At 41.6% G+C, this 94,909-nt stretch carries 78 protein-coding genes, 2 tRNA genes and 2 pseudogenes; 40 read left to right on the forward strand and 42 right to left on the reverse strand.

Going from position 1 to position 94,909, the window contains the following annotated elements:
• Positions 1 to 138: 138 nt before the first annotated feature.
• Positions 139 to 1,459: pseudogene (locus tag QT327_RS19555) on the forward strand (ammonium transporter).
• Positions 1,460 to 1,614: 155 nt separating this feature from the next.
• Positions 1,615 to 3,525 carry an amidophosphoribosyltransferase gene (locus QT327_RS19560; RefSeq protein ID WP_149105303.1) on the forward strand — a complete coding sequence of 637 codons (1,911 nt, stop codon included), beginning with the start codon at positions 1,615 to 1,617 and terminating at the stop codon, positions 3,523 to 3,525.
• Between the two features lie 235 nt (positions 3,526 to 3,760).
• On the opposite strand, the gene QT327_RS19565 is transcribed toward QT327_RS19560, so the two are convergent.
• Complete coding sequence (locus QT327_RS19565) at positions 3,761 to 4,390, reverse strand: LysE family translocator (protein ID WP_013665492.1); 630 nt, start codon at positions 4,388 to 4,390, stop codon at positions 3,761 to 3,763.
• Positions 4,391 to 4,587: 197 nt separating this feature from the next.
• Here QT327_RS19565 and QT327_RS19570 point away from each other — a divergent pair, with 197 nt between their 5' ends.
• Positions 4,588 to 5,037 carry a deoxycytidylate deaminase gene (locus tag QT327_RS19570; protein WP_013665493.1) on the forward strand — a complete coding sequence of 150 codons (450 nt, stop codon included), beginning with the start codon at positions 4,588 to 4,590 and terminating at the stop codon, positions 5,035 to 5,037.
• On the opposite strand, the gene QT327_RS19575 is transcribed toward QT327_RS19570, so the two are convergent.
• Positions 5,034 to 5,708 (reverse strand): class I SAM-dependent methyltransferase, encoded by a 675-nt coding sequence (locus QT327_RS19575; protein WP_149105304.1) that lies wholly within the window; start codon positions 5,706 to 5,708, stop codon positions 5,034 to 5,036. The two genes, QT327_RS19570 and QT327_RS19575, sit on opposite strands and share 4 nt — an antisense overlap.
• Before the next feature lie 307 nt (positions 5,709 to 6,015).
• Here QT327_RS19575 and QT327_RS19580 point away from each other — a divergent pair, with 307 nt between their 5' ends.
• From QT327_RS19580 to QT327_RS19600, 5 genes and pseudogenes are all read left to right on the forward strand, one after another.
• Entirely contained in the window at positions 6,016 to 7,854 is a 1,839-nt protein-coding gene (locus QT327_RS19580) for a UbiD family decarboxylase (protein WP_149105305.1), read from the forward strand.
• A 108-nt stretch (positions 7,855 to 7,962) separates the two neighbouring features.
• A complete protein-coding gene (locus tag QT327_RS19585; RefSeq protein WP_013665496.1) occupies positions 7,963 to 8,325 on the forward strand; it encodes a DUF6686 family protein in 363 nt (120 codons plus the stop codon).
• A 218-nt stretch (positions 8,326 to 8,543) separates the two neighbouring features.
• Positions 8,544 to 9,071: a ferritin gene (locus tag QT327_RS19590; RefSeq protein WP_013665497.1), complete on the forward strand. Its 528-nt coding sequence runs from the start codon at positions 8,544 to 8,546 to the stop codon at positions 9,069 to 9,071.
• 369 nt (positions 9,072 to 9,440) lie between these two features.
• Entirely contained in the window at positions 9,441 to 12,143 is a 2,703-nt protein-coding gene (locus tag QT327_RS19595; protein WP_168204541.1) for a TonB-dependent receptor, read from the forward strand.
• A 196-nt stretch (positions 12,144 to 12,339) separates the two neighbouring features.
• Positions 12,340 to 14,630 (forward strand): annotated as a pseudogene (locus QT327_RS19600) (GH92 family glycosyl hydrolase).
• 84 nt (positions 14,631 to 14,714) lie between these two features.
• Here the strand turns inward: QT327_RS19600 and QT327_RS19605 are convergent.
• The 9 genes from QT327_RS19605 to pyrR all read right to left on the reverse strand — a co-directional run bounded on the left by QT327_RS19605 (position 14,715) and on the right by pyrR (position 25,818).
• The gene (locus QT327_RS19605; RefSeq protein ID WP_149105308.1) at positions 14,715 to 16,019 is read right to left on the reverse strand and encodes a bifunctional folylpolyglutamate synthase/dihydrofolate synthase; all 1,305 of its coding nucleotides are present in this window, start codon (positions 16,017 to 16,019) and stop codon (positions 14,715 to 14,717) included.
• An 18-nt stretch (positions 16,020 to 16,037) separates the two neighbouring features.
• The gene (locus QT327_RS19610) at positions 16,038 to 16,856 is read right to left on the reverse strand and encodes an energy transducer TonB (RefSeq protein WP_013665501.1); all 819 of its coding nucleotides are present in this window, start codon (positions 16,854 to 16,856) and stop codon (positions 16,038 to 16,040) included.
• Between the two features lie 23 nt (positions 16,857 to 16,879).
• A complete protein-coding gene (locus QT327_RS19615) occupies positions 16,880 to 17,290 on the reverse strand; it encodes an ExbD/TolR family protein (RefSeq protein ID WP_013665502.1) in 411 nt (136 codons plus the stop codon).
• Positions 17,291 to 17,380: 90 nt separating this feature from the next.
• Positions 17,381 to 18,082, reverse strand: coding sequence for a MotA/TolQ/ExbB proton channel family protein (locus QT327_RS19620; protein ID WP_013665503.1), 702 nt, complete (start codon positions 18,080 to 18,082; stop codon positions 17,381 to 17,383).
• 80 nt (positions 18,083 to 18,162) lie between these two features.
• Complete coding sequence (locus QT327_RS19625; RefSeq protein ID WP_130856380.1) at positions 18,163 to 19,200, reverse strand: HU domain-containing protein; 1,038 nt, start codon at positions 19,198 to 19,200, stop codon at positions 18,163 to 18,165.
• Positions 19,201 to 19,242: 42 nt separating this feature from the next.
• On the reverse strand, positions 19,243 to 20,961 hold the full coding sequence (locus QT327_RS19630; RefSeq protein ID WP_289553797.1) for a TonB-dependent receptor: 1,719 nt from the start codon (positions 20,959 to 20,961) through the stop codon (positions 19,243 to 19,245).
• Positions 20,962 to 21,015: 54 nt separating this feature from the next.
• On the reverse strand, positions 21,016 to 24,162 hold the full coding sequence (locus tag QT327_RS19635) for a tetratricopeptide repeat protein (protein ID WP_149105310.1): 3,147 nt from the start codon (positions 24,160 to 24,162) through the stop codon (positions 21,016 to 21,018).
• Positions 24,163 to 24,306: 144 nt separating this feature from the next.
• Positions 24,307 to 25,245 (reverse strand): aspartate carbamoyltransferase catalytic subunit, encoded by a 939-nt coding sequence (locus QT327_RS19640; RefSeq protein ID WP_013665507.1) that lies wholly within the window; start codon positions 25,243 to 25,245, stop codon positions 24,307 to 24,309.
• Positions 25,246 to 25,266: 21 nt separating this feature from the next.
• Positions 25,267 to 25,818: a bifunctional pyr operon transcriptional regulator/uracil phosphoribosyltransferase PyrR gene (gene pyrR / locus QT327_RS19645; protein WP_130856383.1), complete on the reverse strand. Its 552-nt coding sequence runs from the start codon at positions 25,816 to 25,818 to the stop codon at positions 25,267 to 25,269.
• A gap of 287 nt (positions 25,819 to 26,105) precedes the next feature.
• Between pyrR and QT327_RS19650 the strand changes: the two genes are divergently transcribed.
• Positions 26,106 to 26,267, forward strand: coding sequence for a lmo0937 family membrane protein (locus QT327_RS19650; RefSeq protein ID WP_130856384.1), 162 nt, complete (start codon positions 26,106 to 26,108; stop codon positions 26,265 to 26,267).
• Positions 26,268 to 26,277: 10 nt separating this feature from the next.
• On the opposite strand, the gene QT327_RS19655 is transcribed toward QT327_RS19650, so the two are convergent.
• The 5 genes from QT327_RS19655 to QT327_RS19675 form a co-directional block, all read right to left on the reverse strand.
• A complete protein-coding gene (locus QT327_RS19655; RefSeq protein ID WP_013665509.1) occupies positions 26,278 to 26,697 on the reverse strand; it encodes a DUF983 domain-containing protein in 420 nt (139 codons plus the stop codon).
• Positions 26,698 to 26,990: 293 nt separating this feature from the next.
• A complete protein-coding gene (gene ypfJ / locus QT327_RS19660; protein WP_013665510.1) occupies positions 26,991 to 27,836 on the reverse strand; it encodes a KPN_02809 family neutral zinc metallopeptidase in 846 nt (281 codons plus the stop codon).
• Between the two features lie 89 nt (positions 27,837 to 27,925).
• Positions 27,926 to 28,252 carry a DUF3276 family protein gene (locus QT327_RS19665; protein WP_013665511.1) on the reverse strand — a complete coding sequence of 109 codons (327 nt, stop codon included), beginning with the start codon at positions 28,250 to 28,252 and terminating at the stop codon, positions 27,926 to 27,928.
• Positions 28,253 to 28,462: 210 nt separating this feature from the next.
• Positions 28,463 to 28,678 (reverse strand): hypothetical protein, encoded by a 216-nt coding sequence (locus QT327_RS19670; protein WP_013665512.1) that lies wholly within the window; start codon positions 28,676 to 28,678, stop codon positions 28,463 to 28,465.
• 321 nt (positions 28,679 to 28,999) lie between these two features.
• Positions 29,000 to 31,273: an aconitate hydratase gene (locus QT327_RS19675; protein WP_013665513.1), complete on the reverse strand. Its 2,274-nt coding sequence runs from the start codon at positions 31,271 to 31,273 to the stop codon at positions 29,000 to 29,002.
• A 424-nt stretch (positions 31,274 to 31,697) separates the two neighbouring features.
• Here QT327_RS19675 and QT327_RS19680 point away from each other — a divergent pair, with 424 nt between their 5' ends.
• The 5 genes from QT327_RS19680 to QT327_RS19700 all read left to right on the forward strand — a co-directional run bounded on the left by QT327_RS19680 (position 31,698) and on the right by QT327_RS19700 (position 37,264).
• Positions 31,698 to 32,651 (forward strand): acetyl-CoA carboxylase carboxyltransferase subunit alpha, encoded by a 954-nt coding sequence (locus QT327_RS19680; RefSeq protein WP_013665514.1) that lies wholly within the window; start codon positions 31,698 to 31,700, stop codon positions 32,649 to 32,651.
• Positions 32,652 to 33,329: 678 nt separating this feature from the next.
• Positions 33,330 to 34,880: a glutamine-hydrolyzing GMP synthase gene (gene guaA, locus QT327_RS19685; RefSeq protein ID WP_149105311.1), complete on the forward strand. Its 1,551-nt coding sequence runs from the start codon at positions 33,330 to 33,332 to the stop codon at positions 34,878 to 34,880.
• Entirely contained in the window at positions 34,837 to 36,084 is a 1,248-nt protein-coding gene (locus QT327_RS19690; protein WP_013665517.1) for an ABC transporter substrate-binding protein, read from the forward strand. Before guaA ends, QT327_RS19690 begins: the two co-directional genes overlap by 44 nt.
• A 128-nt stretch (positions 36,085 to 36,212) precedes the next feature.
• Positions 36,213 to 36,533 carry a hypothetical protein gene (locus QT327_RS19695; RefSeq protein WP_289553798.1) on the forward strand — a complete coding sequence of 107 codons (321 nt, stop codon included), beginning with the start codon at positions 36,213 to 36,215 and terminating at the stop codon, positions 36,531 to 36,533.
• A gap of 134 nt (positions 36,534 to 36,667) precedes the next feature.
• A complete protein-coding gene (locus tag QT327_RS19700) occupies positions 36,668 to 37,264 on the forward strand; it encodes an RsmB/NOP family class I SAM-dependent RNA methyltransferase (protein WP_289553799.1) in 597 nt (198 codons plus the stop codon).
• Between the two features lie 4 nt (positions 37,265 to 37,268).
• Here the strand turns inward: QT327_RS19700 and QT327_RS19705 are convergent, their stop codons facing one another.
• The 4 genes from QT327_RS19705 to QT327_RS19720 all read right to left on the reverse strand — a co-directional run bounded on the left by QT327_RS19705 (position 37,269) and on the right by QT327_RS19720 (position 43,465).
• Complete coding sequence (locus QT327_RS19705; protein ID WP_130856388.1) at positions 37,269 to 38,522, reverse strand: cation:proton antiporter; 1,254 nt, start codon at positions 38,520 to 38,522, stop codon at positions 37,269 to 37,271.
• 268 nt (positions 38,523 to 38,790) lie between these two features.
• Complete coding sequence (locus tag QT327_RS19710) at positions 38,791 to 39,357, reverse strand: MarC family protein (protein WP_130856389.1); 567 nt, start codon at positions 39,355 to 39,357, stop codon at positions 38,791 to 38,793.
• A 208-nt stretch (positions 39,358 to 39,565) separates the two neighbouring features.
• Complete coding sequence (locus QT327_RS19715) at positions 39,566 to 41,047, reverse strand: amino acid permease (protein WP_013665521.1); 1,482 nt, start codon at positions 41,045 to 41,047, stop codon at positions 39,566 to 39,568.
• Positions 41,048 to 41,248: 201 nt separating this feature from the next.
• The gene (locus QT327_RS19720) at positions 41,249 to 43,465 is read right to left on the reverse strand and encodes a sodium-translocating pyrophosphatase (protein ID WP_149105312.1); all 2,217 of its coding nucleotides are present in this window, start codon (positions 43,463 to 43,465) and stop codon (positions 41,249 to 41,251) included.
• Between the two features lie 286 nt (positions 43,466 to 43,751).
• On the opposite strand from QT327_RS19720, the gene QT327_RS19725 reads away from it, so the two are divergent.
• The 3 genes from QT327_RS19725 to QT327_RS19735 are packed head-to-tail and all read left to right on the forward strand — an operon-like array spanning position 43,752 to position 46,585.
• On the forward strand, positions 43,752 to 45,137 hold the full coding sequence (locus QT327_RS19725) for an APC family permease (protein ID WP_198140335.1): 1,386 nt from the start codon (positions 43,752 to 43,754) through the stop codon (positions 45,135 to 45,137).
• Positions 45,138 to 45,143: 6 nt separating this feature from the next.
• Positions 45,144 to 46,061, forward strand: a complete 918-nt coding sequence (locus QT327_RS19730) for a ComEA family DNA-binding protein (protein WP_130856391.1) — start codon at positions 45,144 to 45,146, stop codon at positions 46,059 to 46,061.
• A complete protein-coding gene (locus tag QT327_RS19735) occupies positions 46,058 to 46,585 on the forward strand; it encodes an adenine phosphoribosyltransferase (RefSeq protein WP_013665526.1) in 528 nt (175 codons plus the stop codon). The genes QT327_RS19730 and QT327_RS19735 overlap by 4 nt, the downstream gene beginning before the upstream one ends.
• A 276-nt stretch (positions 46,586 to 46,861) precedes the next feature.
• On the opposite strand, the gene QT327_RS19740 is transcribed toward QT327_RS19735, so the two are convergent.
• Positions 46,862 to 47,773 carry a DUF6263 family protein gene (locus tag QT327_RS19740; RefSeq protein WP_130856392.1) on the reverse strand — a complete coding sequence of 304 codons (912 nt, stop codon included), beginning with the start codon at positions 47,771 to 47,773 and terminating at the stop codon, positions 46,862 to 46,864.
• A gap of 289 nt (positions 47,774 to 48,062) precedes the next feature.
• Here QT327_RS19740 and QT327_RS19745 point away from each other — a divergent pair, with 289 nt between their 5' ends.
• The 4 genes from QT327_RS19745 (at position 48,063) to QT327_RS19760 (ending at position 53,157) form a co-directional block, all read left to right on the forward strand.
• Positions 48,063 to 49,235 (forward strand): acyl-CoA dehydrogenase, encoded by a 1,173-nt coding sequence (locus QT327_RS19745; RefSeq protein ID WP_289553801.1) that lies wholly within the window; start codon positions 48,063 to 48,065, stop codon positions 49,233 to 49,235.
• 162 nt (positions 49,236 to 49,397) lie between these two features.
• On the forward strand, positions 49,398 to 50,912 hold the full coding sequence (locus QT327_RS19750) for a malate:quinone oxidoreductase (RefSeq protein ID WP_149105313.1): 1,515 nt from the start codon (positions 49,398 to 49,400) through the stop codon (positions 50,910 to 50,912).
• A gap of 348 nt (positions 50,913 to 51,260) precedes the next feature.
• Positions 51,261 to 52,442, forward strand: coding sequence for an ROK family protein (locus QT327_RS19755; RefSeq protein ID WP_130856395.1), 1,182 nt, complete (start codon positions 51,261 to 51,263; stop codon positions 52,440 to 52,442).
• 322 nt (positions 52,443 to 52,764) lie between these two features.
• A complete protein-coding gene (locus tag QT327_RS19760; protein WP_289553802.1) occupies positions 52,765 to 53,157 on the forward strand; it encodes a hypothetical protein in 393 nt (130 codons plus the stop codon).
• A gap of 266 nt (positions 53,158 to 53,423) precedes the next feature.
• Here QT327_RS19760 and QT327_RS19765 read toward each other — a convergent pair.
• A tRNA-Ala gene (locus QT327_RS19765) sits at positions 53,424 to 53,497 on the reverse strand.
• 147 nt (positions 53,498 to 53,644) lie between these two features.
• Here QT327_RS19765 and QT327_RS19770 point away from each other — a divergent pair.
• Positions 53,645 to 54,121 (forward strand): hypothetical protein, encoded by a 477-nt coding sequence (locus QT327_RS19770; protein ID WP_130856396.1) that lies wholly within the window; start codon positions 53,645 to 53,647, stop codon positions 54,119 to 54,121.
• Here the strand turns inward: QT327_RS19770 and QT327_RS19775 are convergent, their stop codons facing one another.
• Positions 54,122 to 54,331 carry a hypothetical protein gene (locus QT327_RS19775; RefSeq protein WP_013665533.1) on the reverse strand — a complete coding sequence of 70 codons (210 nt, stop codon included), beginning with the start codon at positions 54,329 to 54,331 and terminating at the stop codon, positions 54,122 to 54,124.
• Positions 54,332 to 54,524: 193 nt separating this feature from the next.
• Between QT327_RS19775 and QT327_RS19780 the strand changes: the two genes are divergently transcribed.
• The 4 genes from QT327_RS19780 to QT327_RS19795 are packed head-to-tail and all read left to right on the forward strand — an operon-like array spanning position 54,525 to position 57,313.
• On the forward strand, positions 54,525 to 55,133 hold the full coding sequence (locus tag QT327_RS19780; protein WP_289553803.1) for a sensor histidine kinase: 609 nt from the start codon (positions 54,525 to 54,527) through the stop codon (positions 55,131 to 55,133).
• Positions 55,121 to 55,897, forward strand: a complete 777-nt coding sequence (locus QT327_RS19785) for a sensor histidine kinase (protein ID WP_289553804.1) — start codon at positions 55,121 to 55,123, stop codon at positions 55,895 to 55,897. The genes QT327_RS19780 and QT327_RS19785 overlap by 13 nt, the downstream gene beginning before the upstream one ends.
• Entirely contained in the window at positions 55,894 to 56,277 is a 384-nt protein-coding gene (locus tag QT327_RS19790; protein ID WP_013665535.1) for a response regulator, read from the forward strand. Before QT327_RS19785 ends, QT327_RS19790 begins: the two co-directional genes overlap by 4 nt.
• Positions 56,270 to 57,313 carry an adenylate/guanylate cyclase domain-containing protein gene (locus tag QT327_RS19795; RefSeq protein WP_130856398.1) on the forward strand — a complete coding sequence of 348 codons (1,044 nt, stop codon included), beginning with the start codon at positions 56,270 to 56,272 and terminating at the stop codon, positions 57,311 to 57,313. The genes QT327_RS19790 and QT327_RS19795 overlap by 8 nt, the downstream gene beginning before the upstream one ends.
• Positions 57,314 to 57,320: 7 nt before the next feature.
• Here the strand turns inward: QT327_RS19795 and QT327_RS19800 are convergent, their stop codons facing one another.
• Both QT327_RS19800 and QT327_RS19805 read right to left on the reverse strand, forming a co-directional pair.
• Positions 57,321 to 58,190, reverse strand: coding sequence for a YitT family protein (locus tag QT327_RS19800; protein ID WP_013665537.1), 870 nt, complete (start codon positions 58,188 to 58,190; stop codon positions 57,321 to 57,323).
• 4 nt (positions 58,191 to 58,194) lie between these two features.
• The gene (locus tag QT327_RS19805) at positions 58,195 to 58,776 is read right to left on the reverse strand and encodes an HD domain-containing protein (RefSeq protein WP_130856399.1); all 582 of its coding nucleotides are present in this window, start codon (positions 58,774 to 58,776) and stop codon (positions 58,195 to 58,197) included.
• 421 nt (positions 58,777 to 59,197) lie between these two features.
• Here QT327_RS19805 and QT327_RS19810 point away from each other — a divergent pair, with 421 nt between their 5' ends.
• The 7 genes from QT327_RS19810 to QT327_RS19840 all read left to right on the forward strand — a co-directional run bounded on the left by QT327_RS19810 (position 59,198) and on the right by QT327_RS19840 (position 68,240).
• Positions 59,198 to 59,845 (forward strand): DUF6266 family protein, encoded by a 648-nt coding sequence (locus QT327_RS19810; protein ID WP_013665539.1) that lies wholly within the window; start codon positions 59,198 to 59,200, stop codon positions 59,843 to 59,845.
• Between the two features lie 72 nt (positions 59,846 to 59,917).
• Positions 59,918 to 60,529: a DUF6266 family protein gene (locus QT327_RS19815; protein WP_130856400.1), complete on the forward strand. Its 612-nt coding sequence runs from the start codon at positions 59,918 to 59,920 to the stop codon at positions 60,527 to 60,529.
• 74 nt (positions 60,530 to 60,603) lie between these two features.
• Entirely contained in the window at positions 60,604 to 61,206 is a 603-nt protein-coding gene (locus tag QT327_RS19820; RefSeq protein ID WP_130856401.1) for an RNA polymerase sigma factor, read from the forward strand.
• Positions 61,207 to 61,361: 155 nt separating this feature from the next.
• Positions 61,362 to 62,420, forward strand: a complete 1,059-nt coding sequence (locus QT327_RS19825; RefSeq protein WP_130856402.1) for a FecR family protein — start codon at positions 61,362 to 61,364, stop codon at positions 62,418 to 62,420.
• Between the two features lie 90 nt (positions 62,421 to 62,510).
• A complete protein-coding gene (locus tag QT327_RS19830) occupies positions 62,511 to 65,645 on the forward strand; it encodes a SusC/RagA family TonB-linked outer membrane protein (RefSeq protein ID WP_130856403.1) in 3,135 nt (1,044 codons plus the stop codon).
• A gap of 33 nt (positions 65,646 to 65,678) precedes the next feature.
• Positions 65,679 to 67,154: a RagB/SusD family nutrient uptake outer membrane protein gene (locus QT327_RS19835; protein WP_289553807.1), complete on the forward strand. Its 1,476-nt coding sequence runs from the start codon at positions 65,679 to 65,681 to the stop codon at positions 67,152 to 67,154.
• Positions 67,155 to 67,193: 39 nt separating this feature from the next.
• Complete coding sequence (locus tag QT327_RS19840; RefSeq protein ID WP_289553808.1) at positions 67,194 to 68,240, forward strand: DUF6528 family protein; 1,047 nt, start codon at positions 67,194 to 67,196, stop codon at positions 68,238 to 68,240.
• A gap of 114 nt (positions 68,241 to 68,354) precedes the next feature.
• On the opposite strand, the gene QT327_RS19845 is transcribed toward QT327_RS19840, so the two are convergent.
• Positions 68,355 to 68,428: transfer RNA gene (locus tag QT327_RS19845), tRNA-Ile, on the reverse strand.
• Between the two features lie 63 nt (positions 68,429 to 68,491).
• Between QT327_RS19845 and QT327_RS19850 the strand changes: the two genes are divergently transcribed.
• Positions 68,492 to 69,124, forward strand: coding sequence for an HAD family hydrolase (locus tag QT327_RS19850; RefSeq protein ID WP_013665549.1), 633 nt, complete (start codon positions 68,492 to 68,494; stop codon positions 69,122 to 69,124).
• 23 nt (positions 69,125 to 69,147) lie between these two features.
• Here QT327_RS19850 and QT327_RS19855 read toward each other — a convergent pair whose 3' ends face one another.
• Positions 69,148 to 70,353, reverse strand: coding sequence for a proline dehydrogenase family protein (locus QT327_RS19855; RefSeq protein WP_130856406.1), 1,206 nt, complete (start codon positions 70,351 to 70,353; stop codon positions 69,148 to 69,150).
• A gap of 91 nt (positions 70,354 to 70,444) precedes the next feature.
• On the opposite strand from QT327_RS19855, the gene QT327_RS19860 reads away from it, so the two are divergent.
• From QT327_RS19860 to QT327_RS19870, 3 genes are all read left to right on the forward strand, one after another.
• Positions 70,445 to 70,651, forward strand: a complete 207-nt coding sequence (locus QT327_RS19860) for an RNA-binding S4 domain-containing protein (RefSeq protein ID WP_013665551.1) — start codon at positions 70,445 to 70,447, stop codon at positions 70,649 to 70,651.
• Between the two features lie 65 nt (positions 70,652 to 70,716).
• Positions 70,717 to 71,784: a 3-dehydroquinate synthase gene (gene aroB, locus QT327_RS19865; RefSeq protein WP_149105317.1), complete on the forward strand. Its 1,068-nt coding sequence runs from the start codon at positions 70,717 to 70,719 to the stop codon at positions 71,782 to 71,784.
• A 163-nt stretch (positions 71,785 to 71,947) separates the two neighbouring features.
• Positions 71,948 to 72,706 carry a ThuA domain-containing protein gene (locus tag QT327_RS19870; protein WP_149105318.1) on the forward strand — a complete coding sequence of 253 codons (759 nt, stop codon included), beginning with the start codon at positions 71,948 to 71,950 and terminating at the stop codon, positions 72,704 to 72,706.
• Between the two features lie 122 nt (positions 72,707 to 72,828).
• On the opposite strand, the gene ilvA is transcribed toward QT327_RS19870, so the two are convergent.
• From ilvA to atpD, 15 genes are all read right to left on the reverse strand, one after another.
• Complete coding sequence (gene ilvA / locus QT327_RS19875; RefSeq protein WP_289553810.1) at positions 72,829 to 74,067, reverse strand: threonine ammonia-lyase IlvA; 1,239 nt, start codon at positions 74,065 to 74,067, stop codon at positions 72,829 to 72,831.
• Positions 74,068 to 74,142: 75 nt separating this feature from the next.
• Positions 74,143 to 75,204: a 3-isopropylmalate dehydrogenase gene (gene leuB, locus QT327_RS19880; RefSeq protein ID WP_130856409.1), complete on the reverse strand. Its 1,062-nt coding sequence runs from the start codon at positions 75,202 to 75,204 to the stop codon at positions 74,143 to 74,145.
• Positions 75,205 to 75,409: 205 nt separating this feature from the next.
• Positions 75,410 to 76,924, reverse strand: a complete 1,515-nt coding sequence (locus QT327_RS19885) for a hydroxymethylglutaryl-CoA lyase-like TIM-barrel protein (protein WP_130856410.1) — start codon at positions 76,922 to 76,924, stop codon at positions 75,410 to 75,412.
• Between the two features lie 154 nt (positions 76,925 to 77,078).
• The gene (leuD, locus tag QT327_RS19890) at positions 77,079 to 77,675 is read right to left on the reverse strand and encodes a 3-isopropylmalate dehydratase small subunit (RefSeq protein WP_013665557.1); all 597 of its coding nucleotides are present in this window, start codon (positions 77,673 to 77,675) and stop codon (positions 77,079 to 77,081) included.
• A 5-nt stretch (positions 77,676 to 77,680) separates the two neighbouring features.
• Positions 77,681 to 79,075 (reverse strand): 3-isopropylmalate dehydratase large subunit, encoded by a 1,395-nt coding sequence (gene leuC / locus QT327_RS19895; protein ID WP_130856411.1) that lies wholly within the window; start codon positions 79,073 to 79,075, stop codon positions 77,681 to 77,683.
• 105 nt (positions 79,076 to 79,180) lie between these two features.
• The gene (locus QT327_RS19900) at positions 79,181 to 80,692 is read right to left on the reverse strand and encodes a 2-isopropylmalate synthase (RefSeq protein ID WP_013665559.1); all 1,512 of its coding nucleotides are present in this window, start codon (positions 80,690 to 80,692) and stop codon (positions 79,181 to 79,183) included.
• Positions 80,693 to 80,767: 75 nt separating this feature from the next.
• On the reverse strand, positions 80,768 to 82,231 hold the full coding sequence (locus QT327_RS19905; RefSeq protein WP_149105320.1) for an ATP-binding cassette domain-containing protein: 1,464 nt from the start codon (positions 82,229 to 82,231) through the stop codon (positions 80,768 to 80,770).
• Positions 82,232 to 82,404: 173 nt separating this feature from the next.
• Entirely contained in the window at positions 82,405 to 83,886 is a 1,482-nt protein-coding gene (gene ilvC / locus QT327_RS19910; protein ID WP_289553811.1) for a ketol-acid reductoisomerase, read from the reverse strand.
• Positions 83,887 to 83,940: 54 nt separating this feature from the next.
• Positions 83,941 to 84,432: a DinB family protein gene (locus tag QT327_RS19915; protein WP_149105322.1), complete on the reverse strand. Its 492-nt coding sequence runs from the start codon at positions 84,430 to 84,432 to the stop codon at positions 83,941 to 83,943.
• Positions 84,433 to 84,434: 2 nt separating this feature from the next.
• Positions 84,435 to 85,025, reverse strand: a complete 591-nt coding sequence (ilvN, locus tag QT327_RS19920) for an acetolactate synthase small subunit (protein ID WP_013665563.1) — start codon at positions 85,023 to 85,025, stop codon at positions 84,435 to 84,437.
• A gap of 37 nt (positions 85,026 to 85,062) precedes the next feature.
• Positions 85,063 to 85,428: a four helix bundle protein gene (locus QT327_RS19925; RefSeq protein WP_149105323.1), complete on the reverse strand. Its 366-nt coding sequence runs from the start codon at positions 85,426 to 85,428 to the stop codon at positions 85,063 to 85,065.
• Between the two features lie 66 nt (positions 85,429 to 85,494).
• Positions 85,495 to 87,246: a biosynthetic-type acetolactate synthase large subunit gene (ilvB, locus tag QT327_RS19930; protein WP_130856416.1), complete on the reverse strand. Its 1,752-nt coding sequence runs from the start codon at positions 87,244 to 87,246 to the stop codon at positions 85,495 to 85,497.
• A 96-nt stretch (positions 87,247 to 87,342) separates the two neighbouring features.
• The gene (ilvD, locus tag QT327_RS19935) at positions 87,343 to 89,037 is read right to left on the reverse strand and encodes a dihydroxy-acid dehydratase (RefSeq protein WP_013665566.1); all 1,695 of its coding nucleotides are present in this window, start codon (positions 89,035 to 89,037) and stop codon (positions 87,343 to 87,345) included.
• 392 nt (positions 89,038 to 89,429) lie between these two features.
• On the reverse strand, positions 89,430 to 89,684 hold the full coding sequence (atpC, locus tag QT327_RS19940; RefSeq protein ID WP_041387300.1) for an ATP synthase F1 subunit epsilon: 255 nt from the start codon (positions 89,682 to 89,684) through the stop codon (positions 89,430 to 89,432).
• A 53-nt stretch (positions 89,685 to 89,737) separates the two neighbouring features.
• The gene (gene atpD / locus QT327_RS19945) at positions 89,738 to 91,243 is read right to left on the reverse strand and encodes a F0F1 ATP synthase subunit beta (protein ID WP_013665568.1); all 1,506 of its coding nucleotides are present in this window, start codon (positions 91,241 to 91,243) and stop codon (positions 89,738 to 89,740) included.
• A gap of 381 nt (positions 91,244 to 91,624) precedes the next feature.
• Here atpD and QT327_RS19950 point away from each other — a divergent pair, with 381 nt between their 5' ends.
• From QT327_RS19950 to QT327_RS19960, 3 genes are read left to right on the forward strand one after another with little or no spacing between them, the layout of a single operon-like run.
• Positions 91,625 to 92,545, forward strand: coding sequence for an SDR family oxidoreductase (locus QT327_RS19950; RefSeq protein ID WP_149105324.1), 921 nt, complete (start codon positions 91,625 to 91,627; stop codon positions 92,543 to 92,545).
• Between the two features lie 46 nt (positions 92,546 to 92,591).
• Positions 92,592 to 93,587, forward strand: a complete 996-nt coding sequence (locus QT327_RS19955; RefSeq protein ID WP_289553812.1) for a hypothetical protein — start codon at positions 92,592 to 92,594, stop codon at positions 93,585 to 93,587.
• 11 nt (positions 93,588 to 93,598) lie between these two features.
• On the forward strand, positions 93,599 to 94,786 hold the full coding sequence (locus tag QT327_RS19960; protein WP_289553813.1) for a hypothetical protein: 1,188 nt from the start codon (positions 93,599 to 93,601) through the stop codon (positions 94,784 to 94,786).
• The last annotated feature ends 123 nt before the right edge of the window (positions 94,787 to 94,909 follow it).

Below are 94,909 nucleotides of genomic sequence, written 5' to 3' on the forward strand. Positions count from 1 at the left end.
ATATTTTTATGTTACGTTTTTCTTTTTATTTTGTGTTATTTCTAATTTATTTTGATTTTTTGTATTAAAAAAATACAAATAAGTGTTTTGTTTTTGAAATATTGTATATATTTGGCCCAACTTATGTTAAAATATAATATGAATTCGAAAAAATCAACTGTTCCTTTTATTTTTCTTTTGCTTGTAGTGCTGTTAGCGCTAATTTTTCCATCAGTTCCTCTATCTGGGGGTGGAGCTACTGCGGAATACGATGGTGCAGATGTGGCTTGGATGCTAACGTCTACCGCTTTAGTATTGATCATGACTCCGGGATTGGCCTTTTTTTATGGGGGGATGGTGAAGAAAAAGAATGTAATTTCGACCATGCTGCAAAGTTTTATCTGTATGTGCATCGTGGCCGTTATTTGGGTCGTATTCGGTTTTAGTCTGGTATTTGGCGAATCATGGCACGGAATTGTCGGAAATCCCTGCACCTTTTTTATGTTTAAGGGCGTGTTGGACGGGCCAAATTGGGTGGGAGCTCCTACGATTCCATTGGCCGTCTTTGCTATGTATCAATTAAAATTCGCAATCATCACACCTGCGCTTATAACAGGAGCTTTCGCTGAACGTATTCGGTTTACTTCCTATATTTTATTTGTTTGTTTATTTTTCGTCTTTATATATGCTCCTTTAGCCCATGCCACCTGGCATCCCGAAGGTCTGCTGGCAAGCATGGGGGTGTTAGACTTTGCAGGAGGGACGGTGGTGCATATGTCGGCCGGTGTAACTGCGTTCATGTCTGCCATCTTCTTGAAGAGGGGGAATAGCAATGGACATGATCCCGCCCGTGTTACTTATGTTTTAATTGGTATGGGGCTATTATGGTTCGGATGGTTTGGTTTTAATGCAGGTTCTGCTTTTGGAGCAAATCACTTGGCCGCATCAGCCCTGGCCACAACCACTACAGCATCGGCTGCTGCGGCACTGGCTTGGATCTTTTTTGACGCGGCACGGGGGAAGAAGCCTTCCGCTTTGGGCGTTTCAATCGGCGTAGTAGTCGGTTTGGTTGCCATTACCCCAGCGGCGGGCTTTGTTACGGTTCCGCATTCGTTGATTATAGGGGTTGTGACGGCAATTATATGTAATTTACTGGTTGAATGGCGTACTACACGTTCGAATGTGGATGATACGTTGGATGTTTTTCCAAGTCATGGTGTTGGCGGAATGGTTGGTATGTTGCTAACAGGCGTTTTTTGCTTCAAAGCACGTTAACCCAATAGTGGCCACCGATGGGTTGTTTTTTGGCGAAACCTCCTTGTTTTGGGCGCAACTTATAGGATTGATAGGGTCTGTAGCCTATACATTTATTGTAGCATTTGTTTTATTGCGTGTGACAAACGCGATCAGCAAGTTACGTGTTTCTCCTGAAGAGGAGGAAATGGGATTAGATATTAGTCAACATGGTGAGAAACTCTAATTAACCAAACCAATATCTTCAGACAGCAGTGTTTGAATCAGTGAGCCTCTTGATGGGAGAGGCTCCAATTTTTTTACATAGGGGTGTTTATTTTTAGGTCGCTTTCTTTTTGCAAAGTTGTTTAAATATGTAATTTTGCATGCTCAATTCCAACTATGAGTGACTCAATCAAACACGAGTGCGGCATCGCATTAATCCGCTTGCTAAAGCCTCTTTCTTATTATCAGGAGAAGTACGGTACCTCTCTGTACGGCATCAACAAACTTTATTTATTAATGGAGAAGCAACATAACCGAGGCCAGGATGGAGCCGGTATTGCCACCATTAAGTTTGATATTAAGCCGGGTAATCGGTATATCAGCCGATATAGAGCAATGGGACCAAGTGCTGTTTCGGAAATTTTTGAATATGTTCAACGGAAGTTTGCGGCTATTCAACAAGCTGAACCCGAACTCTTTCAAGATTCCCATTGGTTAAAGGAGAACATGAGTTTTGTTGGCGAAGTCCTACTGGGACACTTGCGTTATGGAACCCATGGCAAAAATAGCATTGAAAATTGCCACCCCTTTTTGCGACAAAACAATTGGATGAGTCGTAATTTAGTAATAGCCGGTAATTTCAATATGACTAATGTCGATGAATTATTGGAACAATTGTTTGAATTGGGGCAACATCCAAAAGAACAGGCTGATACTGTGACGGTTTTGGAGAAGATAGGCCATTTTTTGGATACCGAGAACCAAGAGCTTTTTGATAAATTTAAAAAAGAAGGATATTCCAATGTTGAAATAAGTGCGCTTATTGCAAAAAATCTTGACGTCGCCAATATTCTTCGTCGTTCTGCAAAAACATGGGACGGTGGCTACACCATTAGTGGTATTTTCGGCCATGGAGATGCTTTCGTTATGCGCGATCCGGCAGGGATTAGACCGGCGTACTACTATTATGATGATGAAATAGCGGTGGTTACATCAGAACGCCCGGCTATTCAGACCGCTTTCAATATCAAATTTGAAAATATTCGCGAGATTAAACCGGGGCATGCGCTTATTATCAAAAAAGATGGAACAATTACCGAAGAAATGTTTCGGGAACCGGAAGAACAAAAGTCCTGTTCTTTTGAGCGTATCTATTTTTCACGGGGTAGCGATGCCGAGATTTACCAGGAAAGGAAACAGTTGGGAAGGTTGTTATGCCCCAGTATCTTAGAAGCGATCAATCACGATATAAAAAATACCGTTTTTTCCTTTATTCCAAATACTGCTGAAGTAGCTTTTTATGGTGTGACGGATGGAATTAACGAGTATGTTCGTAAATTACAGAAAGATACCTTATTAAAACGGACTGATAAGATATCGGACACCGAGTTGGAGGATATGCTTAATATATCGCCTCGTTTTGAGAAACTGAGCATTAAAGATGCGAAGTTACGAACTTTTATTACGCAGGATGCGGATAGGCAAGATATGGTGGCTCACGTATACGATACAACCTACGGTGTGGTGAAGAGCGGTGAGGATACCATTGTGGCCATTGATGATTCCATCGTACGTGGCACGACCTTAAAACAAAGTATCTTGAAAATTTTGGATCGCTTAAATCCGGTGAAGATTATCATTGTTTCATCTGCTCCGCAAATACGCTATCCTGATTGTTATGGTATTGATATGTCTAGAATGGGTGAATTTGTTGCTTTTGAGGCTGCCATTTCACTATTGCGAAAAAATGGCATGAATTACATCATTGATGACGTATATCAAAAATGTGTGGAATCATTGGATATGGATAAAACATTGGTGCCAAATCATGTCAAAGCTATTTATGAACCATTCACATATGAGGAAATATCAGCTGAGATTGCGCGTATCGTGACTCCGATTGATATCAAAGCAAAGGTAGAAGTGATTTACCAAAAGTTGGAAGATTTACATATCGCTTGTCCGAAGAATAAAGGCGACTGGTACTTTTCAGGGGATTACCCGACGCCTGGTGGGAACAAAGTAGTCAACCGCGCTTTTATGAATTGGGTGGAAGGTAAAAACGTACGTGCCTACTACTCGGCTTAGTACAGTTAAAAGCTAAATAGCAAAAGATGGAAAACAGGTCGGGTTTATCTCAGCCTGTTTTTTTAATAAAAAGTTTTCTTGAGCATATGAATGTATGCTACCCGGATTTTTAGAATAAACGAATAGCTAATCCGTTGCTTATGGGCAGTCGACGAAAATGGTACCGTTAAAATAGGGGAGGTAAAAACCTTCCATACAGCTTCCCTACTAACTAAACTAACTACTTCCTTATTCCTTAGATAATCGTATGCGTAAACACCAACTCATACATCAATCGCAAAGCAAAAACGATAATGAGCGCACCGGCGAACTTATTGATTTTATTCAATGTGCATTCTTCGATTTTATGACTTAGCTTGTCGGCATAAAAAGCTTTCAACGAATCAATGCCTAACTGAGTGAAAAGTACACAAGCAAAAAAAGGTACGATTCGCTTTAAATCAAAGGTATTACTGATAGAAACAACGCCACTTGTCACACTAATCCAATAAAGTAGCAGTGTTGGGTTGAAAATACACATGGCTAACCCCTTAATAAAGTACCCACTATGCTCCTTTTTAGATAGACACTTCGTGCGTTTGATGGTGACTTTTTTGCGAATATAATGAATGCCTACACCTAGTAATACAAAGCTGCCAATAATGCCAAGAGGTAAAAGAATCTCTTTTTCACGAGCAATGTAAGAAGATCCATATAGGGCAAGTGCTACATACATGACATCGGCTACGAATACGCCAAATGCAAAAGAAAGACCACCATAGAAGCCTTTTTCTATACTTGTTTTCAGTAATGCGAAGAAAGCCGGGCCGGTCAGAAAAGATAAAATAATTCCTAAACCAACACCGGAAATGATTATTTCAATCATATTTTCATTACTTGGTTGAGCTGCAAGTATAAGAAAAAAATATTAAATGGAAGTTTCTGTTGAAAAAAGTCACAGGAATTTTGGGCTTTAATTCTATTTTTGTAACACTGTTAAGTAAAGTTATTTACGCTTGAGGCCCCTATTTTTTTATCATTAAGTGGCTCTGTAACAGTTTTGCAATGTAACAATCAGAAGAGATGACAAAACCTAGTTTTGATGAAATATTTATGAATTTGGCACTCGAGCTTGCCGAACGCTCTCATTGTGTAAAGGCGCATGTAGGGGCAGTATTGGCAAAGGATACCAGAATTATATCGATCGGATATAACGGACCTCCGTCCGGGACGCATAACTGCGATCAAGAGTGGCCATTGGAAGGGTGTGCTCGCGATTCCAAAGGAAGTTGTTCATTGGCTTTACATGCCGAGGAAAATGCCATTTTATATGCGGTAAAAAATGGAGCAGGTTTACAAGGTGCAACCTTGTATACTACGTTATCACCTTGTTTACCCTGCGCTCGGTTAATTTACTCAGCAGGTATCGTCAAAGTGCTGTATAAATACTCTTATGCTGAATACAAAGGCTTAACATCGGATGAGGGTGTCGACTTTCTGAATAGATTTGGAGTAAATGCGGTTAAATTTTAGCTCTTCCTGCCAATCATGACTACAAAGTTGTGGTATCTGTAAATACAATCCACTTCATTAAAGCCGATCCGTTGCAACTCGTTTAATTGCCAGGATAAGGGAGCAAGCTTATCCAAAGCAGTCCGTTTAAACGCATTTTGTATGGCTTCTTGATTCAGCCCTGATTCAATAACCGAACGACGCCATTGATCTTGGTAAAAATTGTCGATCGCCGGTGTACGACCTTTTACTTGGTCGGCATTAATAAACAAGCCGTCTGGCTTCAAAGCTTTAAAGATCCGTTGGTAAAGAATGGATTTTTCCTGATCCGTTAAATGGTGGATTGAGAGCGAAGAAATAATGATATCATATTTTCCGGGAAGAGAACGTTCCCTGTAATCCATCTCCAGGTAAGAAAAGTGACTTAAACCGGTAAACCGTCTCTTCGCAACAGCAAGCATCTCAGGCGATATGTCGAGCAGCGTATACTTTAGCTTTGGATTAACTTGATAGACAAAGTAAGAAAATAAGCCGGTTCCCGCTCCGATATCCAACAGATTTTCTGCATGGTAATGGTTCTGTATCAGTGGAAGACTGATATGATAGAAGTCCTGAAAGCAGGGGATTAATTGTTCGCGCTCTTGGTCATATTTTTCTGATATCTCACCAAAGCGCCTTCGTATTTCATCCATAGAAATGCCTTAGATATAACGTGAAGCCTTTTATAGTACCCTTAAAAGTACGACGAAAGCAAATGACGACCTAAGAACGAAGATAACAAATATTCAAATTCGTAAAAAGGCAAAGCAGTAACAATTGCTATGCATTAATGTGAATTTTGGCCAAACTGCGAAGGCCTCTATCTCTTTATACGGGCGTAGATGTTTCGCTGGCCTCGGTTATTCGCTCCGAAGCTATTACTGTGGCTTAAGATAAGGACTAAATATTTGTGAAAAAAGGGCTTTTTGTCTATTTTGGCGCCAAGAGAAATGAAATTACATGGGATATAAAAGCTTAGCCGAATGTGTAAGAGATTTGGAACAAAATGGACACCTAGTGCGGATTAAAGAGGAGGTGGATCCCTATTTGGAAATGGCTGCGATTCATTTGCGCGTATATGAGCATCGTGGCCCAGCTCTTCTGTTTGAGCGAGTAAAAGGGAGCAAATTTCCTGCGGTGTCTAACCTGTTTGGTACGCTCGAGCGGTCGCGCTTCATGTTTAGGGATACCCTTCATAAAATGAAATTGATGGTCGATCTTAAAATGGATCCCATGCGAGCGCTTAAAAACCCGTTAAAATATGCCGGCATTTCTTTAAATGCATTGTCGGCTCTACCCATGAAAGTTGGTAAGAATAGTCCGATAAACTATGGAAAGACGACGATCAGTGCATTACCGCAGGTTGTTAATTGGCCAATGGACGGGGGGGCTTTTGTTACCATGCCGCAGGTTTATACGGAAGATGTGACAAAGCCTGGGATTATGCAGGCCAATTTAGGCATGTACCGTATCCAACTTGGTGGAAATGATTATATAAAAGACAAGGAAGTAGGGCTTCATTACCAACTCCATAGGGGAATAGGTGTGCATCAGACAAAGGCCAACGAACTTGGAAAACCACTCAAGGTGAGCATCTTTGTTGGAGGGCCCCCTGCTCACCCTTTGGCGGCCGTAATGCCTTTACCGGAAGGGCTTTCAGAAATGATTTTTGCGGGTGCACTTGGTAACAGAAGGTTTCGCTATTTTTACGATAGTGAAGGATTTTGTATTTCCGCCGATGCCGATTTTGTTATCACAGGAACAGTGTATCCCAATGAAAATAAACCCGAAGGGCCTTTTGGTGATCATATTGGCTATTATAGCTTAGTACACCCGTTCCCACTGATGCATGTACATAACGTGTATTACCGCAAGCATGCTATTTGGTCTTTCACGGTAGTCGGTAGACCTCCACAAGAGGACACAAGCTTTGGCGAATTGATTCATGAAATTAGCGGCCCGGCTATTCCTAAGGAAATCAATGGTCTGCATGCTGTTCATGCCGTGGATGCGGCTGGCGTACACCCGCTGCTTTTTGCCATTGGTTCGGAACGATATACGCCTTATCTTAAAATCGATAGACCGCAGGAGATATTAACCATAGCCAATCAAGTATTGGGAAAAAATCAGTTAAGTTTAGCTAAATACTTGTTTATAGCGGCGAAAGAGGATAATCCTTCATTGAATATACATGATATTCCGGCTTTTCTTATGCATGTACTGTCACGAATGGATTTTGCAAGAGATCTTCACTTTCATACACGGACAACGATAGATACCCTCGATTATAGCGGCGAAGGACTTAATTCGGGATCAAAGGTAGTCTTTGCCGCTGCGGGGAATGTAAAGAGGATCTTGTGGCCGGAAATGCCTGCCGGCCTAGATTTTCCCAGGAACTTTGCACAAAAAAAAATAGTAGTCCCCGGTGTACTGGCTGTTCAGGCAGCTCCTTTCACTGCTTATCCGCAAGCGAAAGACGAACTGGAAGTGTTTGCAAAAGAGCTCACATCCATGGATTTAAGCGGCATTGCTTTAATTGTGCTTTGCGATGATCTGCAATTTACGGCTGAAAATATCAATAATTTCGTTTGGGTGTGCTTTACACGAAGCAATCCTTCGCATGATATTTATGGCGTCAATAGCTTTGTCGAGTATAAGCATTGGGGATGTAAGGGGCCACTGATTATTGACGCGCGTAACAAACCTCACCATGCACCACCTCTGGAAAAGGTGCCCGAAATCGAAAAACGGGTTGATCAATTAGCTAGTCGGGGAGGGTCTCTGTTCGGAATTATTTAGAAACGCTTCTCAATCAGCAAGAAATAGTGAAAAATAATATTCATTAATTTGGACTGATTATACATAATCGCTATATTCGCATTGGTAAAATTAAAATGTTTGCAGAATATGCTTTGTGGTCTTGCAAGTTTAGAGGAGATTTTTAGAACAGAACATGGCGCTGTATTACAATGCAGCAATAAAAACTGCTACTGGTTGGAATTTGCAGGTGATTGTACGCCTTTTAAAGTGGCCGATTTTATAAGTTTTAGAAAACAAGTGGATACCATAGCTGTCGATGAATTGTTATGTGCGCCTACTTCAAGCTCTGATTTAACCATTTTGATGCCTTTTAGATCTCAACGTTGCTTTGTGTTGAATGTGACTGAAGTAGTGAGATTAAAAGAACTGATGCAAGGGGCTAAATTTATGATGGAATTACCTGGTGTCATTAAGGACTGTCTGAAAGTATCTTCCCTGCAAAGTTATTAGTTATCAAGGTCTAGCGGTCGTAACCCCCTCATCCATTGAGCGCTTTATTGCATTCCCTCGTCTAGGAGACGAGGCCGTCTTTGAATGTGTTAATGCGGTTTAGTAATTTAGACTGAATACGTATTGATTTTATTTTAAGCAACTTAAGTCTCGTTTCTGTTATCTTTGTATAAAGATTAACGGCATTTTATCGCCGCTAAGTATTAACGATTTTGAATATGAAAGATCTATTGAGATTAAAAACTTCATTAAATGAAGAAATAGAAAGAATATTAAATGAGCAGGTTAAAGTGGAAGCGCATTCCTCTGCTATTTATTTAGCTATGTCGTCTTGGTGTGATGATCAAGGCTTCGATTTCAGCGCGGGTTATTTTGCCAAACAGGCTGATGAAGAGCGCCACCATATGCTGAAACTGTTTAATTATATTAACGATCGTGGAGGAAAGGCCATTTCGCCGGAAATTGTTAACGTACCAAAGGATTTCGAATCTTTCAGAAGTGTTTTTGAATTGGCGTTGGAACAAGAAATGCATGTGACCGCTCAATTTAACAACATCGCTGAAAAATGCTTTAAAGTGAAAGATTTTGTTACCTTTCAGTTTATTCAATGGTTCTTGGCGGAACAAATTGAAGAAGAATATGTAGCAAGAAGAATTTTAGAAATGTTTGATGTTATTGGAGAAGAGGGAACCGGCCGTTGGGAAATCGACAAACATATACCAAAAGTAAGTTATAACGCGGAGTAAGCGCTGTTAATAATTTTTTAAAAGGAAAGCTTTAGTGATAAACTAGGGCTTTCCTTTTTTTATTGAATCATAAATACCATAATATAAATTACAGAGCTGATCGCTTTAAATATCCATCTTTAAATTTTATGACTAAGCAACAACTCTGTAAATTTTTTGACGGCTTATGTGCTAACGTGCGTCAGCTGGATCGGTATCATCGCCGATCAGACAGGCCCCAACCTATGGATAAAAAAAATATTTGCAGATGAAATAAGCATTAATTCAACTATATTAGAGTGTTTATAAGATTTAAAGTTATTTCTCGTTACTAATAAAGCATCGGTAGGATTAAAATATTATATGCACAGGGCATTGGTTTGCATAATTGTGATTTTTTCTTTTGTTACAATTGCAAAGGGACAGATACAGACAAGAGAAGTGCGCGGTGTAGTGCAAGATTCTACCGGCAGGCCGCTTGTGGGTGTGACTGTTCGGCTCTACGCAAAAAGTGATACAATGATGGCCAGCACAAACGAGCATGGACGTTTCATTTTTAACAAGGTAGCGGCCAGTGATTTTAAACTAACCTTTAGCCTGATTGGCTTTCAATTATTCGAAAGGCATTATACTTCCAATGTATTACTGCCCATAACGGAGCTTGTAACCGTTAATTTGAAGGAGCAACCACATGAACTGCAGGAAATAGCCGTATATGGCGTTATTCCGGTTGTGATCAAGCAAGACACAATTCAATATAACGCAAAGGCTTATTCCGTTCGTAAGAACGCTCTATTAGAGGAAATGATCAAGCAGATGCCGGGTTTACAGGTAGACAGAAATGGGAATATTGACGCGCAGGGGCAGCGCGTTACCAGAGTGAAGGTAAATGGAAAGGATTTTTTTGATGGTGATGTGTTGACCGCGACACGCAACCTACCGGCGGAGATCGTAGAAAATGTGCAGATCATAGATGACTATGGCGATCAGGCTAACATAACCGGCATCAAAAATACAGAACCGGAAAAAGTGTTGAATGTCACCATTAAAGAAGATAAAAATTTTGGAACTTTCGGTCAGGTTACCGCCGGAGGCGGTGTGGATGCGAATGACAAGGCGCATAGCAGATATATCGGTAGTTTCTCGGCTAATAAGTTTAAAGGGAATAAGCAAGTATCTATTTTAGGATCCACTAATAATACGAATACCAGCTTATTTAGCTTTGGCGATATCAGTGGAGCCGGTAGCCGTGATGGCACTGATTTAAGTAGCATGATTGACGGAGGGGATGGTATCAATAGTGCAAGCTCCATAGGCATGAACTATCGGGACGAAGTGGCAAAAGGGGTATCTGTCTATGGGGGCTATACATTTACGAAGCGTAGAAATCAAACAATCGGAACAACTCGATTAACCAGTATTTATGAAAATCGGCAGATTAATTCCCTCGATGAAGTAAAATCACTTTCAGATAATATCAAGCATAAGCTTACATGGACAGTGGAAGCGAATATTGATACGGCAAATTACTTGAAAATCACGCCTACGGCCTCCTATATTACAAATGATTTATTAAGTGAGAGCCACAGCGCAATAACGGATAAAAGAGTGTTCACAGACAGGCTTTATAAAACTTCGGGCACGTATAGTGATCCGAACTTTGATATCGATTTATTTTATAATCATCGTTTTCCGACAAGAGGTAGAAACCTAAGTGTAATCGCGAAGTTTGAGTATTATAAGCGTACCAGGAGCGATGTGGCAAATGATTTTTCAACGAGTATTGATTCAGGTTATAATAATCCTCAGGTCGGATATCAGCAGTTTTTACAGCGAGTAGGCAACTTCAGCTATAATAGAAGTATGTTACTGGGCATGTCTTATATGGAGCCGGTAACCAAACGAAGTTATTTGGAGTTGAATTATCAATATGAATCTAACTCCATTGCAAATGCTAGAAATACCTTCGATATAGATTCTGTTACTGCTCGGGAGTCGTTGGTAGATTCTTTAAGTATTGATTACGATTACCTCTTCCAGACGCATCAATTCGGTATTAATTACCAGGGCAGTCTTGATCGACTGAAGTATACCGTTGGCTTTGCCTTGCAACCCACGAAGTTGGATGGGAAAACGCCTTCTAGAGACGTGGTAACGCATATAAATAATTTGAACTTTGTTCCCAGTGCCCGCTTGCAATATGCAATTAATAAGACCAGCAACCTCTCGTTAAATTATCGAGGGCAAAACAACCAGCCTGCATTTACACAAATTCAACCCATTAGGGATGTATCAAATCCACAGTATATTGTAGTTGGAAATGCTAATTTGAAACCGGAGTTTATGAATATGGTGAGTGTTCAGTACAGAAGCTTCAACATACAAAATGGGAGTTCGCTTTTTACCAATTTCTCCTTTACGCATATACAGGATAAGGTAGTGACAAATCGGATAAGTACACCTAATAGCACCATACAGGAAACAGCGTTTTTAAATGCAAATGGCTATTATGACTTAAGAGGCTTTTATCATTATAGTGCGCCGCTGGCAGGAAAGGTGCTGACGCTCAATTTGAATGGTTCAATGGATTACACCAATAATCTAACTTATATCAATAATGTGAGAAATGTTGGCCGAAACATGATATTTTCCCAAAATTTGCAGGTCAACTTTCAAATTGAAGATTTGTTGGAGGCTGATTTACGGAGCAGTTATACGATAAATAAGATAAGGTATAATATTCCATCTTTTATGGACGCGGGCGCTAATACATTTAGTCTTGGTTTTGGTGGGAAAGGCTATCTTCCTAAAAAATGGATTATCAGTGCCGATTTTTCGCAAAATTTTAACTCCGGGTATAGTAGTTCGATTAGCGCAAACCCAACGTTGCTCAATGTCTACATAGAGAAGTCTTTTCTACAAAATGATATGCTGGCGATCCGCTTACAGGGTTTTGACCTGTTTAATAAAAATACAGGTGTTAGGAGAGAAATTTTAGGTAATAGTATTATGGATATGCAAAATAATCGACTCGCACGGTACTTTTTAGTTTCGCTCAATATTCGCTTGCAGAAGTTTCCATCCGAAATTTAATAGCGAATGCTAAACGTTGTTTGACGTTAAGAATGCTTCGTCAGCCATCTGTTCCGGAAAGAGCTTGCGACTTCTAAGCAATTTATAGCTTTAACGTTTTAGCAATATTGAAAATTTTCTATATATTAGCTCCGTGAGCTTATTTTTCACTAACCAAAGTCAGCACTATATTGAATCAAGCAAAAACTAAAATCTAATGAAACGCATTATCCTTTTATTTTCTATGTACTTTGTTACTTCCACGCTTTGTGGGCAGGAAGTGAAAACTGTGTCGAATCCTGTCGATTATGTAAGTACGCTTGTGGGTACCCTGTCAAAACACAGCCTATCAACCGGCAATACTTATCCGGCGATAGCTCGCCCTTGGGGTATGAATTTTTGGTCGCCGCAAACCGGAAAAATGGGCGACGGTTGGATGTATACATACGATGCTGATAAAATCAGGGGATTCAACAAACCCACCAACCATCACCTTGGATGAATGATTATGGCCAGTTTGCGATTATGCCGGTTACCGGGGCAGCCCGTTTTAAAGAAGATGACCGTGCCAGCTGGTTTTCTCATAAAGCAGAAGTCGCAACCCCATACTACTATAGTGTTTATTTAGCTGATCATGATGTAACAACAGAGATCGTTCCGACGGAGAGAGCAGCGCGGTTTAGAATGAGCTTTCCGAAAACAGACAGTGCTTATGTCGTAATTGACGCTTTTGATAAAGGATCTTATATCAAAGTGATTCCGAATGAGAACAAAATTATTGGTTATTCTACTAAGAATAGTGGAGGAGTACCGGAAAATTTCAAGAATTATTTTGTGATGGAATTTGATCGGGACTTCGACGGTGTTGCTGTTTTTAACGGAGAAACACTTCGAAGTGGAATTTTAGAGTCTACCGGAGAACATGTTGGAGCGCTGATACACTTCAAAACTAGCAAAGCAGGTGAGCAGATCAACATCAAAGTCGCTTCCTCTTTTATAAGTCATGAGCAAGCGACATTAAATTTAAAGGAGATTGGGAATAAGAGTTTTGAAACCTTGAAACAGGAGGGTAAGGATGTTTGGAATGAGGCTTTAAGTAGGGTAGAAGTAGGAGGGGGCAGTATTGACCAGGTGCGTACTTTTTATTCAAATTTATATCGTACACTTTTATTCCCACGCATGTTTTTTGAATATGATGCGAATGGAACGGTAGTGCATTATAGCCCTTATAATGGGAAAGTACTTCCGGGGTATATGTTCACAGACACAGGCTTTTGGGATACGTTTCGGTGTCTATTCCCATTCCTGAATCTCGTGTACCCCGAAATGAATACCAAAATGCAAGAAGGCTTGGTAAACGCGTATAAAGAAAGTGGGTGGCTTCCTGAATGGGCAAGTCCCGGCTTAAGAAATGTCATGGTCGGTAATAATTCAGCGTCTGTAGTGGCTGATGCTTATATTAAAGGTCTACGCGGCTACGATATTGAAACCTTATATGAAGCTTTGCTGCATGGGGCCAATCATGCCGGTCCGCTAACTGCGGTAGGTCGTGCAGGAGCTGATTTTTACAATAAACTGGGCTACGTGCCTTATGATGTAAACATCAATGAAAATGCAGCTCGGACTTTGGAATATGCCTATGATGATTTTGCCATATATCAGCTTGCTAAGAAATTGAATAAACCAAAAAAGGAAATCGAACTGTATAAAAAAAGAAGTTTAAATTATAAGAAGTTATTCGATCCTGAAACGGGTTTAATGCGGGGTAAAAATCAAGATGGAAATTTCCAAAAACCTTTTAATCCTTTCAAGTGGGGAGACGCTTTTACCGAAGGGAATAGTTGGCACTACACCTGGTCCGTATTTCATGATATACAAGGACTGATCGATTTAATGGGGGGTAAAGAAGCATTTGCTAATAAACTGGATTCCGTATTTACGTTGCCGCCTATTTACGATGATAGTTATTACGGGCAGGTAATTCATGAAATTCGAGAAATGCAGATTGCAAATATGGGTCAATATGCTCATGGGAATCAGCCAATTCAACACATGATTTATTTATACAACTATGCGAACGAGCCATGGAAAACACAGTATTGGGTTCGCGAAACCATGAATAGAATGTACTTGCCTACCCCTGATGGGTATTGCGGTGATGAAGATAATGGGCAGACCTCGGCTTGGTATGTGTTTTCAGCATTGGGCTTTTATCCGGTGGCGCCTGCAACCGACCAGTATGTTATCGGTGCGCCTTTATTTAAGCATGCTAAGATTAAATTGCCCACAGGGAAAGAGATTAGCTTGGATGCTCCTAATAATAGTTTAGATAACAGGTTTATTGATAAGCTTTTACTTAATGGCAAAGCCTATACTAAAAATTTCTTTTCGCATGAAGAACTGGTAAAAGGAGCAACCATTCAGTTTGAGATGGGCAGTCAACCGAACAAGACACGTGGTGTCGGAAACGAGGACGTGCCTTATTCGCTTTCGAGAGAAGGAAAATAATTTAGAGATAAAGAGGTGTCAAAAAAGTGTTATTCGAACGTAGCACTTTTTTGACGCCATCTTATATTATTACCCTAACAAATTTCATTGAAAGAGTGGCAAGGCTTCTGCCACCACAAAGGTGCTTCCCCCGATAAAAATCAGATCTTCTTTTGACGCGATTTGTCCGGCAGTTTCTACAGCATGCTGTACACTATCATAGGCCTCCCCAACTAATCCATAATTAGCGGCTTGTGACTGCAAATCTATTGCCGGAAGAGCCCGTTGGAAAGCGGGGCTACAAAAGTAGAAATTGGCTTCCTTAGGAAGCAAGGTTAGCATGTGCTCAAGGTCCTTATCGCGCATTACTCCAATAACCATATGAAGTTTTTCAAAGGGTGTACGGGTAATATTTTTGATTACTTCTTTCCAGCCGTCCTCATTGTGTCCCGTATCGCATATCGTTAAGGGTTGTGCCGACAACCTCTGCCAGCGGCCCATCAAACCGGTAAGTTTTTGAACCCCTTCTAAACCATCGACTAGTTCGTTTTCGGAAACGGTGAAACCAATTTCCTTCAATATACGGATCGTGCTAAGAACACCAGGCAGATTTTTCTGTTGATAGCTTCCTTTTAAATCCAAACACAGCTCCAAGGTCTCAAACGGCTTTTCTTTTTCAGGTATTGCTTTTAGATATTGGAACTCGGTGTCCACTGCGATTTCATCTATTTTCCATTCATCACTGGCGAAGAAAATGGGTGCCACCAACTCTTGTGCTCGATTGATAAAAACGTGTTCTATAGCTTGTTGCCGCTCGCTGATAACAATGGGCGTATGACTTTTTATGATGCCGGCTTTTTCATAGGCAATTTCCGCTAGGCTATTCCCTAACATGTTCATATGATCATAACCGATGTTGGTAATCAAAGTAACGATCGGGCTGATGATGTTTGTGGAATCTAACCGACCACCTAGGCCGGTTTCAATAACCGCAATATCAACATGCATATCAGCAAAATAACGAAAAGCCATGGCGACGGTAACCTCAAAAAAAGAAGGCTGTATCGTTTCGATCAACGATTGATTGTTTTTGACAAAATCGATTACGTAGGCCTGCGGTATCAATACCCCGTTAATTTTTATTCGCTCTCTGAAATCCAAAAGATGAGGAGAGGTATATAAACCGGTTCTATATCCAGCTGTTTGTAAAACCGCTGCCAGCATATGTGAGCTGCTCCCTTTGCCATTAGTGCCTGCTATATGTACAGCTTTGAATGCTTTTTCCGGGTTTTCCAAGGCGGCACAAAGTGCGCGAATATTTGTTAGATCTTTCTTGAAAGCAGAAGAGCCGTCCCGTGTAAACATCGGAAGACGGCCGTATAGATAATCAATTACCTCAATATAGTTCATGATATGGAAAACGAGTGCTTACTTTACTTTAAAGTTGAACACTACAATACCCGATTGAAATTCAGGTCCTCCGTCGGTTGCATTTAACCGTGCATTTCTGACCGCCGCCTCACATTTTTCCCAAAGTGAAGCGTCTGACAAGGTGGTGCCCTTAGCACCTGCTCTCGCACGGGTTACCACACCATTCCGATCTACTGTGATTTCTACCGCAATCCGACCGGAAAGCTGACCTTTATCTTCTATTTGCGGCCTTACTGCAAAAGATCTGTTGGGTAAGCCTACAAGGCCATTACCCGAGCCACCCTCACCGTAATTAGTGGCCATATTATTCCCTTGCAAACTACCTTGATTCCCAGGGGTCGATCCCGTACCATCGCCAACACCCACTCCTTTGTTCTTCTTGCCGGTATAAAGGGCGTTGGGGTTAACGGTCGGTTTGCTTTCCTTCTTCTCCGGTGTAATGGTAGGTGTAGTAGATGTCGGTTTTGCTTTCTCTTTAGTCACCACGGCGGGGGCATCCTCTACGTCTTGTGTAACCACTGTTTTATCATTGGTTTCTTGCGAGGCTACCGGTGTAGGTTCTTCATTTGGTACAACTTTATCAGGTCGTGTTTGATTAGCGTTGGGATCCATTGAAGGCTCATCCAAGCTCATATAATCATCGCCCATTCCCTCGTCGACGGTACCATAGTTCACAATTAACCCGCCGGTTCCAAACTCAACAGCTGGTTGGCTCAGCATCCAAAAAAAACTTAACAGCAGGAACGCAGCAAATACGCCTGCCGATATTGCGAAAGCTTTGGGGTAATTGTTGTCTTGTTTATGCTGATGATTCATCGCACACTCTCCGATTTAAATGCCTAACTCTTCTCTTTTGGTTCGGTGGCCAAAACAAGCTTTATTTTTAACTTATTGGCAATGTCCATCACCTGAATCACATCTTCAATTGCTACTGTTCTATCAACATATAAAAGCACGGTCAATTCCTGCCCTTCCTGTACATAACTTTGTAGGGTGGGCATCAATTGATCGAGCAATACTTGCTTTTTTTCTACAAAGTACTGCAAATCTTTATTAATTGACAAGCTTATGGTTCGTTTAGCTACCGACTGCTCTCCCGACTGTGACCTGGGCAACAAGAGTTTCACTACTTGAGGGTTGGCAACTGCCGAGGCCAATAAAAAGAATAGTAGCAAAAAGAACATGATATCGTTTAAGGCCGATGTGTGGACCTCTGCAGCTGGTCTATGGTGTCTTTTTCTTAAATTCATTGGAAATACATTTTTGAATTAATGGCCCTGAACATTACCGGTGCCCGAAAGTTTCAAATCTCAGTCGAAGAAGTAATGCCAAAAACCAATTTAGCTGCCTGGTTCGTCCAATAGATCGATAAACTCAATGGCATCTGTTTCCATGCGAAGAATTAAACGGTCAACCATCATATTCAATATATGATACCCTACATAGGCAATAATACCGATAATGAGTCCGGATGCAGAAGTAATCATTTTTGTATATAAACCTCCGGATACGGTGCCGATTTCAATTACTCCTTTTATGGAGACCTCATGGAAAATTGTAATCACCCCAATGATTGTACCAACAAAACCTAGCATTGGCGCAATACCTGCAATGATACCTAATATATTAATATTTTTCTCAAGTTTTGATACTTCCAGTTTACCGACGTTCTCAATCGCTCCTTCAATATCTTTAATGGGTCTACCGATACGGGTAAGCCCTTTTTGAAGCATGGCCCCTAAAGGTCCGTTACTATTCCTGCAAAGCGCCAATGCGGCCTCCAAACGGCCCGACATGATGTTCTGCTTGACCTGAATCATAAGATTCGAATCATAACGGGAAGCTTTTTTTATGGTCAAGTACCTTTCTATAAAAATTACCAAACCCAAGAAAGCGAGAATGGCGATAGGAATCATCACCCATCCTCCTTTAATAAGCAGGTCTAACAAACTTAAATCTTCAATCGGTGCAGTAGAAGGGCCCGGTGCGGTAAGCATCGAGTCCAATGTAGCGGGTGTGTCTGTAACTTGTAATAAAAACATGTTTTATAAATAATAATTTTGTTTTACACTGTTTGTTTAATATCGGTACCAAGATAAAATTTATTCCCGGCATTTATACACTAGGGATATATATATGCTTCTTTCGTTATCTCGTTCCTAACTTTTTCCAATTGCTCCTTTGCAGCCTCTTTAGTTGGATAGGACCCATAACATATCTTTTTTCTATTATTGGGCATATTGCTTTCCAGGACAAATGCATTAATACCGATCGTTCTAAAATATTTTGCTTGTTCAATCGCTAATTTCATGGTTTTAAACGAGCCGATTACAATTGAAAACGGTTTTTCTTTTGATGCCTTTCGTACAAGCGGCTCTTTTTCCTCTTTAGATACACGCTGATTCAGCGAATCGGCTAAAGAGTCGGCCGGAAGGCCGGTTGTCGTTGTATCTGGTAGGTTAGTGGATGTGTCCTTTGCTGTGTTTGCTGAGCCATTCGTTGTATCTTTCAAGGCAACGTTAATTTCGTTTTGATGCGGCGGAATACCGGGCTCCTGACGCTTCCAGAATAAAAATGCAGCTAGCCCGATAGCGATAATGCCGGTTACTACCCAAAGCCAAACATTATTATTCGTTTCCCTTTGGTTCGCTACGGTCTCATAGCTAATTTCAGGCTGTTCCGGCTCAGTAGGAATCGCAGGTTCTTGTAGTATCGTATCGGGCTGTTCCTGTACAGCCGGTAATTCTTCCGGTAAAGACTCTTCTTTATAATCATCCACCGGCTGTAAGCCCCAAAACGATTGAAGTTCTTTTGAAACCAACGTATACGTTCCATCCATTTGCTTTAGATAACCTATTGGCTCTAACTTCGCTTCACCCTGTTCGTCAATATCAGTCAGCAAACGATTTACTGTTTTATCGACAACGTCAATTGCTTCCTCATTGGATAAGTGCATGGATTTAGCAACATAGTCAACTAGGTAATTATCGGTCGTTGCGTGAGGAATGAGCGAATAGCTGCTTGTAGGAGGCAAAAACTTTTCTAATTGCTCATCGTATCGAGCTGCAATGCGCGCTTTGGTAAAAACACCAATACCCGGTACCCCGACTTGTGGATGTATAAGTAAGAGTTGATGCAAGTATTGGCCTAAATTAAACATTCCTTCTTTCGTTTGAGTCGGCAAATTTAGAAAGCTTAACAATTAAAACGAAACGTTTACACCGCCTATTATATTAAAGCCTAAGCGTGGGTAGTATAAGAAGCGTTCATAACCTTTGTTTAGTAAATTATTTCCCCTGACGTATACGCCAATCTGCTTTGTAGCGCGGTATTCCAATCCGGCACTAATATCAACAAACGATGGCATGGATACAGTAACAGGTGCATTTGGATCTGTACCGCTTACACCGGCATATTGTTGATAACTTTTAGCTTTCATCGCATCGTTGAAGAAAAGCTCGCCATCTATGTATACCTTTTTGCTGATATTGATCCGAGTATTAGCAGCGAGGCGCAATTTTGGAATATACCAAGCTTCAGCTTCATTTTCCAAATCATACTCGTTAAACAATAAATTACCGCCTAAGCTGACCGCTTCAGATACGCGGACGTTAATATCTCCTTCTAAACCAAAGACTTTATTCTTTTCTCCACGATCGTATATGATATCATATCTTGAAGGTGAATTAGGCTGAATAGCGTAAAAAGGCAGGTCGCTGATTTGTTTGTAAAAGACGCCAACTTTATAACCAAAGGTAGCGCCGGCATTGCCTTTTAATCCTCCAAAAACGTGCAGTTTTTCCAACATATTACGTACAACTAGGCTATTGCTTGTTGTGTCCAGGAAAGGGCTTTCCGTAAGAAAAGGGTTTTCATTAGCTAATGACCGGAATGAGGTTTTAACCACATCTCCCTTCACACCGGCATATATGCTCGCATATTCTGGCACTAAGGCGAAATCAAAGTCGACAGTTGGGAAAATATTGTTTCTATTCTCTTCCCCGCCAAATTCGCTTACTAAAGTAGCTCCCAAGGTCAATTTATAATTCTTTCCCTGAAAACGGATATAGGGATTCAAACGGGCGATATGATTTCCTAAGCTTAAGTCATTACTCTTGAGACTGGTAAAATCTCCCGAAACATTCGCCCCCACATTAAAAGCGTTAACTTTTTTGTTGATGTTGGCACTGAGGGCAAAGGAATTTTCTTTCGTTGAGAAAGCATTGCCGAACAGGTATCCATCTACTTTAAGCGAATAGCTTAACAACTCTTCGTTATCCTCATAATTACTGTTCAATTCTCCTTTAAGGTAAAGGTCGTTATAATGCTGCTTCGTAGGGTCGGTGTTTAATTCCGGCTGAAGGGGAACAAAACCATAATATCGCGTTGCATAACGATTAAAGCCGATTTCTCCATTCAACGTTATTCTGTCTAAGATACTTCTTCCGAATAACCCGATTTTTTGCTCGCTAAAATTCTGCCCCTCGTAATCCGATCCTTTTTGACTGAGGTGTTTTGCAAAACCGCCTACTTGAAGTGCTTGATCTTCACCGTTACTAATGTAGACCTCCCCTAAGAGGGTGTTAAAGTTTCCGGCCCCTATTTTCGCGTAGTTATTGGTTAATATATCTGGTCGCATCGCAGGCAATTGTTGTATTTCTAAGCGATGTGTTCCCGTATTGATATCTAGTTTTCTGTCGAAAACAGAATAGTTAAGTTTAGACAGGTATTTACGATTATTCGTGAGGTCGGGACTTTGTCTGATTTTTACCGCATCAGCCAAAATAGGTTTGTAGTCCCGAACAACTTCAATTTCCCCTAAATTTCCTTTGGCTTCCTCTTGCGGTACTTGCTCTTCTTCTTGCGCAAACGTAACGAAGGAACAAAAACCTAAGCCGATTAGTAATGTATATTTTAACATTGAAGAATTCAATATCATGGTATTTCGTTATTTAGATAGTATGAATGAACTTATTTATAAAGCTTGTTTCTCAACCGCGGATGAATCTAAAGTAGTACTGTCAGTTTCCGTACTGTCTACCGCAGTAGAATCGCTTTCTGTTTTTACACTATCTGTTATTTTCTTAGTATCTATTTTTTTTCCGGTTAATTTTTCTAAACGTTCTTTTGCTGTAGGAATGATATCATCTTTACCTTCGTAATTCTCGATAATACTCTGTAATGTACTTTTCGCCTGGAATTCATCTTTTAGTTTTGTATAGCAGTCGGCTAATAAAATAAAGCTTTTCGCAACCCAGTAGTCATAAGACGGCATATTCTTAATTAAATCGAAAGCGGTTTCCTGAGCGGCTTTATATTCGCCAGCTTCATATTGTAACTTACCGATATTGTATTTTGCTTCTGCACCGACAATCGTTTGGCTGTTGGCTACCGCCTGATTTAATTCCTTTCGGGCAGTGCTTAAGTCGCCTTTTAACATATGCGCTTTTGCAGCATAAAGATCTGCTTTTGCCTTATCCTCAACAGAAGACTTTTCATATTCCTTCACATATCGCGCATACATAAGCGTATTGTCAAAGTCATGAATATTGAAATAGGCTACCATCAGGTTATTGATGGCAAAGTTATAGTGCGATTTATACTCAGCAGTAAGCTCTAATTTTTTCAGTGGTGCAATCGCCTCGTTATATTTCTTTTGATCAAGGTATAAATTGGACACACTCAATAAGGTTCGTTCTGTGTAGGCACTTGTCCAATCGTTCAAAATAATGTTAAAGTCATGCAGAGCTTCTTGCGGATGCCCGGTTTTGTACAAACTTTCCGCGCGGATGAAACGTGCAAATTTTTCCTGTATCGGTTTCGGAAATTTATCGAAATAGGCATTCACTGCTTCAATAGCTGCTTGATAATCACCTCTGGAGAAGTAATTGTTTGCTACTTGAAAAGTAATATTGTCTTGTTCAGCCGTCGACAAATCACCAATGGCCGTTGTGCCGGCATAATCCAAGAATCCTTGCGCATCCCCTTTATCAATATAGATATTCTGTATCGACTTTAACGCCTGTTTTGCTTCTTCTGTTGTTGGATATTGTTCAACTACTCGTTGAAAGGTTCTGACCGCAGCGTCGTTGTTGTCGCTATTGTACTGAACCAAACCAATGGTGACAAGTGCTCTCGGCACGTAGCTACTGCGTGGATATTTCTCAATCATATCCTGTAAACCTTGAATCGCTATTTCATTTTCTCCCTTAAGGAAAAAAGTATAGGGTATCTCAAAGTTTGCGTCGTCTGCATAGTTGGAATTGGGATATCGCGCCAATAAATCCGTCATAATACTGATCTTGCCATCGGCGTCGCCCTGTAGGCCCCTGATAATACCACTCTGAAACAAAGCATAATCCTGTGTTTTAGCTTTTGTACTCATGAGCTTATTGTACTGCTCCATCGCATTACCATAATCCTTCAACATAAAATATGAATCGCCTAAACGCGCAATGGCATCATTTCTTGTATTCAGCTCAATGGGCTCTCCACTATTTAGAAATTTAGCAAAATAGTTGGCAGAAGTACGATAATTATCGTTACGGAAGGCCGCATAAGCAAGTGCATAATTGGCGTAATTATAAACGTCTGTGTTTTTTGCTGCCGGATACTGCAGAAACTTGCTGAAATTTGTTGTGGCTTCACCGTATTTTCTGACTTCGTACATCGCTTCCGCTTTCCAATAGGTTGCTAAAGCTAGGAGTTCCGGATCGTATGGGTTCTGTTCAGAACGCATAAAGATCGAAATGGCATTTTCAAAAGCCCGCTCATTGTAATATTCCAAACCGCGGAAGTAAGTCACTTTTTGATAAGCGGCATTTGCCTCTTTGGTCCTTTTCGGAATGGATTCCAGGATATCCACTGCCGATCGATAATTCTTTGTACTCAATAAAACCTCTGCCAGCAACGTTTTCGCCTCGTCGAGGTTTTTAGAACGTGGGTAGGTTTTCAAGTACTCTTGGGTGGCGTCTAAGGCTACTTGGTGAAATTCCAGCTCATAAGACAACTTAGCGTAATTCAGCAGTCCCTGCTCTTTCATGGAAGGATCAAAATCAAGTTTCGATGCTCTGAAAAAAGCATTACGAGCACTCTCTTTGTTGCCTAATTTTAAAAAGGAATCCCCTAAAATGATCATTCCGCTTTGGAAATAAGCGTCCGGTTCCGTTAACTTTTCCAGTTCTTTAATAGCTTTCTCATAATTGCCATTCTTGTAGGCAATATATCCTATCTGATAATCATCTTGATTATTTTGGGTCTTCCCTTGATCTTGGGCTTGAAATTTGTCATAGTATTCTTTCGCCTTGGCTAAGTCGTTCTTGGCAAAGTAGGTGGCACCTACGATACGGAAGATCTCTGTTTCGTTCTCTTGTTTAGTTCTTTCTAAAATGGGCAGTATATAAGAAAGAACATCATCATAACGTTTGTCGAGGAAGTAGAGCGCCGCGATGTAGTATGGATAGCTGTTCTCGTATGCTTTTGATCCCTTTAAACGCTCAAATTCTTTTAATGCGATTTTATATTCCGCATCCAGGTAGGACAGATAAGCATAATAGTAGATGGAAGCCTCTTGATATTGGCCTCTTTCTTCCTTTAGGCGCTCAAATAAGGGTTTTGCTGCTTTATAATCTTCTGTCATAAAGAGCGAATAACCCAATTTGAAGCGATATTCGGTGTTTTCGGAACCGCTTAGATTTCCACCGTCTAATTTCTTGAACCATTCAATCGCTTTCGGATAATTCTTTTTTGCAAAATAGGATCGTCCTACCTGAAAGTAGGCCGCTTTCGTATTGGCACTTGTTGGATGATCTTTTATGAATTTTAGAAATAGGCCTTCGGCATCGTGATTGCCTAATTCAAGCGCACAAACCGCTTGATAAAAACGTGCATTTTCTTTCAGTAATGAAATTTGGTCACTTTCATCTTGTTGTATAGTCGTATTGGTACGAATGGTTTCAACTTTACCAAGCTGGTTATAAGCCGAAGCATATTTTCCCCTTTCGTACAGCTCCATACCTGTTTTATAAGCTTGGTTAAGAGATTGCCAAGCACTTTGTTGGGCGAGGGCACTGCTGGCGAAAAGACTAAGTGCTAGACTAATACGAGTGAATTTATTAAACATGTTGTTCAAATTCTTTTTATGCTAAATTAATGGGATGTTATGAAGTTTTGTACACTATTACTTAACAAATGTTAATAACCTCTTACTATAACGGCAATAATTGTGAAATAATGTGTACGATAAATATTTTTGATTGATGCTTCCTTAAACACGTTTTCCGGCAAGGAGGTACAATACAGCCATTCTCACTGCTACGCCATTTTGAACCTGATCCAGAATAATCGAATGTTGGCTGTCGGCCACATCACTTGTAATTTCTACACCACGATTAATCGGTCCGGGGTGCATGATGGTTATCTTTTTATCTAAGGATTCAAGTATCGTTTTATTCAAACCATACAGCATCGAATATTCTCTTAAAGAGGGGAAATAATTGATATCCTGACGCTCCAGCTGAATTCGTAACATATTGGCTACGTCGCACCAGTGAAGCGCCTTGAGCAGGTCATGCTCCACTTTAACGCCCAGCGAAGTAATATATTTAGGAATAAGCGTTGTAGGACCGCATACCAGTACTTCGGCCCCGAGCTTTTGTAAGCATAAAATATTGGAAAGGGCGACCCTTGAATGTAAGATATCGCCAATAATGGCTACTTTTTTTCCGGCAACATCGCCATATTGCTCTCTTATAGAAAACGCATCGAGCAAGGCTTGTGTTGGATGCTCGTGTGCTCCATCTCCTGCATTTATAATTTGGGCATCGACATGTTTACTTAAAAAAACGCCTGCACCGGGATAAGGGTGTCGCATAACAATCATATCTACCTTCATTGCCAAGATGTTATTTACCGTGTCAATGAGTGTTTCGCCTTTGCTGACTGAAGAAGAAGAAGCCGCAAAGTTGATGACATCTGCCGACAGACGTTTTTCGGCGAGCTCAAAGGACAGTCTGGTGCGTGTCGAGTTCTCAAAAAAGACATTGGCAATTGTAATATCACGTAATGAAGGTACCTTTTTGATTGGGCGGTTGATGACATCCTTAAAAGTGGCTGCTGTGTCCAATATCAGGTGGATATCTTCTGCGGACAAGTCTTTTATGCCTAATAAGTGTTTGGTGCTTAGCTGTTGTGCTGTTTCTGCCATTGTATATGCAATCAAAAATTTCTAATTGTTTTCTTCTGTTAGAAGGATGATTTGGTCTTGCGTGTCCGTTTCGTGCCAGTTAACAATGACCCGTTGCGAATTAATGGAATCCACTTGAATGCCAATATAGTCTGGCTGAATGGGCAGATGTCTTGAAAATCTGCGATCAACAAGTACCAGTAATTCCACCTTTTCAGGGCGGCCAAAAGCTTGTATGGCATCTAACGAAGATCGGATCGTCCGGCCTGTCCACAGTACATCGTCGATCAGGATGACTTTTTTGTTCTCGATCACAAAATTTATGTTTGTACTGTTAGGAACTAGCGGACCGTTTTCTTTGCGACGAAAATCATCCCGATAGAAAGTAATATCAAGCTCACCGAATAAAATGGAGTCGATCTGTAATATTCTTTGTAGTTCTTCCCGTATCCGTTTTGCCAAGTAAATGCCCCTCGGTTGGATACCGATGATCACTGAATTCTTGAAGTCATGATGATTTTCAATTAACTGTTGGCAAAGACGTTGAATGGTGATTTGAAACTTTAGACCACTTAATAATATAGATTGTTGCATTAGAAATCTGTTTGGTTGAGCGTATAAAACCTTGTTTTTTTCTTTTTCCCTGCTAATCCTCGTAATTGCCTCAAGCTAATGGAATTATTCTATTTTATTTGCAAAAATAGATAAAATTGGTCTCATATGCAATGACCGAAAGGCTGTTCGTCATTCAATGAACATAAAAACATAGTTGACGGTAAGGGAGAAATGAATGTGGATATGCGAATTGATTTATTGTGATGACCGATGCCGGAAAACAAAAGATATACTTAAATGGTTGTTCTTGTATTAGACAGGATATTATGAGAGCGTTATTTTATATTATTGCTATTATATTGTTGATTGGGTGGGCTTTGGGTACTTTTGTATATGCCGTGGGAAACTTGATTTACATACTATTGGTGCTTGCCATTGTCGCGCTTGTTTTAGGCTTGGCACGCAGGAATATTCGAAAAAGCCAATAGGTGCTGTTTTTTATGCGGGTGTCTGATCGTTTTTATTTCCTGATAAATCCGGTCTATATTTGAGCGTCGGATCTAACCAATACATTTGTATAATGCGCGAGTATCGATAGTTGAGAGGAGCCAAAAGCAAAATTCCCGGAATGATTATGCCAACATATAGCCAGGGATTGTCGGATCCGCCGGATAAAACGAACGTCGCTATTCCAAGCGTTACTATTTCTGCTACATTAAATACGTAGGTAACGTACATGGCTGTATAAAAGTAGCCTGGGTTGCGTTCAAAAGTTAAACCACAATGGCCGCATTCTTCATACATGGTATTGGAGAAAAAGCTCTTGAACATATTGCCCTGTCTACAACGTGGACATTTTCCTTTCAACATGGCAGGAAAGGCGGGAATAAACTTGCTTGAACGGCTATCTTGAGTCATGTAAATTGAACAATTTGATTTGCTGAATGTGTGATTTTAAATCGTAATTATCACCCTGACTGGTCGAGGCTATTCTCAAATGCGAGAAATATCCATGCGATCCTCCCGCAAACTTAGACAAATTTATTTTTATATGCATGAAAACGGTACGTATACAGGATAAATTTGCTTCTTACCTTCGCTGAGCTTGGTTCTCGTTGGCCACTAGTCTTTATAGAAGAAATAGATAGAATCAAAGTCCGACTTTAGTCTTAACCCCTTTTAAAAAAATGACATTTAGGGCGCGGGAAGCTCTACCGATCGTTATTAAAAGTATCTCCCTGGTTAACATCCCCTGTTTGATAACCTTTTTTAAACCAGTAAACTCTTTGCGCTGATGTCCCGTGTGTAAAAGCGTCGGGAACAATCTGACCCTGAGCCTGCATTTGAAGCTTATCATCTCCTATTGCATTGGCCGCTTGTAAGCCAGCCTCAATGTCACCTTCCTCGAGTAGCTGTTCTAACTTATTGGCATGATGTGCCCATACACCGGCTAAAAAATCCGCTTGTAGTTCTAGCTTAACGGATAATTTATTATACTCCTTCTCACTTAAACGGGTACGCATTTGTTGCACCTTATTCATTGTGCCATTCAAATGCTGTATATGATGGCCAACTTCATGGGCAATAACGTAGGCCATTGCAAATTCTCCCGGAGCACCGAACCGGTTTTTTAGTTCATCGTTGAAACTTAGGTCAATAAAGAGTTTTTGATCGGCAGGGCAGTAGAAAGGTCCCATAGCGGTCATGCCTGCGCCGCATTCAGTAGCAGTTTGGTCGCGGAACACGACTAAAGTAGGCGTTTGATAGGCAGCGCCTTCTTGCTCAAAAAGATGACTCCAGACATCTTCAGTGCTAGCTAAAACCGTCCTGACAAAGGATGTTAACTCTTTTTCTTCTTCACTGATTTCTACGGGTTGTTCCTGTTGCGGCGCAGCAGTTTGTAACTGTTGCAACACCTGTCCGGGATCACCTCCTAAAAAACTGACGATTAGCGCAATGACTATCGCCCCGATTCCGCCACCAACTGCTAAACCTCTTCCGGACATACCTCTTCGATCTTCGAAGTTGTCACTTTCTCTTCTGCCTTTCCAGCGCATAAATATATAAGATTAATGGTTATGTTGGTAAACAAAAAAAGCCTCAAATGGTTGAGGCTCTTAATTGATTTCAGTCAATTAAGCAGTCTTTAGAACGAAAAATCGTCATCCTTTTTAGCGTCAGCTGTTATGCCATTTTCACTGAACTCATAACGTTTTTCAACTACTTCTTGATGGGCCTTAATATAGTCAACAGTTTCATTAAGTCCTTCGGCAAACTTTTCAAAGTCTTCTTTGTACAAGAAAATCTTATGTTTTACAAACACGCCGTCTTCCAGTCTTTTTTTACTTTCTGTAATGGTTACATAGTAATCATTCGATCTCGTGGCCTTCACGTCAAAAAAATAGGTGCGCTTTCCTGCTCTAACCTTTTTTGAAAAAACTTCTTCCCGTTCTTTGTTGTCAAAATCTCCCATTGTCAAATCTTTAAGTTTAAGTTCTCCGATTCGGTATAAATATAAATCAATATTTTCTAATAATGCAAATAGATTTTAACAATGGCTGAAAAAACTAGTTTATTAAAAGCTTCTTTTTTGAAAAAAAACGACCTGACAGCTCATTCTCGCTTTTTTTTCTCTTTTTTGGGGTCTAATAAAAAAATGAAAAAATATTATGCGTTTAAACGACTATTTATCCAATAAATAGTCAAAGCGATCGCCAAAGTCCTCATCATTTCGATGACTTTTAATCATGTCATCATCTAAATCTACACGGTAATTTCTAAATGGTATTTCCGCACCTAGACTTTTCAATAAAGTATAAAGCGAGTTTAGGTCAAATTCAGATCGCTGTAAACGTATCAAATATTGATTGTCAGTGATTTCAATTTTGAAGCTTTCCATGGTCGTAAACGTGTTTTTACCAAAGTTTGGAATCACGTATGAGCTGTGGATTAATTTTATGTGAAATTTTAGTTAAAAGACGAGTCGTTAAGGAGGGAGCATGGGGAAGTGGTTGAGACGTTAAGTTGTTGAGTAGGGAAATGGTTGAGTAGGAAAGTAGTTAATTGGCCTATGAGCCAATTATTTGTAAGTGTTTGCTTTTTTCGGTACTCGTGAGCTTCCTACGGTCGGTCACCACTGAAAGCTGACAGCTGATATCCGAAAGCTAATCGCTTATAGCAAAAAAATAAAGGTGCTCCCCAAAGAGCACCTTTATTTTTTTTAAGCCTGTTGAGCTTGATTCTTGCGAATAATATTCAAAGCACCACCGGCTTTGAACCACTCTATTTGCTGTGCATTGTACGTGTGATTCACCTGAATGCGATCTTCACTTCCGTCTGTATGATGCAATACAACAGTTAATTGTTTATCAGGAGTAAAATCAGTTAGACCGATAATATCAATCGTATCGTCCTCCTTGATTAAATCATAATCAGCAGGATTGTTGAAGGTTAATGCCAACATGCCCTGCTTTTTAAGATTTGTCTCATGAATACGGGCGAAGGATTTGACCAATATCACACGAACACCGAGATGACGAGGTTCCATGGCCGCGTGTTCTCTGGAAGAGCCTTCTCCATAGTTTTCGTCTCCTACAACGATTGTGTTTATTCCAGCCGCTTTGTATGCACGTTGTGTCGCAGGAACTGGACCATATGACCCTGTTAACTGATTTTTAACATTATCAGCGGAGTCATTGAAATAGTTGATAGCTCCTATCAACATATTATTTGAAATATTGTCTAAGTGCCCACGGTATTTTAACCATGGTCCTGCCATTGAAATATGGTCCGTCGTACATTTACCTTTTGCTTTGATAAGCAGCTTTAAGCCGGTAAGGTCTGTACCTTCCCATGCTTTAAATGGTTCAAGCAGTTGTAAGCGATCCGATGTTGGACTTACGATTACCTGAACCTGGCTACCATCCTCGGCAGGGGCTTGATACCCGGCATCTTCAACAGCAAAACCTTTAACCGGTAGCTCAAGGCCTTGTGGCTCGTCCAATTTAACTTGCTCACCTTTTTCGTTTGTCAGTGTGTCCGTTAAAGGATTGAACAATAGCGATCCTGATATGGCCAAAGCCGTCACAATTTCAGGAGAAGCTACAAAGGAATGTGTATTCGGATTCCCATCGGCACGTTTCGCAAAGTTACGGTTGAAAGAAGTGATAATCGAATTCCTTTCCTTCTTTTCAGCACCATGGCGAGCCCATTGACCAATACAAGGTCCGCAAGCGTTGGCTAAAACAACACCGCCAATTTTATCGAAAGTTTCTAAGAAACCATCACGCTCAACGGTATAGCGAACTTGTTCCGAGCCTGGCGTAACCGTGTATTCTGATTTAGCAACTAAATTCTTCTCTACTGCTTGTTGTGCCAATGAAGCTGCGCGGCTGATGTCTTCGTAAGATGAGTTTGTACAAGAACCGATTAAGCCTACTTCCAATTTTTCGGGCCAACCGTTTTCTTTAACAGCAGTTGCAAATTTTGAAATAGGCCAAGCCAAATCAGGCGTGAAAGGACCGTTGATATGAGGCTCCAATTCGGAAAGGTTAATTTCAATTACCTGATCGAAATATTGTTCGGGATTTGCATACACCTCAGCGTCACCTGTAAGGTGTTCTTTAATGCCATTTGCTAAATCAGCTATATCGGCACGATCGGTACCACGTAAATAGGCCTCCGATTTTTCGTCATAACCGAAAATCGAGGTTGTAGCACCAATTTCTGCACCCATATTACAAATAGTGCCTTTACCCGTTGCCGATAAAGAACGCGCACCCTCTCCGAAATACTCCACAATGGCACCGGTTCCACCTTTTACAGTTAAAATGCCTGCAACTTTTAATATAACGTCTTTTGCTGCTGTCCAGCCACTTAATTTGCCGGTTAATTTTACACCGATCAGTTTAGGGAATTTTAGCTCCCAAGGGAGCCCGGCCATTACATCGCAAGCATCAGCACCGCCGACGCCAATAGCAATCATACCTAAACCGCCCGCATTTGGTGTGTGCGAATCTGTTCCGATCATCATACCACCGGGAAACGCATAATTTTCTAATACGACCTGGTGAATGATACCTGCTCCCGGTTTCCAAAATCCGATACCATATTTATTTGACACCGAGGCTAAGAAATCATAAACCTCTTTGTTTTGATCGGTTGCTACTGCCAAATCAGTTTCTGCACCAACTTTGGCCTGGATTAAGTGATCACAATGTACAGTCGAAGGAACGGCTACTTGTGGCCGGCCAGCCTGCATAAATTGAAGTAAGGCCATCTGTGCCGTTGCATCCTGCATTGCTACACGATCCGGGGCAAAATCTACATAAGATTTTCCACGGCCATAAGCCTCATTTGCTTCACCATCCCAAAGATGGGCATATAAAATTTTCTCAGTTAAAGTAAGAGGTTTACCGACAACTTTGCGGGCTGCTGCTATACGGCTCTCGTAGCGTCCGTAAACCGCTTTGATCATTTCAATGTCAAATGCCATTTTATAAATGTTTTATTTGGATTTTACAATGCTTTAGGGGCTGTTGTGGAGCAACAAACCCAGCTAAATTGCTTTGCTGCACTCATTATCAGCTATTAAAGCGAGGCGAATTTACAAAAAAAAGAGATGAAATGTATATCTTTAGGACTTAAGGCCTTATTTGGAAATGTTCTAAACAGTATGGGTTTTAAGTTCTAAGTAATACGTTATACGCATCAGTTTGTGCTGGAGATACTCACATCCGCGCCTCACAACTAAAATTGCATTCCGAGATAGGCTTCGACTTAGCTGAACTAAGTTGAAGCCGACTGCTGACCGCCTAATACCTAAAACCTAACAGCTAACACCTATTACCGCCCTACATTGAAAGAATTTTTAGGCTAATAAAAAAATATCCGTACCTTAGCAACCCCAAATTTTCTTTATGGAAACAACATTTGATTTTGAAAAGCCGATTGCTGATTTATTAATGCAAATTGAGAAGGTGAACCAAGTGGCTGAGAAGACAAAGGTGGATATGTCTGCCACGATCACCGAACTGCAAGGGAAATTAGAGGAAACCCGCAAGGAAATCTATAGCAATCTGAACGGCTGGCAAAAAGTGCAAATGGCACGTCATGCAGATCGACCGCAAACGCTTGATTATATTCAGATGATCTGTGAAGATTTTGTAGAATTACATGGTGACCGCAATGTGCGTGACGATAAGGCCATCGTTGGCGGCTTAGCGAAACTGGGCGGTCATTCCGTAATGATTATTGGTCATCAGAAAGGGAAAAACACCAAAGAACGTCAATTCCGTAACTTCGGTATGGCTAACCCGGAAGGATATCGGAAAGCTTTAAGGTTAATGCGCATGGCTGAAAAGTTTGGAAAACCAGTTATTACATTCGTTGATACCATGGGCGCCTATCCGGGTATTGAGGCCGAAGAGCGTGGGCAGGCTGAAGCGATTGCCAGAAACCTACTGGAAATGTCGGTTTTAAAGGTCCCTGTTATCTGTATTATTATAGGTGAAGGTGCTTCCGGTGGAGCGATCGGTATCGGTATAGGAGATAAAGTATATATGTTAGAGCACTCCTGGTATTCGGTTATATCGCCCGAGTCCTGCTCCTCCATATTGTGGCGAAGCTGGGATTATAAAGAAAAAGCTGCGGAGTGCTTAAAACTCACTGCGGAGAATATGTACAGCAATGGTCTTATTGACGGTATATTGCCTGAACCCTTAGGCGGTGCTCATCAAGACCCTGAGCAAATGGCAAACACAATAAAAGAACAGCTTATAAAAGATATCGTCGAACTAAATGATAGACAGATTGATACACTTGTGAATGACCGTATCGAGAAATTCTGTTCGATGGGAGTAGTCGTAGAGTAATTTTGCCTTTTTACCAGCTAAACAACAGCCAGAGATTACCTTCGGTGAGCTTCCCGTTGGTCGGTTTCGCTTTAAAAGGAACATTTTTTTAATGAACTTTTCTTGATAAAAGTTGAACAAACCGAAGAGTGGAACAATGAGCTCATGAACTCATCTGAAAACAAGCACGAGTGAATAAATCAAGGTAGTGTAGGCTACTTTGCAACTGATTGCAAAGCATCACTAGCGCGTATTGGAGCCGTTTCACTTCCTCAATCCGCTTAGATAGTGCAATATGAGCAGAAACTACACATGTTTTGCTGCTCGTTGCATCAGTATCCTCCAAGGCCGTTTTTCCCGTGCGCAAGGCTTATTAGGGCTAAAGAAATAATACGTCCGGTTAAAAGCATCAACTGTTGGTTTCTGAAGATGTCGCCTAGGAAATTTGCGGTTTGCACGTTGATGCACTACCGTTGTAGCAAAGGTCCAAGCGACGAGTTTTTGCGTCACTTTTTGCGGAAACCACGAAGTAGCATGAGTACCTTTTAAAACAAACAATAACGAATAAAAGTGACTAAAAAAAACGTTCTTATAATATATACACCTTCATCCAAAGGTTAAAGGCGAATTCCTTAAGACTACAGCAAGCTTTTTGTTTTTTTGCCATAAAAAAGTAAACAAAATACCTAACTTTGGCCCATGCAAGAAAAAATTATTATTCTTGACTTTGGTTCGCAGTACACACAGTTGATCGCTCGCCGGGTCAGAGAGCTAAATGTATATTGTGAAATACATCCTTTCAACCATCTTCCAACATTTGACGAGTATGTAAAAGGTGTAATTTTGTCGGGCAGTCCTTCATCTGTTCGTCAGGATGATGCTCCACAAATCAACTTTAATCAATTTCACGGAAAAATTCCGCTATTAGGCGTTTGCTATGGAGCCCAGTATATAGCACAACATTCGGGGGGCGAAGTAACGCCTTCTGAAATCAGAGAATATGGGCGTGCAAACTTACTGTTCGTTAATCAAGAAAGTGCCCTGCTTAAAGGTATTCCTTTAGATTCTCAGGTATGGATGTCACACGGTGATACCATTAAATATGTGCCGGAGGGTTTCGAGATTATCGCGAGTACGGATAAAGTGCAGGTAGCGGCGTATCATGTTAAGGATTCTAATACCTATGGTATTCAATTCCATCCCGAAGTGACCCATAGTTTGGACGGGAAAAAGTTGTTGGAGAATTTCGTGCTGAATATCTGTGGCTGCAGCCAGGACTGGACGCCGGATACTTTTATTGAAACAACAATTGCAGAGCTAAAAGATAAACTTCAAAATGACCATGTAATTTTAGCACTATCGGGAGGGGTAGACTCTTCCGTGGCAGCCGTGCTTTTACACCAGGCAATTGGAAAGAACCTGCACTGCATTTTTGTCGATAATGGTTTGCTTCGTAAAGACGAATTCGAACAAGTGCTCGATTCGTATAAACACATGGGATTAAACATCAAAGGTATCGATGCAAAAGCACTTTTCTATGATAAGTTGAAAGGGGTAACCGATCCCGAGAGAAAGCGAAAGATCATTGGCGGTGCCTTTATTGACGTGTTCGACAGTGCAGCGCACGAAGTGCAGCAAGAGCTGCCGGAAGGCGTGGAAGTGAAGTGGTTGGGGCAGGGAACTATTTATCCGGACGTCATTGAATCGGTATCCGTTAAAGGTCCTTCCGCCACCATTAAATCGCATCATAACGTAGGAGGCCTTCCCGATTTTATGAAACTGAAAGTGGTGGAGCCTTTAAATACCCTATTTAAGGATGAAGTGCGAAGGGTAGGAGCTGCCTTGGGAATCGATCCACTTATTTTAGGCCGCCATCCTTTTCCGGGACCTGGATTGGGCATACGAATCCTGGGCGAAATTACCGCCGAAAAAGTTAATATCTTACAGCAAGCCGATGCCATTTATATCAGAAACTTACGCGAGTCGGGCTGGTATAATAAAGTTTGGCAGGCTGGTGCTATCTTTTTGCCCGTGCAATCGGTAGGAGTAATGGGGGATGAGCGTACATATGAATACGTTATTGCGCTCAGAGCCGTTGGATCTTTGGATGGGATGACAGCAGACTGGATTCACCTTCCTTATGATCTTTTAGCAAAAATATCAAACGAAATTATTAATCACGTAAAAGGGATAAACCGAGTTGTTTATGATATTAGTTCAAAACCACCGGCTACCATTGAGTGGGAGTAAAATACTGGTTTTTGCACTGCTTTTGAGTGTGCTGGGAGCTTGTTCGCCTAAGGTCCTGAGACCGGGAGGCCGTAAGGAGACAAAAGAACCCACTAAGGAAACGCCGGACAAGAAAGTTAAAGATCGGGAGAAAGAGGCTGTGGAGAAGCGTGCACATTTCAATAATATTGCACTGTTACTACCTTTCCAGTTGGACAAAGTGATCGATTCTGTACCGAATAAACGGGATGTGGAGCGGTCTAGCTTAGCCTTGGATTTTTACCAGGGTTTCAAGTTAGGCTTGGATAACCTTACGTCAAGCGGCGATAATTTTAAACTTGATGTGTTGGACACGCGTGATAATGTTGCTGAGGTCAGAAAAATAGCGGTAGGGAAAAGCATAACAGAGGCCGCATTAGTTGTAGGCCCGGTCTTTCCAACTGAAATCAACGCTTTCAGTGATGTGGCGAATCTTAGCGGTAAATTGCAGATTTCACCCTTGGCGGCTCGTAGCCCCTCCCAATATCAGACAAACAAATTGGTAACGGTAACGCCTCCGATTGACATGCATGCGCAGACCTTGGCAAATTATATTGCCTCGGAATATGAAATCGGAGATCACGTAGTAATATTAAACAATATTGATGAGGATAGTGAAAAGCTCCTCGTTCCTCTTCGTGCAGCACTGGATAAAAAAGAGGTGAAATACAGCGAACTCAACGAATTAAGCGAGATAGAGGCTAGTTTAAATACCGTTGGGAAAAATATAGTTATAAATGCTTCGACTAACCAATTTTTTATTGCTCAGCTGTTGGCAAGTTTAAATAAGTTGAAAACGGAGAGTGCTTATGACATTTCACTTATCGGTCATCCCAACTGGAGTAAGCTGGATTTAAATCCGGAATATTTATCGGCACTTCGTACCTGTATAAGCTCTTCCTATTTTATTGATGAAAAAAAACCGGAAGTACAGCAGTTTAGAAAAGACTATTTTTCGCTCTTTAAAGTGATTCCTTCAGAATTTGCCTTTAAGGGATACGATACCGGCGTATTCTTCGGCCGCTTATTAGCTAAATATCCAACGGATTATGCCGAGAAGCTTGTCAAAGAGAAACATATGGGGGCCTCCATTGGCTTTGAATTCGTACATGATCCAGCGTTAGGTTACATCAATACCAGTGTACGTTTATTGCGCTTTAATGGCCAATTTTATAGACCCTTTTAGGAAAAATTAATGAATGAAAAACGTCTTTCACAGCAACTAAGAAGCTTTGAACGTCTTTTAGATACCTATGTAAAGGGTAAGGAGCCACTTTCCAGGTTTCTTACCCTTTTTTTAAGGAAAACCGACAAATGGGATCGAATGATAGGCGTACGCTATCTCGATGGAGCTATAATTATTTTCGGTTAGGTGAGGGGCTACCGGCTTTGCCGGTATTGGAACGTCTAACTATTGCCGAATACCTGTGCTGCACGGAAAGCGATGTCGTGGCTCTGTTAGATCCTGCTTTGAGTCATACAATAACAGAGACGATTGATGGAAAATTACTTCTATTAGCCAATCGTTTTTCTTTTGATGTTCATGAGGTTTTTCCTTTGATAGCGCACGTCTCAGCAGATTTGGATACCGGTCTTTTCCTAAAGAGTCTGTTTCGACAGCCCAAGCTTTTTTAAGGCTTCGTCCGGGAGCTGAAAGCATTGTCTTAAAGTGCTTAGAACGTAACCAAATCAATTATGAGCGAATCGGGCGGTCGTGCCTTGCGCTGGAAAATGGGACGAAGCTTGATCAGTATGAAGAACTTCGTGGGATGTATGAGGTGCAAGATCGATCGTCGCAGCAAACCGGCGACTATTTTGAGGCGAAAGCGGGTGAAAAATGGTGGGATGCATGTGCCGCTTCGGGAGGAAAATCGCTCTTGTTAATGCAAACTTACCCAGGGGTCAATTTATTAGTGAGCGATGTTCGATCCAGCATATTGAGAAATTTGGATGAACGTTTTGAGAAAGCAGCCATTAAGGATTATCGGAGAAAAATTATTGATCTTACCAAAGATCCGTCCATTATTCTTGGGAACGATACTTTCGATGGTATTATACTGGATGCGCCGTGCTCAGGGTCGGGAACTTGGGGTAGGACCCCGGAAATGATGCAACAGTTTAGCGAGGGGAAGTTGCGTTATTTTGTTGATTTGCAGCGGCGTATTTTGCAAAATGTTATACGACATTTGAAAGTGAATAAGCCCTTAATCTATATTACTTGTTCTGTATATGGAGCGGAAAATGAAGAACAAGTCGCTTTTGCAGAAAAATTAGGTTTGCGCCTTGAGCGGGCGACGCTCTTAAAAGGGTATGAAAACCGGGCGGATACCATGTTCGTTGCCCGGCTCATTAAAAATCCGTTGTAACTTACTAAACGTCTTCGGTTGCAATTTGCCGGGCCTTATTGGTTAGCTTACCAATTGTTAAACCCTGTACAAGGATGGAGAAAAGAACAACATAGTAAGTAATCGAAAGCAATAAATCTTTATTCAAATGGCTATCTATAGAGAGTGCCAACGCTACGGATACACCACCTCTTAGACCTCCCCACACAAGAATGGTAATCGTTGCCCTATTAAATTTAGTCTTCATCGGAATGATATTAACCGGCAGCCATATCGAAACAAAGCGAGCTAGCAAAACCATTGCGATGCTTATTATACCGATCAACCAATAGTCACCAATATTCGTTATAAGAATGAGTTCAAAGCCAATAATCAAGAATAATATGGCATTCATGATTTCATCGATTAATTCCCAGAACTTATCTAAATAATCTTTAGACACTTCGCTTAGCGCAAAGCTACGTCCGTAGTTTCCAACCACTAACCCGGAAGCTACCATAGCTAAGGGGCCGGACATATGTATCGCACTTGCCACCAGGTGGCCACCCATTACCACCGCAAGGGTAATCAGAACTTCCACTTTATAATTGTCGATTTTTCCTATTGTTTTAGAGGCGATATAACCTAGTAGTAATCCCAGTGCTACACCGCCAAGCGCTTCTTTCGCGAGCAACCAGGAGATGCTACCGAACGATAAATCTACATCTTCACCTTGCGCAAGCTGTAACATAATAATGAAAACTACAACAGCAATCCCATCATTGAAGAGGGATTCACCGGCAACTTTTGTCTCCAATGATTTGGGAACACCTGCTTGTTTTAAAATACCTAAAACGGCTATTGGATCAGTTGGTGAGATCAGTGCGCCAAAGAGTAAACATTGAATGAGCGGTATTCCCATGTGTAACCATTGCAAGATGTAAAATAGCATAAAGCCGACGGCAAAAGTAGAGATGATAACACTTACAGTAGAAAAGACCATTACCGGCGCCTTTTGCTCTTTCAAGTCACTTAACCGGATATGGATTGCCCCGGCAAATAATAAAAAATTTAACATCGCTCCCATGAGCACTTCTGTAAAATCAACGGAGGAGATAAAGGTGGAGAATTCCTGAAAGGTATGAGGGAAAATCTTGTCGGTCAGAATAAGACCCAATGATACCAAAAGGGCAATCACCATAACGCCAATAGTAGAAGGCAGTTTTAAAAACCGTTCGTTTATATAAGAGAAAACGGCTGAAAGGACGATAAGTACAGAGAATGAGTAGTATAATTCCATATAAAATTCGGTTTTCCCGTAAAATACGAATTTTTCCCCTGCTTAGCAAGTTGAAGTAGCTAGTAGTGAGTAGGGAATAGTTAGTAGTGAGCTAGTAGGGAGTAGGGGATAGTTAATAGTGAGGGTCGTGGCAGTCGGTTTGTAATAGTGGCAGTAGCAGTAACACTGGCGAAAGCCGATAGCCGAGCGCTGAAAACAAGTTGTAGAATCGCTACGGAGGCAGGCTTTTGACTTTTGACTTTTGACTTTTGGCTTTTTACTTTTGAATTTACAATCCTGTATTGCTTCTGAAAAGTTTGATAGCAATAGCCAGCAGGATTACTCCGAAAGCTTTTCTTAACACAGCTAATCCCGTACGCCCCAAAAGCTTTTCCAAGCGATATGTGTTTTTTAATACAATATAAATGATAGCTATGTTAATCAGTATGCCGACAATGATATTCTGTGTGGCGTATTCTGATTTAAGAGAGAGAATGGTGGTCATGGTTCCGGCTCCGGCGATCAGCGGGAAGGCTAAAGGCACGATGGAAGCCGTTTCAAAGCTGTCATCCTTAAAGAAAGTCATCCCTAAAACCATTTCCATAGCAATAAAGAAAATAACCAATGAGCCGGCAATTGCAAAAGAAGCAACATCAATTCCGATAAGCTTCAGCATACTTTCACCTATGAAGAGAAAAGCGATCATGAGTATCATGGCCACAATGCTTGCTTTTCCTGATTCAATTTTTCCTGCTTTTTGACGGAGATCAATAATAATCGGAATGGATCCTAATATATCGATGATCGCAAAAAGGATCATCGTAACAGACGCAATTTCCTTAATGTTGAAAAACATGTTTTTGGTTTTATAAATCAAACTTATATAAAACTTGGTTTATATCCAATGGCTATATTTTCCTGCCGTAATTGAATCGAATATTTAGCTGACCGGATTGTTAGAGAACGTTTAAGTTGCCCATTTGATGTACGGCGACGCAACACAAAAGCAGGCGTTGGCTATTTACGGTTTCCTTATTCACAATAAAGGGCCGGCGCCCTTTTATTTATGGAGTGTTATCACGTTCAGCTGCCAGTCGTGCAAGGCTATGTGATTTACTATAACCGAAATAGATGATAATACCCAACGCCATCCAGATCGCTAAACGCTCCCAGCTTTCTATGGGAAGGCCAGCCATCATCGTAACACAAATAATAATACCCAAGATTGGAATGAGGGGTACAAGCGGCGTTTTAAAAGGCCGATCTAACTGCGGGTCTTTTTTTCTAAGTATAATTACACCAATGCAGACAAGCGTGAAAGCAAATAATGTCCCTATACTTACCATATGGCCTAAATCAGAAACAGGTACAAAACCGGCAAAAATACTGACGAAGACCATGAAAAGTAAATTAGATTTCCATGGTGTTTGGTTTTTAGAGAGATCAGAGAAGAACTTTGGCAATAAACCGTCTTTACTCATGCTATAAAATACGCGGCTCTGTCCCAGTAACATCACCAGAATAACGGAAGTATAGCCGGCCAGAATCGCTATCATTAACGCTAAATTCAAAAATGTATAACCGGTTTTAGCAAACGCTGTAGCTACAGGTTTTGCATCACCTTCAAAGGCGGTATAATGTTCCAATCCTGTCATCACATAAGAAAATGCCACATATAATAGTGTACAGACAAGTAATGAACCGATAATACCGATAGGCATTCCTTTTTGAGGATTTTTAGCTTCTTGTGCCGCAGTACTGACGGCATCGAATCCAATAAATGCGAAGAATACAACACCTGCACCTCTTAGCACACCGCTAATGCCAAAATGCCCAAAGTCGGGGCTACTAAAAAAGTCGAAGAAACCTATTTTGCCGGCTTTTAAAGCTTCCTCTCCGGCATTTGCAGGGATAAAAGGACTGTGGTTTGCCGGGTTGATAAACTTCCAGCCTAAGGCGATAAATATTAATACAACCGCTATTTTCACGATCACAAGAAGGTTGTTCACAAAAGAAGATTCCTGTGTTCCTCGCATCAATAAGAGCGATAAAAGACATACGATGACGATAGCCGGGATATTGATCATACCACCTTCCCACGGGCCATGTAAGAGAGAAGCAGGCAAGTGGATGCCGATTTCGGCTAAAAATTGAGAAAAATATTGCGACCAGCTTACCGATACGGTTGCTGCGGCCAAGGCATATTCCAGGACAAGGTCCCAACCGATAATCCAGGCAATAAACTCACCCATGGTGGCATAAGAATAGGTATAAGCGCTCCCGGCAACCGGGATCATAGATGCAAATTCAGCATAACATAAACCGGCAAAGCCGCACCCGATAGCTGCAATGATAAACGAAAGTATAACAGCCGGTCCGGCATTATCCGCAGCAGCAATGCCCGTCAGTGAAAAAAGTCCCGCACCGATGATAGCGCCAACTCCTAAAGCTACTAGATGATAACTTGATAAGGTTCGTTTTAAGGTGCCTTCTCCACTTTCTTGTGCTTCCTTAATCAGTGAGGGGATCGATTTTTTATAAAACATAAATGTGGTTTTTACTTTGTGGTTGTGTGAATTGTATTTATTGTTAAAATATGGTGTGATTTTGCTAAAATAATGTAATGTTTGGGTGATTTGATGTCTTTTTTACTTAAAATCATTATCTTTTATTAAAAGAAAGTCAAACCTACAACTTTTATTTGAGAAACAAAGAAGGCGCTAAGTTATTTTAGCGCCTTCGAAGGGTTATAGGTCGTATTTTTGTGTATTTGTTACATTCTGTCGGCTGGTTGCCGTCTGAAAGGCTTCTGTTTTTGGCTTTGCTTGTTTACTGCTAATCGTATGTTTGTTAACATTGATATGAGGAGCGATGATAAGTGACACAATTGACATCAATTTAATTAAAATATTCATTGACGGACCGGAAGTGTCTTTGAAAGGATCTCCCACTGTATCGCCCGTAACAGATGCTTTATGAGGTTCTGATTTTTTATAATAAATTTCGCCGTTAATATGAGCGCCTTTTTCGAAAGACTTTTTGGCATTGTCCCAGGCGCCACCTGCATTGGACTGAAACATTCCCATGAGGACACCTGAAACCGTGACGCCCGCTAACAAGCCTCCCAATACTTCCGGACCAAAACTGAAACCAACTACAATCGGCACAATAAGAGCAATGGCGCCGGGTAACATCATTTCCCGGATCGAGGCTTTGGTCGAAATTTCAACGCATCGGTTATACTCGGGTTTGGCCTTATATTCCATGATTCCAGGTATTTCCCTAAATTGCCTCCTAACCTCTTGTACCATATCCATGGCGGCCCTACCTACGGCTGAAATACATAAAGCGGAAAAGATAAAAGGAATCATACCGCCAACAAATAAGCCGGCAAGCACATCGGCTTTGTAAATATCTATCTGATCGATGCCGGCAATTCCAACGAAAGCTGCAAATAAAGCTAAAGAGGTTAGGGCGGCAGAGGCAATGGCGAAACCTTTACCGGTTGCTGCGGTGGTATTTCCGACGGCATCCAGGTTATCGGTCCTGCCGCGCACCTCCTCTGGGAGCTGGCTCATCTCAGCAATCCCCCCTGCATTGTCGGCGATGGGTCCGAAGGCATCGATAGCTAGTTGCATGGCTGTGGTCGCCATCATGCCCGCCGCTGCTATTGCAACCCCGTATAAGCCGGCAAAATGGTAAGATCCGTAAATACCTGAGGCTAAGACAAGAATAGGAAGAACAGTAGATTCCATCCCTACTGCTAAACCTGCAATAATATTGGTTGCATGACCGGTCGATGATTGTTGAACAATAGATCTTACCGGCCTTTTAGACATGGCTGTATAATATTCAGTGATAATACTCATGAGTGCCCCTACAATCAAACCAACAACGATGGCTAAATAAGTGTCGGTTTTGGTGAATTCAAATCCCCGGATAACCATTGTGTCCGGTAATAACCAGTTTACCGCGAAAAAAGATGCGATCGCTGTCAATACAATGGAGCTCCAGTTGCCCACATTTAGTGCCTTTTGTACATTTCCGTTTTCGTTGGAGATCTTTACCAAAGATGCACCGACGATAGAAAATAATAGGCCTAGGCCCGCAATGAGCATGGGTAGCAGAATTGGTGCAATGCCGCCGAAATTATCGTCGGAGACAATTTCTCTTCCTAAGACCATCGTAGCAAGGATGGTAGCCACATAAGAACCAAATAAGTCGGCTCCCATGCCCGCCACATCGCCCACATTATCGCCTACATTATCGGCAATGGTTGCAGGGTTCCTTACGTCATCTTCCGGAATGCCCGCTTCTACTTTTCCGACAAGGTCTGCGCCCACATCAGCAGCTTTGGTATAGATGCCGCCTCCAACACGTGCAAATAGCGCAATGGATTCGGCCCCTAGAGAAAATCCTGCCAATACTTCCAATGCTCTCTCCATCTCTAGCCCATTGATGTCGCCATTTGTATTGATAACGTAAATGGTATAAAAGACAATAAATAGAGAACCAAGACCTAAGACGGCTAAACCGGCTACGCCGAGTCCCATAACCGTACCACCGGTAAAAGACACTTTCAAGGCTTTCGCCAAACTCGTGCGAGCCGCCTGGGTAGTCCGTACATTGGCTTTCGTTGCAATATTCATCCCGATGTAGCCGGCAAAGGCCGACGTAACCGCTCCAATCACAAATGAGACTGCGATAACCCAACTGGAATACGGACTTAAGGTGCCCGACCACGCTAATAATATACCTGCAATAACGACAAAATAAGACAATATCTTCCATTCGGCCTTTAAAAATGCCATGGCACCATTCGCAATATGACCAGCTAATTCCTGCATGGTTGAATCACCTGCATCCTGCCTGCTGACCCATCTTGATTTGCCGATCATGACCAAAATTCCTATAAGCCCTAACATCGGTATGATGTAAATTAAATTACTGTGTAGAAAATCCATAATTTCAATTGAGTTTATAATGTATCTAAAGGTTTTATCTAAATGGCTCCGTTACCCAACGTAAGGTAAAATAATTCGCTGAAACCGAGATGTAAATAATATTGACACAGATGGCAATCATTATTTACTCGAGCTCTCAGCAGCAAATACAAATAAAATAATTCGCTGAAAATAAACAGGGTTATCGAGATAATCAAATTTATTTTTTAAAAATCACAAAATATTTTTCTACATTCGTTTTGAATAACCCGAAGCCACGATGAATCAAGCACAATCCGAAAATCATATGAAAAAAGAGTTAGGCCTATTAGATGCGACCATGTTGGTGGTTGGATCCATGATAGGCTCAGGCATATTTATTGTTAGCGCCGATATTGTACGTCAGGTTGGAAGTGCCGGATGGTTGATTATTATATGGCTGCTTACCGGTGCCATTACGCTTACGGCAGCCTTAAGCTATGGTGAACTTTCTGCCATGTTCCCCAAGGCCGGAGGACAATATGTTTATCTTCGGGAGGCCTATAATCGACTGATTGCTTTTCTGTACGGTTGGGCTTTGTTTGCCGTTGTTCAAACAGGGACTATTGCAGCGGTTGGTGTTGCGTTCGCTAAATTTACGGCTTACCTTTTTCCGGCAGTAAGTGATGAGCACATCTTATATCAGTATAATATATTTCAGTTAAATGCGGCCCAAATCACAGCAATTGCCGTGATTGTCTTGCTCACATGGCTTAATACAAGAGGCGTAAAAAATGGTAAGATTTTGCAAACAGTGCTTACCATCGTTAAGATACTCTCTTTAGGGGGATTGACTATCCTGGGATTGATAACTGCTTTTAAATCGGAAATATGGAATTTGAACTGGACAGATGCCTGGACGCCTAAAACATGGGATTTCAGTGGCGAGATGTTTGTCAATATCAGCGGAGCCGCACTTTTTGCAGCAATTGTATCAGCGATGGTGGGTTCTTTGTTTTCCAGTGATGCCTGGAACAATGTGACATTCATAGCAGGGGAAATAAGAAACCCTGAACGCAATATAGGGTTAAGCCTTTTTTTAGGCACATTGATCGTGACAGTTATTTATGTGTCTACCAATGTCATGTATTTAGCTACGGTTTCTTTACAGGATATCGCTTTTGCACCGGCTGATCGCGTCGCTGTTGTGGCTTCTCATGCCATTTTCGGCAATGTCGGTACCGTCGTAATCGCTGTTATGATTATGATTTCGACTTTTGGCTGCGACAACGGACTCATATTATCCGGAGCACGCGTTTACTATACCATGGCAAATGATGGTGTTTTTTTTAAACAAGCAGGAAAGCTGAACAGGTTCGAAGTACCTGGCTGGGGGCTATGGGCTCAATGCGTTTGGGCTTCGGCACTCTGCTTGACAGGTAAGTATGGCGACTTATTGAACTATGTGATTTTTGTCGTATTGATCTTCTATGCGTTAACGATCATCGGCGTATTTATTCTTCGTAAGAAACGACCTGATATACCCCGGACCTATAAAGCCTTTGGGTATCCGGTGCTTCCTGCTATTTACGTCATAGCTGCGTTCTCAATTTGTATCGGACTGCTAATTTACCAGCCTACCTTTACTTGGCCGGGACTGATTATTGTATTGATGGGCATTCCTGTATATTATTTAATTGGGAATAAAAACTAATCAAAAATGTTGAGAAGACTGCAAAGGCATTTTGGCTTTCACAGAAGAGAGTTGAACGGCATTTCCGGTTTACTTTTTTTAATCGTGGTTATATGGCTGATTCCGCTTCTGTACAGTATGTTTTATGAACCGGATAGTCCCCGTATCGAAGTCTTGGAAGCGGATTGGAAGGATGTGGAGATTGACCGCTCCGAAGAGCTTGGCGCACAAGCATCAAAGCAAGAGGCCGTCGCACATTATTTCAAATTCGATCCGAATGATCTACCAATAATCAAGTGGCAACAGCTGGGACTTAAAGAACGCCAAATTAAGAATATTAAGAATTTTGAGGCGAAGGGAGGCCGTTTTAGGAAAAAAGATGACCTACTTAAAATATATACAATTTCACAGGATGATTATAAACGTCTCGAACCCTATATAACTATCAAAAGCGTAGAGACAGCAACGCGATCTCAAAGTGATTTCCCTATTCGTCATCCTATAGAAAAAATACCTACATCCGGCAAGGCGCAGATCGTGCTTTCCGTATTGGATTTAAACAAGATAGACAGCCTTTCCTTGCTTCCCTTGCCTGGAATTGGACCGGTGTTCGCCTCGCGCATCATTCGTTACCGCGATTTATTAGGCGGTTTCTATTCAGTTTCGCAACTTCGGGAGGTATATGGAATGGATACGATAAGATACCAACAAATTGAACCCTATTTAAAAGTTGATAGTACCGATGTAAAACGCATCGCGATTAACAGCATAAGTCTTGACGAGTTACGGAAGCATCCTTATATCAAAGCGAAGTATGCACGGCTGATCGTCGCTTATAGAAATCAACACGGTAACTATAAAAACTTGGAAGATTTATCACGAATTCCTGTATTCGATGGGAAATATTTGCGTAAAATTGCACCCTATATAATATTTGATCAATGATTGACAATCTGCTGAAAGCTACTATTCGAGATATTGTAGATTTTCCCAAGCCCGGTATCGTATTCAAAGATATTACCCCAATACTAAAAAATGCCCATCTGTGTAATCTCGTGATTGAGGAGTTTGCAACACGCTTAAAAGAGGTACACTTCGATGTAGTCGCCGGCATTGAAAGTAGGGGCTTTTTGTTCGGTTTGATGTTGGCAAATCATCTAGGAATACCGTTCGTTCCGATAAGGAAGGAGGGGAAATTACCTGCTCAAACAACCAAGCAATCCTACGATCTGGAATACGGTTCAGCTACTATAGAGATGCATACCGATGCTTTTGAACCAGGCGCTCGCGTTTTGATTCATGACGATTTGCTGGCAACCGGGGGAACGGTAGTCGCTGCTAGTAAGCTGATTCAGCAACTTGGTGGAATAATAGCAGGATATAGTTTTGTAATAAGTTTAGATTTTTTAAACGGGAGACAACGTCTCTTGCCCTATAGCAATCAGCTTATCTCCCTTGTTAGTTATTAATTATTAGTTGAGTTGTTGAATAGTGAAGTCGTTGAATAGTAGTTACAGCTCGCTACTTAAAGACTTCCAAACTTATCTACTAGCAGCTTTCGAAGTTGGCTTTCGGCTTTCGGAAATCAGTTTTCGGTCGCACCGGCCCTTCCCACTATCACATCGGCTAACCGACCGTAGGAAGCTCATGAGTGCCGAAAAAGCAAACACTTACGAATAATTAACTACTTTCCTACTCAACTATTTCCCTATTTAACGACTTCCAAACTTAACTACTCAGCAACCCTACAACGCTTTTCCCGTTAATGTAATTTTAGAGGTAATCTTCATAGGAATCTTCATCCCCTGTGCGGAGATGTCACCACTGATTTGCTGATTTATTGTGCTCGAGTTGATAAGACCAGTGGAGCTGTCCACTTGAACCTTGCCATCCTGAGTCCCTGTAAGGTTGATTTGCATATTGCCCAAAGGGCTTTCAGAGTTGAGAGGGCTTAATTTAATCGTTGAATGTACCGAAATATCAGCTTGTTTTCCATTGATGGCGGTTAAGGTGTATTGGTTTTGCAGGTCCATCTCCATCATACCGGCCATTGGCATTTTGAAGTCTTTCTGCCAGCTTTCATTGGGTTGAATTTCTTTGTTTGGGTAGATATTTAATGAGACATTCATCATGTTCATGAAAGCCGAATCACTAAATTGCTGTTTCAACAACTGTTGCGTGCTTGCTTCTCCACCGATGGAATTCAAAACATCCTGCATGCCTTCGACTTTCGTCACTTCCCCTTCGGGACTTAAATACATAAAAAAGCTTTTGCCAACCATTTTTCCAACTGCTTTTAGCGGGCTTTCCGGATTGTCTGTACGCTTTGAGTCGAAATGAAAATTTCCTTGAGGTGTTTCCATGTTGATTGCCATCGTTTGATAAGTGCTCTTGATTTTCATACCCTGAGTATTGCTCTCAACCACTTCATAGATATAATCTACCTGCGTTTGTTGCTTGATGTCCATCTGATTTCCCATCACTTCCTGATTGACGAGTTGGTCAATGCTGGTGCTAAAAAGATAAGAAGCACCTTTTTTTAGGTTCATCTTTAATAGCACGGATTGTTTGCCTTGTTCTTCTGCCGTTTTATTATGGGCTTTTACAATGGTTAAGGCAGATAATAAGAGTAAGAATATGGAAATTTTCTTTATCATTTTGATTGCATTAAATGTGTTTAACGAATATAAGACACGTGTTTAGAAAGAATGTTACGAAAATCTCTCCTAAACGCTGATCAATTGTTAAGAGTGGATAGTAAAGTATTGCTGCACTACTAACCCTTACGTATCACACAAAACTTATAACTTACAACTTAATACGATTCTAAACGAATAGGCTTTGATTTTATACCAAATACTGTTTTGTTATTTTTAAATATTGATTTTATATTCTTTTTAAGATATAATTTGGTTATTATTGTATATTACCATATTATAAATTATTATGCTTGAAAATAGAGAAACATCTTATTTCTCGTCGGACCATCAATCCATGATTCGGGAAATGGTACGTGACTTTGCACAAAAAAATATTCTTCCACATGTTATGGAATGGGACGAAGAGCAGATTTTTCCTCGCGAATTGTTTGGTCAAATGGGGGCTTTGGGACTAATGGGGGTATTGGTGCCTGAGCATTACGGCGGGGCTGGACTCGGTTATCACGAATATGTTGATGTAATAGTCGAAATTGCGCGTGTGTGTGGAGGGATCGGCCTTTCCCTGGCAGCGCATAATTCACTCTGCACCGGACACCTGCTTACTTTTGGAAATGAAGAGCAAAAGGCCCGCTGGTTGCCGAAGCTAGCTTCGGGGGAATGGATCGGTGCTTGGGGGCTCACTGAGGCGAATACAGGGTCTGATGCATTAAATATGCTTACAACTGCTGTTTTAGAGGGCGACCATTATATTATCAATGGAACCAAAAATTGGATTACCCACGGAAAGAGCGGGGATATTGCGGTGGTGATGGCCCGTACGGGTAATAAAGGTGAGTCAGGTGGAATTTCTGCGTTCATGATCGAAAAGGGTACACCTGGCTTTACGCATGGAAAAAAAGAAAATAAGTTGGGGATGCGTGCATCCGAAACAACTGAACTTATTTTAGACAATGTTCGTGTACCAAAAAGCAATTTATTGGGCGTGGAGGGAGAAGGGTTTAAGCAAGCGATGAAGGTATTGGATGGCGGACGAATATCAATAGCGGCTCTAGCCTTGGGAATTGCCAAAGGGGCACTGGATGCAGCTATCACATATAGTCAGCAACGCCATCAATTCGGACAGCCAATAGCAAATTTCCAAGCGATATCGTTCAAAATAGCGGATATGGCTACTGAAGTAGAAGCGGCTGAACTCTTAATACAAAGAGCTGCAGAATGGAAGAACAAGGGAATCCCTGTAACGAAAGCTTCCGCTATGGCTAAATATTATGCCTCTGAAGTGGCTGTGAAGGTTGCTACAGAAGCCGTTCAGATTTTTGGTGGATATGGATACACCAAGGATTTTCCAGTGGAAAAGTTTTACCGGGACGCGAAACTTTGTACGATAGGAGAAGGTACTTCCGAAATACAAAAAATGGTCATTTCCAGAGAAGTGCTCCGAGCTGGAAAAAGCGATTAAAAATCATGATTGCTGTATTGGATAAAAAAATGGCGGTAACGAATAATTGCAAAACCATGACGGAAGTCACTTTGTATTATATATGTAAATAATTCTGTTCTTTTGTTATTTTTTTAAGAAAATGTAATCGGATGGTGTTATTTTTGCAAACCATAGATTGAAATGACTAAAAGTAACAAAAACACCATTCAAGAAAAGGATGCTGTATTGATAGGTGCGGGAATCATGAGCGCTACCTTGGGCATCATGTTAAACCAGATTCAGCCAGAAGCTAGTATAGAGGTTTTTGAACGTTTAGACGAAGTAGCAGCGGAAAGTTCAGATGCATGGAACAATGCAGGGACCGGACACTCTGCCCTGTGTGAATTAAACTATACGCCACAATTACCGGACGGTTCCGTCGAAATTAAAAAAGCCATTAATATTGCAGAACAATTTGAAGTCTCAAAAGAATTTTGGGCGCAATTGATAAGCAAGGGAGTTCTGAAGAATCCGGCTCAATTTATAAGAAGTGTGCCTCATATGAGTTTTGTTTGGGGAGATGCTAATGTCTCTTACCTTCGAAAGAGATATGAGACAATGAAGGATCATCATCTTTTTAGAGGAATGGAATATTCCGAGGATCAGCTTACCATCAAGGAATGGATTCCTTTGATTATGGAAGGTAGAAGCCCTGATCAACCGGTTGCAGCTACAAAAATGGATATTGGTACGGATGTCAATTTCGGAGCACTTACTCGTTGTCTATTTGAATATTTAAAGAAGCAGCCTAATTTTAAACTTCGTTTAGCTCATGAGGTGCGCGATTTAGAGCGTTTATCGGATGGTAGGTGGAAGATTGAAGTGAGGAATAGCACAACCAAGCGTAAACGCACGGTTATTGCAAAGTTTGTATTTATCGGTGCTGGTGGAGGTGCTTTGCCTTTACTCGAGAAATCAGATATTAAAGAAGGGAAAGGCTTCGGTGGCTTCCCGGTAAGCGGTCAATGGCTTCGATGCACCAACCCGGACGTCATCGCTCAACATGAAGCGAAAGTTTATGGAAAGGCAGCGGTTGGATCTCCACCGATGTCTGTTCCGCATCTTGATACACGTATCATCGATGGTAAGAAGGCCTTACTTTTCGGTCCTTACGCTGGCTTTTCCACAAAGTTCCTTAAAAATGGATCATGGTTGGATTTACCGGCTTCCATCAAGATTAATAATATTAGACCGATGTTGGCGGCAGGACTGGATAACCTGAAGCTGACTAAATATTTAATAGATCAGGTTAGACAATCACCGGACGATAGAATAGAGGCGCTGCGGGAATACGTGCCGACGGCTCGTAAAGAAGATTGGGAATTAGAAATAGCCGGACAGCGTGTACAGGTTATTAAAAAAGATCCGGTGCACGGCGGCGTGCTCGAATTCGGTACCGAGGTGGTAAGCAGTGCAGACGGTTCTATTTCTGCTCTACTTGGTGCTTCTCCCGGTGCATCAACTTCAGTTTCTATTATGATCAAACTGTTGCAAAAATGCTTCCCCGAACAAGTCAAAACCTGGGAACATAAATTTAAAGAGATGATCCCATCTTACGGTAAATCGCTAGCTACTGATGCAAAATTGGCCGGTGAAACCCGGAGGAGAAGCAGTGAAATATTAGAGCTACAACAGCTAGTCGAAGAAAATATTTAGTATTATTTAATAAAAAGAAACGGGCCGAAAGATCTTTCGGCCCGTTTCTTTTTTATATTTGATTGTCCGTTAATGAACAATTAATGTTCATTAACGGACAACGTCTAAATGAAATAGTTGTTTGAGAGGGAGTAAGGTCGATTTCTGAATTTGGCAACGCTATTGCTGCATGGAGGATGATAAATGAACTGCTTGGCTGCCGCTCAAAAGGATATGGGTAAATAAGCGCAGTCGGCACAGGTAAGCAAACTTCATTACCTTTTAAAGACGGATTATTCGAATGAAAATCAATATTAGGACAATACGTGATTATTGTTTAATTTTAGATAATTATTAATACTAACCGGTTTGACAGCAAAAATACTAAAACAACAACACCTTAGAAAAGCTATTCTAAGGCAACTATATTATAATGGTGCCTTATCGCTGGCCGATTTATGTACGATGACATCTAAAAGTTTACCCGTTGTGTCATCGTCTGTATTAGCACTATTGGAAGAAAGATATATTGTTGAGTATGGATTAGCTCCTTCAACAGGAGGAAGGCGCCCAATTACCTATCTTTTGAACCGGGAAAAAAACAGCTTTATTTTAGCAGTAGCTGTTGATCAGCTTGAAACACGGATCTGTATATTTAATCTCGGAAATGAGCTTGTTCAACCCATAAAATCCTTTCGCTTAGAAATTTCGCAGAATCCGATCGCAATTGATAATCTTGTTGCCTGTATCAAGCAAGTTCTTACGGAAAGCAAGCTGCCGGCCGATCAGATTTTAGGTGTAGGAATTGCCATGCCCGGTGTATACAATATGAAGGAGGGGATTAATCATACGTTTTTCCCCGATCATCAGCATTTGCCAAAACATTTAAGCAGAAAGCTGGGACTCCCTGTTTATGTTGACAATGATTCACGTGCTATTGCGATGGCTGAATTAAACTTTGGCACGGCTAAAGGTTATAAAGATGTAATGGTAGTCAACATCGGCTGGGGTATCGGATTGGGCATGATTGTAGATGGCGCGCTTTTTAGTGGGCATAACGGTTACGCCGGGGAGTTTAGCCATATCCCTTTGGCAAATAGTAATAACCTATGTTCCTGCGGCAAACGCGGATGTTTGGAAGTGGATGCCTCCCTGTTGGTTTTAGTTGAAAAAGCGAAGAGAGAGATGATGATAGGCGCAAAGTCTAAATTGGAACAACTTTTTCAGGACGATCATAATCTTTCCGGCGAACATTTATTGAATGCAGCGAGATCGGGTGATCCCTTGGCGGTTTCTCTACTTGCTGAGGGCGGCTTTATGATTGGCAAAGGTCTGGCAACACTGATTCATATCATGAATCCGGAACGAATTGTGTTAAGTGGACGAGGGGCAGCGGCCGGTAAGATATGGTTGGCTCCGATTCATCAAGCAATTAACGAGTTCTGCATTCCCAGGTTATCGGAACAAACCACCATTGCCGTGTCTGACTTGTCTAAAGAAGTGCAGCTGCTGGGAGCAGCAGCCCTAGTTGTTGAGCAATGTGACTTTTAATACCAAAGCATATTCTCTTTCAAACCTATTTCAAAGTCAACTAAATCAGCTGAGATTCAGGGATTCGCATTTAATATTTTAAACTCGAAACCGACCAAATGACGAAGGTAATCGCCGCACTGGCCGAACTGAATCTGCGCATGTGAAAATCTGTGTATCTTTGGCAAGAAATTTGCTACAACAGGACAAAATACATCTGGTGGATGTAAAAAATTAGTTTAAAAACAAAATTATTTATTATGAGAAATCGATTTTTATCTTTATTAACTGTTTTTTATTTGTATTCTTAGCACAGGAATCCAAAGCGCAATACCGCAATGCCTTGGGTTTAGGTATTGATTTAGGGGATGGACGTACTTTGGTTGGACCGCAATTAAAGCATTTTTTTAACTCAAAAGATGCTGCTAATGTGCAAGTTTTATTTGCCGATAACCATGTGTTGCTTGGAGCGGATTATTCGTATAACCAAGCGATTAGCGGAGCGAGAGGGCTTAACTGGTATATCGGTGTAGGTCCGCAACTAAGCTTTATTGACCGTGGACCTTTTGGCAATAAAACGTATTTTGCAATCCGTCCAGCTTTAGGTTTGGAATATAAAGTGCCTTCCGCGCCTTTAGCTTTCCATTTTGATTGGAAACCTTGGTGGACCCTAACGGACGAGTCGGATTTTGAACCTTCCCGTTTCAGTATTGGGTTTAAGTATACTTTTAACTAAGCGAAAGAGAACATACTATAAAAAGTCCCCGTCATTTCCGGCGGGGATTTTTTTATAGTATTGCTAAAATTCATTGGCGTGAAATGATGTTTTAACCAAATTGCTTCACCTTGTTCATATGGCGTGCTTTAGCCTTCCAATGTGTTTACTGAAACACTGATATCTTAGAACAATATACTAGGGAAGATTATTGAGACAATGGCCGATAAGTGAAAAAGCGGATCAAAAGAGCATAAAAAATCCCGCCGGTTGCGGGATCATTTTAGTGGAGATTACCGGAGTCGAACCGGTGACCTCTTGCATGCCATGCAAGCGCTCTAGCCAGCTGAGCTAAACCCCCAAAAGAATTTGTGTCGGCAAAGATAGTAATTCACTTTATAACTGCAAATTATTTGTAAAACAAGAGAAAGTCTTCCCTCATGGTTTTTGTACATTGAAACAATTCAAAAATCCTGCTGTTACGTTATAAATCAAAACTTGTATCTTAATGAAAGCAATTACAATAACTGGCTTTTCAGTAATACTCTCTTTCTTTTTATTCGCAGCTTGCAATAACAATAAAACAACAGATCAGACTAATGAAACCGACGCTGCCGACATTGATAAATCAACCACCTCAGTGGCACCACTTGAGGACAATAGAGATTCCATTAATCTACAACTGATTAATGGGGAGGCGGCCCAAGAAGCCAAGATGGAAAAGGGAAAACATGTGGTATTTTCATTTAATGTAAAAACCCTTGGAAAGTTATCCGCTTCTGTTAAACCCAGCGAACCCAATGGAAATGTTCGTATTGCTCAGATCTTTCTTCCCAATAATGTAGCAGACGGGCCTTTTGGCCCAACCATGGAGTATAACATAAAAGAACCCGGAGTCTACCGTATCGTTGTTAGCGAAAATCAAATGGCAGGTGAACCCTATAATGGTCCTTTTACTTTTTTATTGAAAATAACGCCACGATAACTAATGCCGGTGTTGCGTCATATTGGTTAACTTTTCGACAATTGGTGTATTGTTACCCGATATGTCATATCGGCCGTCATTATAATCGATACGAGCAACCTCATTCTTTAGGTTGTCAAAGACAATGAACGATTGTTTGTCATAAGTGGTGGAATAGCCCGTCCATTCATGGTCTATTTCATGGGCCCATTTTGCAAATCTTTCTAACATAACAGTAATTTGATCAATAATTTTTACGTTTCGCCCCCTTTCACTATCTACTATTGTCTAAAACAAGAAGTAGCGCAAAAAGTTTAGCCTTCCATCGAATTGTTGTTGTAGGTGCAGGTGATTTTATCTATGTTTGAGCAAAAAGTTATAGTTTTTTTAATAGCTACTTATTGGCAAGCTAAACCTTTGTTTTATGACACTAGAGCCCATATTTGCACTTCTCCTGATTAGTTTCCTTAAAAAGAAGGTCAACTATCAAAAGGTAGATTACGATTTGGCTAAATATCTTCAGTTTGGCTTTTATGTGAGTATCGCATTGATCATCCTTGACGTTGTTTCAAGCACTTATTTGGTTACCTTGCTTGTACAGGTCTTCCTATTTGCTCTATTGTACCTTGTTTACCGGAGACAGGAATTACAGGCGGGAAGGCACATGATTTTTTCGATATTGCCTTATGCTATCCTTTCATTTATCAGCTCTTTTGTCCAGGAGTTTTTTCCATCATTTTACAAAAAAACGGATGATTTTTTCGAGAGTGCCGTGTTGTTTGGCGTTCTTTGGTACGGAGGCATGTGGCTCGTGAACAGAAATCAACGGAAAGCTTTAGAGAGGGAACGAGCTAGACGCGAAGCGGAAGAGGCGCAACATCGGATTATGGCGCAGCTGAAAGTCGATTTAGAACACGAAGTAGCACAACGCACGGCCGAGCTGGTTAAACAAAAAGAAGAGTTGCAAGTGACGCTCGACGAATTAAGAAATACCCAAGCCCAACTTATTCAATCGGAAAAATGGCCTCTCTAGGAGAGCTCACGGCCGGTATTGCCCATGAGATACAGAATCCCCTGAATTTTGTGAACAATTTTTCGGAAGTGAGTATCGAGCTATTGGACGAATTGAAAGGAGGGCCTCTGAAGGCACTGGAAGGAGCTCGACAAGAGGAGGCAGAAGAAATTATAGCAGACCTAACGCAGAACTTAGACAAGATTAATTTTCATGGTAAAAGGGCTGACGGTATCGTCAAAAGTATGCTCCAACATTCTCGTAGCAGCAGTGGAAAAAAAGAAATGACCGATATTAATGCACTAGCGGATGAATATGTTAGATTGAGTTATCACGGCTTGAGAGCCAAGGATAAATCGTTCAATGCCACTATCGATACCCAATTTGACACCGCCTTGCCTTCCATTGAAGTGGTACCGCAGGATCTCGGCCGTGTGCTGCTTAATCTTTTCAATAATGCTTTTTATTCTGTCAACGAGAAGAGAAAACACATAGGTGGGAGTTTTATGCCAAGAGTAACCGTTATTACCGAACATATAGTTGATGATGCTCAAGAAGCATCGATTAAGATTACGGTGGCCGATAATGGCCTAGGCATACCAAGTGCCGTCTTAGAAAAAATATATCAGCCCTTCTTCACGACCAAGCCAACTGGTCAAGGCACCGGTTTGGGATTATCTATGAGCTATGATATTATTACAAAAATGCACGGAGGAGAGTTAAAAGTGGAAACAATAGAAGGAGAATACGCAAAATTTATTATTATCATACCCGACAAGCAATGAAAGTATTAGTTGTTGACGACGAGATCGATATACAGCCCTTATTCCGACAGCGATTTCGTAAGGAAATCAAAACGGGATCCATCATTTTTGAGTTCGCATTGTCTGGAGAAGAAGCTGTTCAGTATCTTCTTCACGATGGTTCCGAAGTTGTTCTTATCCTGTCCGACGTCAATATGCCAGGTATGAGTGGGTTGGACTTGTTATCGCATATCAGGCAGAAACACGGAGGGACACCACCTTTTGTGATGATGATTACGGCCTATGGAGACGAAGAAAACTATCGGCAATCGATGCAATTAGGTGCTGATGACTTTTTGACGAAACCACTTGATTTTAACTTGTTAAGGGAAAAATTAAAAAATTTAGAAGAGCATGGCTAAGATATTAGTTGTAGACGACGAGGCAGATCTCGAACTTTTGATCAGGCAAAAATTTAGAAAGAAAATCCGAGAGCAAATCTATTCATTTGTTTTTGCCAAGGATGGCTTGGAGGCGCTCCAATTGTTAAAAGAAGAAGAAGATATTGATATTATTTTGAGTGATATCAATATGCCTGGTATGGATGGATTGACCTTGCTTACTAAACTCCCGGAGGCCAATCCCGTAATCAAAGCCGTGATGGTTTCGGCCTATGGAGATATGGAAAATATCCGTACGGCAATGAATCGAGGTGCGTTTGATTTTGTCTGCAAACCGGTGAATTTTGATGATCTGGATGTAACAATAGAAAAAACACTGGGACATGTGGAACAGATCAAAAGCACATTAAAGGCCATTAAAGAGAATAATATCCTAAAGATGTATGTGGATGAGAATGTGCTCAATTTTATGACGCATCAGGAATTTGAAAAAAGCTTATTGATCAATGAGACCATTGAGGCAACAGTTGTGTTTATTGATATTTGTGGTTTTACGGCCATTACGGAAACTGTCGCCGCTGATGATGTCGTAAAACTGATTAACGACCTGTTCGATGTAATCGTGAAAGAAATTATCAGTTACAATGGACACATCGATAAATTTATGGGCGATGCGGTGATGGCTGTCTTTAAAGGGGAGTATCACTTGGACCGGGCAATTGATGCGGCGCTGGCAACGAAAGAAAAGATTGCAGCTATTGAGGCGATTCGATCCGGCGATCACACCTTTAAGCCCGACGTCTCTATAGGCATCAATACCGGCGAGGTAATTTCCGGTAATATTGGATCAGCTTCACTGAAACGCTTAGATTATACCGTTATAGGTGATGCCGTTAACTTAGCCCAACGCTTACAGTCCATAGCCAAAGCCGGTCAAATCGTTGTTGCTGAACATGTTTATGAACAGGCCAAGCAATCGTTCGGCTTTTCATCGCTTGGAACCGTAAACTTGAAAAACAAAGCGAATCCTGTCAATATTTATGAAGTGACTGCATAGTAAGGGATTAATGTTCCCTTGCTCTTCTCTTCAATATACCGCCCGCTGCTTCCTTAATGGTATTCGTATATACGAAGGCTTGCGGATCAACTTGATGTACCATATTCTTGAGCCTTCGTACTTCAAATCGAGTTACCACCGTAAAAACAATATCAACGGGGTGGCTCACATCAAAACTTTCTTTTAAGAAGCCGCGCTCACCTTTATAGACCGTAATGCCTTTTCCCATGTCTTTTACTAACCTTTCCTTAATCAGTTCGCTATGGGCTGATATAATATTAACCGCTGTATATTCTTCGAGCCCTTCAATTACGAAAGTAATAGCCCTTGATGCGGTATAATAAGTCAGAATGGAATAGAGTGCAGTCGGAAGTCCCAAATGAACCGCTGCAATCAAGAAAATAATAATGTTGATACCTAAAATAATCTCACTGATGGTAAAGCTGCTCCGTTTAAGGGTATAAAGGGCGAGCACCTCAATACCGTCCAAAGCGCAACCGCCTCGCATGGATAAACCGACGCCAATTCCCATAAAAACACCTCCAAAAATAGAAACCAGTAGTTTATCGGATGTGATAATCGGGTAAGGAACATATAGCAAACATATACCTAACAATATAACGCAGGCCAATGTTTTTAAAGCGAATTTCTTGCTTACCTGGAAGGCGCCCATTATAATGAGGGGTAGGTTGGCGAGTACGATGACATAAGCGATGTTAACATGGTAGATTTCGTGTATTAATAAAGATATTCCGGTGATACCACCATCAAAAAACTGATTAGGGACCAAAAAACCTTTTAAGGCAAAACCACAGAATAAAATACCCGTAACTACATAAATAATGTCACGGGCGATCGCCGTCGATTTTGAGTTCATATTGCTAAGATTCCGAATTTGTCTTTAATTTGGTTAAATTTTCTTCTTTTAATTTATTACGTAATGCTTTTGCGGTATTGCTAAAATATCGATGATTTGAGAGAAACTCCAATTGTAGCTGCATATACTCCTGATGAGAAGATACGGTGCCAAGCGCTAACATTTCACGATAGAGTTTTTCGCTTATCTCAAAAAAATCTGCTCGCCCCAAATAATCTAAATCTGCATCGCAGATAATTTCTTCCAGGTGATTTTTTGGTTGCTGTGGCACTTTCGTCGCCATGATTAAGTCGCTAATTTGGCTGATATCCTGCTCGCTATAGGAATAATGAGGGAGATACCTGCGCGCCATATGGCATGAGTGTAGTTCGTGATTTTTAGTAGATATTAAGAAACCCGTATCATGAAAAAGTGCCGCAGTCGATAACAGCTGTAATTCATTCTCGGTAATATGTTCCTGTGAGCCGATTTCTTTTACGGCATGCATAACATCTTGCGTATGGTCCACATTGTGATAGCTAAAAGAGGCAGTAAGCTCGTGCCTTAACTTATCTAAAATGAATGTAGTAACCCGTTCAAGTTGCATTTCTATTGTTATAGAAGGCTAAGATATTAAAATTTCTTAAATGGTGAGGAAATGCTCGTAAGATCGTGAAGCTCCTAGTTAGCGCCGGATTTGCTTTTTAAAGAGCTGATTGGGCTTGAAATGAGTGGCAGAAAGCTTCTTGCTATCCTATTAAAAAAACATAACAAAAAAGGAATAAAAAATTATAAAGACAATAGTTAAATATCCAATTTCATAGTTTTTTAATAGTTTTGTTATCGTAAAATGATCGTAAAATATACGATGAATTTACGATAACGAAACGATAACTTTACGATAAATCTGCACTTTTTATATATTTCTTTTTCTATTCAAACTTATTTTTTTCTACTTTTATTGTAAACGATAGGTATAAGTCCTATCAACAGAGAGAAAAGCGTTATTTAGCATTTAAATCTAAATTATGGGAACTTACAACAAAGGCATAAATGGACCTTTTAGTGGTAAAACAGGTAGCATTATTGGCAGTCGTTGGCGAGGTGTAAATTATATTAAAGGCTTTTCGCGGACTTACAAGAATAAAGGTAAACCAAGTGAAGAGCAAGTTTTGCATTATAAAAAATTCAAATTACTAAATGAGTTTTTTATTCCTATAAAAAAAGTGGTGGAGGTGGGTTTCGGAAATTACTTACGCAAAGCTACTGCGCGTAATATTGCTTTTCAGCAGAATTTTGATCATGCTTTTTCACTTGACGAAAATAACGAGCCGCATTTAAACTATAGTTTGATTCAATTCAGCAAGGGAACTTTATTTACCGCGGGGGCTGAAAAATTGGAGATAGTGAAGCCTGGGCAGATAAAAGTAACCTGGAATCCGAAAACCTATGGATTGGGTGGTTCCTTAGATGATCAGGTTCATATTTTATGTTATACAGCGAGTAGTGACCTATTTGATTCACCAGACACCACGCCTTTGCGCTATCAAGCGGAAGCTACGGTTAGATACGAGGCATTAGAAGGCGAGTGTATTCATGTATGGTTATTTCTTAGCGATAGCCAAAAAAAACGAGTATCTCCTACCAAATATCTTTCTATAACCAACAACCAATAACCAACAACCAACAACCAATAACTAATAACCAACAACCAATAACCAACAACCAATAACCAATAATATTAGCTTATGGAATTTTTCTTTGATGCAAATATACCGAAAAAGGAAAAAGAACCTTATGGAAAGCTTGCCAGCCAACAGCGCATGAGATTGGCAATGGCCTTTTTGAACCCTTTACGGCCTGTTATCAACGAGGGTTGGAGCCAATATGGCAATGGTAAAAAGAGTAAAGCCTTTGGGCAAGCATTAAAAAAAGTAATACAGGAGGCGGTTGCAGGCACCTATCCTGATCAAATGATTGTTCCTGAAAGGGTAATGATCAGCATGGGAGCTTTACCCCCGCCTGCCATAGCCGATGTGGTGCGATCGCCCGGTATATTGGAAGTCTTTTTTACGAACGAACCACATCCAATGGCAAGAGATAGCGATGAACTGGTATTAATTGTAATCAGTCCCGAGCTCGGCATAGGCGCCAAGAGTGATCAGGTTTGGTATCGTAAAGACGGACGTATCGAAGTAGAACTTCCACCACAATTTGAAGAAGGCTCTTTTCATGCTTATACCTACTGTCATAACCGAAAAAAAACCAGCTATTCAAAAAGTTATTATTTAGGTTATTTTGAGGCGCTTCTTGATCAAAAGAGGGGCGACGGAAATATTCATGCTCAGATAAAACATTAAGATTTATTCATGATTTATTAATAAAGGGACTTTAGTTTTGATGATTGGAAATATTCTGTTGGTAATTCAACGCTATGACGACCTCCTTTTCAACTGTGCTTGCCGAGAAAAAGCTTATAGATCAAATGAAAGCCGGTGATCCGGTAGCTTTCGGAAAAATTTATGATCATTACAGCCAGGCGATTTATGGTAAATTGCTGAAATTTGTGAAGATCAGTGCTGTTGCCGATGAAATGCTTCAGGACGTCTTCTTAAAAGTTTGGGAAAATCGCCATACATTGGATTCAAATTATTCGCTTAAGCCTTGGTTGTATAGGGTTACTGAAAACGAAATTTATAAGTTCTATCGAAAGGTGGCATTGGATGTCAAACTACAAACGCATATTCTACAGACCTTTGATGAACTTTACACCCATACTGAAGAGGACTATTACCTCAAAGAAAGCCGCAAACTATTACAGGATGCAATGACCGATATGCCACCACGTTGTCGCGAGGTTTTTGAGTTATGCCGTTTGCAAGGAAAAAGCTATGAAGAAGCGGCATTACAATTAGATATATCGATATCAACCGTTAGCAATCATCTTGTTCGCGCAACCGCTATCGTTCGAAAAACCCTATTTCAGTCCACCGACATGGCAATGATCGTTGTAACCGCCTATATGGTTTATCGCTAGGTGATAAATTTAAGAAGCTTCATCCCTAACTTTTTCCTCCATGAAAAATCGAAATAAGACGATTGCATTTCGTTAAATCAGGAAAAAATAAAAAAAATCAAAAGTGATTAGTGTGTTTTTCCTGCTCGCGCATATTGGTAATAAAAGAGCAAAAAGTGGATAAACAGCGACGCCCTATTACCTCCTTACTTAAAAAGTATATTGAAAATGCATGTACGCCGGAGGAACTACATGCTCTCTTCGCGTACTTTGGCACCGCTGACGAAGGAGAATTACGTTTACAGATCCGGGAATTGATCGATCAGGAGGATGTGACTATGAAGAGAGAGCAAGACCACCTTCAAACGATCAAATACCGATTGATGGAACAGATTACCGCGAAAACACCTAAAAACAGAAGTTACTATTCTTTCCGTTACATAAAGTATGCTGCTGCTATATTTCTGTTCGCACTTATAGCAAGAGCGCTGGTTGGACACTTTTCAAAAGCCCCTGAAAAAAAGGAAACGTTGTTAACCGAAAATAAGCACCGGTCAAAGATTTTTCAACAACAGAATTTTTCAAAGGATGTGCGTGAGCTTAGACTCGTGGACGGATCGAAAGTAACGCTATACCCGCAAAGCGTTTTTCTGTATAACGAAGATTTTGGCAAAGACAATCGGAACATTGAGCTGGTGAAGGGGCATGCCCGCTTTGAGGTGGAGCCAAACCCAGGAATTCCGTTTATTGTGAAAAGTAAAAGTTTAATCACGAAGGTGCTGGGGACCGTATTTGATGTTAACCTAGCGCGCAAAAACGCTGCTGATGTTAAACTTCTCAAAGGTAAGGTAGTCGTTTATAGTGGCAAAGATTTCAAGAAAGAGACGTATTTAATACCTGGGAAAAAACTCAGTTTAAACTTGGAAACAGGTTTAGTGGAGGTTACTGCAATTAAACGGACACAATCACTTAAGAAAATACCATCTTTAAAAACCGAAGAATCGGCTGTTTCTCTTTCATTTCGAAATACCTCGATTTCAGAAACATTCAGAACCTTAGAAAAATACTATAAGGTATCAATTGATTATAAGGATCGGGATGTCAAGAATCTGTATTTTACCGGTAACCTCGACGAAGATATGCCACTGTTAACTACACTTTCTATTATCTGTAATATGAATAATCTATTATTTGATCAACGTGGGGATACTATCCTGATTCATAGAAAACAATAAATAATCAAAATATAAACAGCGATGAACTGCAAAAATTGCGGTATGGCTTCTTATTGTGTAAAAAATTAAAATAAGATAAACAGACAATTTATGAAGAAACAAACTTTTGAGTGTTGCTTTTGGCTACTGTTGCTGCTCGTGTTGGCAAAACCGGGATTTGCGCAGCAACAAGCAAGTATTAAAGGGGTAGTTGTTGATACTGCCGGTAGACAGTTGGAAGGGGTAACGGTAACTGTTCAATTGAGGGAAAATCAGCCTGTAAAAACCACAATTACAGACAAACAGGGGCTATTTCAAGTTAACGGCTTACAAAATAGTGCTACCTATAGACTTAATTTTCGGCTGGTGGGGTATAGGCCATATAGCGAAGAGGTGCTTACCAATCAGGGGTCTATCAGCTCCATATATATCAAATTAAAGCCTCAGGAGACCATGTTGGATGAAGTGGTGCTAATTGGGTATGGTACAAGCAAGAGAAAGGACCTTACCGGTTCGGTAAGTACCATCTCAACGGAAAAGTTAGCAGATTTACCTGCAACCAGAATTGATCAGATGTTGCAGGGGCGCGCAGCAGGCGTATATATTAAATCAACAAACGGCGCCCCAGGAAGTCCTACCACCATCCGTGTCAGAGGCTCCAGATCCATAAGTGCGACCAACGAACCCATTTATGTCATTGATGGTATTGTTGATCCAAGTGGAACAAACCTGAACTCAATTAACCCCGCCGATATCGAAAGCATTGATATCCTTAAAGATGCTTCTACAACAGCTATTTACGGCTCCCGAGCCGCCAATGGGGTAGTGCTGGTTACGACTAAAAAAGGGAAGGTGGGTAGAAATGATTTTCGTTTTTCTACGAATCAGGGGGTATCGCAACTAGCAAAGCGGCCGGAAATGATGAATGCGAGAGAGTTTGCTGAGTTTATAAACGAAGCCCGTATATTCGGGAAGCAGCCGGCGCTATATCCGAATGTAGATTCAGTCATCAATATAGTCGGCGAAGAAGGTACAAATTGGATAGATGCGGTAACTCGTGACGCTCCGTTTTCAAGTTATGACTTATCAGCGTCGGGAGGAGCAGGAGGGGATCATGGTTATACTTATTATTTGTCCGGTAATGTATTAAACCAGCAGGGTATTATTGAGAATACCGATTTTAAGCGTTATCAGGGGCGTCTTAACTTTACGAAGAACCTCTCGTCCAAGGTTAATCTTGGCGTTAATCTTAATATCAGCCGCGAAAACAAGAAGCTTAGTAGCATGAATTTAGGATCGAATACGGGCTGGTCATCCTCTTATGTTTTTTTAGCACCTACTATACCTATCTATAAAGCGGACGGAAGCTATGAGACATTCAATCCTATCTGGTATACAGGAGGACATATTGATAATCCGGTAGCGATTGTGAATAAGATCACCAATAAGCAGCTCGCTAACAACGTTATTGGAAACTTTTACCTTCAGTACGAACCGATTCCGGGGTTAAAGCTAAGGTCTTCCTTGGGTATCAATTTTATCAATCAGCGTGCGGATTACTACAGTCCTTCGGATATGCCAAGCAAGATTTATAACAAGGTTATGTACGGCTCGGCCTCTTCTGATATCTACAATACCAGTAGCTTAATTAATGAAAACACAGCGAATTATACGAAAAGCTTCGGAGAGCATCACTTCGATTTTCTTCTTGGAACGAGCTACCAGACCAGGGATATCGACCGCTTATATGCTTCGGGTTCGCGACTTACGAATGATATTACGCAATACAATAACCTAGGGATTACAGAACAGGAGAATCGGGGCATCGCTTCCAACCTGGATGAAAATACGATTGCCTCTTTCTTGGGACGCATTAATTACGATTACAAAAATCGTTACTATTTTACCTTTACAGGTCGTAGAGACGGCGCCTCCAATTTTGCCGCAGGAAAGAAGTGGGGCTTTTTCCCATCAGGTGCTGTCAAATGGAGAATCTCTAATGAATCCTTCTTTGAGCATGCTAAGATCCGTAGCGCGATATCCGATCTTTCCCTCCGGGTCAGCTACGGTTTATCGGGAAATCAGGGTATTGCCAACTACCAGTCTTTGGCTTCATTATCGGCAAACAGTAATGCGTATATTTTCGGAGGTACGCAGGCGTTGGGTTATACGCAGGGAAACATTGGCAATGACGGGTTGACATGGGAGACCACCTCTCAATTGGACGCTGGACTTGATGTTGAATTCCTTAATGGAAGAGCGAGCTTTACGGCCGACTATTATCGGATGGTGAGCAAAGATTTGTTACTGACCGTTCAGATTCCATCACAAACCGGGTACGGATCACGTATTGTTAATCTCGGAAAATCATTAAATGAGGGTTTTGATTTTTCACTAAGTGGCGATGTGATCCGAAATCGTAATTTCACATGGAACGCACTCATCAACCTCTCAACAAACCGACAGGAAGTAACCGATATCGGTCCGCTCAGCAGAGTTTCTTTAGATGCCGGCATCGGTTACGGCGTACTTACGAGTTATTTAGAAAAAGGTGTACCCATCGGTGCTAATTATGGTGTTGAATATGCAGGAACCTGGAAAAGTCAGGAAGAAATAGATGCCGAATTGAGCAAGCCTGCCGGCGAGAGAACCCTGGTCTCAACGGCCAATCTTTATAGACCTGGAGGACCACGATATGTTGATTACAACCAGGATGGGGCACTAAACGCGATGGACTACCATTACCTTGCGCCGGCAAATCCTAAATTGTTTGGTGGATTTGGAAGTACATTTACTTACAAACGGGCTATGCTTGATTTCTTTTTTCAGTTTAGTCAAGGCCATAAAATGTTCAATGCCATGGAATTTTTCGCAGGGATGGGTTCTTCTTTAACGAACCAGTACAAGTATATGGTTGACCGTTGGTCGCCAAATAATCCAACTTCGGATATTCCGGCAGTGGAATCACGTGATAACATACCGGGCGACCGATTATTGCATGATGCTTCTATCCTTCGGCTTAAATCAGCTCAGCTCAGTTATAACCTAAAGGGTTTGTTGTTGAAACGGCTTGTTAAAGATATGAAGGTGTTTGTCAGTGGCACGAACCTGTTTCTGCTGACAAAGTATAATGGATTTGATCCCGAAGTAAATAGTGGCGGTAGTAGTTCAACAATCATTGCTACTGACAATGGGAACTATCCGAATAGTAGAACAATAACCCTCGGACTAAATATGACCTTTTAATCCAAATTGACAATGAAAACAAGAATAATAACAATGAAAATATATCTGTTTATGTTCCTGCTAACTGGGAGCATGCTGATTGGAGGATGCGAAAAAGCCTTGGACGAAGATGCGAAGACCTTCATTGCTCCGGATAAGTTTTTTACCAACGGCGAGCAATGTACACAAGCCGTCAACGGCGTCTATGGATCTTTAAACACGATTTATGGATCGCCGGAATTTTGGCGGATTGTAGATCTGGGTACCGATCTTTCTTATACGGAAGATGCAAACAATCTCGTCCCGCATGAATATACCTTCACTTCCGGAAATACAGGTACCGGTGGCGTTTGGAGCGCAGCCTATACGGCTATTAAGAACGCAAATATGGTAGTCAACCGCGTATCACAAGCTCCTATTGACGAACAATTAAAAGGACGGCTTGTTGGGGAAGCAAAATTTCTACGGGCCCTTTATTACTTCATACTATCTAATTTTTGGGGAGATGTTCCGCTATGGACGGACGAGCTGAATGTAGATGCGGTAAGTCAGCTTGCACGAACACCACTAGTTGAAGTTCGAGCTCAGATTATAAAAGACTTGAGCGAGGCTGCTGAGACACTTCCATTAAGTTATGGCACGAGTGATGTAGGTAGGGCAACTAAAGGAGCGGCCTTGACCCTTTTGGCTAAAGTATATCTTTATAACAAAGAGTGGACAAATGCGCAGCAAACCGCACTACAGGTTGTTCAAAGCGGCCAATATTCGCTGTTGCCAAATTATGCCGATGTTTTTGATGTGCATAATCGTTTTAAAAACAATGCGGAGTCCATTTTCGAAGTTCAATTTCTTCGTGATGCTGCCACTGCCACCAATATCAAAACACACCAGCAGGTATCCTATTATATGCCTGCGAGAGATCCGGGCAAAAGCACGTATGCAGGTGTAGACTTCGGGAACTATATTATCGATGGATGGAGCGTCTGCAGGCCAACGCTTAAATTAGCGAAGATGTTCGAACCGAACGATCAACGTAAGGATGTTGTGCTCGGCTATGGTTATAATGGGCAGACCTTTACCAAATGGCCGAGACCGGACCACCCCTGGTTCGGGCCTAAATTTTGGGATCTGGATGCCAATGCGCAAGCAAGTGGTAAGAACCTTTATATATTACGTTACGTAGATGTCTTATTGATTCTGGCAGAGGCTTATAATGAAGATGGAAATATAGCAGAAAGTACAAAATGGCTCAATGAAGTAAGGAAACGCGCTAAATTGAATGAGCTCGCAAACCCGTCACAGGAAAACCTACGTGAGGAGATCATGAAAGAACGTGCCATTGAATTTGCCGGTGAATTTCAACGAAGATGGGATTTAGTTAGATGGAATAAGCTGGTGGAGGCCGTTAAATCGGTTGCTGACGACAATCCGATCGGAGCGGCAAATATCAAACCGTTTCATAACTATTATCCGATTTCTGCGGAGGAGATTATAAAAAATCCAAATCTAACGCAAAATCCGGGTTACTAGGTTTTAACGATGAATAAGTTTATTAATCTACATAATTCAATGAAAAGATTATTTATTTTTTGCATGGTTTTTATTTTTGCCTGCTGCAAAGAAGATAAACAAGCTTTTTTACAGAAAAGCACCACCATGTCAGCTCAAGCTAAAGGAGTGACGGAAACGGTTACTGACGACTGGATATGGGCCGGTAATCAGGCTACTAATAAAATTGAAATCTATGATCCGGGGGTCGAAGACTGGAATAGCTCCACTGCGCTGAAATGGTCGTGGAAACCGGAGGCAGCTAAAGGCTATTCTCAATATGCGCTAGACAATTGGGGGCTGCCGACAGATTTCAAAGTCCGCACTGTTAACGTATGGGGAGGAAACCATTTAGTTGCTTCCTGTTCAAATGGTTTAGTTACGATTGCTTCTTATCCTGGGGGGATAAAGAAATGGGCTTATAATCTCGGATTTAATCCGCATGGTGTAGAATTGTTACCAAATGGAAACATCGCCGTTGCTGCTACAGATAAAGATTCGGTATTGCTTTTCGCCTCTTCAGTTGGAACGGACAATTTAGCCCATGCAGCCATTCGGCTTAATAAAGCGCATGCCGTCTTATATGATTCCGTGGAAAATATCCTATGGGCAACGGGGAATGACTTTGTAATGGCCCTGCAAGTTGGTGGAACGGATGCCGCTCCTACCTTGACGGAAATCCCTGAAAGACGGGGGCGTTTGAACACAACCAGCAGTGCTAATCCCTATGGACATGATCTATCCCGAGACCTAAATGATCCTAATATATTATGGGTGAGCACCAATGGGGGCGTTTATCGCTTTGATAAAACAACAAAAGCGTTTACGGACGCTCCTAATCTGCTTAACAAGACTTTTGTGAAAGGCATCAGCCGACAGCAGTCCGGTCTATTTGTACTTACACGTCCAGATTCGGAGAAGACAACTGAACTACCCGATCCTGTTACCAGTCCAACCTGGTGTACACGCTATGTGGATATTTATTCCAGCGATGGCTACTTTCAATATTATCGGACAAAGAACGGTGCAAAGTTTTACAAGGCGAAAATTTTTCGTACGCCCTATTGAAAAGGAACGTAAAGAATCACCGGAAAATAAAAAAGGTGTTTATCAGGATCAAATGAATAGTCTATCTCAGATGGATATAAGCAACAAACCCCTCGTAAAGAGGGGTTTGTTTTGTGCTCCCACCTGGGCTCGAACCAGGGACCAAAAGATTATGAGTCTTCTACTCTAACCAACTGAGCTATAGGAGCGGCAACCATTGCTGATTTGCGAGTGCAATTTTACATATTTGTAGGCACATTTTAAAATTAATTATGCAAAATATTGAAAATATTATCTTCGATTACGGCAATGTAATCTTCATGATCGACTTCGCTAAGGCGCATAAAGCCTTTACTGATTTGGGCGTCAAGGGAGTAGAAAAGGTGTTTGCGCATACCGAACAAAATGCTTTATTTGATGATTTTGATATGGGAAGAGTTTCTGCCGCGCAATTTAGAGATGGGATACGTGAAGTTACGGGAAAAGCTGACTTAACAGACCAACAAATTGATAATGCATGGAACTCCTTGTTAATCGGTGTACCTAAAGGCAGACACGAATTATTATGGCAACTAAAAGATCGATACAACACCTTTTTACTTAGTAATAACAATGAAATCCACTATCAATCCATTATGGAGTACCTGAAAAAAGAACATGCCTTGGAAGATAATAGCAGCTTTTTTATCAAAGATTATTACTCTCATTTATTAGGCATGAGAAAGCCAAATTCGAATATTTTTGAATTTGTTTTGCAGACACACCAGCTCGAGCCGGAAAAGACATTATTTATTGATGATAGCCCCCAGCATCTTGTTACAGCCAAAAAGCTGGGAATACAGACGGAATTATTGACCGCTCCTGATACCTTAGAACTCTTGGTTCAACGGCGAAAGCTTCTTTGAAAAATAGCCGATGGTCTCATCGGCTATTTTTTTCTGCGATTTTTTTCTTTTATGATAAGGCTCAGTTCTCGGCCTGTTTGTCCGGCAACAGAGGTATTCTCTTGCGCTCTTCTAAAGAGGTAGGGCATTACCGCTTTTACCGGCCCGTAAGGCATATACTTTGCCACATTGTATCCGGCAGCGGATAAATTAAAGCTAAGATTGTCACTCATGCCCAATAATTGGGCAAAATAGACTCGGCGATCACCTCTCGCTATTCCTCTTTTATCTAATTCCGTTGCTAGGAGGTAACTGCTGGCCTCGTTATGCGTGCCAGCCATAAAACCTATTCGATCAAGGTTGTCCAAACAAAAATGGATAGCCTCATTATAATCACGATCAGCGGCTTCTTTATTTGGTTGTATGGGGGATGGATAGCCCCTTTCTTCAGCTCGCTTTCGTTCAATTTCCATATAGGCGCCACGCACTAACTTAGCCCCAACATAAAAATTATCAGTTTGAGCTAAGTAGACATCTGCCTTTAAAGCAGCCAAAATATCGTGGCGGTAAAGCTGATAGGTGTTGTATACGATTGCTTTTTCCGTATTGTATTTTCGCATCATGTCTCTAGCCAAGTCATCAATGGTATCCTGTATCCATGAATGTTCGGCATCGACTAACACGGCAACGCCTGCTTGATGTGCAAATGCACATATTTTTTCCACCCGGTTTTTTACACGTGCAAATTCAGCCGCTTCTGTTTCCGTCAATGGTTCGCCTGCATTTACCTTCGCCAGCAAATCAAAGCGGCCCAGGCCCGTTACTTTAAAAACGGAAAACGGAATGTTTGTATCCTTTTTGGCGCGCTCGATCGTGCGAATGGTCTCAGCCAACACGTGATCAAAAGCTTGTTCACTTTCTTCACCCTCTACCGAATAGTCGAGGATGGTTCCAACGTGTTGAGAAGCCAATTGTTGAATGGTTTTTTCGCAGCCTTCAATTGTTTCTCCGCCACAGAAATGTTCAAATATCGTTTTCTTGATGAGACTTGTAATAGGTAGGCCGATATTAAGCGCAAAGTTCGTTACCGGAGGACCTACTTTAGTCAAAAAATTACTGGAAATAATTTTAAACAGCCAATAAGCTCTGTTTAATTCGGCATTGCTTTTACTGCGAAAAGCGATTTCAGTGTTGTCGAAAGTAAGATCACTCGCGGCAACAGATTGTGGTTCTTTTGATGGCGAAATCATGGAGCAAACTTAGAGAAAAAATCGATGGCTTAATAGCAGAAAATGTTATTTTCGTTTGCTTTCATCTAAGAATTTTATGTAGGTTTGGTTTATGATAAATTTTACGCTTGATAGTGAATATATCCATCTTATTCAATTGCTAAAGGCTGTCAATGTAGTGGAGAACGGTGGAGAAGCACAAGCTGTTGTAAGTGAGGGGCTCGTGAGCTGTAATGGCGTCACGGAGTTCAGGAAGCGCTATAAAGTTAGAAAGGGTGATGTCATTGAGTTTTTACAATATAAAATAGTGGTTGACTAGTTATCTGCCGTCAGAAATCGGATATCGGCTGATTTCTGAGAGCTGAAAGCTGAGAGCTAATAAGCATGATCAAAGAAATAAAAAGTAATACTTATTCCGTATATTTTGAGAGACAGTTCAACGCTTTGCGCGAATTTTTAAATAAAAACACTTATTCCAAAATTTTTATCTTAACCGATCGTAATACCAGCGAGCACTGCTTGCCCGTGTTTACATCATCGATGCCGGAATTAACGGCATACGATTTAATAGAAATTGATCCTGGAGAAGAGAATAAAAATATTGATTTCTGTATCGGTATCTGGAAAATGCTCTTGGATTTTGGTGCTGACAGAAAGAGCTTACTCATTAATCTGGGGGGAGGGGTTATAACGGATATCGGTGGTTTCGCTGCGTCGACCTTTAAACGAGGAATTGATTTTATTCAAATACCTACAACCTTATTATCGCAAGTCGATGCCTCGGTAGGGGGGAAGACCGGAATTGATATGGATGGGGTAAAAAATATTATCGGCACGTTCACACAGCCAAAAGCGGTACTTATTAATAGCGACTTCTTAGCTACTTTAGACGAACGGCAAATGGTTTCTGGCTTTGCTGAAATGATAAAACATGGGTTGATCTATGACCAGGGTTATTTTGGAGAGTTACAAAGAGTTGATTTAAAAGAATTGAATGAGGATTATATTTACCGTTCGGTTGTCATAAAAAATGATGTTGTTACAAAGGATCCAACGGAAAAAGGACTTCGAAAGATTTTAAATTTTGGGCATACAATTGGACATGCGGTTGAAAGTTATTCTTTAGCAAACGACTCTTTTCCTTTGCTTCATGGGGAAGCAATTGCAGTAGGCATGATCTGTGAAGCTTATTTGTCTCATCGTCATAACGGGTTGTCTCTGGAATCGTTGAACGAGATCCGAGGCTATATCATGCATCTGTTCCCAAGCTATTCATTTGGCGAAGCAATATATGAGTTTTTATATACTTATATGCTGAATGATAAAAAGAACACCGGTGATAAAATTGGTTTTGCGCTTCTAAATAAAATAGGAAGTTGCGATTTTGACCTATATATTCAAAAAGAACAAATTTTTGAAAGCTTGGATTATTATCGTTCATTATTGAATTAAAAAGTCAAAACCCCGAAGGGCTCATTGATACCTTAAGAAACAAACAAGATATCAATAATTAAAAAGTCAAAAGCTTGGCTCCCGAGAGGACTCGTGAGACCCCTCGGGATGCTCTGTCTTCAAGGGATGTTTTTATTAACTGATTAATAACTTTATAAAACTTATGAAACTAAAACGTTATGCATCTATCTTCGCCCTCATTTGGGTTGCGGGTATTTGCTTTTCCTTTTGTAAATCGGAAAAGAATATCGACCATTCGCAAGTGAAACCGCTGGTACTCGTGTTTTCAAAAACCGCGGGATTTAGGCATGACTCCATTGAAAAGGGGGCGAAAACCATCGAAGAACTTGGCGAAGAGAATGGCTTTGCTACAGAACATACAGAAGATGCTTCCGTTTTTACAGAAGATAATTTGAAAAAATATAAGGCAATTGTTTTTTTAAGTACAACAGGCGATATCTTAAATGATGCACAACAAACGGCATTTGAGCATTATATACAGCAAGGTGGAGGATTTGTGGGGGTCCATGCAGCAGCCGATACCGAGTATGATTGGCCGTGGTATAATAAATTGGTGGGAGCATGGTTTCTGAGTCACCCGAAGCAACAGGACGCAATCCTATTGGTGTTGGATAAAAATCATCCAGCTACTGAACATTTAGCAGATACTTGGCGCAGATGGGATGAATGGTACAATTATAAAGATATAAATCCGGATACAAAAGTATTAATGAAACTGGATGAAACCAGCTATGAAGGTGGTAAAAATGGAGATAATCATCCTATTGCCTGGTATCATAACTATGATGGTGGAAGAGCTTTCTATACAGGCTTGGGACACACGAAAGAAAGTTATGATGAGGTGGATTTTCGGAAACATCTCTTGGGCGGCATTGTTTATGCAATGGGTATTAGTAAGTAGTTGAGTAGGGAAATCGTTGAGTGGGGAAATCGTTGAGTAGTTGAGTAGGGAAATAGTTAAGTAATTAAATAGTCGTTAAACTACTCAACCACTTAACTACTCAACTATTCTACAACTCAACCTTATATCAAATACTCAAACAAAGTCTGGTCGGTATTAACTTCTTTGAAATCAAAACGATGTTGACGCATGCGGCTCAACAAAGCATCATAATCTTCTGCTTTATGAAGTTCGATACCTACAAGTGCAGGTCCTCTTTCGCGCTCTGTTTTCTTGATGAATTCAAAACGGGTGATGTCATCATGAGGTCCCAATACTTCGTTTACAAACAGCTTCAATGCACCGGGACGTTGCGGAAAACGAACGATGAAGTAATGTTTGAGGCCTTCGTATAAAAGGGATAACTCTTTTATTTCTGCCATCCGATCGATATCATTGTTGCCTCCGCTAATGATACAGACCACTGTTTTGCCTTTTATATCTTCTTTACAGAAATCCAAAGCTGCTACTGAAAGCGCTCCTGCAGGCTCTACAACAATGGCGTCTTCATTGTAAAGTTTCAAAATGTTCGTACATACTTTTCCTTCTGGAACCAATATTACTTTTTCTAGGATCTCCTTACAGAGCGGAAATGTCAACTCACCAATCCGTTTAACAGCAGCGCCATCTACAAAGCGATTGATTTCACTGAGTGTTACGGGTTGCTCCGCTTTTAATGCTTCCGTCATGGAAGGGGCACCGGCTGGCTCCACACCTAAGATTTTGATGGCAGGATTTTCACTTTTTAAATAATTTCCAACTCCCGCGGCAAGGCCTCCTCCTCCAATCGGTATAACTACAATATCGATATCAGGCTGATCTTCCAAAATTTCGACCCCCACGGTGCCTTGTCCTTCGATAACGCGATAGTCATCGAACGGAGGAATAAAGGTCATGTTATTGGCGGCAGTGTAGGCGAGGGCCTCTTTTAAACAATCGTCAAACGTATCACCTACGAGCACAATTTCGATCTGTCCATTCCCAAACATGGTCGTTTGCGTTACCTTCTGTTTTGGAGTGATTTCCGGCATAAAAACCACCCCTTTCACGCTTAACTTATTACAAGAGTAGGCAAAGCCCTGCGCATGGTTACCCGCACTGGCGCATACGACGCCCCGTTTAAGTTGGTCATCACTTAGCGAACTTACCATATTATAAGCCCCGCGAAGTTTATAGGATCTTACCAGTTGTAAATCCTCCCGTTTTAAATAAACGTGACAAGCATATTTTTCCGAAAGCCTGGGGTGGTATACCAGCGGGGTGCGATTTATTACGCCGCTTAAACGGGTGGTTGCCGTTTTATAGTTTAATGTTAAATCCATTTCATCGGTATTACTAAAAAAGATACCAGAGCAGTCAAAATAATGACAAATCTGGTATCTTTTTGAGGCAAGCGCTTAAATATTCGCTGCCAACCAGTCGCCAACTTCACTGGTTTTATAAGCTTTATTATTCTTTCCTGCCAAGTCTTCTGTTACAATCCCCTCGGCTAGCGATTTATTGACTACTGCTCGAATGGCTGCTGCTTCTTCTTTTAAATTAAAGGCGTCTTCGAACATCATGGCAGCTGATAATACAGTAGCAAGTGGATTAGCAATATCTTTTCCTGCAGCTTGCGGGTAAGAACCATGAATCGGTTCAAAAAGGGAGGTATGAATACCGATAGACGAAGAAGGCATTAAGCCCATAGATCCCGAGATAACGGAAGCTTCATCCGTTAAAATATCGCCAAATAAATTCTCTGTTATAATGACATCATACGAACTGGGCCATTGTACGAGGCGCATGGCAACGGCGTCAACGAATTCATAACTTACTTCTACTTCCGGAAAGTCCTTTTCCATATCCTGTACCGTTTCTCTCCATAAGCGAGAGCTTTCCAATACGTTGGCTTTATCTACACAGCATAGTTTTTTTCTCCTGCCCATCGCCATTTCGAAGCCCAACTTGGCAAGACGTTGAATTTCTTCACGAGTATAAGTACAGGTGTCAAACGCAGTATCGCCATTATCTTTGCGTCCTCTTTCACCAAAGTAAATACCGCCGGTCAATTCGCGTAAAATCACTAAATCAGTACCCTCAATGCGCTCTCTCTTTAACGGAGAATTATCGATTAAGGAAGGAAAGGTAAACGTAGGGCGAACATTAGCAAATAGGCCTAGTTTTTTGCGCATTTTAAGCAAGCCTTGTTCGGGACGTACCGTAGCTTTTGGATCATTGTCAAAGCGGGGGTGGCCAATCGCACCGAATAACACCGCATCCGCTGCCATACAAACCGCATGGGTTTCATCCGGGTAAGGTTCGCCGACCGCATCAATTGCCGCAGCACCTGTTAAGGCTGCTGTCCAGTTGATTTGGTGACTAAATTTCTTTGCTACTGCATTGACTACTTTTACGGCCTGGTCGATAACTTCCGGGCCAATTCCATCTCCTGCTAGAAGAGCGATATTTAAGTTCATAGTGTTAATTAAAAAGTAAAAATTCAAAAGTAAAAATTAAAAACCCTGAAGGGCTCATTGATGCTTTAAGAAACAAACAAGATATCAATAATTAAAGAACCTGCCTCCCGTAGGGATGGTCAAAACTCCGATGGCTCTTGTCTTACTACTTATCTGCCTGCCGTCAGGCAGGTGTCTTATGTCTTGATACTTATATCTAAGCACACTAAATAATATTCAACATTTTTTGTGTCGCCTTAATGGCGCAGACGGTTTGATCCGAGTCGAGACCTCGAGTTACAAAGGTTCGACTGCCGGTTTCCCAAGTGATAATGGTCTCACATAGCGCATCTGAGCTACTGCCTGGTGCGATACGAACGGTATAGTCTACTAGCTTTGGTAAACGCAGGTTTTTTTTTGCGTATACTTTAGCCAAGGCCTTCATAAATGCGTCGAATTGTCCATCACCCTGCGCATGCTCTTCCATTGTTTTACCATCAATGCAGACAGCGATAGTAGCCGATGGACGTAATCCTTTTGCATGCGTCAAAACATATGATTCCACCTTCACTTTTTCTTCATATAGATTGCTGTCTAGTACATCCGAAATAATATAGGGTAAATCTTCTTTAGTGACGGTTTCTTTTCTATCACCTAACTCAATAACTCGTTGGGTGACTTTTTTCAGGTCTTCCTGATTAAGCTTTAATCCGAGTTCTTGCAAGTTTTTTTCGATGTTAGCTTTACCGGAAGTTTTGCCGAGCGCATATTTGCGTTTTCTGCCAAAACGTTCGGGCAGTAGGTCGTTAAAATAAAGATTATTTTTATTATCACCATCGGCGTGGATACCTGCGGTCTGCGTAAATACGTTTTCGCCGACGATTGGCTTATTTGCAGGAATCCTGATGCCTGAAAAGGTTTCAACTAGTTTGCTGACTTTATAAATCGCAGATTCTTTAACGGAAACCGTTACATCCGGAAGAAAATCGTTCATTACTGCTACGACACTGGCCATAGGTGCATTACCGGCTCTTTCACCCATGCCATTTACTGTTAAGTGTAAGCCATTCACCCCCGCTTTCACTGCTTCCAGTACATTGGCCGTCCCTAAGTCGTAATCATTATGCGCATGGAAGTCGATATGTTGGTCCGGATATTTATGCCGCAGCTCTGCGATATACTGAAAGGTCTCACTCGGTGTCAATACGCCAAGCGTGTCAGGCAATAGTATCCTTTTTATAGGCTGTTTGGAGAGAAAATTTAAATATTGATATACATATTCAGGTGAATTTTTCATCCCATTGCTCCAGTCCTCCAAGTACACATTGGTGTCAATGCCCTTTTTACTTGCTAATGCGATAATATCAGCGATTTCGGCAAAATGTTGTTCAGGTGTCTTTTTGAGCTGATGAGTGAGATGGTTTAAAGACCCTTTGGTAAGTAAGTTTTGCACCTTTGCACCTGCCTTCAACATCCAATCAATAGAAATACCATTGTCTACAAAAGTCAATATTTCAATAGCTTGGAGATATCCGTTTTCCTTAGCCCAACTAGTTATTGTTTTTACCGCTTCGAACTCTCCTTCAGAAACACGCGCCGATGCAATTTCAACTCGGTCTACCAGCAATTCTTCCAATAATAATTGTGTAATTGTTAATTTCTCTGAAATAGAAAAAGACACACCTGAGGTTTGTTCACCATCACGCAAAGTGGTGTCCATTATTTCTATTTTTCTTTTCATTCGTAAGGTAAGTAAAAATTAAAAATTAAAAAGCCTGCAATTCAGTCGCACGAACCCAGCTCACAACCAATATCGTTAAGTTGTTAAATACTTAAGTAGTGGTGTCAAATGAGCCTGCTCACAACTCACAACGGGCAACTCACAACTGATCCCTCTAAAAAGGCAGTGTCGAAGCAAAGTCCTGAATCTCTCCTTTTATATTCTGGAGGTAATCAATATCATCAAAACCATTTGATAAGTTGTCCTTTTTATAGGGACTAATATCAAATTTCTCCTTTTCGCCAGTTGGCAAAAGGGTAATGGTTTGTTCCGGAAGATTCACTTCCAATTCAGTTTTCGGATCGGCAAAAACAGCACTGAAGATCTTTTCTAGAAATTCAGGACTTACCTGTACGGGTAGCACGCCGATGTTAAGACAGTTGTTCTTGAAGATATCCGCAAAGAAGCTAGATACCACACAGCGGAAACCATAGTCGTAAACAGCCCAGGCAGCATGTTCGCGCGAAGAACCGGAACCAAAGTTTTTTCCGCCCACCAAAATCTTACCACCGTAAATAGGATTGTTTAAAACGAAATCACTTTTGGGAGTATTATCCGAATTATATCGCCAATCACGAAATAAATTGTCGCCAAAGCCTTCTCGCTTAGTTGCTTTAAGAAAACGTGCAGGAATAATTTGATCGGTATCCACATTCTCGATAGGAAGTGGAACCGCTGTACTTGTCAATATATTAAATTTATCGTAAGCCATAGAGATTAAATTAAAGTTCTTGGATCGGTAACAACACCGGTAACAGCAGCAGCTGCTGCTACAAGCGGACTTGCGAGCATGGTACGTGCACCCGGACCTTGGCGCCCTTCAAAGTTTCTATTCGAAGTACTTACCGCATATTTACCGGCCGGCACCTTGTCATCATTCATTGCTAAACACGCCGAACAGCCAGGTTGGCGCAACGTGAATCCAGCTTCTGTCAGGATATCCAATAGTCCTTCTTTTTTAATCTGTTCTTCCACGATATGCGAACCAGGCACAAGCCATACGGTAACATCCTCTGCCTTTTTCTTTCCTTTAACTAAAGAGGTAAAAGCCCTGAAATCTTCGATACGTCCATTTGTACAACTACCGACGAAAACATAATCTACTTTTTTACCAATCATGGATTCTCCTTCATGGAAGCCCATATAACCTAAGGACTTTTCATAAGTGGCCACACCGCCCTCTACTTCAGACGCATCCGGAATATGATTGGAAATACCGATTCCCATACCGGGGTTTGTTCCATACGTGATCATCGGTTCGATGCTGCCGCCGTCGAAGGTAAACTCTTTATCGAATACCGCATCACTGTCTGTTTTCAAGGTTTTCCAATAGGCCATGGCCTTATCCCATGCTTCACCTTTTGGCGTAAACTCCCGATCTTTAATGTAAGTGAACGTAGTTTCATCCGGGGCAATCATGCCGCCTCTTGCGCCCATTTCAATACTTAAATTACATACGGTCATACGGCCTTCCATGCTCATCTTTTCGAAAACTTCACCCGCATATTCAACGAAATACCCGGTAGCACCCGAGGTAGTTAATTTGGATATGATAAATAAGGCAACATCTTTAGGCGTAACACCTTTACTAAGAGAACCCGTTACGTTAATGCGCATCTTTTTAGGTTTCGGTTGCATGATACACTGTGAGGCCAATACCATTTCTACTTCTGAGGTACCGATGCCGAATGCAATGGCTCCGAAGGCCCCGTGTGTAGACGTATGCGAATCACCACATACAATGGTCGCACCAGGTTGTGTAATTCCGTTTTCCGGTCCGATCACATGTACAATACCATTTTTTTGGTGGCCAAGCCCCCAGTGTCTAATACCGTAAGCATTGGCATTTTCTTCCAATGCCTTTAACTGATTGGCTGAAAGCGGATCAGCCACAGGAAGGTGTTGGTTAATAGTTGGCGTGTTATGGTCGGCGGTAGCAAATGTACGCTCCGGATATAATACGCTAATACCACGGGTTTTAAGCCCTAAGAAGGCCACCGGACTGGTAACCTCATGGATTAAATGACGGTCGATAAATAACACGTCAGGACCGCCCTCAATCTTTCGTACTACATGCGAGTCCCACACTTTATCAAATAACGTCTTGCTCATTTTTATTTAGTTAGATTTTAATTTTTCTTGCTATTTAGTACTGCTCAGTTTATCGCTTTCTCGTCTCTGTTTCGTCTCACTCCGATGATAATGGAAAAAGCTAATTTACACAAACTTATTTAATGCATCCAGATAAGCATTAGCCGATGCTCTTACGATATCGGTACTGAATCCATATCCCATATAGGATTGATTATCATGGATAACACGCATATCTACTTTACTTACATCGTCACTTCCTCCATGAATAGAGTGTATATTAAATTCCTTGATTTCATTATGGCTTCCAATAATGCTTTCGATGGCTTTAATGGTAGCACTCACCGGGCCGTTACCAGATGCCGTTGCTTCCCGTTCGGTACCTTTATAGTTCAGTTTAATGATCGCTTGCGGATCGCTTTGATCACCGGTTATAACTTGCAGAGAACTGATAGTAACGCCGTTTTTAAAATTGGTTTCTGCCTCATCACCCATTAAGCGCAACAAATCATCATCCTTAATCTCCTTCTTTTCGTCGGCAAGTGCGAGAAAACGCTGATAGGTCTGATCCAAATCGATGCGATCAATAGTATACCCGAGGCGTTCTAAATGGTGTTTAAGTGCATGTCGTCCGCTACGAGCAGTAAGGATAATCTCTGACTGATCTATACCAACATCCTCCGGATTGATAATTTCGTAATTTTCGCGGTGCTTAAGTACTCCGTCTTGGTGAATGCCGGAGCTGTGTGCAAAGGCGTTACGTCCTACAATAGCTTTGTTAGCTTGCACAGGCATACGCATCATGCGGCTTACCATCGTGCTAAGCGGATATAATTGTTTGGTGTTAATGTTGGTCTGGAACCCGAGTGTTTGATAGTGTGTTTTGAGTGCCATGACCACTTCCTCTAAAGAGGTGTTACCTGCACGCTCACCGATGCCGTTTATTGTGCATTCGACTTGCCGAGCACCATTTTGAATTCCCGAAAGACTATTAGCGGTAGCAAGGCCCAAGTCGTTATGACAATGGACGGAGATAATCGCCTGATCGATATTCTTAACATTTTCTTTTAGGAAACGAATTTTAGCACCGTATTGCTCAGGTAAGCAATAGCCGTTGGTATCAGGAATATTGACAACCGTTGCACCCGCGGCGATCACTGCCTCGATCATTTGAGCTAAATATACATTGTCCGCTCTTCCGGCGTCTTCCGCATAAAACTCAACATCTTCTACAAATTGTTTAGCATATTTCACCGCTTCCGCAGCACGCTCAAGAATCGCTTCACGGGTACTGTTGAATTTATATTTAATATGCATGTCAGATGACCCGATACCGGTGTGGATACGGGGCCGTTTCGCATATTTTAAAGCCTCTGCTGCGCAATCAATATCGCCTTTATTTGCGCGGGTTAAAGCGCAGATGATCGGTTCGCGTACAACCTTTGATAATTCAACTACACTTTGGAAATCACCCGGACTGGAAATCGGAAAACCTGCTTCAATAATATCCACTCCCAAAGCCTGAAGTGCTTCACCGATAATGATTTTTTCGGGCGTGGTCAATTGTGAACCAGGGACTTGTTCTCCGTCACGAAGCGTGGTGTCGAATATGTATAAGTGATTAGGATTATGTAACATACTGGGTCTTTTTTATTTCTACTATATATTTAGGATAGCTGTATATGGTTGACAATAACGGTCTGTTCCATCTTTCTAAGCATATGCGGCTATCTTTTGTATTGTTTTTATTTCACCTTTCTCTAGCACAATTTTGTTTTCCAGACAGCTCGGTAGTTGTGTCTCGTAATGACCAACGTAAATCAATGTTTTTCCAAAGCTACAAAGTTCGTCCACAACTGCATTGAAATGTTCGGTCTGCGCGTAATCCAGGCCTTGGCAGGGCTCATCTAATATCAATAGCGACGGATTTTTGATGACGGTTCTAGCCAATAAAACAAGTCGCTGTTTACCTAAAGGCAAGGTTGTTAACAGGCGGTCCTTACAGGTTGTTAACTCAAAGAAGTCTAATAGCTGGGTAACCCGCTGTTGTTGTTCATAGTTTAGCTGTCGAAATAAACCAATACTATCGTACAGGCCGGAGGCGATCGCTTGCCACACTTTCGCAGTTTTATCAAAGTACCAATGTAATTCAGGCGAAACAATACCTAAGTGAGCTTTAATATCCCAAATACTTTCTCCACTTCCTCGCTTGTTGCCAAAAAGATGGATCTCATTTGCATACGCTTGTGGATGATCGCCATTTATAAGACTGAGCAAGGTCGATTTACCTGAGCCGTTATGCCCTTGCAGAAGCCACTTTTCGCCTTTACGTACTGTCCAACTGATATTCTTTAATACTTCTTTTTCGCCATATCGAACATGGATGTTTTCCATATGGACGAAAATATCGGCCGATTCCCTCGGCTCTTCTTGAAGGAAATGCGGTAAAGGCTTTTGTTCGCGAGCCACATCTTTGGATAAATTTTGAATAGAAGATAGGTGTTTTAACTTTCCATTTTCAATTTCCGCAAATCGGTTGATGCAGTTTGGTATGTTTTCATCGTTTGTGATAAGAATCAACTGTACACCTGCTTCAGCCAACTCTTCCAAAAAGTGATTTAGCTTTTTGCGCGACGCTTTATCTAATCCGGTATACGGTTCATCAATAATTAACAGTTGCGGTTTAAGCCAGAGTGCTTTTATCAATTGTAATTTTTTATGCTCTCCACTGGACAGTTCGATGAGCTGCGTATTTTTGAAATCGATAAAATCGAAAAGATCTAAGTATTTCTCAACTTCTTCAAACGCTAGGCTTTCCTCTTTGGCATAATGCATTAATTCAGCATATACCGTCAAGGTATCATTGCGTTGTTGTTTATTATAACGCTGCTGATAATAGAAATTGCGATCGCCTTCCAGGTTGGTAAACTGATACCAGTTAGATACATACAGTACTCGGGCGGGAAGGGCGGAAGATTTATTGAAAAAGAATTGCATATCGCCACTTGTTTTTTCAAGTCCAGCGAGCGCTTTTCCCAATGAACTTTTTCCCGAACCACTTTTTCCACCAATAAGCCAATGCTCTCCCTGGAGGATTTGCCAATTGAGCTGATCCAATATAACATCATGTGCATATTGAAGACTTAAATGGGTAATATGGACGAAGGGATTAATCATAGCCGAATGGGCTGGAATGCCTTTTTAATATGGTGTCGTTGTTTTAATACAAACTTATACAAATTGTTTTTTTATACTATCAAGCCTTTTTTGCAAAAAGTGCCAACCAGGCCTGTTTATGTACATTAGAAATTGTCCGGGCCGGTTAACTCCAAAACCGGCCCGGATGTTTTTTACACTGTTTTAATAGCCTTCATGGCAGTCATTGCTTTCCGTAATACTGCACCTACTTTTTCTACCGGATGGTTGCGGATAGCCTCATTAACAGCAATTAGTTCTTGGTTATCAACCGCTCCATCTTTGCCATCATTATAGTTTTTGCCGATGATGTCTGTATCAACGGTTTTCATAAAATCAGCTAACAATGGTTTACAAGCATGATCAAATAAATAACAACCATATTCAGCAGTATCGGAAATGACGCGGTTCATTTCGAATAGCTTTTTGCGGGCAATGGTATTGGCAATAAGCGGTGTTTCATGCAATGATTCGTAATAAGCAGATTCCGGTTTAATACCCGCTTCCACCATGGTTTCGAACGCTAATTCAACGCCTGCTCTAATATAAGAAACCATAAATACGGCATGGTCAAAACACTCTTGTTCTCCAATTTTTACATCCCCTGCAGGCGTCTTTTCGAAGGCTGTTTCACCTGTAGCGGCGCGCCAAGCCAATAAGTTTTTGTCGCCGTTCGCCCAGTCTTCCATCATGGTGCGGCTGAATTCACCACTCATGATATCATCTTGGTGTTTTTGAAACAATGGACGCATAATGGTCTTAAGTTCTTCAGAAACCTCAAATGCTTTGATTTTAGCTACGTTGCTTAACCTATCCATCATAGCCGTGATACCACCCTGTTTTAATGCTTCTGTGATTACTTCGACGCCGTACTGCACTAGTTTTGAGGCGTAACCGGGTTCAATCCCTTTTTCCACCATCTTGTCGAACGATAAGATCGAACCGGTTTGTAAAAGCCCGCATAAGATGGTCTGCTCACCCATCAAATCTGATTTAACTTCCGCTACGAATGACGAACGCAACACGCCGGCTTTATGACCACCGGTACCTACACAGTACGCTTTAGCTTCAGCTAAGCCCTTACCTTGAGGATCGTTCTCCGGATGTACGGCAATGAGCGTAGGCACACCAAAACCACGTAAGTACTCAGCTCTAACTTCTGAGCCTGGACATTTCGGAGCGACCATTATTACCGTAATATCTTTGCGGATTTGCTTTCCTTCTTCAACAATATTGAAACCGTGTGAATAGGATAGGGTAGCACCTTCCTTCATTAAAGGCATAATAGCATCAATAACGGAAGAGTGTTGTTTATCGGGCGTTAAGTTACTGACGAGATCAGCTGTAGGGATAAGTTCCTCATAAGTACCCACCGTAAAGTTGTTATCGGTTGCATTTTTCCATGAATCTCTCTTTTGTTCGATTGCTTCCTTACGAAGCGCATATGAAACATCAAGTCCACTATCTCTTAAATTAAGCCCTTGATTTAGGCCTTGAGCACCGCAGCCCACAATAACGATTTTTTTACCTTTTAATGCGCTCACGCCATCCGTAAATTCACGGATGTCCATAAATTCGGCAACGCCTAATTGGTTCAATTTTTCTCTGAGTGGTAGGGTGTTAAAATAATTTGCCATTGTTTTATCTAATGTTTGACGATTACTGTTTTGATTTTATAACGTTTTTAGCTGTTAGGCATTAGCCGATAGCTTTTGTTTTTCTCCTATTATCGCTCTTTTTATAGCTGTAGCAAAGCCTAGATGTAATGCATCATGGTTTTGAAAGTAATTGATCGCGTCTTCTATACCTTTTAGTTCGAGACCGAAATGTAGTTTAGTGGGATTAAAATTATGGAAAACGCTTGCTTCTAAATCCCCCAGCAACTCATCGATAAGTGTGTAAGCCTGTTCCTTCAAGTAGTCAATTTCATCCTGATCAATAAATTTTTCAGGTTTTGAACCTTTTTGATACTTAAGCATATACTGTTCATCTAGCTTTATGGGCAAGCCGGATAGTGTATAGCAAAGTTTTTGCTGACTCACTACAATGTGCCCGAAGTTCCAAGCAATATTGTTATTAAATCCCGAAGGGATGGTATTAAGTTCTCCGATGGTCATATTGTCCATCAACTCAATAAAATTCCTTCTTACCTGGAGGGCTATGTCGATACTGCTTATTGCCATAACTACATCGTAAAGACTTTATCCTGCTTATCAAGGTATTCGTTCTCAACAATTTCTTCTGCTGGTTCTGCCAGTTCAAATTGCTTTAATTTCTTGTGGAATCCTTCGCTATCTTTAATGATGGCAATGCGCGCGCTCCGAACAAATTCAATTAAATTGTATTCGGCTAAGGCTTCGGTTAACTTATCGATTTCCTCGCGATGTCCCGCAGTTTCAAATACGGTGTAGTCGTTTCGGATCACTACAGCATGTGCACCATATTCACGTAATAAGCGTTCAATAGGCGCTTTTTCAGTTACCACACTGGTGGGAACCTTATATAAGGCCTGCTCTTGCCATATGACCTCGTCATTGGTATTATAATAGGCTTTGAGCACTTCAACCTGTTTTTCAATTTGTCTACATAATTTTCGCACTACTTCCTCCGATTCGGTGATTACTATCGTAAAGCGATGGATGCCATGTACTTCTGAAGGTGAAGTGTTTAAGCTCTCAATGTTTATTTTACGACGAGAAAATATGATAGCAATTCTGCTGATCATACCAATGCTATTCTCTGTGTAAACCGTGATGGTATATTCTTGTTTTTCCATTTTTTTAATTCAAAAGGTAAAATTCAAAAGTTAAAAACTATGCAGCTTTGTTTTTTAAGATAATGGTTGCAAGGATCTTTGCTATCTCTTCAACTTCCAACATCAACGAATCTGCTTTATTTTTATCTATGTTTAATGTTTCTCTAATTAGTTTGAGCCAATAGATTGTTTCATTGGCTGACTTTAATGCGATAATGTGAAACTTTAAAAAGTCGTTTTTCGATGAGCCCGATTTACCCTCGGCTATGTTAGCTCCGACTGATGTAGCACTACGAACCAACTGGTCAAAGATTGAAGAAAAAGTCCTGTCAAAATTTGTGTCTTTTACAAACAAAATAATCTGTTTCGAAAAGAGAAATGTCCTTTCCTTTATATCATATATTTTGTTGACTCCAAAAGACATTTTTTCACTTTTACCACCCCCTAAGGGGACCTTTTTATTTTTGAATTTTTACTTTTTATTTTTGACTTACTTCAACCTTATTTCACTTACACTACTTCCTTGCGGTACCATAGGGAATACGTTATTCTCTTTCCCTACCATTACTTCCAATAGATAAGAGCCGTCATGGTTCAACATTTCTTGTAATGCCTCCCTTAAGTTAGCTCGTTGATCTATGCGTTTTCCGGGAATGTAATATCCTTTAGCCACTGCTACGTAATCGGGGCTTGTTATGTTTACAAATGAATAACGTTTGTCATGGAACAACTGCTGCCATTGGCGAACCATACCCAGGAACTGGTTATTCAGAATCAAAATTTTAACCTTCGCGCCAAATTGCATAATCGTGCCTAATTCTTGAATAGTCATCTGAATACCGCCGTCACCGATGATTGCTACCACATTGCGCTCGGGAGCTCCATACCAAGCACCTATAGCTGCGGGCAGTCCAAATCCCATTGTGCCTAAACCTCCGGAAGTAACATTGCTTTTCGACTGTTTAAAACGGGCATAACGGCAAGCCACCATTTGATGCTGACCCACGTCGGTTACGATAACCGCATCATCATTGGCTAATTCATTGAGCACATTGATTACTTCTCCCATCGTCATTTCACCTTCACCCGGATTCAATTCAGCATGAATGACCTCTTTTACTTCTTCCTGCTCAAGCTCACGGAATTTCTGTACCCATTCACTGTGCTGGTTGGCTTGAACTAATGCTGTAAGTAAAGGCAAGGTCTCTTTACAATCGCCCCAAACGGGTACCGTTGTTTTGACATTTTTGTCTATTTCCGCCGGATCGATATCCAGATGAATCACTTTAGCTTGTTTCGCATATTTATCAAGTCGCCCCGTAACCCGGTCGTCAAAACGCATACCGATGGCTATGAGGACATCACATTCGTTTGTTAAGACATTGGGTGCGTAATTGCCGTGCATACCCAACATACCGACATTTAAGGGGTGATCAGTTGGCAGTGCGCTCAGTCCCATAATTGTCCATGCAGCAGGAATGCCTGTTTTTTCGATAAACGCCTTAAATTCATTTTCGGCTTTCCCTAAAATGACGCCTTGACCAAAAAGCACAAAAGGCTTTTTTGCTTGATTAATCAGCTCTGCGGCCGCTGCAATATATTCTTTTCGAACGATTGGAGCCGGGCGATAGCTTCTTATATGGTTGCAAGAGGTATAGCCTTCATAGTCGAACAATTGCAGTTGTGCGTTCTTTGTTATATCAATTAATACAGGGCCTGGCCGGCCTGTTCTTGCTATATAAAACGCCTTTGCTAAAGCCGCTGGAATTTCGCACGCATCCGTTACTTGGTAATTCCATTTTGTAACGGGTGTTGTAATATTAATAACATCGGTTTCCTGAAAAGCATCGGTGCCCAAAAGATGTGCAAATACTTGACCTGTAACACATACAATAGGGTTGCTATCAATCATGGCATCCGCCAGGCCGGTAACTAGGTTTGTTGCGCCCGGACCACTGGTAGCAAAGACAACACCGGTTTTTCCCGAAGTACGGGCATAGCCTTGCGCCGCATGTATACCACCTTGTTCATGGCGCACCAATATATGTTTCAATCGGTCATTATAGTCATACAATGCGTCATAAATAGGCATAATCGCACCCCCTGGGTAACCGAATATGGTGTCCACTCCTTCAGCAATAAATGCCTCCAATACGGCTTGAGAGCCTGAAATTTTTGTTGTTTTTGCCTTTTCCTCCTGTGCTTGCTGAGGCGTGTCTTTTGTTATTTCGAGCGTATTCATGTCCTTTTTGTTGTTTGTTACTCGTTATTAGTTATTAGTCATCAGCTTTCAGTCATCGGTTGTCAGCCGTCTATATACGTGTGCAGACTTCCCGATTTATTCATCGGTAACACAACCTTCTGCCGCACTTGAAACGGTTCTTGCATATTTATATAAAACCCCTTTGCTTACTTTTAAGCTAGGTTGTTTCCAATTTCGTCTTCTTTCCGCTATAATCTCATCGGCTACCTTTAGGGTGATGGTATTATTGACGGCATCGATTTCAATGATGTCATTATCTTCCACCAATCCGATCAGTCCGCCATCATAGGCTTCAGGTGTAATATGACCAACTACGAAACCATGCGTACCACCGCTAAAACGACCGTCGGTAATCAAGGCAACGCTTTTCCCTAAACCGGCACCAATGATGGCAGAGGTAGGCTTTAACATTTCAGGCATTCCGGGAGCTCCTTTAGGGCCTTCATTTTTGATAACCACTACATCGCCTGCTTTTACGGTACCATTGGCCAAACCGGCTATTAGATTTTTTTCACCGTCAAACACTCTTGCCGGTCCTTCAAAGCGCTCACCCTCTTTGCCGGAGATTTTGGCTACACTTCCCTTTTCTGCCAAGTTGCCATACAAAATCTGTAAATGGCCGGTAGGTTTGATCGGATTATCGATAGTTTGTACAATCGCCTGTTCCTTTAAATTGATCGGTTCCACATTTTCCAGGTTTTCAGCTAAGGTTTTACCGGTAACCGTTAAGCAGTCGCCATGGAGCAGGCCTTCGTTTAAAAGGTATTTCATAACAGCCGGGATACCGCCATGTTGATGAAGATCTTGCATAAGATATTTGCCGCTTGGTTTAAAATCTGCCAATACCGGTGTTGTATCGCTCATGCGTTGAAAATCATCTTGTGTAATTTCAACACCTACGCTTTTTCCCATTGCGATAAAATGCAATACAGCATTGGTGCTTCCCCCAAGGATAATAATGATGCGCAAGGCATTTTCAAAAGCCTTGCGGGTCATGATGTCGGATGGTTTAATATCTCGCTCCAATAAGATGCGGATGTATTTCCCCGCTTCCAGGCACTCTTTTCTTTTTTCTTCACTTACAGCAGGATTAGAAGAGGAGTAGGGGAGGCTCATTCCCAAAGCCTCAATGGCAGAGGCCATCGTATTTGCGGTATACATTCCCCCACAGGCGCCCGCACCGGGACAGGTATGTTTGATGACTCCTATAAAATCTTCCTCACTAATGGTTCCTGCTATCTTCTTTCCCAGTGCTTCGAAAGCCGATACGATGTTTAAATCCTCTCCCTTATAATGTCCAGGGGCAATCGTTCCGCCGTATACCATGATCGATGGACGGTTAAGTCTTCCCATGGCCATAATAGATCCCGGCATATTTTTATCGCAGCCTGGGATAGTAATGAGGCCATCGTAATATTGTCCTCCGCAGATCGCTTCGATACTATCGGCAATAATATCGCGGCTTACCAGCGAATAGCGCATCCCATCAGTTCCGTTGCTCATACCATCACTTACACCGATTGTATTAAATACTAAACCTACCAAGTCGTGATCCCACACGCCCTTTTTGACCACTTGTGCCAAATCGTTCAAATGCATGTTACAAGTGTTACCGTCGTAGCCCATACTTGCAATGCCGACTTGTGCTTTATTCATGTCTTCGTCCGTAAGGCCAATGCCATAGAGCATGGCTTGGGCAGCAGGTTGTGTTTTGTCCTGTGTAAACACTTTGCTGTACTTGTTTAGTTCAGTTTTTTGTTCAGTTAGCATGTCGCACTTAATATATTATTTTTCTTTATTTGATCTGCAAAATAGTATAGACCAACGGGCCTTGTTTTACTATAGGTTTTATTACTATATATTGTTTTCCCAAAATAGTAGCTTATAATTACAAAGGCAATAGCTAGTGGAGATTTATTAAATTTGATATTTTGTTTTATGAATATTGTTTCGTTCCAAATTTTATTTTGTCAATTATGGCTGTCTAACTATATAAATGGTCAATAAATAGACTAAAACCTAATTTGGTATACGGTACATATTTATGTATGCATAATAATTTATCGCCATTTTCTTCCTAAAATTGCTAAATGGGGAAAAAAACTTGTAAAAAAGAAAGCCCGGTAATCATTGACTACCGGGCTTTCTTTTTTGCTTTTTTTCTAGTTTTCTTCAGTTACAACACCTTCAGCAAGCACGGTAATTTTATTGTCGAGTACTTCAACCACCCCGCCTTTAATAATAATGACTTCGATATCCTTATTGTTGCGGATAATGACTTTCCCATCCTCTAACGTAGATATAATGGGGGCGTGATCTTTCAAAATTTCGAAAGAGCCTGCACTTCCCGGTACGGTTACAGAATGGGCCTGTCCGCTGAATATTGATTGGTCTGGTGTAATAATGTTAAGTTCCATATATACTAGATCATGCGTACTGAACCGGATGTTCAACACGCGATACTATCATTTTATGCGTTTGCTTCTTCTAACAGTCTCTTACCTTTTGCAATGGCATCTTCAATGCTGCCTACCAAGTTAAATGCAGCTTCCGGATATTCATCAACCTCACCATCCATAATCATATTGAAACCTTTTATAGTATCTTTAATATCCACTAACACGCCTTTTAAACCTGTAAATTGTTCAGCAACGTGAAAAGGCTGTGACAAGAAACGCTGCACGCGACGAGCACGGGCTACTACCAACTTGTCTTCCTCTGATAACTCGTCCATACCCAAGATGGCGATGATATCTTGCAATTCTTTATAGCGTTGCAAAGTTTCCTTAACGCGTTGAGCAGTGTTATAGTGTTCATCTCCTAAGATGGTAGGATTCAAGATACGAGAAGTTGAATCCAGTGGGTCTACTGCAGGATAGATCCCTAACTCGGCTATTTTACGCGACAAAACAGTGGTAGCATCCAAGTGGGCAAAGGTAGTTGCCGGAGCTGGATCCGTCAAGTCATCCGCCGGTACATATACCGCTTGTACAGAGGTAATCGAACCACGTTTTGTTGAAGTAATACGTTCTTGCATTAAACCCATTTCGGTTGCCAATGTTGGTTGGTAACCCACGGCAGAAGGCATCCGTCCTAATAGTGCCGATACTTCTGACCCTGCTTGTGTAAAACGGAAGATGTTATCAATAAAGAACAGAATGTCTTTTCCCGCTCCTTCACCGTCACCATCACGGAAATATTCGGCAATGGTAAGTCCTGAAAGCGCAACCCGCGCACGTGCACCGGGAGGCTCGTTCATCTGGCCAAAAACGAAAGTCGCCTTTGATTCTTTTAAAGCGTCGGTATCGACCTGCTCTAGATTCCAGTCGCCCTTTTCCATGCTATGAAGGAACTCGTCGCCATACTTGATAATTCCCGATTCGATCATCTCACGTAATAAGTCGTTTCCTTCACGGGTACGCTCACCTACGCCGGCAAATACCGATAATCCGGAATAAGCTTTCGCAATGTTATTGATTAACTCTTGGATAAGTACCGTTTTACCTACACCTGCACCTCCAAACAAACCGATTTTACCGCCTTTAGCATAAGGCTCTAATAAATCGATTACTTTGATACCGGTATAAAGCACCTCGGTTTCGGTAGAAAGATCCTCGAATTTTGGCGGTAAATTGTGAATAGGACGTCCGTTTGATTTATCGAGTTCTTTAATACCGTCAATGGCATCTCCAACTACGTTAAATACACGGCCCTTAATGTCATCGCCTATTGGCATCTTTATAGGAGCTCCTGTATCTTTTACAGGCATACCCCGTACAAGGCCGTCGGTAGAATCCATGGCGATCGTACGTACGCGTTCTTCTCCTAAATGTTGCTGAACCTCTAAAACAATACGTTGTCCGTTTGCTTTTTCGATTTCCAATGCGTCGAAAATTTTCGGTAATTTAGCACCGCCTGCAAAGCTGACGTCTACTACTGGTCCGATTATTTGCGCTATTTTTCCGGTGTTGGACATATAAGAAACTATGTTTTTTTAAATAATGTACAGATTTATTGCCATTTAAGGGCTTTATTTCGGACTGCAAAAATACGCTTTCTAGTGGAATATCAAATACTTAAATGAAAAGATTTTTTGTTCGTAAAAATGACTCTTTTGATCATGTGCCTTTTCATAAGCACCGGATGCGTTTTTTGAGGGGCTGGCAATCTAATCCACTGTTTATAAATAAGTTCTTTATGTTGCATTTGCCATACGAATCGTTTGCGTCCGAGAAGAATATTTTTGATGGGTCTAAACAATTAGCCCCAATTTCGGTCTTAAGTTTAAAAGTAGTTTTAAAATAGGCGGTTTATGCGTTTATCGCAATTTTACCGGAGCATTTAAATATATATATGCATGAAGAGATTATTGGTTACTGGAAGCAATGGTTTATTGGGGCAGAAGATAACGGATATTTTACTACAAGGTCAGTTTCCGGGGTTTGAATATATAGCAAGTTCGCGAGGATCGGACAGATTTGGGACGAGCTCTCGTTATCGGTATCTTGATTTAGATATTACGCATCATGAACAAGTGGCAAAAGCTATTGAAACTTATCGTCCGGATATTATCATCAACACAGCGGCAATGCCCAATGTGGATGCCTGCGAAAGAGAGCCCGAAAAGAGCTATGAAGTTAACGTAGTTGCCGTGGCTCATCTAATAGCAGTCTGCGAACATAAAAACATTCATTTGATTCACCTATCAACTGATTTTGTGTTTGATGGTGAAGAAGGCCCTTATGAAGAGGAGGATGTACCTAACCCGGTGAATACTTACGGCAAGCATAAGCTTGCAGCGGAGGAGTTGATACAAAAAGCAACATGCCCTTGGTCTATTGTTCGTACAATTTTGGTATATGGCGTTCTTCGGGATATGAGCCGAAGTAATATCGTGTTATGGGCGAAAGATGCATTGGAAAATGGGCAGTCGATCCGTGTGGTAAATGACCAATGGCGGATGCCCACTTTAGCGGAAGACTTAGCAAAGGCCTGTCTGACCATTGCTGAACGAAAAGCTACCGGTATATATCATATCTCGGGAAAAGACATGTTCAGCATCTGCGAGATTGTTGAGGCGGTTGCTGCGTACTATCGTTTGGATGCTTCCTTTATATGCAAAGAAAAGTCAGAAGCGCTTAAGCAAGATGCCCGACGTCCGAAAAGAACAGGTTTTATATTAGATAAAGCGTATGAAAGGCTGGATTATGTGCCTCATAGTTTTGGAGAAGGATTGAAGTTGATCGATGAACAGCTAGCAAAATTGCAGTCGTCTTAAGATGTTAATGTACTGTTAAATATTTGAGATCCTGAGCACCTATTACGTGTACGACGATTTCGGCAACCTGTGCTTCGTACTGACGCCGATCTCGAATGCTGACGCGGCCGTTGCGCCCACACAGGCGGTACTGGATGCCTACTGTTACCAGTACCGTTACGACAGGCGGAACCGGATGACACACAAAAAGGTGCCCGGCAAGGGGATGGAATATTTCAACTATAACCCGCTGGACCAGCTTGTGTACCACATGACGGCCCGTGATTCGACGGAGGAGTACAGCGGGTTCGGCAATGCCGATACCAGCCAGCGCTACCACCGCTTCTACAAATACGACGGGCTGGGCCGGATGATCATCACGGGCTGGGAGAAGGGACGTGTGGGCCTGCAGTCGCAGATCGACCAGTGGATATCGGCACACCCGACCCATTGGGAAGAGCGCAGCAGTGCCACGGGGAACCTGCACGGTTACACCAACAATGCCATGCCGCAGGCAACCCAGAACTTCGACGTGCTGGAGGTGAACTATTACGACCGCTACGACGGCATCGGCCTTCCGGCAAACCTGAACAAGGTGGGAACGGCGGGCATCTCGGCAAAGACCCAGGGTTTATTGGTTGCCAAAAAGACGAAAGTGATCGGCTCGAACAACGTCTACCTGTGGACGGTGTACTACTATGACGAGCGGGGCGACAATATACGGACGCTGAGCCAGCACTATAAGGGCGGGGCCTATAACCTGAACAACTATGACGATGTCATCAACGAATATACCTTCACGCACAAGCTGAATAAAAGCATCCGCAGCCATTATGCGGGCGCTGTCACGGCAGCGTTGACAGTGACCACGGAGTACCGCTATGACCACCGCGACAGGCTGATCGATACCTGGAAGACGGTAACGGGGGGCCAGCGGACGCTGCTGGCACGCAACGAATACAACGAGGTGGGGCAGCTGCGGAAGAAGAACCTGCACGGGGGCACGGACGGGAACGGCTTTGCCCAGAACGTGGCCTACAGCTACAATGCGCCGAGATCCTGAGCACCTATTACGTGTACGACGATTTCGGCAACCTGTGCTTCGTACTGACGCCGATCTCGAATGCCGATACGGCACTTCCCGCGCAGGCGGTACTGGATGCCTACTGTTACCAGTACCGTTACGACAGACGGAACCGGATGACACATAAAAAGGTGCCCGGCAAGGGGATGGAATATTTCAACTACAATCCCCTTGATCAATTGGTGTTCCATATGACGGCCCGTGATTCGACGGAAGAGTACAGCGGGTTCGGCAATGCCGATACCAGCCTGCGCTACCACCGCTTCTATAAATACGACGGCCTGGGCCGGATGATCATCACGGGCTGGGAGAAGGGGCGTGTGGGCCTGCAGTCGCAGATCGACCAGTGGATATCGGCGCACCCGACGCATTGGGAGGAGCGCAGCAGTGCCACGGGCAACCTGCACGGTTACACCAACAACGCCATGCCGCAGGATGCCTCGCTTTTCGATATATTGGAGGTTAACTATTACGACCGCTATGACGGTATCGGCCTGCCCGCCAATCTCAATAAGACCACGGCCGCGGGCGTCTCGGCAAAGACCCAGGGACTGCTGGTAGCGAAAAAGACCAAAGTGATCGGATCGAACAACGTCTACCTCTGGACGGTGTACTACTATGACGAGCGGGGCGACAATATCCGTACGCTGAGCCAGCACTATAAGGGCGGGGCCTATAACCTGAACAACTATGACGATGTCATCAACGAATATACCTTCACGCACAAGCTGAGTAAAAGCATCCGCAGCCATTATGCGGGCGCTACCACGGTGGCTGTAACGGTGACCACGGAGTACAGCTATGACCACCGCGACAGGCTGATCGATACCTGGAAGACGGTAACGGGGGGACAGCGGACGCTGCTGGCACGCAACGAATACAACGAGGTGGGACAATTGCGGAAGAAGAACCTGCACGGGGGCACGGACGGGAACGGCTTTGCCCAGAACGTGGCCTACAGCTACAATGCCAAGGGTGACCGGCACGGAGACGGTCGACTATGTCGACGGCATCCAGTACCGGGGCACGGCCATCGACTTTATACAGACCGAGGAGGGTCGGATCTACAACAGCAGCGGCACCTACGTGTACGAATATACGCTGACGGACCACCTGGGCAATGCACGGGCGAGCTTCGATATCAACAACGGTTCGGCACGGGAGATCCAGCACGATGACTATTACCCATTCGGACTTACCTTCAACAGTTATGTATCGGGCGTAAAAAATAACTATCTTTACAACGGGAAGGAATTGCAGGACAGGCTGAAGCAATATGACTACGGGGCAAGGTTCTATGA

Source organism: Olivibacter sp. 47 (assembly GCF_030372825.1).
Classification (GTDB): domain Bacteria; phylum Bacteroidota; class Bacteroidia; order Sphingobacteriales; family Sphingobacteriaceae; genus Olivibacter; species Olivibacter oleidegradans.

Excerpts from the sequence above, each read along its gene's own strand:
- QT327_RS19560 (WP_149105303.1), top strand. The coding sequence starts at position 1,615 with ATGAGTGACTCAATCAAACACGAGTGCGGCATCGCATTAATCCGCTTG.
- QT327_RS19565 (WP_013665492.1), bottom strand. The coding sequence starts at position 4,390 with ATGATTGAAATAATCATTTCCGGTGTTGGTTTAGGAATTATTTTATCT.
- QT327_RS19570 (WP_013665493.1), top strand. The coding sequence starts at position 4,588 with ATGACAAAACCTAGTTTTGATGAAATATTTATGAATTTGGCACTCGAG.
- QT327_RS19575 (WP_149105304.1), bottom strand. The coding sequence starts at position 5,708 with ATGGATGAAATACGAAGGCGCTTTGGTGAGATATCAGAAAAATATGAC.
- QT327_RS19580 (WP_149105305.1), top strand. The coding sequence starts at position 6,016 with ATGGGATATAAAAGCTTAGCCGAATGTGTAAGAGATTTGGAACAAAAT.
- QT327_RS19585 (WP_013665496.1), top strand. The coding sequence starts at position 7,963 with ATGCTTTGTGGTCTTGCAAGTTTAGAGGAGATTTTTAGAACAGAACAT.
- QT327_RS19590 (WP_013665497.1), top strand. The coding sequence starts at position 8,544 with ATGAAAGATCTATTGAGATTAAAAACTTCATTAAATGAAGAAATAGAA.
- QT327_RS19605 (WP_149105308.1), bottom strand. The coding sequence starts at position 16,019 with ATGAACTATATTGAGGTAATTGATTATCTATACGGCCGTCTTCCGATG.
- QT327_RS19610 (WP_013665501.1), bottom strand. The coding sequence starts at position 16,856 with ATGAATCATCAGCATAAACAAGACAACAATTACCCCAAAGCTTTCGCA.
- QT327_RS19615 (WP_013665502.1), bottom strand. The coding sequence starts at position 17,290 with ATGAATTTAAGAAAAAGACACCATAGACCAGCTGCAGAGGTCCACACA.
- QT327_RS19620 (WP_013665503.1), bottom strand. The coding sequence starts at position 18,082 with ATGTTTTTATTACAAGTTACAGACACACCCGCTACATTGGACTCGATG.
- QT327_RS19625 (WP_130856380.1), bottom strand. The coding sequence starts at position 19,200 with ATGTTTAATTTAGGCCAATACTTGCATCAACTCTTACTTATACATCCA.
- QT327_RS19630 (WP_289553797.1), bottom strand. The coding sequence starts at position 20,961 with ATGTTAAAATATACATTACTAATCGGCTTAGGTTTTTGTTCCTTCGTT.
- QT327_RS19635 (WP_149105310.1), bottom strand. The coding sequence starts at position 24,162 with ATGTTTAATAAATTCACTCGTATTAGTCTAGCACTTAGTCTTTTCGCC.
- QT327_RS19640 (WP_013665507.1), bottom strand. The coding sequence starts at position 25,245 with ATGGCAGAAACAGCACAACAGCTAAGCACCAAACACTTATTAGGCATA.
- pyrR (WP_130856383.1), bottom strand. The coding sequence starts at position 25,818 with ATGCAACAATCTATATTATTAAGTGGTCTAAAGTTTCAAATCACCATT.
- QT327_RS19650 (WP_130856384.1), top strand. The coding sequence starts at position 26,106 with ATGAGAGCGTTATTTTATATTATTGCTATTATATTGTTGATTGGGTGG.
- QT327_RS19655 (WP_013665509.1), bottom strand. The coding sequence starts at position 26,697 with ATGACTCAAGATAGCCGTTCAAGCAAGTTTATTCCCGCCTTTCCTGCC.
- ypfJ (WP_013665510.1), bottom strand. The coding sequence starts at position 27,836 with ATGCGCTGGAAAGGCAGAAGAGAAAGTGACAACTTCGAAGATCGAAGA.
- QT327_RS19665 (WP_013665511.1), bottom strand. The coding sequence starts at position 28,252 with ATGGGAGATTTTGACAACAAAGAACGGGAAGAAGTTTTTTCAAAAAAG.
- QT327_RS19670 (WP_013665512.1), bottom strand. The coding sequence starts at position 28,678 with ATGGAAAGCTTCAAAATTGAAATCACTGACAATCAATATTTGATACGT.
- QT327_RS19675 (WP_013665513.1), bottom strand. The coding sequence starts at position 31,273 with ATGGCATTTGACATTGAAATGATCAAAGCGGTTTACGGACGCTACGAG.
- QT327_RS19680 (WP_013665514.1), top strand. The coding sequence starts at position 31,698 with ATGGAAACAACATTTGATTTTGAAAAGCCGATTGCTGATTTATTAATG.
- guaA (WP_149105311.1), top strand. The coding sequence starts at position 33,330 with ATGCAAGAAAAAATTATTATTCTTGACTTTGGTTCGCAGTACACACAG.
- QT327_RS19690 (WP_013665517.1), top strand. The coding sequence starts at position 34,837 with ATGATATTAGTTCAAAACCACCGGCTACCATTGAGTGGGAGTAAAATA.
- QT327_RS19695 (WP_289553798.1), top strand. The coding sequence starts at position 36,213 with ATGGGATCGAATGATAGGCGTACGCTATCTCGATGGAGCTATAATTAT.
- QT327_RS19700 (WP_289553799.1), top strand. The coding sequence starts at position 36,668 with ATGTATGAGGTGCAAGATCGATCGTCGCAGCAAACCGGCGACTATTTT.
- QT327_RS19705 (WP_130856388.1), bottom strand. The coding sequence starts at position 38,522 with ATGGAATTATACTACTCATTCTCTGTACTTATCGTCCTTTCAGCCGTT.
- QT327_RS19710 (WP_130856389.1), bottom strand. The coding sequence starts at position 39,357 with ATGTTTTTCAACATTAAGGAAATTGCGTCTGTTACGATGATCCTTTTT.
- QT327_RS19715 (WP_013665521.1), bottom strand. The coding sequence starts at position 41,047 with ATGTTTTATAAAAAATCGATCCCCTCACTGATTAAGGAAGCACAAGAA.
- QT327_RS19720 (WP_149105312.1), bottom strand. The coding sequence starts at position 43,465 with ATGGATTTTCTACACAGTAATTTAATTTACATCATACCGATGTTAGGG.
- QT327_RS19725 (WP_198140335.1), top strand. The coding sequence starts at position 43,752 with ATGAAAAAAGAGTTAGGCCTATTAGATGCGACCATGTTGGTGGTTGGA.
- QT327_RS19730 (WP_130856391.1), top strand. The coding sequence starts at position 45,144 with ATGTTGAGAAGACTGCAAAGGCATTTTGGCTTTCACAGAAGAGAGTTG.
- QT327_RS19735 (WP_013665526.1), top strand. The coding sequence starts at position 46,058 with ATGATTGACAATCTGCTGAAAGCTACTATTCGAGATATTGTAGATTTT.
- QT327_RS19740 (WP_130856392.1), bottom strand. The coding sequence starts at position 47,773 with ATGATAAAGAAAATTTCCATATTCTTACTCTTATTATCTGCCTTAACC.
- QT327_RS19745 (WP_289553801.1), top strand. The coding sequence starts at position 48,063 with ATGCTTGAAAATAGAGAAACATCTTATTTCTCGTCGGACCATCAATCC.
- QT327_RS19750 (WP_149105313.1), top strand. The coding sequence starts at position 49,398 with ATGACTAAAAGTAACAAAAACACCATTCAAGAAAAGGATGCTGTATTG.
- QT327_RS19770 (WP_130856396.1), top strand. The coding sequence starts at position 53,645 with ATGAAAGCAATTACAATAACTGGCTTTTCAGTAATACTCTCTTTCTTT.
- QT327_RS19775 (WP_013665533.1), bottom strand. The coding sequence starts at position 54,331 with ATGTTAGAAAGATTTGCAAAATGGGCCCATGAAATAGACCATGAATGG.
- QT327_RS19780 (WP_289553803.1), top strand. The coding sequence starts at position 54,525 with ATGACACTAGAGCCCATATTTGCACTTCTCCTGATTAGTTTCCTTAAA.
- QT327_RS19785 (WP_289553804.1), top strand. The coding sequence starts at position 55,121 with ATGGCCTCTCTAGGAGAGCTCACGGCCGGTATTGCCCATGAGATACAG.
- QT327_RS19790 (WP_013665535.1), top strand. The coding sequence starts at position 55,894 with ATGAAAGTATTAGTTGTTGACGACGAGATCGATATACAGCCCTTATTC.
- QT327_RS19795 (WP_130856398.1), top strand. The coding sequence starts at position 56,270 with ATGGCTAAGATATTAGTTGTAGACGACGAGGCAGATCTCGAACTTTTG.
- QT327_RS19800 (WP_013665537.1), bottom strand. The coding sequence starts at position 58,190 with ATGAACTCAAAATCGACGGCGATCGCCCGTGACATTATTTATGTAGTT.
- QT327_RS19805 (WP_130856399.1), bottom strand. The coding sequence starts at position 58,776 with ATGCAACTTGAACGGGTTACTACATTCATTTTAGATAAGTTAAGGCAC.
- QT327_RS19810 (WP_013665539.1), top strand. The coding sequence starts at position 59,198 with ATGGGAACTTACAACAAAGGCATAAATGGACCTTTTAGTGGTAAAACA.
- QT327_RS19815 (WP_130856400.1), top strand. The coding sequence starts at position 59,918 with ATGGAATTTTTCTTTGATGCAAATATACCGAAAAAGGAAAAAGAACCT.
- QT327_RS19820 (WP_130856401.1), top strand. The coding sequence starts at position 60,604 with ATGACGACCTCCTTTTCAACTGTGCTTGCCGAGAAAAAGCTTATAGAT.
- QT327_RS19830 (WP_130856403.1), top strand. The coding sequence starts at position 62,511 with ATGAAGAAACAAACTTTTGAGTGTTGCTTTTGGCTACTGTTGCTGCTC.
- QT327_RS19835 (WP_289553807.1), top strand. The coding sequence starts at position 65,679 with ATGAAAATATATCTGTTTATGTTCCTGCTAACTGGGAGCATGCTGATT.
- QT327_RS19840 (WP_289553808.1), top strand. The coding sequence starts at position 67,194 with ATGAAAAGATTATTTATTTTTTGCATGGTTTTTATTTTTGCCTGCTGC.
- QT327_RS19850 (WP_013665549.1), top strand. The coding sequence starts at position 68,492 with ATGCAAAATATTGAAAATATTATCTTCGATTACGGCAATGTAATCTTC.
- QT327_RS19855 (WP_130856406.1), bottom strand. The coding sequence starts at position 70,353 with ATGATTTCGCCATCAAAAGAACCACAATCTGTTGCCGCGAGTGATCTT.
- QT327_RS19860 (WP_013665551.1), top strand. The coding sequence starts at position 70,445 with ATGATAAATTTTACGCTTGATAGTGAATATATCCATCTTATTCAATTG.
- aroB (WP_149105317.1), top strand. The coding sequence starts at position 70,717 with ATGATCAAAGAAATAAAAAGTAATACTTATTCCGTATATTTTGAGAGA.
- QT327_RS19870 (WP_149105318.1), top strand. The coding sequence starts at position 71,948 with ATGAAACTAAAACGTTATGCATCTATCTTCGCCCTCATTTGGGTTGCG.
- ilvA (WP_289553810.1), bottom strand. The coding sequence starts at position 74,067 with ATGGATTTAACATTAAACTATAAAACGGCAACCACCCGTTTAAGCGGC.
- leuB (WP_130856409.1), bottom strand. The coding sequence starts at position 75,204 with ATGAACTTAAATATCGCTCTTCTAGCAGGAGATGGAATTGGCCCGGAA.
- QT327_RS19885 (WP_130856410.1), bottom strand. The coding sequence starts at position 76,924 with ATGAAAAGAAAAATAGAAATAATGGACACCACTTTGCGTGATGGTGAA.
- leuD (WP_013665557.1), bottom strand. The coding sequence starts at position 77,675 with ATGGCTTACGATAAATTTAATATATTGACAAGTACAGCGGTTCCACTT.
- leuC (WP_130856411.1), bottom strand. The coding sequence starts at position 79,075 with ATGAGCAAGACGTTATTTGATAAAGTGTGGGACTCGCATGTAGTACGA.
- QT327_RS19900 (WP_013665559.1), bottom strand. The coding sequence starts at position 80,692 with ATGTTACATAATCCTAATCACTTATACATATTCGACACCACGCTTCGT.
- QT327_RS19905 (WP_149105320.1), bottom strand. The coding sequence starts at position 82,231 with ATGATTAATCCCTTCGTCCATATTACCCATTTAAGTCTTCAATATGCA.
- ilvC (WP_289553811.1), bottom strand. The coding sequence starts at position 83,886 with ATGGCAAATTATTTTAACACCCTACCACTCAGAGAAAAATTGAACCAA.
- QT327_RS19915 (WP_149105322.1), bottom strand. The coding sequence starts at position 84,432 with ATGGCAATAAGCAGTATCGACATAGCCCTCCAGGTAAGAAGGAATTTT.
- ilvN (WP_013665563.1), bottom strand. The coding sequence starts at position 85,025 with ATGGAAAAACAAGAATATACCATCACGGTTTACACAGAGAATAGCATT.
- QT327_RS19925 (WP_149105323.1), bottom strand. The coding sequence starts at position 85,428 with ATGTCTTTTGGAGTCAACAAAATATATGATATAAAGGAAAGGACATTT.
- ilvB (WP_130856416.1), bottom strand. The coding sequence starts at position 87,246 with ATGAATACGCTCGAAATAACAAAAGACACGCCTCAGCAAGCACAGGAG.
- ilvD (WP_013665566.1), bottom strand. The coding sequence starts at position 89,037 with ATGCTAACTGAACAAAAAACTGAACTAAACAAGTACAGCAAAGTGTTT.
- atpC (WP_041387300.1), bottom strand. The coding sequence starts at position 89,684 with ATGGAACTTAACATTATTACACCAGACCAATCAATATTCAGCGGACAG.
- atpD (WP_013665568.1), bottom strand. The coding sequence starts at position 91,243 with ATGTCCAACACCGGAAAAATAGCGCAAATAATCGGACCAGTAGTAGAC.
- QT327_RS19950 (WP_149105324.1), top strand. The coding sequence starts at position 91,625 with ATGAAGAGATTATTGGTTACTGGAAGCAATGGTTTATTGGGGCAGAAG.